107 protein-coding genes, 3 tRNA genes and 2 pseudogenes (1 of these 112 only partly in view) are annotated in these 113,694 nt (G+C 59.0%); 47 read left to right on the top strand and 65 right to left on the bottom strand.

What is annotated here, in order from left to right; all coding sequences use genetic code 11:
- The 3 genes and pseudogenes from PG899_RS03655 to PG899_RS03645 all read left to right on the top strand — a co-directional run.
- Positions 1 to 2,453: pseudogene (locus PG899_RS03655) on the top strand (HD domain-containing phosphohydrolase) (it extends 519 nt beyond the left edge of the window).
- A 132-nt stretch (positions 2,454 to 2,585) separates the two neighbouring features.
- Entirely contained in the window at positions 2,586 to 2,936 is a 351-nt protein-coding gene (locus PG899_RS03650; RefSeq protein WP_024944334.1) for a hypothetical protein, read from the top strand.
- A gap of 76 nt (positions 2,937 to 3,012) precedes the next feature.
- Entirely contained in the window at positions 3,013 to 3,366 is a 354-nt protein-coding gene (locus PG899_RS03645) for a hypothetical protein (RefSeq protein ID WP_077095410.1), read from the top strand.
- A gap of 42 nt (positions 3,367 to 3,408) precedes the next feature.
- Here PG899_RS03645 and PG899_RS03640 read toward each other — a convergent pair whose 3' ends face one another.
- The 4 genes from PG899_RS03640 to gltX form a co-directional block, all read right to left on the bottom strand.
- A complete protein-coding gene (locus PG899_RS03640) occupies positions 3,409 to 5,103 on the bottom strand; it encodes an AMP-binding protein (RefSeq protein WP_077095409.1) in 1,695 nt (564 codons plus the stop codon).
- Between the two features lie 170 nt (positions 5,104 to 5,273).
- Positions 5,274 to 6,644: a YjiH family protein gene (locus tag PG899_RS03635; RefSeq protein WP_016349611.1), complete on the bottom strand. Its 1,371-nt coding sequence runs from the start codon at positions 6,642 to 6,644 to the stop codon at positions 5,274 to 5,276.
- Between the two features lie 325 nt (positions 6,645 to 6,969).
- Positions 6,970 to 7,932 carry an IS1595 family transposase gene (locus PG899_RS03630; protein WP_190283743.1) on the bottom strand — a complete coding sequence of 321 codons (963 nt, stop codon included), beginning with the start codon at positions 7,930 to 7,932 and terminating at the stop codon, positions 6,970 to 6,972.
- A 117-nt stretch (positions 7,933 to 8,049) separates the two neighbouring features.
- Positions 8,050 to 9,465 carry a glutamate--tRNA ligase gene (gltX, locus tag PG899_RS03625; RefSeq protein WP_077095407.1) on the bottom strand — a complete coding sequence of 472 codons (1,416 nt, stop codon included), beginning with the start codon at positions 9,463 to 9,465 and terminating at the stop codon, positions 8,050 to 8,052.
- Positions 9,466 to 9,725: 260 nt separating this feature from the next.
- Between gltX and PG899_RS03620 the strand changes: the two genes are divergently transcribed.
- The 3 genes from PG899_RS03620 (at position 9,726) to PG899_RS03610 (ending at position 13,077) form a co-directional block, all read left to right on the top strand.
- Entirely contained in the window at positions 9,726 to 11,828 is a 2,103-nt protein-coding gene (locus PG899_RS03620; protein ID WP_179101316.1) for a methyl-accepting chemotaxis protein, read from the top strand.
- Between the two features lie 98 nt (positions 11,829 to 11,926).
- Positions 11,927 to 12,595, top strand: coding sequence for a LysM-like peptidoglycan-binding domain-containing protein (locus PG899_RS03615; RefSeq protein WP_077095405.1), 669 nt, complete (start codon positions 11,927 to 11,929; stop codon positions 12,593 to 12,595).
- Positions 12,596 to 12,867: 272 nt separating this feature from the next.
- On the top strand, positions 12,868 to 13,077 hold the full coding sequence (locus PG899_RS03610; protein WP_011707209.1) for a cold-shock protein: 210 nt from the start codon (positions 12,868 to 12,870) through the stop codon (positions 13,075 to 13,077).
- A gap of 277 nt (positions 13,078 to 13,354) precedes the next feature.
- On the opposite strand, the gene PG899_RS03605 is transcribed toward PG899_RS03610, so the two are convergent.
- Together PG899_RS03605 and orn are read right to left on the bottom strand one after the other, a co-directional pair.
- Positions 13,355 to 13,430 (bottom strand) — tRNA-Gly (locus tag PG899_RS03605).
- A gap of 177 nt (positions 13,431 to 13,607) precedes the next feature.
- Positions 13,608 to 14,153, bottom strand: a complete 546-nt coding sequence (gene orn, locus PG899_RS03600) for an oligoribonuclease (protein WP_045526077.1) — start codon at positions 14,151 to 14,153, stop codon at positions 13,608 to 13,610.
- A gap of 91 nt (positions 14,154 to 14,244) precedes the next feature.
- Here orn and rsgA point away from each other — a divergent pair, with 91 nt between their 5' ends.
- The 5 genes from rsgA to PG899_RS03575 are packed head-to-tail and all read left to right on the top strand — an operon-like array spanning position 14,245 to position 17,085.
- Entirely contained in the window at positions 14,245 to 15,279 is a 1,035-nt protein-coding gene (rsgA, locus tag PG899_RS03595) for a small ribosomal subunit biogenesis GTPase RsgA (RefSeq protein WP_044800685.1), read from the top strand.
- A 28-nt stretch (positions 15,280 to 15,307) separates the two neighbouring features.
- The gene (asd, locus tag PG899_RS03590) at positions 15,308 to 16,180 is read left to right on the top strand and encodes an archaetidylserine decarboxylase (RefSeq protein ID WP_017410933.1); all 873 of its coding nucleotides are present in this window, start codon (positions 15,308 to 15,310) and stop codon (positions 16,178 to 16,180) included.
- Positions 16,177 to 16,428: a VF530 family DNA-binding protein gene (locus tag PG899_RS03585; protein ID WP_077098124.1), complete on the top strand. Its 252-nt coding sequence runs from the start codon at positions 16,177 to 16,179 to the stop codon at positions 16,426 to 16,428. Before asd ends, PG899_RS03585 begins: the two co-directional genes overlap by 4 nt.
- 4 nt (positions 16,429 to 16,432) lie before the next feature.
- Positions 16,433 to 16,684 carry a DUF2960 domain-containing protein gene (locus PG899_RS03580; protein WP_011707214.1) on the top strand — a complete coding sequence of 84 codons (252 nt, stop codon included), beginning with the start codon at positions 16,433 to 16,435 and terminating at the stop codon, positions 16,682 to 16,684.
- A gap of 2 nt (positions 16,685 to 16,686) precedes the next feature.
- On the top strand, positions 16,687 to 17,085 hold the full coding sequence (locus tag PG899_RS03575; RefSeq protein ID WP_029304354.1) for a hypothetical protein: 399 nt from the start codon (positions 16,687 to 16,689) through the stop codon (positions 17,083 to 17,085).
- 112 nt (positions 17,086 to 17,197) lie between these two features.
- Here the strand turns inward: PG899_RS03575 and PG899_RS03570 are convergent, their stop codons facing one another.
- The 3 genes from PG899_RS03570 to PG899_RS03560 are packed head-to-tail and all read right to left on the bottom strand — an operon-like array spanning position 17,198 to position 18,138.
- Positions 17,198 to 17,539: a DUF417 family protein gene (locus tag PG899_RS03570; RefSeq protein WP_270697013.1), complete on the bottom strand. Its 342-nt coding sequence runs from the start codon at positions 17,537 to 17,539 to the stop codon at positions 17,198 to 17,200.
- Positions 17,449 to 17,766: a DUF417 family protein gene (locus PG899_RS03565; RefSeq protein WP_270697011.1), complete on the bottom strand. Its 318-nt coding sequence runs from the start codon at positions 17,764 to 17,766 to the stop codon at positions 17,449 to 17,451. The genes PG899_RS03570 and PG899_RS03565 overlap by 91 nt, the downstream gene beginning before the upstream one ends.
- 42 nt (positions 17,767 to 17,808) lie before the next feature.
- Positions 17,809 to 18,138, bottom strand: coding sequence for a carboxymuconolactone decarboxylase family protein (locus PG899_RS03560; RefSeq protein ID WP_017410929.1), 330 nt, complete (start codon positions 18,136 to 18,138; stop codon positions 17,809 to 17,811).
- 113 nt (positions 18,139 to 18,251) lie between these two features.
- On the opposite strand from PG899_RS03560, the gene PG899_RS03555 reads away from it, so the two are divergent.
- Positions 18,252 to 19,169 carry an AraC family transcriptional regulator gene (locus tag PG899_RS03555; RefSeq protein ID WP_077098126.1) on the top strand — a complete coding sequence of 306 codons (918 nt, stop codon included), beginning with the start codon at positions 18,252 to 18,254 and terminating at the stop codon, positions 19,167 to 19,169.
- A gap of 60 nt (positions 19,170 to 19,229) precedes the next feature.
- On the opposite strand, the gene PG899_RS03550 is transcribed toward PG899_RS03555, so the two are convergent.
- The gene (locus PG899_RS03550) at positions 19,230 to 19,724 is read right to left on the bottom strand and encodes a hypothetical protein (protein ID WP_017410927.1); all 495 of its coding nucleotides are present in this window, start codon (positions 19,722 to 19,724) and stop codon (positions 19,230 to 19,232) included.
- Positions 19,725 to 19,895: 171 nt separating this feature from the next.
- On the opposite strand from PG899_RS03550, the gene PG899_RS03545 reads away from it, so the two are divergent.
- Entirely contained in the window at positions 19,896 to 21,869 is a 1,974-nt protein-coding gene (locus tag PG899_RS03545; RefSeq protein ID WP_077098128.1) for a putative bifunctional diguanylate cyclase/phosphodiesterase, read from the top strand.
- 67 nt (positions 21,870 to 21,936) lie between these two features.
- Here PG899_RS03545 and rraB read toward each other — a convergent pair whose 3' ends face one another.
- Positions 21,937 to 22,284 (bottom strand): ribonuclease E inhibitor RraB, encoded by a 348-nt coding sequence (gene rraB, locus PG899_RS03540; protein ID WP_076360509.1) that lies wholly within the window; start codon positions 22,282 to 22,284, stop codon positions 21,937 to 21,939.
- A 485-nt stretch (positions 22,285 to 22,769) separates the two neighbouring features.
- Here rraB and PG899_RS03535 point away from each other — a divergent pair, with 485 nt between their 5' ends.
- The gene (locus PG899_RS03535; protein ID WP_252410993.1) at positions 22,770 to 24,983 is read left to right on the top strand and encodes an immune inhibitor A domain-containing protein; all 2,214 of its coding nucleotides are present in this window, start codon (positions 22,770 to 22,772) and stop codon (positions 24,981 to 24,983) included.
- Positions 24,984 to 25,528: 545 nt separating this feature from the next.
- Here the strand turns inward: PG899_RS03535 and PG899_RS03530 are convergent.
- The 3 genes from PG899_RS03530 to PG899_RS03520 all read right to left on the bottom strand — a co-directional run bounded on the left by PG899_RS03530 (position 25,529) and on the right by PG899_RS03520 (position 28,204).
- The gene (locus PG899_RS03530; protein WP_226031398.1) at positions 25,529 to 26,242 is read right to left on the bottom strand and encodes a DUF2971 domain-containing protein; all 714 of its coding nucleotides are present in this window, start codon (positions 26,240 to 26,242) and stop codon (positions 25,529 to 25,531) included.
- An 11-nt stretch (positions 26,243 to 26,253) separates the two neighbouring features.
- A complete protein-coding gene (locus tag PG899_RS03525) occupies positions 26,254 to 27,471 on the bottom strand; it encodes a 3'-5' exonuclease (protein ID WP_226031397.1) in 1,218 nt (405 codons plus the stop codon).
- Between the two features lie 349 nt (positions 27,472 to 27,820).
- On the bottom strand, positions 27,821 to 28,204 hold the full coding sequence (locus PG899_RS03520; protein WP_226031396.1) for a hypothetical protein: 384 nt from the start codon (positions 28,202 to 28,204) through the stop codon (positions 27,821 to 27,823).
- A gap of 317 nt (positions 28,205 to 28,521) precedes the next feature.
- On the opposite strand from PG899_RS03520, the gene PG899_RS03515 reads away from it, so the two are divergent.
- The 6 genes from PG899_RS03515 (at position 28,522) to PG899_RS03490 (ending at position 32,898) form a co-directional block, all read left to right on the top strand.
- Positions 28,522 to 29,070, top strand: coding sequence for a hypothetical protein (locus PG899_RS03515; protein WP_226031395.1), 549 nt, complete (start codon positions 28,522 to 28,524; stop codon positions 29,068 to 29,070).
- The gene (locus PG899_RS03510; RefSeq protein ID WP_029304363.1) at positions 29,067 to 29,369 is read left to right on the top strand and encodes a YkvA family protein; all 303 of its coding nucleotides are present in this window, start codon (positions 29,067 to 29,069) and stop codon (positions 29,367 to 29,369) included. Before PG899_RS03515 ends, PG899_RS03510 begins: the two co-directional genes overlap by 4 nt.
- A 22-nt stretch (positions 29,370 to 29,391) precedes the next feature.
- Positions 29,392 to 30,012 (top strand): hypothetical protein, encoded by a 621-nt coding sequence (locus PG899_RS03505; protein ID WP_226031394.1) that lies wholly within the window; start codon positions 29,392 to 29,394, stop codon positions 30,010 to 30,012.
- Positions 30,009 to 30,443 (top strand): DUF2787 family protein, encoded by a 435-nt coding sequence (locus tag PG899_RS03500; RefSeq protein ID WP_226031393.1) that lies wholly within the window; start codon positions 30,009 to 30,011, stop codon positions 30,441 to 30,443. Before PG899_RS03505 ends, PG899_RS03500 begins: the two co-directional genes overlap by 4 nt.
- A 491-nt stretch (positions 30,444 to 30,934) precedes the next feature.
- Positions 30,935 to 32,176, top strand: a complete 1,242-nt coding sequence (locus tag PG899_RS03495) for a tyrosine-type recombinase/integrase (RefSeq protein ID WP_103259623.1) — start codon at positions 30,935 to 30,937, stop codon at positions 32,174 to 32,176.
- A 263-nt stretch (positions 32,177 to 32,439) separates the two neighbouring features.
- Positions 32,440 to 32,898 (top strand): hypothetical protein, encoded by a 459-nt coding sequence (locus PG899_RS03490; RefSeq protein WP_158657305.1) that lies wholly within the window; start codon positions 32,440 to 32,442, stop codon positions 32,896 to 32,898.
- Positions 32,899 to 33,527: 629 nt separating this feature from the next.
- On the opposite strand, the gene PG899_RS03485 is transcribed toward PG899_RS03490, so the two are convergent.
- Complete coding sequence (locus PG899_RS03485; protein WP_156139772.1) at positions 33,528 to 34,166, bottom strand: hypothetical protein; 639 nt, start codon at positions 34,164 to 34,166, stop codon at positions 33,528 to 33,530.
- Positions 34,167 to 34,718: 552 nt separating this feature from the next.
- On the opposite strand from PG899_RS03485, the gene PG899_RS03480 reads away from it, so the two are divergent.
- Together PG899_RS03480 and PG899_RS03475 are read left to right on the top strand one after the other, a co-directional pair.
- Positions 34,719 to 35,612, top strand: a complete 894-nt coding sequence (locus PG899_RS03480) for a helix-turn-helix transcriptional regulator (protein WP_103259622.1) — start codon at positions 34,719 to 34,721, stop codon at positions 35,610 to 35,612.
- Positions 35,613 to 35,738: 126 nt separating this feature from the next.
- Complete coding sequence (locus PG899_RS03475) at positions 35,739 to 35,915, top strand: hypothetical protein (RefSeq protein WP_005348328.1); 177 nt, start codon at positions 35,739 to 35,741, stop codon at positions 35,913 to 35,915.
- A gap of 447 nt (positions 35,916 to 36,362) precedes the next feature.
- On the opposite strand, the gene PG899_RS03470 is transcribed toward PG899_RS03475, so the two are convergent.
- Together PG899_RS03470 and PG899_RS03465 are read right to left on the bottom strand one after the other, a co-directional pair.
- The gene (locus PG899_RS03470; RefSeq protein WP_158657303.1) at positions 36,363 to 38,531 is read right to left on the bottom strand and encodes a DUF927 domain-containing protein; all 2,169 of its coding nucleotides are present in this window, start codon (positions 38,529 to 38,531) and stop codon (positions 36,363 to 36,365) included.
- A gap of 245 nt (positions 38,532 to 38,776) precedes the next feature.
- Positions 38,777 to 39,934, bottom strand: coding sequence for a tyrosine-type recombinase/integrase (locus PG899_RS03465; RefSeq protein ID WP_158657302.1), 1,158 nt, complete (start codon positions 39,932 to 39,934; stop codon positions 38,777 to 38,779).
- A gap of 720 nt (positions 39,935 to 40,654) precedes the next feature.
- On the opposite strand from PG899_RS03465, the gene PG899_RS03460 reads away from it, so the two are divergent.
- Positions 40,655 to 40,730: transfer RNA gene (locus PG899_RS03460), tRNA-Phe, on the top strand.
- Between the two features lie 4 nt (positions 40,731 to 40,734).
- Positions 40,735 to 40,810, top strand: a tRNA-Asn gene (locus tag PG899_RS03455).
- 43 nt (positions 40,811 to 40,853) lie between these two features.
- Here the strand turns inward: PG899_RS03455 and PG899_RS03450 are convergent.
- The gene (locus PG899_RS03450; RefSeq protein ID WP_011707223.1) at positions 40,854 to 40,988 is read right to left on the bottom strand and encodes a hypothetical protein; all 135 of its coding nucleotides are present in this window, start codon (positions 40,986 to 40,988) and stop codon (positions 40,854 to 40,856) included.
- Between the two features lie 225 nt (positions 40,989 to 41,213).
- Between PG899_RS03450 and PG899_RS03445 the strand changes: the two genes are divergently transcribed.
- Together PG899_RS03445 and PG899_RS03440 are read left to right on the top strand one after the other, a co-directional pair.
- Positions 41,214 to 42,491 carry an alpha/beta hydrolase gene (locus PG899_RS03445; protein WP_077097743.1) on the top strand — a complete coding sequence of 426 codons (1,278 nt, stop codon included), beginning with the start codon at positions 41,214 to 41,216 and terminating at the stop codon, positions 42,489 to 42,491.
- 99 nt (positions 42,492 to 42,590) lie between these two features.
- A complete protein-coding gene (locus PG899_RS03440) occupies positions 42,591 to 46,151 on the top strand; it encodes an ATP-binding cassette domain-containing protein (protein WP_270696999.1) in 3,561 nt (1,186 codons plus the stop codon).
- A 55-nt stretch (positions 46,152 to 46,206) separates the two neighbouring features.
- Here the strand turns inward: PG899_RS03440 and PG899_RS03435 are convergent, their stop codons facing one another.
- The 6 genes from PG899_RS03435 to trmB form a co-directional block, all read right to left on the bottom strand.
- A complete protein-coding gene (locus tag PG899_RS03435) occupies positions 46,207 to 46,416 on the bottom strand; it encodes a YgdI/YgdR family lipoprotein (RefSeq protein ID WP_016351843.1) in 210 nt (69 codons plus the stop codon).
- 114 nt (positions 46,417 to 46,530) lie between these two features.
- Positions 46,531 to 47,706: a S8 family peptidase gene (locus tag PG899_RS03430; protein ID WP_077097739.1), complete on the bottom strand. Its 1,176-nt coding sequence runs from the start codon at positions 47,704 to 47,706 to the stop codon at positions 46,531 to 46,533.
- A 119-nt stretch (positions 47,707 to 47,825) separates the two neighbouring features.
- Positions 47,826 to 49,118 carry a sulfurtransferase gene (locus PG899_RS03425; protein ID WP_077097738.1) on the bottom strand — a complete coding sequence of 431 codons (1,293 nt, stop codon included), beginning with the start codon at positions 49,116 to 49,118 and terminating at the stop codon, positions 47,826 to 47,828.
- Between the two features lie 28 nt (positions 49,119 to 49,146).
- Positions 49,147 to 50,067: a glutaminase B gene (gene glsB, locus PG899_RS03420; RefSeq protein ID WP_029299132.1), complete on the bottom strand. Its 921-nt coding sequence runs from the start codon at positions 50,065 to 50,067 to the stop codon at positions 49,147 to 49,149.
- Between the two features lie 124 nt (positions 50,068 to 50,191).
- Complete coding sequence (locus tag PG899_RS03415; RefSeq protein ID WP_011707230.1) at positions 50,192 to 50,524, bottom strand: YggL family protein; 333 nt, start codon at positions 50,522 to 50,524, stop codon at positions 50,192 to 50,194.
- A gap of 14 nt (positions 50,525 to 50,538) precedes the next feature.
- On the bottom strand, positions 50,539 to 51,252 hold the full coding sequence (trmB, locus tag PG899_RS03410) for a tRNA (guanosine(46)-N7)-methyltransferase TrmB (protein ID WP_017410916.1): 714 nt from the start codon (positions 51,250 to 51,252) through the stop codon (positions 50,539 to 50,541).
- A gap of 348 nt (positions 51,253 to 51,600) precedes the next feature.
- On the opposite strand from trmB, the gene PG899_RS03405 reads away from it, so the two are divergent.
- Positions 51,601 to 52,668, top strand: a complete 1,068-nt coding sequence (locus PG899_RS03405) for a M28 family metallopeptidase (protein WP_041217807.1) — start codon at positions 51,601 to 51,603, stop codon at positions 52,666 to 52,668.
- Between the two features lie 182 nt (positions 52,669 to 52,850).
- Positions 52,851 to 54,032, top strand: a complete 1,182-nt coding sequence (locus PG899_RS03400; RefSeq protein ID WP_077097734.1) for an aminotransferase-like domain-containing protein — start codon at positions 52,851 to 52,853, stop codon at positions 54,030 to 54,032.
- A gap of 64 nt (positions 54,033 to 54,096) precedes the next feature.
- Here the strand turns inward: PG899_RS03400 and PG899_RS03395 are convergent, their stop codons facing one another.
- Positions 54,097 to 55,629, bottom strand: coding sequence for an EAL domain-containing protein (locus PG899_RS03395; protein WP_011707234.1), 1,533 nt, complete (start codon positions 55,627 to 55,629; stop codon positions 54,097 to 54,099).
- 302 nt (positions 55,630 to 55,931) lie between these two features.
- Between PG899_RS03395 and PG899_RS03390 the strand changes: the two genes are divergently transcribed.
- Positions 55,932 to 56,837: a TIGR01777 family oxidoreductase gene (locus tag PG899_RS03390; protein WP_077097732.1), complete on the top strand. Its 906-nt coding sequence runs from the start codon at positions 55,932 to 55,934 to the stop codon at positions 56,835 to 56,837.
- Between the two features lie 92 nt (positions 56,838 to 56,929).
- Here PG899_RS03390 and PG899_RS03385 read toward each other — a convergent pair whose 3' ends face one another.
- Both PG899_RS03385 and PG899_RS03380 read right to left on the bottom strand, forming a co-directional pair.
- The gene (locus tag PG899_RS03385) at positions 56,930 to 59,377 is read right to left on the bottom strand and encodes an ABC transporter permease (RefSeq protein WP_270696996.1); all 2,448 of its coding nucleotides are present in this window, start codon (positions 59,375 to 59,377) and stop codon (positions 56,930 to 56,932) included.
- The gene (locus PG899_RS03380; protein ID WP_077098225.1) at positions 59,374 to 60,099 is read right to left on the bottom strand and encodes an ABC transporter ATP-binding protein; all 726 of its coding nucleotides are present in this window, start codon (positions 60,097 to 60,099) and stop codon (positions 59,374 to 59,376) included. Before PG899_RS03380 ends, PG899_RS03385 begins: the two co-directional genes overlap by 4 nt.
- Here PG899_RS03380 and PG899_RS03375 point away from each other — a divergent pair.
- A complete protein-coding gene (locus tag PG899_RS03375) occupies positions 60,098 to 60,697 on the top strand; it encodes an arylesterase (protein WP_011707238.1) in 600 nt (199 codons plus the stop codon). The genes PG899_RS03380 and PG899_RS03375 overlap by 2 nt on opposite strands.
- An 83-nt stretch (positions 60,698 to 60,780) precedes the next feature.
- On the opposite strand, the gene PG899_RS03370 is transcribed toward PG899_RS03375, so the two are convergent.
- Positions 60,781 to 61,725 carry a chemotaxis protein CheV gene (locus PG899_RS03370; RefSeq protein WP_017410908.1) on the bottom strand — a complete coding sequence of 315 codons (945 nt, stop codon included), beginning with the start codon at positions 61,723 to 61,725 and terminating at the stop codon, positions 60,781 to 60,783.
- Positions 61,726 to 62,019: 294 nt separating this feature from the next.
- On the bottom strand, positions 62,020 to 68,937 hold the full coding sequence (locus tag PG899_RS03365) for a retention module-containing protein (protein ID WP_270696994.1): 6,918 nt from the start codon (positions 68,935 to 68,937) through the stop codon (positions 62,020 to 62,022).
- 254 nt (positions 68,938 to 69,191) lie between these two features.
- On the opposite strand from PG899_RS03365, the gene PG899_RS03360 reads away from it, so the two are divergent.
- Positions 69,192 to 70,076 carry an IS982 family transposase gene (locus PG899_RS03360; RefSeq protein WP_077097209.1) on the top strand — a complete coding sequence of 295 codons (885 nt, stop codon included), beginning with the start codon at positions 69,192 to 69,194 and terminating at the stop codon, positions 70,074 to 70,076.
- Positions 70,077 to 70,169: 93 nt separating this feature from the next.
- On the opposite strand, the gene PG899_RS03355 is transcribed toward PG899_RS03360, so the two are convergent.
- On the bottom strand, positions 70,170 to 71,831 hold the full coding sequence (locus tag PG899_RS03355; protein WP_017411002.1) for a putative transporter: 1,662 nt from the start codon (positions 71,829 to 71,831) through the stop codon (positions 70,170 to 70,172).
- A 118-nt stretch (positions 71,832 to 71,949) separates the two neighbouring features.
- Entirely contained in the window at positions 71,950 to 72,585 is a 636-nt protein-coding gene (gene trhA, locus PG899_RS03350; protein ID WP_077097210.1) for a PAQR family membrane homeostasis protein TrhA, read from the bottom strand.
- Positions 72,586 to 72,809: 224 nt separating this feature from the next.
- Here trhA and PG899_RS03345 point away from each other — a divergent pair, with 224 nt between their 5' ends.
- The 3 genes from PG899_RS03345 (at position 72,810) to PG899_RS03335 (ending at position 75,293) form a co-directional block, all read left to right on the top strand.
- Positions 72,810 to 74,315 carry an aminotransferase class V-fold PLP-dependent enzyme gene (locus tag PG899_RS03345; protein ID WP_077097212.1) on the top strand — a complete coding sequence of 502 codons (1,506 nt, stop codon included), beginning with the start codon at positions 72,810 to 72,812 and terminating at the stop codon, positions 74,313 to 74,315.
- Between the two features lie 104 nt (positions 74,316 to 74,419).
- Entirely contained in the window at positions 74,420 to 74,971 is a 552-nt protein-coding gene (locus tag PG899_RS03340; RefSeq protein WP_024946223.1) for a septation protein A, read from the top strand.
- A 25-nt stretch (positions 74,972 to 74,996) separates the two neighbouring features.
- Positions 74,997 to 75,293 carry a YciI family protein gene (locus PG899_RS03335; RefSeq protein ID WP_005309589.1) on the top strand — a complete coding sequence of 99 codons (297 nt, stop codon included), beginning with the start codon at positions 74,997 to 74,999 and terminating at the stop codon, positions 75,291 to 75,293.
- Between the two features lie 80 nt (positions 75,294 to 75,373).
- Here the strand turns inward: PG899_RS03335 and cysQ are convergent, their stop codons facing one another.
- Positions 75,374 to 76,144, bottom strand: a complete 771-nt coding sequence (cysQ, locus tag PG899_RS03330; protein WP_179101478.1) for a 3'(2'),5'-bisphosphate nucleotidase CysQ — start codon at positions 76,142 to 76,144, stop codon at positions 75,374 to 75,376.
- Between the two features lie 168 nt (positions 76,145 to 76,312).
- On the opposite strand from cysQ, the gene PG899_RS03325 reads away from it, so the two are divergent.
- From PG899_RS03325 to PG899_RS03315, 3 genes are all read left to right on the top strand, one after another.
- Complete coding sequence (locus tag PG899_RS03325) at positions 76,313 to 76,633, top strand: ComEA family DNA-binding protein (RefSeq protein WP_017410999.1); 321 nt, start codon at positions 76,313 to 76,315, stop codon at positions 76,631 to 76,633.
- A gap of 94 nt (positions 76,634 to 76,727) precedes the next feature.
- The gene (galU, locus tag PG899_RS03320) at positions 76,728 to 77,639 is read left to right on the top strand and encodes a UTP--glucose-1-phosphate uridylyltransferase GalU (protein WP_039215911.1); all 912 of its coding nucleotides are present in this window, start codon (positions 76,728 to 76,730) and stop codon (positions 77,637 to 77,639) included.
- 213 nt (positions 77,640 to 77,852) lie between these two features.
- The gene (locus PG899_RS03315; protein WP_011707249.1) at positions 77,853 to 79,250 is read left to right on the top strand and encodes a peptide MFS transporter; all 1,398 of its coding nucleotides are present in this window, start codon (positions 77,853 to 77,855) and stop codon (positions 79,248 to 79,250) included.
- Between the two features lie 74 nt (positions 79,251 to 79,324).
- On the opposite strand, the gene PG899_RS03310 is transcribed toward PG899_RS03315, so the two are convergent.
- Positions 79,325 to 80,296, bottom strand: a complete 972-nt coding sequence (locus tag PG899_RS03310) for a response regulator (RefSeq protein ID WP_077097218.1) — start codon at positions 80,294 to 80,296, stop codon at positions 79,325 to 79,327.
- A 135-nt stretch (positions 80,297 to 80,431) separates the two neighbouring features.
- On the opposite strand from PG899_RS03310, the gene PG899_RS03305 reads away from it, so the two are divergent.
- From PG899_RS03305 to PG899_RS03290, 4 genes are all read left to right on the top strand, one after another.
- A complete protein-coding gene (locus PG899_RS03305; RefSeq protein WP_077097209.1) occupies positions 80,432 to 81,316 on the top strand; it encodes an IS982 family transposase in 885 nt (294 codons plus the stop codon).
- A gap of 323 nt (positions 81,317 to 81,639) precedes the next feature.
- Positions 81,640 to 82,317: a DnaT-like ssDNA-binding domain-containing protein gene (locus PG899_RS03300; protein ID WP_077097220.1), complete on the top strand. Its 678-nt coding sequence runs from the start codon at positions 81,640 to 81,642 to the stop codon at positions 82,315 to 82,317.
- A gap of 69 nt (positions 82,318 to 82,386) precedes the next feature.
- The gene (locus PG899_RS03295; protein WP_073351547.1) at positions 82,387 to 83,241 is read left to right on the top strand and encodes a DnaA ATPase domain-containing protein; all 855 of its coding nucleotides are present in this window, start codon (positions 82,387 to 82,389) and stop codon (positions 83,239 to 83,241) included.
- A gap of 128 nt (positions 83,242 to 83,369) precedes the next feature.
- Positions 83,370 to 84,005, top strand: a complete 636-nt coding sequence (locus PG899_RS03290) for an SDR family oxidoreductase (protein WP_077097222.1) — start codon at positions 83,370 to 83,372, stop codon at positions 84,003 to 84,005.
- A gap of 110 nt (positions 84,006 to 84,115) precedes the next feature.
- Here PG899_RS03290 and PG899_RS03285 read toward each other — a convergent pair whose 3' ends face one another.
- From PG899_RS03285 to PG899_RS03270, 4 genes are all read right to left on the bottom strand, one after another.
- Entirely contained in the window at positions 84,116 to 85,312 is a 1,197-nt protein-coding gene (locus PG899_RS03285) for an ABC transporter permease (RefSeq protein WP_077097224.1), read from the bottom strand.
- A 103-nt stretch (positions 85,313 to 85,415) separates the two neighbouring features.
- Positions 85,416 to 86,552, bottom strand: coding sequence for an ABC transporter permease (locus tag PG899_RS03280; RefSeq protein ID WP_077097226.1), 1,137 nt, complete (start codon positions 86,550 to 86,552; stop codon positions 85,416 to 85,418).
- Positions 86,552 to 87,556 carry an HlyD family secretion protein gene (locus tag PG899_RS03275; protein ID WP_017410991.1) on the bottom strand — a complete coding sequence of 335 codons (1,005 nt, stop codon included), beginning with the start codon at positions 87,554 to 87,556 and terminating at the stop codon, positions 86,552 to 86,554. Before PG899_RS03275 ends, PG899_RS03280 begins: the two co-directional genes overlap by 1 nt.
- 73 nt (positions 87,557 to 87,629) lie before the next feature.
- A complete protein-coding gene (locus tag PG899_RS03270; RefSeq protein WP_016351868.1) occupies positions 87,630 to 89,036 on the bottom strand; it encodes a TolC family protein in 1,407 nt (468 codons plus the stop codon).
- Between the two features lie 290 nt (positions 89,037 to 89,326).
- On the opposite strand from PG899_RS03270, the gene dusB reads away from it, so the two are divergent.
- The 3 genes from dusB to PG899_RS03255 all read left to right on the top strand — a co-directional run bounded on the left by dusB (position 89,327) and on the right by PG899_RS03255 (position 92,596).
- Positions 89,327 to 90,292, top strand: a complete 966-nt coding sequence (gene dusB, locus PG899_RS03265) for a tRNA dihydrouridine synthase DusB (protein WP_011707259.1) — start codon at positions 89,327 to 89,329, stop codon at positions 90,290 to 90,292.
- 25 nt (positions 90,293 to 90,317) lie between these two features.
- On the top strand, positions 90,318 to 90,614 hold the full coding sequence (gene fis, locus PG899_RS03260) for a DNA-binding transcriptional regulator Fis (protein ID WP_005309538.1): 297 nt from the start codon (positions 90,318 to 90,320) through the stop codon (positions 90,612 to 90,614).
- Positions 90,615 to 91,171: 557 nt separating this feature from the next.
- A complete protein-coding gene (locus PG899_RS03255; protein ID WP_042649080.1) occupies positions 91,172 to 92,596 on the top strand; it encodes a hypothetical protein in 1,425 nt (474 codons plus the stop codon).
- Between the two features lie 197 nt (positions 92,597 to 92,793).
- Here the strand turns inward: PG899_RS03255 and PG899_RS03250 are convergent, their stop codons facing one another.
- The 3 genes and pseudogenes from PG899_RS03250 to PG899_RS03240 form a co-directional block, all read right to left on the bottom strand.
- Positions 92,794 to 93,345: a hypothetical protein gene (locus PG899_RS03250; protein ID WP_155292460.1), complete on the bottom strand. Its 552-nt coding sequence runs from the start codon at positions 93,343 to 93,345 to the stop codon at positions 92,794 to 92,796.
- An 86-nt stretch (positions 93,346 to 93,431) separates the two neighbouring features.
- Positions 93,432 to 93,692: pseudogene (locus PG899_RS03245) on the bottom strand (Y-family DNA polymerase); the annotation flags it as partial.
- The gene (locus PG899_RS03240; protein ID WP_107979087.1) at positions 93,673 to 94,116 is read right to left on the bottom strand and encodes a LexA family protein; all 444 of its coding nucleotides are present in this window, start codon (positions 94,114 to 94,116) and stop codon (positions 93,673 to 93,675) included. The gene PG899_RS03240 and the pseudogene PG899_RS03245, both read right to left, overlap by 20 nt.
- A gap of 115 nt (positions 94,117 to 94,231) precedes the next feature.
- Between PG899_RS03240 and PG899_RS03235 the strand changes: the two genes are divergently transcribed.
- Together PG899_RS03235 and PG899_RS03230 are read left to right on the top strand one after the other, a co-directional pair.
- The gene (locus tag PG899_RS03235; protein WP_101618200.1) at positions 94,232 to 94,420 is read left to right on the top strand and encodes a DUF3283 family protein; all 189 of its coding nucleotides are present in this window, start codon (positions 94,232 to 94,234) and stop codon (positions 94,418 to 94,420) included.
- Positions 94,421 to 94,590: 170 nt separating this feature from the next.
- On the top strand, positions 94,591 to 94,875 hold the full coding sequence (locus PG899_RS03230; protein WP_113721844.1) for an acyl-CoA synthetase: 285 nt from the start codon (positions 94,591 to 94,593) through the stop codon (positions 94,873 to 94,875).
- Positions 94,876 to 94,929: 54 nt separating this feature from the next.
- Here the strand turns inward: PG899_RS03230 and PG899_RS03225 are convergent, their stop codons facing one another.
- The 23 genes from PG899_RS03225 to PG899_RS03115 all read right to left on the bottom strand — a co-directional run bounded on the left by PG899_RS03225 (position 94,930) and on the right by PG899_RS03115 (position 111,242).
- A complete protein-coding gene (locus tag PG899_RS03225) occupies positions 94,930 to 98,028 on the bottom strand; it encodes a type I restriction endonuclease subunit R (protein WP_077097228.1) in 3,099 nt (1,032 codons plus the stop codon).
- A 206-nt stretch (positions 98,029 to 98,234) separates the two neighbouring features.
- On the bottom strand, positions 98,235 to 99,272 hold the full coding sequence (locus tag PG899_RS03220) for a Fic family protein (protein ID WP_197725299.1): 1,038 nt from the start codon (positions 99,270 to 99,272) through the stop codon (positions 98,235 to 98,237).
- Between the two features lie 54 nt (positions 99,273 to 99,326).
- Positions 99,327 to 100,370, bottom strand: coding sequence for a DUF4917 family protein (locus PG899_RS03215; protein ID WP_113721843.1), 1,044 nt, complete (start codon positions 100,368 to 100,370; stop codon positions 99,327 to 99,329).
- Position 100,371: 1 nt separating this feature from the next.
- The gene (locus PG899_RS03210; RefSeq protein ID WP_113721842.1) at positions 100,372 to 101,691 is read right to left on the bottom strand and encodes a restriction endonuclease subunit S; all 1,320 of its coding nucleotides are present in this window, start codon (positions 101,689 to 101,691) and stop codon (positions 100,372 to 100,374) included.
- Positions 101,681 to 103,531 (bottom strand): class I SAM-dependent DNA methyltransferase, encoded by a 1,851-nt coding sequence (locus tag PG899_RS03205; protein ID WP_113721841.1) that lies wholly within the window; start codon positions 103,529 to 103,531, stop codon positions 101,681 to 101,683. Before PG899_RS03205 ends, PG899_RS03210 begins: the two co-directional genes overlap by 11 nt.
- Before the next feature lie 436 nt (positions 103,532 to 103,967).
- Positions 103,968 to 104,381 (bottom strand): type IV toxin-antitoxin system YeeU family antitoxin, encoded by a 414-nt coding sequence (locus PG899_RS03200; RefSeq protein WP_270696981.1) that lies wholly within the window; start codon positions 104,379 to 104,381, stop codon positions 103,968 to 103,970.
- Between the two features lie 2 nt (positions 104,382 to 104,383).
- Positions 104,384 to 104,698 (bottom strand): hypothetical protein, encoded by a 315-nt coding sequence (locus PG899_RS03195; protein WP_113721840.1) that lies wholly within the window; start codon positions 104,696 to 104,698, stop codon positions 104,384 to 104,386.
- A gap of 84 nt (positions 104,699 to 104,782) precedes the next feature.
- On the bottom strand, positions 104,783 to 105,139 hold the full coding sequence (locus PG899_RS03190; RefSeq protein WP_113721839.1) for a hypothetical protein: 357 nt from the start codon (positions 105,137 to 105,139) through the stop codon (positions 104,783 to 104,785).
- Between the two features lies 1 nt (position 105,140).
- Positions 105,141 to 105,683 carry a hypothetical protein gene (locus PG899_RS03185; protein ID WP_021140794.1) on the bottom strand — a complete coding sequence of 181 codons (543 nt, stop codon included), beginning with the start codon at positions 105,681 to 105,683 and terminating at the stop codon, positions 105,141 to 105,143.
- Positions 105,684 to 105,762: 79 nt separating this feature from the next.
- Positions 105,763 to 106,125, bottom strand: a complete 363-nt coding sequence (locus PG899_RS03180) for a hypothetical protein (RefSeq protein ID WP_113721838.1) — start codon at positions 106,123 to 106,125, stop codon at positions 105,763 to 105,765.
- Positions 106,122 to 106,337: a hypothetical protein gene (locus PG899_RS03175; protein ID WP_016349977.1), complete on the bottom strand. Its 216-nt coding sequence runs from the start codon at positions 106,335 to 106,337 to the stop codon at positions 106,122 to 106,124. Before PG899_RS03175 ends, PG899_RS03180 begins: the two co-directional genes overlap by 4 nt.
- A complete protein-coding gene (locus tag PG899_RS03170) occupies positions 106,337 to 106,843 on the bottom strand; it encodes a hypothetical protein (protein ID WP_113721837.1) in 507 nt (168 codons plus the stop codon). Before PG899_RS03170 ends, PG899_RS03175 begins: the two co-directional genes overlap by 1 nt.
- 115 nt (positions 106,844 to 106,958) lie before the next feature.
- Positions 106,959 to 107,297 (bottom strand): hypothetical protein, encoded by a 339-nt coding sequence (locus PG899_RS03165; RefSeq protein ID WP_174218935.1) that lies wholly within the window; start codon positions 107,295 to 107,297, stop codon positions 106,959 to 106,961.
- A gap of 24 nt (positions 107,298 to 107,321) precedes the next feature.
- On the bottom strand, positions 107,322 to 107,513 hold the full coding sequence (locus PG899_RS03160) for a hypothetical protein (protein WP_077098430.1): 192 nt from the start codon (positions 107,511 to 107,513) through the stop codon (positions 107,322 to 107,324).
- Positions 107,510 to 108,007, bottom strand: coding sequence for a RadC family protein (radC, locus tag PG899_RS03155; protein WP_042045083.1), 498 nt, complete (start codon positions 108,005 to 108,007; stop codon positions 107,510 to 107,512). Before radC ends, PG899_RS03160 begins: the two co-directional genes overlap by 4 nt.
- A gap of 252 nt (positions 108,008 to 108,259) precedes the next feature.
- On the bottom strand, positions 108,260 to 108,406 hold the full coding sequence (locus PG899_RS03150; protein WP_225159555.1) for a hypothetical protein: 147 nt from the start codon (positions 108,404 to 108,406) through the stop codon (positions 108,260 to 108,262).
- A complete protein-coding gene (locus PG899_RS03145) occupies positions 108,381 to 108,809 on the bottom strand; it encodes a hypothetical protein (RefSeq protein ID WP_113721836.1) in 429 nt (142 codons plus the stop codon). Before PG899_RS03145 ends, PG899_RS03150 begins: the two co-directional genes overlap by 26 nt.
- Positions 108,810 to 108,819: 10 nt before the next feature.
- Positions 108,820 to 109,245, bottom strand: a complete 426-nt coding sequence (locus PG899_RS03140) for a DUF2787 family protein (RefSeq protein ID WP_077098325.1) — start codon at positions 109,243 to 109,245, stop codon at positions 108,820 to 108,822.
- Between the two features lie 35 nt (positions 109,246 to 109,280).
- On the bottom strand, positions 109,281 to 109,844 hold the full coding sequence (locus PG899_RS03135) for a lecithin retinol acyltransferase family protein (protein ID WP_077098321.1): 564 nt from the start codon (positions 109,842 to 109,844) through the stop codon (positions 109,281 to 109,283).
- 84 nt (positions 109,845 to 109,928) lie between these two features.
- Positions 109,929 to 110,615: a hypothetical protein gene (locus PG899_RS03130; RefSeq protein ID WP_077098327.1), complete on the bottom strand. Its 687-nt coding sequence runs from the start codon at positions 110,613 to 110,615 to the stop codon at positions 109,929 to 109,931.
- Positions 110,616 to 110,632: 17 nt separating this feature from the next.
- On the bottom strand, positions 110,633 to 110,791 hold the full coding sequence (locus PG899_RS03125) for a hypothetical protein (RefSeq protein WP_179101548.1): 159 nt from the start codon (positions 110,789 to 110,791) through the stop codon (positions 110,633 to 110,635).
- 52 nt (positions 110,792 to 110,843) lie between these two features.
- Entirely contained in the window at positions 110,844 to 111,035 is a 192-nt protein-coding gene (locus tag PG899_RS03120; RefSeq protein ID WP_043851829.1) for a hypothetical protein, read from the bottom strand.
- A 51-nt stretch (positions 111,036 to 111,086) separates the two neighbouring features.
- Positions 111,087 to 111,242 (bottom strand): hypothetical protein, encoded by a 156-nt coding sequence (locus PG899_RS03115; protein WP_113721835.1) that lies wholly within the window; start codon positions 111,240 to 111,242, stop codon positions 111,087 to 111,089.
- Positions 111,243 to 111,516: 274 nt separating this feature from the next.
- Here PG899_RS03115 and PG899_RS03110 point away from each other — a divergent pair, with 274 nt between their 5' ends.
- Complete coding sequence (locus PG899_RS03110) at positions 111,517 to 111,861, top strand: helix-turn-helix domain-containing protein (protein WP_043851830.1); 345 nt, start codon at positions 111,517 to 111,519, stop codon at positions 111,859 to 111,861.
- A 138-nt stretch (positions 111,862 to 111,999) separates the two neighbouring features.
- Here PG899_RS03110 and PG899_RS03105 read toward each other — a convergent pair whose 3' ends face one another.
- Both PG899_RS03105 and PG899_RS03100 read right to left on the bottom strand, forming a co-directional pair.
- On the bottom strand, positions 112,000 to 112,977 hold the full coding sequence (locus PG899_RS03105) for a YagK/YfjJ domain-containing protein (protein ID WP_239497674.1): 978 nt from the start codon (positions 112,975 to 112,977) through the stop codon (positions 112,000 to 112,002).
- A 373-nt stretch (positions 112,978 to 113,350) separates the two neighbouring features.
- On the bottom strand, positions 113,351 to 113,554 hold the full coding sequence (locus PG899_RS03100) for a helix-turn-helix transcriptional regulator (protein ID WP_024945106.1): 204 nt from the start codon (positions 113,552 to 113,554) through the stop codon (positions 113,351 to 113,353).
- Positions 113,555 to 113,694 lie beyond the last annotated feature (140 nt).

The following is a 113,694-nucleotide window of genomic DNA, read 5'->3' as shown; positions in this document are numbered from 1 at the left end:
TCAGCCAGGGCAAGGGAGAATTTCTCTATTTCGATCAACGGCTGACCCTGCTCGAGCGCCGCCCCATGCCGAACTACCGCTACGATCCCCGCAGCCGCGACTGGTACAAGCAGGCCCGCTGGCGCGCGGGGATCGCCACCACCAGCCCCTATCTGTTCTTCACCACCAAGGAGCCGGGCATGACGCTGGCGGTGGAGAGCGACGACCGGCGCGCCGTGATCGGGCTCGACACCAGCGTCGAGGGGCTGTCGGCCCTGATCGGCAAGCTGCAGCTGCCCGCCCAGAGCCAGGTGATCCTGTTCGATGAGTACGCCACCCTGCTGGCCGCCGACCCCAGACACCTGCCCAGCTTCGAGCAGCTGAGCCAGCTGCCCATGCTGGCGACCCTGCCCCACCCGGCCCTGCCGGATCTGCAGCAGCGGATCATCAGCCAGCCCACCCTGCTGAGCGAGCCGGCCGAGCTCAACCTGACCGCCACCGATGGCAGTGACTGGCTGGTCAACCTCGCTCCCCTCGGGACCGACTCCCCCTTCCACATCGCCCTGCTGGTCTCGGCCGACCAGCTCTATCAGCAGGCCCGGGACGAAGCCCTGGTCAACCTGGGCTGGGCACTGGCGGGCCTGCTGTTGCTGCTGCCGGTGATCTGGCTGGTCTCGCGGCGTACCGCCACCCCGCTGCTGGCGCTCACCAAGGAGGCGGAGCGGATCCAGCACTTCGATTTTGGCGAAAGCCGGGTCCCCGAGTCGGCCATCCGCGAGATCGATGATCTGGCCCGCACCATGTCCGGCATGCGGCTGACCCTCGGCAACTTCATGAACATGGGGCGGGCGCTGGCGGCCGAACACCGCTTCGACTCTCTGCTCAGCCGCATCCTGCACGAGACCATCGCCGCGGTGCAGGCCGAAGGGGGTTGTCTCTACCTGGCCCAGGAGCAGGGCATGGTGGCGGTACAGGCGCTGTGGCGCCAAGCGCCGCTGCCGGCCGGACAGGTCCGCTGGCAGCAGGCCCTGTTTGGCGAGCTGGCCCGGGGCGAGCGGCTCAGCCTCGCCATCGACCAGAGTGGTTGGCAGCAGTATCTGGCCGACTGGGGCCCCTTCCCCGGCCCCTGCCAGCTGGTGGCCGAGCCGCTGCGCAACCATCGCCAGGAGCTGAGCGGCTGCCTGCTGCTGATCCTGCCTGACTGCCCGGCCCGCGAGCTGGCCTCGCGCATCAGCCTGATCGAAGCGCTGGCGGGCACTTCGGCCTCCGCCATCGAGAACCAGCGCCTGCTGGAGGAGCAGAAACAGCTGCTGGAATCCTTCATCGAGCTGATGGCCGGCGCCATCGACGCCAAGAGCCCCTACACCGGCGGCCACTGCCAGCGGGTGCCGGAGCTGACCCGGATGCTGACCGAGGCCGCCTGCGCCCAGCAGCAGGGGCCGTTCGCCGAGTTTCGGCTCAACGAGGAGGAGTGGGAGGCCATCCATATCGCCAGCTGGCTGCACGACTGTGGCAAGGTGACCACCCCCGAGTTCGTGGTGGACAAGGCCACCAAGCTGGAGACCCTCTACGACCGGATCCACGAGATCCGCACCCGCTTCGAGGTGCTCAAGTGCGACGGCTACATCGAGGCGCTGGCGGCCCGCCTGCCGGCGTCCGAACGGGAAGCGGCCAGGAGCGAGGTGGCTCCGCTCTGGAGCACCCTGGATCAGGAGTTCGCCTTCGTCGCCGAGTGCAACCTGGGCGGTGAGTGGATGGCACCGGAGAAGCTGGCCAGGCTGGATGCCATCGCCAGCCGCACCTGGCTGCGCACCCTGGACGATCGACTCGGCATCAGCCGGGAGGAGCTCAAGCTGCGCCAGAACGAGCCGGCCGCACCACTGCCCTGCGTAGAACCCCTGCTGGCGGACAAGGCCGCCCACCTCATCCCCCGCCCCGTTCATGATCAGCTGGACGAGCGCAATCCCTGGGGCTTCAAGGTGCGAGTGCCCACTCACCTCTACAACCGCGGCGAGCGTTACAACCTCGCCATCGGTCGCGGCACCCTTACCGAGGAGGAGCGCTACAAGATCAACGAGCACATCATCCAGACCATCCGCATGCTCGAACGCCTCCCCTTCCCCCGCCATCTGCGCAGCGTGCCCGAGATTGCCGGCGGCCACCACGAGCGGATGGACGGCAAGGGCTATCCGCGCCAGCTGCTGGGCAGCCAGATGAGCATCCCCGCCCGCATCATGGCCATCGCCGACATCTTCGAGGCGCTGACCGCCAGCGATCGCCCCTACAAATCGGGCAAGACGGTCTCCCAGTCGCTGGCCATCATGCAGAGCATGGTGCGCGAGCAACACATCGATCCCGCCCTGTTTGCCCTGTTTGTCAGCAGCGGCATCTGGCGCGACTATGCCGAGCGCTTCCTCGCCCCCGAGCAGCTGGATCAGGTGGATGAAACCGCCCTGCTGGCCGCGTTGGCCTAGGCCGGGTCATATTTTCTTACATTTGTGGGCTGGCCTGAGCGCCCCCGGCTGGTTATAACGGTGCCCCTATAGCGAAGGGGGAGCAATAGACTCCCCCTCACTCTTTGTCACACCACACTGTTCAGGTTATCTATGTCAAAACATCTCATTGTGCTGGGCGCGCTGACGCTGTCCGGCTGCTCCCTGCTGTCTCCCCCCGCCCCCACCGTTACCCCGGTGCACCTGGCCGATGCCAGCCAGCGCGGCTTCTACATCGAGTGCAGCAGCATGACGGCCTGCTTCCAGCAGGCCAACCAGACCTGCCCGCAGGGCTACAAGGAGACCGATCGCCGCCAGCAGACGCTCTACAGCACCCAGTATCTGGGGGGCAGCTACGACGAAGACAAGAAGGTCTACAAGGCAGCCAAGCCCTATCGCGTCGCCAACACGGTCCACTCCCTGACCATCCAGTGTCCGGTCGACATGGGCATCACCCCGCGCTGATCCGCGCTTCGCGGCTGGCACGGGAAACCCGAATCCTGGCCGGCCCTTCTCTTGTCTCACCAAGGACGAGCCTCTTATGTCACCCAGAATATGTCTGCTGGGCAGCATCTTGCTGTCCGGCTGCGCCCTGCTGCCGGAGCCCGCCACCGTCAGCGAACTCCCCTCCGCCAATCCCGCTCAGCAACGCTTCCAGATCGAGTGCGGCGCGCCAGAGGAGTGCCAGCAACAGGCGCTCTTGAGCTGCCCCCACGGCTATCAGCAAGTCGATCGAAGCAAGCGCACCATCACCACTCACCAGATGAGCATGGGGGTCGCCGATCCGGTGACGGGATTTCGCCCAGGCTTCCCCCAGACCAGCACCTTCACCACCCACATGCTGCTGGTGCAGTGCCCCCGCACACCGGCACAGCCCCATCCGCTTGGACGCTGACGAAAAAGGGCCCGCAGGCCCTTTTTCCGTTGTCACCGCCACTCAGCCCGTCGCCTCGGCGTGCTGGCGGGCCAGCTCGTCACTCATCAGCTCCCGCATCCTGAATTTTTGCAGCTTGCCTGTCACCGTCATGGGGTACTCCTCCACGAACCGGATGTACCTGGGCACCTTGAAATAGGCGATGCGGGCCGCCAGGAACTGTTTCAGCTCCTCCTCGCTGGCCTCCTGGCGGGGTCTGAGCTTGACCCAGGCGCACACCTCTTCGCCATAGCGCTCGCTGTCGACCCCGAACACTGCCGCATCCTGCACCGCCGGATGATCGTACAGACGCTCTTCGATCTCGCGCGGATAGATGTTCTCGCCACCGCGGATGATCAGCTCCTTGCTGCGCCCGACGATCCGCACATAGCCCTCTTCATCCATGATGCCGATGTCCCCCGAGTGCAGCCACCCCTCCTGGTCGATGGTCTCCGCCGTCTTGACCGGATCCTGCCAGTAACCCTGCATCACTCCGTTGCTGCGACAGCAGATCTCGCCCCGCTCGCCGATGGCGACTATCTCTCCGCTCGGGTCGACCAGCTTGATCTCGGTGTGGCCGATGGCGCGGCCAACCGTGGTGACCCGCTTGTCCAGCGGCGCATCGATGGCGGTCATGTGATTGATGGGGCTGCACTCGGTCTGGCCGTAGGCGATGGTCACCTCGGTCATGTGCATCAGGGTCTGCACCTTGCGCATCAAGGGCTCGGGGCAGATGGCACCGGCCATGATGCCGGTGCGCAGGGAGGAGAGATCGAACTGGTCAAACTCCGCCAGCTCCAGCTCGGCGATGAACATGGTCGGCACCCCGTGCAGGGCGGTGCAGCGCTCCTCGCTCACCATCCGCAAGGTGGCCGCCGGATCGAAGGCTTCGGCCGGAAACAGGGCACAGGCCCCCACGCTGATGCTGGCCAGGTTGCCGAGCACCATGCCGAAACAGTGGTAGAGCGGCACCGGGATGCAGAGCCGGTCCTGCTCGCTGAACGCCATGCCTTGTGCCACCTGGCGGCCGTTGTTGAGGATGTTGCTGTGGCTGAGGGTGGCCCCCTTGGGGTTGCCCGTGGTACCCGAGGTGAACTGGATGTTGATGGCGTCATCGGGGTTGAGGGTGGCCGCCACCCGGGCCAGCCAGCCCGGGTCCTGCCGGTCGCCCAGTGCCAGCACCTCGGGAAAGTTGAGCATGCCGGCGCTTTGCTCCTCCCCGAGCCGGATCACCATCTCCAGGCTCGGCAGCCGGGATGATGCGAGGCGGCCGGGTGGGCAATGCTCTAGTTCTGGCGCCAACTCCCCCAGCATGGCGAGGTAGTCGCAGCCCTTGAATGCACTGGCACAGATGAGGGCCCGACAGCCCACGTTGTTGATGGCAAAGGCCAGCTCGTAGCTGCGGTAGGCGGGGTTGATGCAGACCATGATGGCCCCGATGCGGGCCGTGGCAAATTGTACCAGGCACCACTCGATGTTGTTCGGCGACCAGATGCCGACCCGATCCCCCGGCCGGATCCCGAGCGCCAGCAGGCCCAGCGCCAACCTGTCTATCTGGGTCAGGTATTCACGGTAGTTCCAGCGGATCTGCTGGTGGCGCACCACCACTGCTGGCCGGTCGGGGAAACGTTCCGCGATCTGTTGCAGGTAGGCGCCTATGGTCTGGTGAAGCAGCGGCTGATCGCAGGGACCGGCCCGGTAGCTGAGCAGTGAGGTCATGGGGTGACTCCTGGCCACATAGGTTGGACGTGCCTACTGCTCGGCTGGCGTGTTTTTGCAGCCTGTTACATTAATGTAAAAACAAGGCCAGTAAAAGACTCACTTTGGTCTAATGCCGGCCATAAAAAACGGCCAACCGAGGTTGACCGTGTGACAAGGCGCGAGCCGGATCAGAACAGCAGGTGCGCCACCCCGGCGATGACCGGCAGGGTGATCAGGGTACGCAGCAGGAAGATCACGAACAGCTCCCACAACTTGACCGGGATCTTGCTGCCCAGCAGCAGGGCGCCCACTTCCGACATGTAGATGAGCTGGGTCACCGACATGGCAGCGATCACGAAGCGGGTGATGTCGCTCTCGATGGTGGAAGCCAGCACCGCCGGGATGAACATGTCGGCAAAACCCACCATGATGGTCTTGGAGGCCGCTTCCGCCTCCGGCAGTTGCAGCAGCTCCAGCAAGGGTACGAAGGGGGCACCCAGCCAGTTGAAGATGGAGGTGTGCTCTGCCAGCATCAGGGCGCAGGTGCCGATGGCCATCACCACCGGCAGCACGCCGAAGATCATGTCCAGCGCATTCTTCACCCCTTCCCGTGCCACTGCCCCCATGTCGGTCATGCCCTCGGCCTTGGTCAGGGCCCGTTCATAGCCGTAGCTCAGCACGCTGTGCTGGTGCGGCACAGACTCCTGCTTGCGACACAGGGGAGTTCCGTCGCTGTAGACATCCTTCTTCCAGCAGAGCGGCGGCAAACGCGGTACCACGATGGCGGCTACCACCCCGGCCAGGCAGACGGTCAGGTAGAAGGGCACGAACATGTGCTCCAGCCGAACCTGGGAGATCACCACCAGGCAGAAGGTGATGGAGACGGCAGAGAAGGTGGTGCCGATGACGGCCGCTTCCCGCTGGGTGTAGAACTTGCCTTCGTACTGTTTGCTGGTCAGCAGGATGCCGACACTGCCATCCCCCAGCCAGGAGGCGAAACAGTCCACCGCGGAGCGACCGGGCAGACGGAACACCGGGCGCATGATGCGGGTCATCATGGTGCCGACAAACTCCAGCAGACCGAAATCGAGCAGCAAGGGCAGCAGCAGGCCGGCGAAGATGAAGACGGAGAACAGCACCGGCAGCAGATCATGCAGCACCAGGCCGCCGGTCGCATCGGAGCGCAGGGCCGCCGGGCCCGCCTCGAAGAAGGTCAGCAACACGAAGATGCCGCCCAGTACCCGAACGCAGGCCCAGAAGGGAGAGACGTTGAACAGGCTGTTGAGGAAGGGGCGCCTGACCAGGATCGCCGGCTTGAACAGCCAGGCTACCAGCGTCATCAGCATGGTGGTGGTGATGATGGCGCTGACCATGGCCACCAGATAATCGGCAAACACCGTTTGTACCAGCTTCGCCAGCACGGCCACGGGAATGGTGACGTTTCCGTCATAGATGACGGGGGTCATGAACAGCAGGATCCCGATGAGTGACGGGACCAGGAACATCAGCACGTTGCGGCGGGTATTGAGCGCAGGTGCTTGCAGAGTCTTTTCCAGCATGGTCTACAGCCTTAATGTTACTTTTCCTTAGCCAGGCAAGCCTGCATATCCATGCTCTCGCCCGGCAAAACGGGCGCAAGAATACCCCAATAAAATGCACAAACAAGCTTTTAATGGATCATTTCAAGCATAAATATTTATACAGGCAAACCTTCCATAAGAATGCACGCAAGCAGATACGCATATCAATTCATTACGATTGGTTAGCATATTGTTTCAGCAAGGTTACATTCAGGTGCGCAGTATAATCAGTTGCGGTTGGCAGGCAATAAGTGACATAAGAAATATATCTATATGGTGATCCGGTCGATCCCCATAAAAAAGGCTATGTCCCAATTACGTGTTGCATGGGGCGCCCCAGCGCCTCATGCAAGCAGCGTGAGATATTTACTCCCCGCCCATAGCGCTCCAACATCCTGCGCCAACCCAGATAATTCCTCAGATAGTGGGTCGCGACCCCATGGAACCGCTCCATCCACTCCTTCAATCGCCTGTGGTACCCGTTCACATGTTGGATGTGATACGCCCCCACCACTCGCTCTCCCGCACGATTGTGCACCACTTGGTGGGTCATGCCCTGCGACTTGCTGAAACTGGCATACACCCCAGCGCCATCGCTGCACAGGACGGCATCCGGGGCGATAAGCGGCTCAAGCACCGCCTTCACCGCCTTGGCATTCAACTGTTCCAACTGGAAGTCAGCCAGGTGGCCTGCTCTGTCTTGCACCACCATCACTGGGATGTAATCCGGCCCTGTGCCTCGGGTACGGCCTTTGCCGCCACGCTGGCGGGCCGGGCGGGGTAATCCGCGCTGGCCTTTGAAGGATTCCAGGAAGAAGGTCTCATCAACCTCGACGATACCCTCTTCCCGTACTGCCTGGTGGCTAGCCATGGCCTTCAGGAAGCGGTGACGCCACAAAAAGGCGGTGTTTTTACCGACCCCACAGCGGAGCGCCGCCTGCCGGACGGTCAGACCGTCGATGAGGGCCTGTGCATAGTCTTCCCAGCATTGTGGCTTGCGAAGTCGAGCGAGAGGCGTGTTGGTGAGAACGGAACTGGTGCGCAGACACTGCTTGCAGCGATAACGGCGCAGCCCTCGAGACCAGCCCCAGGGAGCTAGTTGTGTGGCCTCGGCCTGACAGTGAGGGCAGCATTGGCATGCGGGAAGTTGAGTGGCCAACGAGGTGATGGGGTGAGGGGTGGTGAGTTCCTGTTGCGCGAGACGACGCTGACGCAAAGTGAGCAATGGGAAGAGGGACAGTAGCTGTTGAAAGGCTTGGGTATCCATGATGGCGGCCCTCAAGGTGATGACCTACTTCAAGGTTAGCCTTTCAACACATAACTGGGACAAAGCCATAAAAAAGGGCCCCCGTACGGGAGCCCTTTCGCAAGCACTGGCTGGCGCTTATTCGGCGGCCATGCGCGCTTCGATATACGCCAAAGCTCGGTCGATGCGGGCAAGAACCCGCTCCTTGCCCACCAGCGCCATCACGGCGTCGATGCCAGGGGACTGACCGAGACCGGTGACCGCCACACGCAGCGGCATACCGACCTTGCCCATACCCTGACCCAGCTCGGCGGCAGTGGCTTCAATCAGCTCATGCAGCGCTTCGGTGGTCCAGCTATCCAGAGCAGCCAGCTTGGTCTTGGCCAGTGTCAGCGGCTCGGCAGCCACGCCACGCAGGTGCTTCTTGGCAGCCGCTTCGTCGATGGCCTCGTACTCTTCGAACAGGTAGCGGCTCTGGGCCGCCATCTCGACCAGGGTGTTGCAGCGCTCGGCCAGCAGGGTGACCACGTCGGCCAGCGCCGGGCCCTTGTTGGTGTTGATCTTCTGATCGGCCATGTGCCAGGCCAGATGCTTGGCCACATAGGCCGGATCCAGGCTGCGCATGTAGTGGTTGTTCAGCCACAGCAGCTTGTCGGTATTGAAGGCGGAGGCAGACTTGGAGATGGCATCCAGGCTGAACAGCTTGATCATCTCGTCCAGGCTGAAGATCTCCTGATCGCCGTGGGACCAGCCCAGACGCACCAGATAGTTCAGCAGCGCTTCCGGCAGGTAGCCGTCGTCGCGGTACTGCATCACGGAGACTGCACCGTGGCGCTTGGAGAGCTTGGCACCGTCGTCACCCAGGATCATGGAGACGTGGGCAAACTCCGGTACCGGCGCGTTCAGCGCCTTGTAGATGTTGATCTGGCGCGGGGTGTTGTTGATGTGGTCTTCGCCACGCACCACGTGGGTGATCTCCATGTCCCAGTCATCGACCACCACACAGAAGTTGTAGGTCGGCGCGCCGTCGGTACGGCGGATGATCAGATCGTCGAGCTCGGTGTTGGCGAACTCGATGCGGCCACGGACGTGGTCATCGAACACTACGGAGCCTTCGGTCGGGTTGCGGAAGCGAATGACGTGCGGCGCATCGGCCGGGTGATCGTGGGCGTGGTCGCGGCACTTGCCGTCATAACGGGGCTTCTCGCCGTTGGCCATCTGGCCTTCGCGCAGCGCTTCCAGCCGCTCCTTGGAGCAGTAGCACTTGTAGGCACGGCCGTCGGCCAGCATCTCGTCGATCAGCCCGTTGTAGCGATCGAAGCGCTTGGTCTGGTAGTAGGGGCCCTCATCCCAGTTCAGCTCCAGCCATTCCATGCCCTCAATGATGGCGTCGATCGCCTCCTGAGTGGAACGTTCCAGGTCGGTATCCTCGATACGCAGCACGAACTCACCGCCCTGGTTCTTTGCAAACAACCAGGAATAGAGTGCGGTACGGGCACCGCCGACATGCAAAAAGCCGGTCGGGCTGGGAGCAAAACGGGTTTTGACTTTCATCTTTAAGCCTTGTGTAGAGGGCCTTGGGCCAATTCGTTAAAAAAACCGTCGCATTTTAGCACCGACAATGACGGATGGGAAAACCATGCAGCCGCAGCGGGCAAAAGTAGGGGGTTGCACAGGCGTCCCAGCCGCTTGCCGCCTGATATTTGAAGGGGATCGCAAAACAAAATCCCGGTTTCCGTTTTGCTATGACAAGTGTTGGAGAGCTGCCTCCTCCGGCCGATATCCAAATAACGCTCACCAACAAGGAAGAGACGATGCAGTTCCGTTCTATCCAGAATCGCATTCTGGTGATGGCCGGGATCGCCATGACCGCCGCCCTGGTCATCCTGATCCTGCTCAACCAGTACTCGGGTCAACAGACCCAGAAGCTGACCATCAGCTCCAGCCGCGCCGCCCTGCAGCAGGAGGCATGGCAGAAGGTCAGCGCCAACGCCCGTGCCGAGGCCGCCACCATCACCCAGTTGCTGCAAAAGGGGCTCTCCTATACCCAGCAGATGGCCAGCGCCCTCGCCCTGCAGCAGGAGGGCAAGCTGCCGCTGGATCGCCAGCAGGCCACCGATCTGCTCAAGGCCCAGCTCGCCCTCGAACCCCAGCTCTACGGCGCCTTCGCCGGCTTCGAACCCAACGGCTTCGACGGCCAGGATGCCAGCTTCGCCGGCCAGACGGCGCTGGGCAGTGACAGCAAGGGGCGCTTCGTGCCCTATTTCTATCGCGACAAGGAGAGCATAGGCACCGACCTGCTGCTCTCTATCGAGAAGAGCGATCCGGATGAGTTCGGCAATCCGGCCAACGACTACTACGCCTGCCCGAAACGGGAGGGACGCTCCTGCCTCATCGACCCCTTCAAGGTGGACATCAACGGCCAGCAGGTGCTGGTGAGCACCATCACCACCCCCATCATGGTGGGTGGCCAGTTCAAGGGGATCGCCGCGCTCGATCTGGCAGTGGACTCCATCAGCCGTCAGGCCCAGTCCCTCAACAGCAACATCTATGACGGCAAGGGAGAGACCCTGATCGTCAGCGCCGCCGGCGTCATCACCGGCACCAGCGGTGATGACAGCCTGCTCGGCAGCCGCGCCGACAAGCTGCTCGGCAACGGCTGGCAGCAGTACCTCAAACCCGAGGTTCAGCGCCAGGAGCTCGACGATGCTTTTCGTATCTCGGTACCCATCGCGGTGCCGGGCATGAGCCGCAACTGGGCCATCATCGTCACCCTGCCCTACAAGGTGGTGCTGGCCGAGGCCGACCAGCTGGAAGCCCAGTTGAGCGACATGAACCGGGCCGCCATGACCCAGCAACTGGTGGGCGCCGTCGTCGTGCTGGTGCTGGCGCTGGCCACCATGCTGGTCATTGCCCGCAGCATCACCGGCCCCATCCGCCAGATGGTCAGCCTGGTGGATGACATCGCCGATGGCGAGGGAGATCTAACCAAGCGGCTCAATACCCAGTCCCGCGATGAATTGGGGGACTTGGCCAAGGGCATCAACCGCTTCATCGACAAGCTGCAGGTGCTGCTGGGGGATGTGCTCAAGACCGCCAGCGAGGTCAACCGTCACGCCGGCGACACCGATCGCATCGCCGGCCAGACCGATACCAACCTGCAGCACCACCAGGCGGAGATGGAGCAGATGCTGACCGCGGTGCAGGAGATGTCCTACGTCAGCCAGGAGGTGGCGACCCACGCCAACAACACCGCCGACTCGGCCAAGCAGGCCCAGGGGGCGGCGGATCAGGGCAAAGTGCGCTTCCAGCAGGTGATCCAGTCGATGCACAAGGTGGCCGCCGAGGCTGGCAAGGGGGCCGAGGTGGTCGAGGGGCTGGCCCACGACAGCGAGCAGATCACCAGCATCCTCACCGTCATTCAGGGGATCGCCGATCAGACCAACCTGCTGGCGCTCAACGCCGCCATCGAGGCGGCCCGGGCCGGCGAGCAGGGCCGCGGCTTTGCGGTGGTGGCCGACGAGGTACGTAAGCTGGCGGGCAACACCCAGCAGGCGGTGCAGAATACCCAGGAGCTGATCGAGAAGATCCGCCACAGCTCGGCCAACGCGGTCAACGCCATCAACCAGAGCCAGCAGCTGACCCATCAGGCGGTGGGCGAGGCGGATCTGGCAGAAGAGGCGCTCGGCAGCATCTATCAGGCCATCTCCACCATCAACGACATGACCTACCAGATCGCCTCCGCTGCCGAAGAGCAGAGCTCGGTTTCCGAGACCGTCTCCGGCAACCTGTCAAAAACCAACGCACTGGCCAACGACATCGCACTGGATGCGACCGAAACGGCCAAAGCCAGTCAGGCGTTGCGCCAGGCGGCCGAGCGTTTACAGCAATTACTGGGACAATTTCGTCTCAGCTGATAATTTTCCACCTCAGGACTCTCCCCCTCGGGGGCGAGTCCGTTTACCATAGGCACGAATTTGCCTGATGGCAGGCAATGTAGTGAGAGGTAAATGCCGTGCCCACCCCGGACCGTCGCCCCCGTGGCCACAACAGACGAGCCCAGCAGCGTCGCCAAGACGAATCACAAGGATCCCTGCTCCATCGTATCAATGCCGCCACCCTGCCCCTGCGTCAACGCATCGGCCAGGGCATGAGCGGACTTGGCCAACGCGGCCAGGAAGCCAAAACAGGCAAGTTCAAGCTGGCGAGCCCGCTGCCGCGCAAGCACACCATAGGGCTGCTGATCCTGATCCCGCTCTGGTTGCTGGTGCTGGCCTGGGAGCCGGCCGTCCCCGCGCCCAAAGCAGCGCCGTCCGGTTCGCTGGCGGTCCCCATCGCCGTACCGGCGCAGGCCCTCACCGTCGGCAACGGCACCACAGGCAGTGCACCGGCCGCAGCCAAACCGGTCGAAGAGAAGGTGGATGGCACCTGGCTGCAGCACGACGTGCAAGCCGGCGAGACCCTCTACTCCATCTTCCGCAAGTTCGAGCTGCCGGGCGCCGAGCTCAGCCGCCTGATCGCCATCGAAGGGCCTGATCGGCCGCTGACCCGCCTGCAATCGGGCCGGGCCGTGTTCATCCTGATCGATGATACCCGCCGCATCCAGCGGGTCGAGATCCGCTCCTACGGTCAGGCCATCTACCGCTACGACCGACAGGGCGAAGGATTCGCCCTCAAGGAATGAAACAACGGGAGGCCTGGTGCCTCCCGTTTTTTTGACCTGAATCCATGAAATAAGCCGCTGAGTTCACAATATTTTTAGCTTGCTCAAAAAATGAAAAGTGCCAAATTGACAAGGGATCGCGCTCACGTACAATCGTTTGTGCTTTAGACAGGGATTGTTCTACATGCTACTGGGACAAATTGACGTGGTCAGTCATGCTTCAACCCCTGATTTCTAGGCAAATGCTGCCCAACAAGGCTTAGTTTCATTTTGTTATAGATAGGACTTACCACATGTCTGACATTCGCACCGGCCAAGTAAAATGGTTCAATGAGACCAAGGGTTTTGGCTTCATCGAGCAATCCCAGGGACCGGACGTTTTCGTTCACTTCTCCTCCATCCAGAGCGCCGGTTTCAAGACCCTGGCTGAAGGTCAAAAAGTCCAGTTCACTGTGACCCAGGGCAAAAAAGGCCCTCAGGCTGAGAACGTTACCCTGCTCTAAGCCACGCCAGTGAGCCTGTAGGAGGAGCCATCGGCCCTCCTATTTTTTTGCCCACCGTTTCCCCTTCCCCGCCACGCTCACAAGCCTGCCCGCAGCAACAGCAACCCTCCCCACGACAATCATAAGCTTGCCTATAACCACAGCCCTCCCCAGCACCTGCGCACGAAGCGGCTACAGAAGACATGGGCCTGATCTGGCTGAACGCCGGACACGGCAAATCATCGCGGCGCGATATGATGGGCAATTCAAAGGGATGATGAGAACTTCGAAGAGAGATTGGAGCGGGAAACGAGACTCGAACTCGCGACCCCGACCTTGGCAAGGTCGTGCTCTACCAACTGAGCTATTCCCGCAACTACCTTAAAACGGCCGTACAGCATTTGGTTGCTTGCGCTACTGTACGGGAGCCGAATTATAAGAGCAGACATTCCAATTGCAAGGGCTTTTTTGTCTGGTTGCGCGCGTTCGCTCAAAAGCTGGTCGAACTGTCGATTTTAGCAACCGGGAGAGCACAAGCCCTTGCCGCAGACTCAGATCTTGAAGACGTGGCTGCGGTAAAACTGCAGTTCGGCAATGGATTCGCGGATGTCGTCCAGCGCCTGATGGGTACCGCTCTTCTTGAACTGGTCCAGCAGCGCCGGCTGCCAGCGGCGCACCAGCTCCTTGATGGTGCTGACGTCCACGTTGCGATAGTGGAAGAAGGCTTCCAGATCGCTCATGTGCTTGACCATGAAGCGACGATCCTGGCCAATGCTGTTGCCGCACAGCGGGCTGGTACGCTCGGGCACCCACTGGCGAATGAACTCGAGGGTCTCGGCGACGGCTTTCGCCTCATCGTGCTGGCTCGCCTTGACCCGGGCCACCAGACCACTGTTGGTGTGGGTGTTGACGTTCCAGTCGTCCATCTTGGCCAGCTCTTCGTCGCTCTGGTGAATGGCGATGACCGGCCCTTCGGCCAGCACGTTCAGGTCCTTGTCGGTGACGATGGTGGCGATCTCCAGTACCACATTTTGTTCGGGGTCCAGACCCGTCATCTCCATGTCGATCCATACCAGGTTCTGCGCGCTGACTGTCATGATTGCTCTCTCTATTGGGAGGAATGGCGGAATTTTGCCAATTTGCATGTATCATACTGGCTTTGGATCTGTTCATAAACTGGCGAATCGAGTGGCAAAGAAAGCAAAACTCAATCTGGGTCAACAAAGGCGCGTCCAGGCCAACCGCGAGCGGCGGCTGCAAAAAGAGCACACCACGGTCGTGGATGACACCCTGTTTGGCCCGGCCATCGAAGGGGTGGTGATCAGCCGTTTTGGTCAGCACGCAGACGTCGAGGCGAGCGATGGTGCCATCCACCGCAGCAACCTGCGGCGCAGCAGCATCAGCAGCCTGGTGTGCGGCGACAAGGTGGTGTGGCGTCCCGGCCTCAATGCCGCGACTGCCGGCGTCATCGAGGCGGTGCATCCGCGTCACTCGGTGCTGACCCGGCCTGACTTCTACGACGGGGTCAAACCCATCGCCGCCAACATCGACCAGATCATCATCGTCTCGGCGGTGATGCCCGAGTTCTCCACCAACATCGTCGACCGCTATCTGGTGGCCGCCGAGGATGTGGAGATCCGCCCCCTGATCGTGCTGAACAAGGTCGACATGCTCGATGACGCGGCCCGTGCCCGTATCGAGCGTCAGCTCGCCACCTACCGCAAGCTCGGTTACGAGGTATTGCTGGTAAGCTGCGAGAGCGGCGAAGGGCTCGATGAACTGAAAGCCGCCCTGACCGACAAGATCAGCATCTTCGTCGGCCAGTCCGGGGTCGGCAAGTCGTCGCTCACCAATGCCCTGATGCCGGGGCTGGATGTGCTCACCGGCGAGATCTCCGAGAACTCGGGGCTTGGCCAGCACACCACCACCACGGCGCGGCTCTATCACTTCCCGAGCGGCGGCGATCTCATCGACTCCCCCGGGATCCGCGAGTTCGCCCTCTGGCATCTGGAAGCCGACCGCATCACCTGGTGCTTCGTCGAGTTTCGCGACTACCTGGGTGGCTGCAAGTTCCGCGACTGCACCCACAAGGACGATCCCGGCTGCGCCCTGCGGGCCGCCGTCGACAGTGGCGCCATCAGCGCCGATCGCTTCCACAACTATCACCGCATCCTGGAAACCATGCAGGAAGCCCGTCACGGTCGCCAACAGGCGCGGCTGTGACCCTATTCAACCTACCTTGATGATGAACATGAGCATTACTGACAACCTGAAAATTGCCGGTCAATACTGTCTGCCCAAACACGCCCTCTCCCGCCTGGTCGGCAAACTTGCAGCTGCCGAAGCAGGCAACCTCACCACCAGGGTGATCGAGGCCTTTATCAAGCAGTACCAGGTCGACATGAGCGAGGCGCTGCACGAGAGTCCGGCCCACTACAAGAGCTTCAACGAATTCTTCACCCGTGAACTCAAGCCGGGGATCCGCCCCTTGGTCGAGGATGCCATGACCCTGGCGCTACCGGTGGATGGCACCGTCAGCCAGCTCGGTCCGATCCAGCAGGGCCGCATCATCCAGGCCAAGGGCCACGACTACAGCGCCCGCGAGCTGCTGGGCGGCTATGAGGATCTGGTGGCGCCGTTCAAGGATGGCGACTTCGCCACCATCTACCTGGCGCCCAAGGATTATCACCGCATCCACATGCCGCTGGATGGCGTGCTGGAGAGCATGGTGTTCGTGCCGGGGGATCTCTTCTCCGTCAACCCGCTCACCGCCGAGAACGTGCCCAACCTGTTTGCCCGCAACGAGCGGGTGGTCGCCACCTTCCGCACCCCCCACGGCCCCATGGCGCTGGTGCTGGTCGGTGCCACTATCGTGGCCAGCATCGAGACCATCTGGGCCGGCAACATAGCGCCGACCAAAGAGAAGCGCGTCGTGCGCTGGGATTACAGCGGCGACGAAGCCATCACCCTGCAAAAAGGTGCCGAGATGGGCCTGTTCAAGCTGGGCAGTACCGTGGTCTGTCTGTTTGGCCCGGGGATGCTGGCCGGTTTCGAGCCTCATCTGGCCAACGGGGTCACCACCCGCATGGGTCAGCCCTTTGCCAAGCTGGCGGCGCAGGCATGAGCGAGCAGCCCGCCTCCTCGCAGAAGAACAACCCGCTGCACGGGCTGACCCTGGAAGCCATCGTCACCGCCCTGGTCGCGCACTATGGCTGGGAAGAGCTGGGGCAGCAGATCAATATCCGTTGCTTCACCGATAACCCCAGCATCAAGTCCAGCCTGAAGTTCTTGCGCAAGACCCCCTGGGCCAGAGAGAAGGTCGAGAGCCTCTATCTGTACGTCCAGCGCAAGCAGACCAAATCAAAGGAATAACGCCATGGCGTTCAAGATTACCTACACCTACGGCAAAAAAACCAAAGAGATTGGCTACGCCAACGACAAGTTCAACAGCATCTACGATGCCATTGCCGCTGCCGAGGGGATCAACCTGGCCAGCTTCCACGCCATGGAAGAGCAGCTGGCCCAGGTGTGCCGGCGTGACAAGAAGAGCGTGAAGGATTACCGGGAGAACTACTTCAAGGAGCTGGGCTTCTCCAATATCGTCATCGAACGGGACGCCAAGGAGTAAGCATGCGCACCCTGACCCTGATGGCCGCCTCCCTGCTGCTGGCGGCCTGCAGTACCCCGGAACAACATCTGGTTGGCAGTGATCGCGACAGCCATGGCTGCATCGGCAGTGCGGGCTATCAGTGGTCGGCGCTGACCAAGCAGTGTGTGCGGCTGTTCGAGCAGGGCATCCGGCTCAACCCGACCGATGCCGGCCAGACCAGCAGCGCCTTCGTGCTGTTCAACGCCGATCAGAGCCAGGCCGAGCTGACCCTGCCGAGCGGTGAGCAGCACCTGCTCACCCGCCAGGGGGCGGAAGGCAACTGGTCGTGGCAAGGCAGCGGCTACACCCTCTTCCCCTGGAAGGGCTATGTGCTCAAAGCCGGCGAGCAGACGCTGTTTCACGGCGACGTCGCCCGCTAACGCGGCAACCTTCTGAAAGCCCCCGGCCCCGCCGGGGGCTTTTTTATGCATGCCTCGCGCCCCATAAAAAAGCCGCACCCGAGAGGGTGCGGCAAACGGCAGGCAGGGTCACTCATCCACGTCTGGCCAGCAGGGTCCTGGCCGAATCCACCATGGCGATGTAACCACACGCCAGCATCATGATGTCCTTCAGCACCAGCCGCCCCGCTCCCGACAGATAGGGGAAACCGTGGTGGGCATCCCCCAGCGCCGGCACCCAGGTTTCCGGGGTGAACACCAGAAAGCTGAAGGTGACGAAGGGGGTCAGAAACGCCATCAGGGCCCCGATCAATCCCAGCAGGGGAAAACGGAAATTGGCCAGGATCAGCAGGGCGAACACCAGTTCCACCACGCCCAGGCCATGGGAGTAGCCATAGGTGTTGTTCTGCTCGTGCCAGGCCCGGTTTTCCGGCACCAGCTCCCCCTCGTGATTAAGGTGCTGACGATACTGGTCCGGAGTTCATAGAAGAACGACATGAAGGGGCTGTTGGCCACGAAAGGGGTGATGCTGTCCGCCTCGTAGGGGATGAACTTCAAGAGCCCGATCCAGATGAACACGACCCCGACGGCAATCCGGCAGAGGGTCGCGCCCAGACGATCACCACCCGCGAGCACGGCCAGCAAGCGATTGAATATCAACATCCTTACTCCTCAGGGGCCGGCTGCAGCCGGCCCCGCACAGCCTCAGCGATCGATGGCATCCAGCACCCGGGCGGAATAGACCATGGCGGCCCCGGCGTTCATGGCAACGGCGACGCCCAGTGCATCGGCGATCTCCGCACGGCTGGCACCCTGCTTGAGGGCGGCATCGGCATGGACGGCGATGCAGCCATCGCAGCGAGTCGTGACGGCCACCGCCAGCGAGATGAGCTCGCGGGTCTTGCCATCGAGCACGCCGCTCTTGCTGCCGGCGGCCGACAGCTGCTGATAGCCCTTGAGGGTATCCGGGCTCAGGGTGCCCAGCTCCATGACGCGGCCCATCAATTGTTTACGGTATTGATCCCAGTCTTGCATCTTGACTCTCCGGTTTGGCAGAACAGGCCCCTGCCTGCTCGATGAAGCCAGTATTGCATCGAGATGTGAGTCGTTTAATACTTTAAAGACGCAAATAACAGTCAAATAGAATCATGAACCAGATAGACCAGCTGATCAGCCAGGCCGGCATCCAGGGCACGTTCGACGTGCGCTGCCTCTATCGAGGCGGTTTCAGACTGCCCCACGAACAGAGCCCGGCCGGGGTGATGCCGTTCCACCTGCTGATGAAAGGAGAGATCCGGGTCAGCACGGCGCAGGGCGATGACGTGGTCCTGCGACCGGGCGATCTGCTGCTGCTGCCCGGTGGCGAGCCCCATACCATCTGGCGCGAAGGCGACACCCTGACCCTGGCCGAGCCGGGCGACGGGCTGCTGCCGCTAAGGGGCGATGGCGGCGATCAGGTGGAGTTTCTGTGCGGCGAGTACCGCTATCAGGGGCCGCTGCGGCCGCTGTTGCTGGATGCCCTGCCCAGCCCGCTCTGCATCCCGCTGCTCGCCAGCGAGTCGCAACAGGCGCTGAGCCTGGTGCTCAGCCTGATCCACCAGGAGCTGCTGCGCGAACAGCAGGGCTCGGGGGCAGTGCTGACGGCCCTCAGCCAGGTGCTGCTGGCCATGGGGCTGCGGGCCCATGCCAGCGATCCGCACGGGGCGCTCGGGCTGGTCGGTGCCCTGCAGGACCCCAGGCTGGGGGGCTCGCTGCAGGCCATGCTGGCCGATCCGGCTCACCCCTGGAGCGTGGATGAACTGGCGGCGCTGGCCGCCATGTCCCGCGCCACCTATTTTCGCCACTTTCGCCAACGGCTGGGCTGCAGCGTCTGGGAGTTCATGGTGCGGGTGCGGATGGTGCGGGCGGCCGAGCTGCTGCGCCACCCGGATCAGCTCCCCCTCGGCGAGGTGGCGCAGCGGGTCGGCTATCAGTCGGAGGCCTCGTTTGCCAAGGCATTCAAGCAGTCGAGCGGGATGGCACCAGGCCGCTTTCGCCAGCAGGGCTGGCCGGCCCTGCCCGGCTAGCGGCCCACAAACAAAAACCCCGTTGCAGGCAACGGGGTTTTTGCTGGCACTCAGCGCGACTTAATTGCCGAGGGTGGAGAACAGGCTCTGTTCCAGGCTGCCGCGGGAGACGCACACCGGGGTGATGGAGGGTGCCAGTACCCGCTCGCCGGAGGACTCGACGAAGTAGAGCTGGGTGTTGCCCTTGACGTTGACGGTCGCCACGCTGTTGTTGCCGCTCTGGGTGATGATCAGGTTGATCTGCAGGTTGGGGTTGCCCAGTGCGACCTTGGAACCCATGGTACCGCAATCCAGCCACTCCAGACCGTCGGCCGAATTCTCGACGTTGGCGGTCATCAGGCCGGAGCCGCGCTGGCTGTTCTCGATGTTAAGACCGTGATCGCCAAACCACTTCTCGGCACGGGCCCACACCAGATCCACCGGGATCTGCATCTCCTGGGTGTTGTTGGTCGCCTTGGCTACCGGCGGGGTATAGCGGTACTGTTCGCCGCCATTGTTGTCGCTGGCACAACCGGCCATCAACAGGGCCAGTGCTACTCCCACAATCTTTTTCATGCTGCTTCTCTCATCCATATAATCCGGCCATCGGCCGACCGGCGGCTATTATGGCGTCAGCGACACAGACTGTCAGCAGGGATCGGCAGAAATGAGTCAGCCTTAACCCAAGCTTTACAAAACCAGCCTGCTATCATAGATTTGCTCGAAATTTCCCCCGTGAGTGTCTGTGTGAACTCCTTGCTCACCCTGCCCCTGCTGCAGCAGATCATCGACCAGCTACCCATGAATATCTTCTGCCGGGATACGGATGGGCGCTACCTGTTTGCCAACCGCGCCTTCACGGAGCAGGCGGGTCTGCCGCAACCGGCGGATCTCATCGGCAAGACCGATGCCGACATGCCCTGGGGCGACATCTTTCGGGAAGAGGATCTGCACCTGCTGGCGGAGGGTAAACCGCTGCTCTATCAGCAGTTGCACTGCAGCAGCGGCGATGCCACCAGCTGGATGGAGATCCACAAGATCCCGCTCTACGATGCACAAGGCAAACCGGTGGCCCTGTTTGGCATGGTCAATGAAATTGGCCAGCGCAAGGAGCTGGAGCAGACCTTTCGCCAGCAGCAGCTGCTGCAGCGCCGTCTGCTGGACGCCATCCCGGATCCGATCCGGCTGGAAGACCACCAGGGGCTGCTGATCGACTGCAACCAGGCCTTTCTCGACTTCATGGGCATGGTGGCGAGCGAGGCGCTCGGCCAGCGGGTCGCCCACCGCCTCTCCACCGAGCTGCCGATGGGACGCGGTGAATACTGCCTGGTGGACGCCAACGGCCAGGGCCGCCATCTGGAAGTGACCCGGGTCGATGTGCCGGATGACGAGGGCCACTCCCTCGGCATCCTCACCCTGAGCCGCGACATCACCGGGCTGCGCACCACCCAGGCTCAGCTGCAGCAGGAGCAGCACTACGACAGCCTGACCGGCCTGCTCAAGCTCTCCCACTTTCTGCAGACCAGCCGTCATCTCGGTGCCCGCAAGGCGAGCCTGGTGCTGGTCGATTTGCAGCACTTTCGCGAGATCAACGACCGCTTCGGCATCCGGGTCGCCGACCGACTGCTCAATCAGGTGGCCCGCCGCCTGCAACAGCTGGCCCCGCCCCAGTCGCTGGTGTGCCGGGTCGCCGCCGACGACTTTGCCATGCTGCTGCCCGAGCTGAGCGAGCCGCTGACCAGCTGGAGCCGCCGCCTGCAGGGGGCACTGATGGTGCCCTACCAGGTGGAAGAGCACAGGATCCAGATCCCGGTGTTCCTCGGCATCGCCCACGGCAAGGCCAACGACGCCGAACGCCTGCTGAGCCACGCCGAAGCCGCGCTGGCCCAGGGCAAGCGCCAGCAGCAGCACTGCACCCTGTTCGATCCCGAACTCGATGCCAAGCTCAAGCGCCGCCAGCTGATCGCTGCCCAATTGCCGCTGGCCATCAAATCCGGCCAGCTGACTGCAGTCTACCAGCCCATCATCAGCACCCGCACCAGCCAGCTGCACGGGGCCGAGCTGCTCTGCCGCTGGCCCCACCCCGAGCTCGGCATGATCTCGCCGGACGAGTTCATCCCGCTGGCGGAGGAGCTGGGGCTCATCGGCCTGCTCGGCAGCCACATGCTGGAACAGGGCTGTGCCCAGCTGGCCCGCTGGCAGGTGGCGGCGCCGGATCTGGTGCTCTCCATCAACCTGTCGCCGCTGCAATTTCGCGACCCCGAGCTCTGCCCACAGATCTTCGCCTGCATCGAGCGCCACGGGCTCGCCCCCTGGCAGCTGGAGCTGGAGATCACTGAAGGGGTGCTGATGGAGAACGCCGACGAGATTGAGAGCAACCTGGCCAACCTGATCGAGGCGGGCTTTCAGCTTGCCATCGACGACTTCGGCACCGGCTACTGCTCGCTCGCCTATCTGCCCAGGCTGCAGGTGGCCACCCTCAAGCTGGACCGCAGCTTCACTCAGGGGCTGGCCACCAACCAGGCGACCACCGCCATCGTGCGCTCCGTCATCGGGTTGGGCCACGAGCTCGGCATCAAGATCACCGCCGAAGGGGTGGAGACGCAGGAGCAGCAAGCGTGGCTGGTGCAGGCTGGCTGCGATCGGCTGCAGGGCTACCTGTTCAGCCGCCCCCTGCCCCCCGCCGAGTTTGCCCGCAGCTACCAGCTGCCGGAGCAGTAAGCCAGCAACAACAAGGCCACCCGAGGGTGGCCTTGTTGTTTTTGCAAAGCGTGCGTGAGCTGGCTTTTTACTCCTGGAAGTAAGTACCCCAGCCGTCGTAGTCCACGCCGTATTTTTCGAGAATGGGCAGCATCTTGGCGATGTCCGCGACTATGGTCTCGATGTCCAGCTTGCACTCGGTGGTGGCGTCGAAGCAGAAGATGGTAGCGCCGTCATCCAGCTCCATCTCTTCGGCATCGGTCACTTCGAAACCGGCCTTGAACAGGTCGACCGCCGCCTTCTCCAGCAGATCGAAATCCTGGCAGGCAAAGTGGTGCTCAATCTCGTATTCCAGATCCGGGTTGCTGCCATCGGCCAGCAACTCGTTGACGATGGCGGTGGTCTCTTCGCGCCACTCTTGCATATCAAGACTCATATTAACCCCAGATGCGACTGTGTTGATATCAAATGCCCGCGCGGACGGGCGCCGTAGCGGCTGTGCCCCTGCCCCGCAGGCATGGTTGCGGCAAAGCATACCCGCACAGCCACCTTGGCTCAATGCGGCAAGCCAAGATAAGCAGCTGGCGGCGGCCACCCCAAATGGGGTGCCATCACAAAAGGTTAATAAAGCGTAATCTTTTGTCGGGAATGAATTGCTCCATATGGAGCTTCAACGAGACACGGGAAAACCGCACAACCCCCGCAACAAGCCGTTTGAAATCAGCAGGATCCACCAGCACCGCCCCGGTGACAAAGGCCATGGACGAGGTGTATCAAGGGACGCGGGCGGAGCACTGCCCGTACGGAAAGAGGAGCCAGCCAGGCTCCCTTTTTATCATGTGAAGGAGCACATAGATAATGCCTAAAAAAACAATAATGAGCCTGCTTGTCGGCTCAACCCTTATGATTGGAAACCAGGCCATGGCCGCCCCGGTCCACGGTCCGTTCGATGCCCCCTTGGCCGACGAGGTGAAGGTGCTGGAGATGCTCAAGAAGAGCGGCCGCATCCCCACCCTGGCCTCCCCCGAGCAGGAGCAGGCGGCCCTCGCCAGCTACTATCGCGAGAAATCGCGGGCCTATCAGGGCAACAGCGGCACCCTGGCGGTGAAAGAGGGCAAGGTACGCGAGACCATCCTCAAGAAGATCCGCCTCAACGGCACCGCCCGTCCCGGTGATCGGGTGCCCACCCTGCTGCTCAAGGCCATCGAGCGGGAGCACTACCAGGGCCAGATGCGCAAGGACAAGATCCTCGCCATCCTGGTGGACTTCCCCGACTACCCGAAGAACAGCGTGCGCCCCGAGCTCACCAAGATGTACTACCCGGATTACACCCCGGCGCACTATAACGATCTGCTGTTCTCGTCCAAGGGCTATGCCGGCCCGAACGGCGAGCGGTTCATCTCCATGCGCCAGTTCTACGAGCAGCAGTCCGGCCAGAGCTACAGCGTGCGCGGTCAGGTGGCGGGCTGGTATACCGCCGACAAGAACGCGGCCTACTACGGCGCCAACGCTACCCCCAACACCATCCGGGAGCTGGTGAAGGAGGCGCTGATCCAGGTGGCGAACGACCCATCCATCGATCTGGCGCAGTTTGACCAGGAGGATCGCTACGATCTCAACGGCAACGGCAACCGCAACGAGCCGGACGGACTCATCGACCACCTGATGATCTTCCACTCCAGCGTCGGCGAGGAGGCCGGTGGCGGCGATCTCGGCGAAGACGCCATCTGGGCCCATCGCTGGAACCTGGGCGCCCCCTACCCCATCCCCGGCACCAGCAGCCCGAGCCAGAACTTCGGCGGCCAGTTTGCCGCCTACGACTACACCATCCAGCCCATCGATGCGGCGGCCGGGGTCTGTGCCCACGAATATGGCCATGACCTGGGGCTGCCGGACGAGTACGACACCAAGTACACCGGCAAGGGGGAACCGGTGGCAACCTGGTCCATCATGTCCTCCGGCTCCTGGGCCGGGGTCATCGGCGGCACCGAGCCGACCGGGTTCTCCGCCTGGGCCAAGGAGTTCCTGCAGGCCTCCCTCGGCGGCAACTGGCTGCACGGCAGCAACGTGCAGCTCGCCGATCTCAGCCCCCGCGGCAACGTCTACATGCTGGATCAGGCCAACGACAAGGGACGCAACGACGACGTGGTGCGCATCAACCTGCCGGCCAAGCAGATCCCGCTCAACCCGCCCTACGCTGGCCAATTCCAATACCACGGCGGCAAGGGCAACAACCTCGACAACCGCATGAGCCTCAAGCTGGATCTGAGCGGCAAACAGAGCGCCAGCCTCGGCTTCAAGGCCTGGTATCAGATTGAAGAGGGATACGACTACGCCCGGGTGCTGGTCAATGGCCAACCCATCGCGGGCAACCTGACCACCAGCAACGATCCCAACAGGGTGGGCTTTGGGATCGGCATCACCGGCAACTCCAACGGCTGGACCGATGCCGAGTTCGATCTCACCCCCTGGGCCGGTCAGCAGGTCACCCTCACTCTGCAATACCAGAGCGATGGCGGCGTGGCCGAAAACGGGCTGTTCGTGGACGAGCTGCAGATCCTCGCCGATGGCGACACCCTGCTGAGCGACGGGGCCGAGGGCAGTTCTGCCTTTACCCTGGCCGGCTTTGTGAAGAGCAACGGCAACGAGGCCAAGGATCACTACTACCTGGCCGAGTGGCGCAACCACGCCGGGGTGGACAAGGGGCTGGCCCACATCAACGTGGCCGACCAGCTGATGCGCTACGAGCCGGGCATGCTGCTCTGGTACGTGGACAACAGCCAGGCCAACAACTGGGTGGGTGTCCACCCGGGTGAAGGCTTCCTCGGAGTGGTGGATGCGGATCAGCGCACCCTCAAGTGGAGCGACGGCGCCGTGGCCGGCACCCGCTACCAGATCCACGACGCCACCTTCAGCTTGGGCTTCCAGCAACCGCTCAACCTGAAACACCCGAGCGGCTCCCTGCTGCGCGACTTCTGGATCACCCCGAACCGGGTGTTCAAGGATTCCCGCAGCTACCAGAGCAAGGAGATCCCGGATGCCGGTCGCCTGCTGCCCGAATACGGGCTCAAGATCAGCGTCACCGGCCAGGCCCGTGACATGAGCACCGGGCGGATCATCGTCAGCCGCCACTGAGGAGTACCACAGTTGTGACCAGGGGGCCTCAGGCCCCCTTTTTTTATCTGCTGACCTGCCGCCCAGGATGAAAACGGGCCAAACCGCCCAACAAACGCCCTGATTGCTCACTTGTCGAGCGAACAGTCCGACTATCTGCGCCCTGCGGTTGACACATCCGTTCAGAAAGGGTTTAATGCGCGCCGTTGCCCAGATAGCTCAGTCGGTAGAGCAGGGGATTGAAAATCCCCATGACAGTTTCCATACCACAGCTCTGGACAGCACACTCCACAAGGCTTCGCTTTCAATGCGAGGCCTTTTTGTTATGCGTCTCTGGTCAATCTCTGGCAAGGTTGCTCACCGAGCTCGGGATTAATAATCCCCGCCTCCTGCTCTGCTGTTTCATCTGACAACAGATAGCAAAGTACGCCCCCGTCATCTGCAATCATCTCTACCAACTAACAGCATATTCCCTCTTTCGTTATGCCGGTTGTGTCGTGAGCCGAGTTCTCGTTATATTCAGCTCGCCATATGAGCCAAATATGCATTCGATTCGGCCAACAATGCTAGATAGGGTCCACTAGACAATCGCATGTGATGTGAATCTTAAAACTATTAATATGTGCCTTTGCAAAAGCAACTTTATGTTTAATACCCAACTCTGACAAAACTAAAACCAATCTTTCACGATCGGTACAACTCATCTTATTCCCTATAATTATCTTTACCAATGAGCTAGGTTCGTAAGGTATTAATCCAGAGGATTTTGAAATAAAACGAAATTCTTGCTCATTTTCAAAAGGTAAAGGTTTGTGAAAAAAGCATGCATCATAGATGCGCTGCAAATTTTGCCATATAAAATCGACTCCAGGAGGTTTTTCCACCCCCCACGATTCGGATATCAAGTTGTCACTGGATAGCAACATACTATGTTTTTGATATATTATATGTCCAGATTTTTCAATATGCTCATCAAGACAATTTGTTAATTTATCATAATCAAATACTAAACAAAAACCTTGCAAGGCATTCCCATAATGGGCCCACATGAATGGTGACTCCTCAATTGAGGAGTCATCTCCTGACGCCATAGACAGAATTCCTATTTTTTGCAACTCAGAAACATCTGGGATGTCAGACGTAGAAGATATGTAATCGAGCAAACTAAACATTCCTTCCGTTGGATCGTTTAATTTATTTGGTGTTGCAAAAAACAAGCTGAAATTCTTTAAAGCATTAATTGACCAATCATTTACAGTTTGAAACTTATAAAGATTCATCAGCACCCCGCCTAATCTTTGAAAAAATAAACATCAACTTTTGTATTGGTTTTATTGTCATCAATAATTAGCACCTCAGCTCGAAAACCTTGACCCAGCAAACCAAAAACTCTTATCCAATCTTGGGTTAGATTAAGTAACTGACCACAGTTTTCACCTAAAAAATTCTTAAAATGAATAGACCTAAAGTTAAAATCATCAAAGTTTGGTATCGAATCCAAGTAAAGTGTATCCCCCATGGAATATTTGCATTGATATAATTCAGAATCTCCTTTGAAATATGGGTTGGCAGCATAACGGTTATGATAATTATACTCTTTGAACGTCAATCTTAGTTTTTTATTTTTTACAGGTTTGGCGTTTAATAAACTTTCATTCAGTTCTAAGTTATGTGCTGCTCGCTCATTCTCAAGAGTGATCTTTAGCTCTAGTTCATCTATGAAATTTATTTTCATTAGAGGAAGTTTTTCATCATTATATTGAAGCATGAATTCAGCACTTGCCCATTGAGAAAGCTGGTGCTTCAAGCCTTCATCAGCCTCAGCAATTTTACCCACTCCGCCACTTGTATGTGGTCGATATAATGCTTGCCTTTTATTGTCTTTTGATGCCCAGAATGGAATAGGTTTATTTAATTCACAATGAGCAAGATTGAAAAAATCAATATCTATGAAGTTGGGCAGCCATTCGTCAGGATTGCTAATTAATACACTTTTAAATTTTTTATACAATTCAATTAGCATCGAGGTATCATTTTTAGTCGCGTGAGCGGGGGACGATATTTCAAACTGTGCACAAGCATCAATAAGACTAAGAGCTTTAAATCGCTTCAACTTAAATTTAATGGCACTCATTAAGCAAATGCCACTTGTTTCCATTTCTATATATTTTCGTATCAGCTTCGGATTTGCCGAGCTTAATAGTAATGCTTTTAAGTTAAATTCAAGATTATACGAAACAATTCTTTTCCCATTAAGGATGGACAGTATTGTAGACTCTTCCTCTGTATATAAAGGAGCATTAATTAAATCAATATCAGATATTTTATGAACCGCGTAGGCACTGTTGCTAATTATTGTCTTTTGCGGTTTGAATCGATTATGATAAACAACTCCATTTATATTCCGTATACATAGCTCAATGACTTCTGGTTTATCTAGACTTGTTGTTTCTATATCGATAAACAGGCATTCTGAAAGTGGCGTGCTGATAATTAATGATGAATGCATATTGATTCCTGTCGCAGCGATCAAGGGTAAAGATGATAACATTGGAGTTATGGAAGGTGAAAATAAGTCGTCAAGAATAAAGCCGCACCATTCTGGATATTTGAATTTAAATAACTTAGGCTTTCAGTTTCATTGTGGAGGATGTTTATTCTTCCCCTCCCTAGCACCTGAGCAACATTTTCAGGATTCTCAAATTTTCCCTGCATAACCCACCTATAAAAACTATCCGGCGAATATTCCTCAACAGCCGAAATAGAGCAAATCCGAAGAGGATATGTCAACCTTTTTGATGGCTGAACGTAGTTGCTAACGCATAACCCCCTAGCCAACCAAGGCTAGGGGGTTAACATCATCCAATCAGCGCCAGAATCTCTGCCAATCGCTTCTTGGCCTTCACGCACTGAAACAAACGGCGGCAGGTTCGTAACTCTTCAGGATACCGCTGCGGATAGCTCCTGATGGCAGGAATTAGCTCTGGGATTATGCGCACAATCAGCCTTCCCAACTGTACCTTCTCTTTGCGCGTTGCCAGTCGCCGTTTGAGTTTGTATGCGTAGAATCGGTCTCCAATAAAGACATCATCCAACTCAGCACCAAATATAGATCTCAATGCACGATTAATCCTCTCCTCAAATGAATTCAAATCGAACTTTTCACGATGATCACGACTTACGAGCTCATTGACATGATAAACGTTTGTTTTATTGATAATCAGGTTTAATAAATTAATCATGCTTATCTCCTTTCAAGATACGAGTAATGGTTCCCCATACCTGATCAACAATATCTTCATTCACCTATCAACGCAGTGCTCATGTTGTCATCGTCAGTTATAATCTACGACTCCAGTTCAAGAATGTAAATAGGCTTTCTCAATTATTAATTCTCACCCATATATTCTCGCGCGCGCGAGAATAACTCTATGTGAAATATATGTGATTAATATTTAAATATATACCAAATGCCGAATCATCTATCAACTTAAACATATATAAATCCTTTGATATCCAATAGCCATTTCGGCTATTTAAATTCAAAGGAGAGATATCCATGTCTGAACTTTCATTGTTCGATGCCATTGGCGAAGGCAAAAACGCGACTCAGGATTATCTGGATACCCTGTCGCGAGCACTGCTGCGCCATCATCAGCTGGTCAAAGCCATCCGCATCCACGGTCGTTATGTACCGGAATCGTTGCCAATGCCCGGTCTGCCGGTACTGGTTGCCATCTTCAGTCACACCAACACTTACACCTTGCACCAACTGCCCTCTAATCAGATAGGGCAGTTGGTGCTATCGATAGCTCGCTTTTCCGGTCAGGCCATCCACGACCTGGACAACGGCATTTTTGAAGAGATCTGGAATATGGGTGACAGCAGCTTTACCACGGACAGCGCCGAGCAGGCCGTCTACTGGTTGCCGTTACCGGAGCGCTGGATTGCTCTGGAGGGCACACAAGTGGCGCTGCACGATAAAGACCATCCGGTGTTCAAGTTGCTCAGCGTCACCGCCCGGAACTCTGGTCCGGTCCTGGATATCTGCGATGGCGTGGTCAGTCTGGCGCTGGAGTCAGACTGGGATGGGGAGTGGGCCGCATGACCGAGATAAACCGCTCCTCGCTACTCGCCAAGCTCAAACACATCAAGGGCATGAAGCTGCTGGTTGAGCAGGCCGTCTTGCTCTACCTGTTGATGGCCGACGAGCAGACGCCTGTGTGGGTCAAGACCATCGTGGTCAGCGCACTCGCCTATTTGCTCTGTCCGGTCGATGCCGTACCGGACTTTATCCCCGGCGTGGGTCTCACCGATGACCTGGGGGTCATTAGCGGTGCCATTGCCTCGTTAGGCAGTCATATCCATCAAGGTCATCGCAGCAAAGCGGCTGACTTCTTCAAGTAATCCCTTCAGAAGGAATTTCATCATGGCTAAAGCCACACAACCGGCAGCGTCGGCTGCTCCGGTCTGGACTGTTATTAAATCTGCTAAGGCACCGAAGATAAGCGCTCGGGCCAGTGGTTTGCTGCACTACGAGGTGGGCAAGAACGATGAAGGTCGCTACGCGCTTCGCATTACCGCCAACGACACGGGCGGCCTGTTCAGCAAGCACTGGTTATCGCTCGATGACATCTTGGCACTGCTGGATATCCTCAAGGATGCGCCATTCAAATCGGTGGCACTCAGGGCGCTGTTTGTTCGAGGCAGTGCCAATAACCACGGTTTCCTCGCCGCCATCCTGCGATCTGAAAAGTTATTGGTCGCCGCCGAGCCCAACTCGCCGTTCCACCGGGTCGGCCTATCCCTCAGCGACTGGTCTACTCAGCTAGATGAACCGGCCAATATGGATAAACAGGCTCGCAAGGGAAAAGCCAAGGGGCAGAAGGGCCAAGATGACACGACCGATGAGAAAACCATCGAGGAAGACAATGAGCCCCCGTTTTTGGAAACAGCCAACGACCAGGCCGGTTTGTCAGACAAGATGGATGAGACAGGGGGTGAAGTTGAAACCGCAGACCCGGCGGCCAGTGAGGAGACCCAGCCATGAGCAACCGTGACATAGCACTGAACTGGCAGGGGCTCCCTCTGCCGGTTTCACCCCGGTTCGCCGTATGTCTGACCGACCTGCTGAACACGCACCATCCCACATGGCACCAAGCCCGTGCTGTCACGATGAACTTTCGTGATCCGGGTTATGGCCCGGAGAGTGGTGGCTTTCATCCGGTGGAAATCCGTCTGCAACGCCGAGGAAATCTATGGTCCTTGGTCTATATGACGGACTTTTCCTATGTCGGCATGGGTGACTATGCCGAATTGACTAAGGAGGTCGATTTTGACTTCTCAAGCCAGGAAGGGCTGATTGCCTATGCGCATGTGGTGCCGTTGTCTGAGTTGGGTGAGTTCTATGAATTATGGGAGGGCAATTTCCTCACCTACCTGTCGCTGGGTGTCTACGCGATCAGGGTAGCCACTGAATGATCCCTCCCTGTTAATGCGCAAATTTCACGGGTTCACGGGGTTGGCGTCGAATTACTCAGTCTCTATAAGTGAAAAACCAGCCCCGTTTCCCCCCGCTCACACGGGGCGGGCACGGGGCCCGCCGTGAATGTGCGGGGCAACCCGACCTCTTTATTAACTCCCCCATTATTCCCGCAAATTTCGCGGGTTCACGGGGTTGAGATGGAAAAGCCCAATCACTCAAAGGGAAAAACCAACCCCGTTTCCCTCCGTTTGGGCGGGGCGGGCACGGGGCTCGGTAGCATTTTTACGGGATCGGACCGGGTAGCGACCGGGGCGGCCATCTGCTCACTTACCTTTCCCGCGTTGTCATCGTGCCGGGCCAGTCAGGCCAAGGCGCGATGAGCAACGGCCACTTCAACCGCCAAGCCAGAGACGGGGATTGGACCTCCTTTCCACTGTGAAGGGGGCCTATGCCGTGTCTAACCAGCTCACATGTTGAGGAGCGAACCATGAACGAAACACCTACCCGATTTAAATTCACCAATCGACGGATTGCCGATCTGCCCCCAAACCCAGATGACGCCCGCAGTACCGAAGCGGAGTATTCAGATACCGACGTGACCGGTCTGCGCTGCCTGGTGGGCAAAGGGGAAGGCCGCCGCAAGTTCCTGCTGCGCTATCAAATACATGGGCGCAAGCGGGCCATTGCCCTGGGGCACTATCCCGCGTTGGATGTCAGCGCGGCTCGTAAGCTCGCGCTCGACTACAAACGCAAGATCGCCGAAGGCGTTGACCCGCAACAAGCCAAGGAGGACAAGCGTAATCAGAAGACCCTGAGCAATTTGTTTCAGGAAGACTATCTGCCCTATCTGCAATCACGAAATCGCAGTTGGAAGACGGATGAACATCGCTTCCGTAATCACCTACGGCCAATCTTCGGCAACCTGATCCCGGAAGAGATCACCGTTACCCGCATCCAGAACATGCAACAGATGTTGCTCAAACGCCTCACCCCGGCCACCTGCAATCGCGTTTTGGCATTGCTCAAGGCCATCATGACCTGGGCAGCCCGTGCCGGACTGATCAAGGACAATCCCGCCGCCTTGGTGTCGTTGCTGCGAGAGAACAATCGGCGCGAACGCTACTTCACCCCAGATGAAATCCGTCGCCTGTTCCGGGCTGCCGATCAGCATGAGAGTTTCTATACCGGTCAGTACGTCAAAATGTTGCTGCTCACCGGCTTGCGCCGGGCCGAGCTGGCAAGGGCCAAATGGCAGCACTACAACAAGGAGGACAAGACCCTATATATTCCCCACACCAAGAACGGCCATAGCCGTGTGTTGCACCTTAACCATATGGCGGTGGAGCTGTTGAACTACTTACCGGTAACACAGGGAAATCCCTACCTGTTTCCAGGCAAGCGGCAAGGGCAGCCATTGCAAAATCCCACCAAGGGTTTTCAGCGGATGCTGGCGCGAGCCGGTATAGATAAGGAGGGGGTTTGCTTGCACACCTGCCGTCATTCGGTCGCAGCACTGATTGTCTCCAACGGCGGCACCCTGTTTGATGTGCAATCCCAGCTCGGGCACCGGAGCAGTCAAACATCACTGCGTTATGCTCACCTGCATAACACACGGATGCAGCAGACCAGCCAGAAAATAGCCAACTGCATCCATGATGCCCTGACCAGTTCTGTACCATCCAAGCCGCTGCCGCTTCCCGAAGAAGGCGAGTGGGTTCAGGCCAGCTAGGTATGTCGGTATCTCACTCAGCGGTGAGATACCGACATGTGACCACAGACGCTGAACATGCTCAGAGCTGAAGAATGAAAGCAAGCCAGTATCCATCGTAAAAAGAAGATAGCAGCCATGAACAGCGACTATCTCAAGAAATTCATTTTGCCAAGGATAAGATCAACGAAAAAAATAGTGTGCACCTACACTCCTATCATAGTATAAACATCTATGATTTAATACTATTCAATTAGATGACACATCGAATAGGAAAATGAAGGATGGCCCAACAGAAATCAATTGCGAATTACTTAAAAACAATATTTTTCATCTTCATTAGTTTACCAGCAACTAAGGCATATTCCTCAGGAGATTGGTGGTCTGGTACAGAAAGACAATCTTACAACAAGAGCAATGTTATGATTGGTACAAATTTATATAAAGGTGAAGGTGAGTTGGTTTTAAGCTGCCATGGCGGCGAGATAAAGGCAGACATTACCCTTAAAAAATCAAGGATAAGCTCAGGGATTATTTTTAAAATAACCGTTGACAATGGGGCATGGATAAAAAATGGCAATCGCCCTGAATACACAAATTCCTTTACAACTTACATGTTTCATCATTTAGTCAATGACATGAAAAAAGGAAGGGAAATTCATATAGATATTAGTGGTCACCGCAGATATTCGGCTAGTTTAATTGGGTTTACAAAAGCATCGGAAAGATTGAATTGTATATAAATATACTTATATTGACTCTGACCCTGTGTAAGCAAGAGCCGCCATATTATTAACAGAGTAGTCACAAATATATATTCAGCCTCATGAGGACGTTTTTTCCTAAATCAGCCACTAGACACAAAGTCCCCAGCCCAAGGTGACCGTTACGCTTGGAGTTTTCGACTGGCAGACCAAAGTATCAAGATGAGCAGCAACAGGTATCTCCCTTAGTGGCGAGATACCTGTATCGCAGTTAAGCGGCTCAATAGCATCAACTCAGCCCTATCTATGGGCAAGCAGCAACGACCTCACCTACCGGGCCTTCCTGGCCCGCTCAACCGCTTCTCGCCGGTTGATAACAAAACCCCTCTACTGATGACAAAAGCACATCGCCGATGATGGATTTTGCGAAAAACTACCTGCCATCCTGTCATTGGTAGAGACCGCTAAGCAGCTGGGCCGGTGCCCGCAGGAGTGGCTGCGAGCCATTGTGCGGGCCTGCATCGAGAAAACGGATTATCCAATCCCGATGGAGTTGATACCTTCAACACCGTTTCAGTGAACAGGTGCCATGATATCATCCAGCATTTTTAGTGCAGGTGTTGTTGAGTGGCTTTGCATCAATGGCTAATTAACGCGAAAGCCATGAATCATTGACCAAATATCCTATGTTTCAGGCGTTGATCATAATCCCTTATGTTCATAATTTCATCTAAAGATGCATTGTAAAGATCGTCCCATTCCAGCACTCGTTGATGATATTCATCTATTGTTTCGTCACTGCGTCTAATAGGTTTTTCAGGCTTTGTAAAGCTATAATAACCTCGTGTGTCGAAAGGGTTTTGCTCACTTTCAACATGAATAAATTTATTTTCCACCTTCTGGGTTTGGATTTTATCTTTATTTTCAATCGATGCTGAGATTGGCGGTTCTTTACTGGCATTACCTATATCAGAATCGACTGATACAGATTTCGATTTCACTATTTCTTTTAGTGTGTTGTCATGTGTGTTTTGAGCCTTTTCAAATGGCTTAAAACTAATGTCAGGGTCACGTTCATGCACAACTTTAGTGCATTGATTATTAATCCTTTTTGTTGTATTGTGCGGAACCCAGACCCATCGAGTGCCATCAGAAATCCGACGTGAATGCTTTCTCACCCCATTCCATGTGCCTTTCCTGGCATGTCGTCTCACTGTCGTATAGCGGGGATAGCGTTCTATTCTGAATCGCCCAAAGAAAAGTGATATTACAAAACAAACAAGCAAGGTTATGAGTATTACTGACATCCCGTACCTTAATATTTAACCAATTGAACTAAAATAAATCTTCATTAATGTGGTTTGAGGTTGTTCAAAAAGTTTTTACCTATAGTTTAGTTCGTCACGAGTTTGGTGTTGTATGGACCTGTGTCTGATAATTGGTTTGATAGGCCGTCCCGACTCCGCTGAATTTCAACATCCAACCTCGTCAGCGGTTGACATAGTTGTTCTGTGTAAGGATACGCACCAAACCCTGCTTGGTCAATTTCTGGTCCTGTACATGCAGGCCAGCTAAGTATGTCGGTATCTCCTTCAGCGGTGAGATACCGGTATCGCTGTTTAGCCGCCCAATGATCCGTTTTCAGCGACCGTCCCGACAAACCGCTACACAAAATCTGTCGTGGCTTATGAGCCTTCTCAACCGCTCCTCGCCGGTTGATAAAAAAAAACCTCACCTGATGACAAAAGCCCATCGCCGATGATGGGTTTTGCGAAAAACTACCTGCCAGCCAATTCGTCACGCCGTGTCGCGGCCTGTTTGGATAATCCGCGACACGGTTATTTCCCTTCTGTGATGGTATGCACGAACACGACAAGATTGCTCAGCGCCTCGGTATGCTCCTCACCCGCCTGTACAGCGGTGAGAGGCTACACCTGAGTGATCTGGCCACCGAGTACAACGTCACCGTGCGCACCCTGCAGCGGGATTTCAATCAACGCCTCAGTTATTTACCGATAGAGCATCGCAGCCAGCAATACTGGCTGGATACTGGGTTCCTCAATCACAAGAACGACGGAAAGGTGCGAAAGCTGGCCGAGCAGTTGGGCATCACCGACCTGTTCCCCCACGCCAGTGAACATCGTCTGGGTCAGCTGCTAGACAGAGGCACCCCAAGCCTCTTCGCCATCAAGGGATTCGATGCTCAGTCCACCGACTCACTGAGTCATCAGTTACCGGTATTAGAGCAGGCACTGACCCACCATCTGCAATGCTGGCTCATCACCAAAGACCAGCGCAAGCAGCTGTTTAGCCCCTATCAGCTCGTCAATTACAAGGGCACCTGGCACTTGGTCGGCGTCAGCGAGGGGCGGTTGCAAGCCTATCCGCTGAGCTCCATCGCGCTGGTTGAGCTATCACAACAGACCTTTACCCGCGATGCGCCTATTCAGCGGCAAATAGATACCGATCCGACGCTCTGGCGCTCCGGCATGATTGAGGTGCTACTCAAAGCCAGTGCCTCTATCGCCATCAACTTTCAGCACCGCCCGTTGCTGCCCGAGCAGGAGATTGTCAAAACCCTGGATGACGGTGCGCTGTTATTGAGCAGTCGCGTGCTCGATGCCAATCAAATTCTGCCCGTGATCAAGTCCTGGATGCCGGGGCTCACAGTGATCTCGCCCGGTTTTATCCATGAGCAGATCGTCCGTGATTTACGCCATCTATTGACCCTGATGAGTCAGGCTCCGCCCTGACCCATTTGTGACAAAGATCCCAGTTTATACATCTGGCGACAGCGTCTGACATGCCGCGACACCACCTGTCGCCGCTGTTCTGCATTGTCGTCAACCATCAAGCAGTAGCAATCCAAGGAGTAATACATGAGTAAAATGATCCAGATGAAAGAGTCCACGGCAAAGCGCGAGGTGAAGCAGGAATACGGCCTGACCGAAACCGATGGTCAGACGTTCTGGGATCGGGTTAACCGGGTGATCGGTGAATCCCGAGAGGAAATTGATGAAGGGGACCGCGTTCCCGCTGGATATGAAGTATATTAATCCAGCGAAATAAACTAACTCCTGTTTTATGAAGATGGATTTCTGAGCGATATCTGCCACGAAAGCTCGGAAGTGAAGAGGTCAGGGCCAGTCGGTTCTGGCCTCTTTTTTTAACCAGTTTGACAATACCTACTGATGCAGGAGGACTGCTTGGTATCTCGTCAGTGAACTGCACCGGTATCTCCCCCCACGGTGAGACACCCGTATCGCGGTTTAGCGACCCAATGAGCCGTTTTGGCCGCACCGTCCCCCAAACCCCTACAACAAAATCATCCTGGCCTTCTCGGCCTGCTGAAACGATCCTCCCCTTTCTGGCCGTAGCATCGGTCAACCACCCCATGACTGACAAGTATTCGCAGCCCTGAGTAACCGTGTAGAGACCACGGTAATTTGCCACCGGATCCCACAAAGCAAGGGGGCCAGTTCGCACTGGCCCCCCTTCATCTTTTAGAATTTTTCGACATCTACCGGTATCTCTGACATGTCTGGTGAGGACTCAACCATCACGCACCCCGTCTCGCTCGTCGCGCGGCGGGTGAAACTCGGAGCAGGAGGTTCGGATGCTGCTGATGCCTCCGTCTCGCACACCCCACCATCGCTTGAGGGCTGCGAGGGAAGCCAATCACCACCACTAAACAACTTGTTCAAGTCGAACGAATAGCACGGTACATCTGCATCGCCTATGGTGAAGTTTTTGGCATAGCGATCTTTTGCATATCGTTCAATATAGTTGTTTTCATACAACCACTTAACAACTTTTCGGTTGCTTACCACTAGGTCATCAAAGATGGCCTTGCGAATGTAACATCTACCGTTTTCGGTGAACCCCCAGACATCTCTTGTCACGAGAGCAATCCGTCCTTGATGCAGTTTATGTTGGTTCTTGGCCACCTTACCCATAAACTGCAATGCCTCTCTGGTGACATCATCCATGATGCCTTCCATCGACATGATCCACCGTCGGAAGCATACCTGAGCCGCATTATCCACATACGCCACATCAAACGGCAGAATACCTAACTCAACGGCCAATCGCCCCGCTGCCATGACGTTGGCGAAGCAGCCAGCACCACGATCAGCAAGAGGCGGAGGGGTTTCTAATCCCGAGCGACTCATCAGCCAATCTTGGCACTCTTCACGCTTAGTAGCGAAGATGGCTGCTAAATCAGCAGGAGTGTCGATGTGGGGCATATTCACCAGCGCCTGAATATATGCAGGCATCGCCGTACCGTAGTACTGAGAAGCTGCGGTTTTTAGGCCATTCACCCGGCGACGAGTCAGCTCAAGGCTCTCACCCGCCAGCGCGACATCCTCCGCCGTCATCTCAATATCAATCACTCTGACAAAAATCCCTCCCTTGGTGCCCTCTTTGCTCCGCTCAAGCTTCTCCTTCATGGACTCTTCCCCCGAAGAAAGGCCGCAAACCACAGAACTTAATGGGCTTCTATCGCATGTTCCATGAATGTTACTACGCAGTCTGGACTGCCCCCCGGTCGCAGCATAGACGTACTGAAGTAGATCGCGGCTAGACAACGAACCAACCTCATCCAGACAGATGCCAATGCCAGTCCGTTGCTGAAACTTGGCGATAAGCCCAGCCAACGTTGCATCCCATTTCACGATGGCCGTTGCCGGTCCACCACTCGGATCCGATGCAACGCCCGACACGCTTTGCCCCACTTGTAGAAGGGTCGTTTTGCCACAAGAACTTGCACCATAGAAGTGAAAAATCATGGTCCCAGTATTTGATAACTCCATGAATACATTGGATAGAGATGCCATGATTGCAATGAGCATGGTTGGTGACTCTTTGACAGAAGACGCAATTTTCTCTTGCCACTCCTGCAGCGTTCCTTTCGAGTGGATAGCGTCATGCTCACCAGGAGCGGACAGCAGCTCGTGCTGAGGACCACTATAACCCGCTTTGTAAATTGACCGCCCTACCCAGACATAGCAGGGATATTCACTAACAAACCCCGCTTGCAGACGCTGATGGACTACTCTGAGACCTTGGATTTTGAGACTGGCAGACATGTATGACAGCAGCCCCCCTTCCTGTGCCTCAGGGCACTCAATCCCCGCTTTGTATAGCGAGGTCTTCACTGTTTTGTAGTCCTGAATCACCCTATCGAATAATAAGTCGATGCGCTGGCATTGCTTCCGCTCATCCAGATACATGAAACGAACACCACTGGTTGCCGCACCGTCAGCCCGGAGTATTGATACCGGCAGCAATGGCTTGCCGAGAATCGTTTTTGGCTTACCATAGTCGTTTACCAATTTCCCCCACGGGGACATCGCAAACCCATCAGGAATAGCTATCGAATGAACCGGTTTTTTCATCTCCGGCTCAGATCTGGAAAGCACCACGCCATCAGGGTCACACACAGTCCCGTCAGAGGCTACCGAGCAACGCCCCTCCTTGTACAACGTGTATTCTGCTGAACACCGATCCAGCATAAAAAGTTCACGCTGGACAAAAAGCTCAAATTGAGTCTCCTCGTCATAGGATGACTGACAACTTTCGTGCTGTTCGGACAGTGGGCTGACCGCATTGGGGTAAATATTCGCTCGATAAGTTTCATCATGGGACGAGTCAAGGTTCGTGTTTTCCAACAGTAGCGGCTGCGATTCAGGAGCGCCCCTAGGGAGCGATTCTGGCGCAGATGCCTCCTGATTCGAGTCCGGTACCGAGCCTGTCGGTGGTACCCCCTGATTAGCGATATAATGGGAACCCAATGAGCCCCCTCTCTGATGCGTCCTATCAGTAATGAAACGATTCAGTTTACCGTTATTATCTTTTTTGGAACGATGCATAATCATTAATGGGGGAGTCTCTCTCCCCCATCTCCTAAAGTTTATTAGCAGGTGAGGTTGGGGAGGTCCCACACGGTGTGTAATTCGTTGACGGTCTTAACCAGCGTCTTATCGTGGTACCTAGCGTACCTTTCAGTCATCCGAGGAGAGCTGTGGCCCAAGACCTTCTGCAGTACATCGAGCGAACAGCCCTTGTTCAGCAGTGAAGTCGCGACGGTATGACGGGCGTCGTGGATGCGTACCTCTGATAGCCCACAATCATTGCAGACTCGGTACCAATACCGACGTGGTTCTGAAATTTGAGAGACACAGTCCTGGCCTCGAAACAGCAGACCAGTCGTGCCATGGCGCTGGAGTTGAAGTCGAATTAACTCCAGCGCGAATTGATTAAGCGGTATTAGCCTTTCCCGACCAGACTTACTGGTAGGTAGGTACGCTATTTGTCGATTGAGATCGCAATCTTGCAGCTTTAGAGCTCTGGCTTCTCCCATCCGGGAGCCCGTTGCGAACAGGAACAGCAACAGACGAGCCTTTTCCTCGTCAATGTCTTCCATCAAGCGAGCGACCAGCTTATTGACTGCCTCATCGGGTAAGCCTTTGGGAGGCAGGACAGGCTCGTATTTGGCGGGAATACCTGCTGCGGGAGACGCTTTGAGTATGCCGCGCTCCACCGCGAAGGTCGCAATAGCCTTGATCTGTGCTAGGTAGCGATTCACCGTAGCAACAGATTTGGTTTTTGCTTGCTCCGCTTGAAAGCGCTCGATGTCATCACGGTTGACACGGTTCAGTGGCTTGTGCCCTAAGGCTGCCACGATTGGCTTTATACGGGACGTTATAGTCCTGATAGAACGATGAGTTTCCCGCACTGCGGGCAGGTAATGATCATAAATGAAGCGCTCTACCGATAAACTAGCGCGATAGGTTTGCTTGAATCCATCAGGATCTGTGATGAGCTCCGCCATCAGTTTACGTGCTTTATCGCGTGTCACTTTGAGGCTAGCCTCATTGGTGCTCGCGATCTTAAACCGATAACGCTGATTGTTTCTGTGCACATTGAAGTAGCCGACCCTGGCACCAGATGTATATGTGACCCATGCGAGCCAAGGGACGTACTCGTCTTTCACCTCTTTTTGTTTGGAGACGTGTTCTCCACACGACCCCAGCCTGCGTTTAGCAGTTGGCGTTGACACTTCGCTGCTCACAACTACCTCTCTAACCATAACCGCCGGGATTGACGGTTATGGGCATTTTGCATTTTCATAGCCAAAGAACAACTGTGCAAAAAGCAGTCACCGCATTGATATTTAATGCCTTTTTTATGTTTGAAGACTCTGGATGCCGCCTAGAGAGGACGATTCAGAGGCAAATATCAGATCCCGCTCTGGAGACCGACTTTCTGCATCTCGTGACAAACACCCCTGATTTGTTGGGGTGATCGTAATTTGCCAATCCGAAAAATCCATTCGATTGAGTCCCTTTTGGGGGTGTAACCAAGATCCATTTTTGTGATGCCTGTCACAATAAATTTAAGTTCCCCCGCCGAAACACCATCACTTCTCTTCTTCACAGGGACGCTGAGGAGCTGACGACCGGAGGTACAGAGGCAGCGACACAGCAAACCCTGTCTGGTCAATTTCTGGTAACTTTTCAGCGCACAAAAAACATGCACATTAGTTCATCAGTTTTTTGCCAAAAAATGGGCTCACTTGTTGGAAGCTCGGGATGGGCGAGAGAGCGAAAAGGTAATTCTATAAAGGGAAAAATCCTCAATAGCAGAACCTACCGTCAACCGGGTCCCGGTGTTGAGTCAGGGGCTTCTTGCACACTATCTCGCCACTTGGTTCACCCTATGCAAAAACATGCCAGAAACTGGGGCTGCAAGGTTGACACCCCAGTCCAGAAAGGGTTTAATGCGCGCCGTTGCCCAGATAGCTCAGTCGGTAGAGCAGGGGATTGAAAATCCCCGTGTCGGCGGTTCGATTCCGTCTCTGGGCACCACAATTCCTCCTTAGTTCAGTCGGTAGAACGGCGGACTGTTAATCCGTATGTCACTGGTTCAAGTCCAGTAGGAGGAGCCAAATTTGAAAAGCCCGCTCATCGAGCGGGCTTTTTTCATTTCGGTCAGCTGCCGTTGCAGGTTGCCAGCAGCAGGGTCGCTCCGCAGGTGGCACTGAACAGCAGCAATCCTGTCTGCAGCACACCCTCCGGGTTTACCCGTTTCTCTTTTTTGCGAAATCGTATCCACTTAGGCTTCATCAAGCCCACCTCGTCCTGTTACGACCCCTGCCCCGTCGGCAGGCGAGCCATCTTTGTGCAGCCGCCCGGCGCCGTCAACTCCCTTGCCGACAATAAATTCATCACGCTGCCACCGCCCGTTTTCCCTTCGTGACAATGTTAACAATTTGGAAAACCGGCGTGACCCGTTCCCACGCCGGGGCTATGATGAGGCCGACGATTTTCCTACCCTCAGGGAGACCCCAGATGAGCAGCCCGTTGCGTTACGTGCTGGATGGCATCCATTGCGAGCCCCGCTTCTTCACCGTGCCCCTCGACCACCAGCGACCGGATGACGAGGAGACCCTCACCCTGTTCGGCCGCACCCTCTGTCGCCAGGACCGGCTGCACGACGATCTGCCCTGGCTGCTGTTCCTGCAGGGTGGGCCCGGCTTTGGTGCCCCGCGGCCGACCGCCGACAGCGGCTGGATCAAGCGGGCCCTGCAGGAGTTTCGGGTGCTGCTGCTCGATCAGCGCGGCACCGGCCACTCCAGCCCCATCAGCGCCGAGGCGCTGGCCCAGCTCACTGCCCCACAGCAGGCGAAGTACCTCAGCCAGTTTCGCGCCGACAGCATAGTGCGCGACGCCGAGTACATTCGCGAAGTGCTGAGCCCGGGGCGCCCCTGGAGCCTGCTCGGCCAGAGCTTCGGCGGCTTTTGCAGCCTCACCTACCTCTCCCTGTTCCCGGACAGTCTGCACGAGGTCTACCTCACCGGCGGGGTGGCCCCCATCGGCCGCCGTGCCGACGAGGTCTACCGCGCCACCTACCAGCGGGTGGCCGACAAGAACCGCGCCTTCTTCGCGCGCTTCCCCCACGCCCAGGCCATCGCCAACCGGCTGGCCAACCACCTGCACAGCCATGAGGTACGCCTGCCCAACGGCCAGCGCCTGACGGTGGAACAGTTGCAGCAGCAGGGGCTGGATCTGGGTGCCAGCGGCGCCTTCGAGGAGCTCTACTACCTGCTGGAAGACGCCTTCATCGGCGAGCGGCTCAACCCCGCCTTCCTCTACCAAGTGCAGGCCATGCAGCCGTTCAACACCAACCCGGTGTTCGCCATCCTGCACGAGTCCATCTATTGCGAGGGGAGCGCCAGCAACTGGGCGGCCGAGCGGGTGAGAAGCGAATACCCGGCCCTGGCCTGGGCACCGGGCAAGGACTTCGCCTTCACCGGCGAGATGATCTTCCCCTGGATGTTCGAGCAATTCCGCGAGCTCATCCCGCTGAAGGAGGCCGCTCACCTGCTGGCCCAGAAAGCGGACTGGGGCCCCCTCTACGACCCGGCGCAGCTGGCCCGCAACACCGTGCCGGTGGCCTGCGCCGTCTATGCCGAGGACATGTACGTGGAGTTCGACTACAGCCGCGACACCCTCAAGGGGCTTGGCAACAGCCGCGCCTGGATCACCAACGAATACGAACACAACGGCCTGCGGGTCGATGGTGAGCAGATCCTAGACCGGCTCATCCGCATGAATCGGGATCGCTGATCCCGCCGGGCTCGCGCCCGCAGCAAGACGACAATATCGAGGGCGACCCATGAGTCGCCCCGCCCCTCTGGAAGCAGCACAAAATAATAAGGACACCCATTGGATCATCCGGAAATCTCGGCCGGCTGGCTGAGCCGCCTCTTCTATCACTGGACCGGCCCGCTGCAGCGCAAGGGGCTAAGCGAGCCCCAGGTCAACCTCGACGATCTCTATCCCCTGCTGCCGGAAGACAGGCGCGATGGCCGCGCCGACGCCTTCCTCGCACTCACCGCCGCCCAGCCGGTGCGCCCCTGGCCCATCACCGCCTTCATCTGGCGCCATTATCGCGGGCGCATTGGCCTGCTCACCCTGCTGCAAATGCTCGGCATGCTGGCGACCCTGGCCAGCCCCTGGCTGCTCAACCACAGCATGACCCAGCTCGGTGCCGGCGCCCCCACCGAGCAGAAATTGCTGCTGGCGTTCGCCCTGTTTGCCTCGGTGCTCGCCTCCGGCATGCTGGCGGAGCACTCGCTGCAACTGGCGCTCAAGATGCACGTGCCCATCCGCCGCCTGCTGGCCGAGTCCCTGCTCGCCAAGGTGATGAAGCTGGGTGGCAAGAGCTTCGACGACCGGGCCGGTGGCCGGGTGCAGAACCTCATCAACCGGGATGTGTGGGACATCACTTGGATCCTGGCTGACCCCGCCATGCCGCTCACCATGCTGCTGCAACTGCTCGGCACCATCGCCCTGCTGGTGTGGCAGGTGGGCAGCGCCGGCCTGGTCGGCTTCGCCGTGCTCACCCTGCTGCTGCTCATCTCCACCCGGGTGGTGCGGCGCATGAACCAGCAGGAGCAGCAGCTCAAGCGTCAGCAGGACGAGCGCAACGGCATCCTGGCGGAGTACATCAAGAAGCTGCGGCTGGTGCGCCAGAACGGGCTCGGTGTCTTCTTCACCCGGGCCGCCGGCCACAAGCGCCAGCAGGAGCTGGGGGTGCTGGGGCGGGTGCTCAGGCTCGATGCCATCAACGAAAGCCTGATGCTGAGCACCCCGCTGCTGGTGACCTTGGCCACCTTCACCACCTATCTGGTCTCGGGCAGAGAGCTCACCCTGCCCCAGGTGTTCACCACCATCGCCCTGTTCACCGTGCTGCGCATCCCCATGATGCGGCTGCCCTACCTCATCCGCACCCTGATCAACTTCAACACCGGCTTCAACCGGCTGTGCGAGTTCCTCAACAGCCCAGAGCAGCACCGGGATCTCACCGACCCCAGCTTGCCGGTGGGCAGCCTGCGGCTCGACAACGTCACCGCCCTGCACCAGCAAAAACCGGTGCTGGAAGGGATCAGTCTGCACATCGAGCCGGGAGAACTGGTGGGGATCACCGGAGCTACCGGGGCTGGCAAGAGCTGCCTGCTGCACCTCATCGCCGGTTTCGACAACGGCTTCGAGGGCAGCATCCGTCGCCACGGCCGGGTCGCCCATCTGGGCCACAAACCCTGGCTGATGAACGACACCATCCGCAACAACATCCTGTTCGGTCAGCCCTGGCATGGCGAGCGCTATCGCTGGGTGCTGGGGGCCTGTGCGCTGGGCGCCGACCTCACCCTGCTCAGCCATGGCGACCAGACCCTGGTAGGCGAGCTCGGCACCCGCCTCTCCGGCGGCCAGCAACAGCGGGTCGCGCTGGCCCGCGCCCTTTACGCCCAGGCCGACATCCTGCTGCTGGACAACCCGCTCTCGGCGCTCGATCCCATCGTCTCGGCCCAGGTGCTGGAGCAGGGGCTCGCCTTCAAGCCGGGGCCGACCCGGCTGCTGGTGAGCCACGACCCGGACGTGCTGGCCCACTGCGATCGGGTGATCCGCATCGAGCAGGGTCGATTGGTGGAACTCGATGCCCACCAGCTGGCGGATCTCATCCAGCATCCTCGCCCCACCCCGCCGGTGCCGCCTCAGGAGGCGGAGCAGTTCAGCGAGGAGAAGGTGGTGGAGGGCAAGGTGGACTGGGGGCTGTTCGGCTTCATGTGGCGGCGCCTGGCCGCCCCCGGCGCCATCCTGCTCGCCCTGCTGCTCACCCTGGGCCAGGAGGGGCTGCGCATCGCCTCGGATCTCTGGCTCGGTGGCAAGGCCGGGGTGACCGGGGTGAGCGAGCTGCTCGGCATCTATGTGCTGCTGGGGGCGGGCTCCCTCACCTGCATCATGGTGGTGCGGGTCATCAACTACAAACTCGGCCTCAAGCTGGCCTGGACCCTGTTTGACGGCATGCTGGGGCGCATCAGCCGCGCCCCCATGGCCTTCTTCGACAAGGTGCCGCAGGGGCGCATCCTCAACCGCTTCGATCGGGATCTGGGGGAAGCCCAGGAGATCCTGCTGTCGATGCTGATGGGGCTGTTCGGCATGCTGGTGTCGGTGGCGCTGCAGGTGGTGGTGATCGGCGTCAACATGCCACTGTTGCTGCTCATCGCCCCCCTGGTGGGCTGGGCCCTCTATGTGCTGCAACGCCGCTACCGGGCGGTGCAGCTCAAGCTGCGGCGGCAGGCGTCGGTGCTGCGCTCGCCGCTCTACATCAGCATCAGCGAGACCATCCGCGGCGCCCCCGCCCTGCGCCTGGCCGGGGCCGAGCGCTTCGCGCTGGATCAGGTGCTGCAGCACTATGACAACAACCTGCGCAGCTGGTACACCACCACCTCCATCAACCGCTGGCTCGGCATGCACCAGACCCTGCTCTCCGCCGCCCTGGTGGGCGCCGTGGCCCTGATGGTGGCCTTTGGCAACAGCTCGCTGCTGGGGGCCGTGGCCATCACCTACGCCTTTACCGCCTCCGCCATGCTCAACTCCCTCATCCGCACCTTCGCCGAGGTGGAGCAGGTGATGAACGCGGTGGAGCGGGTGCGCGAATACAGCGAAATAGAGAGCGAACGTCAGGAGGGGGAGGCCCTCGCCACCCCTCACCCTGCGGTGCGCTTCGACAACCTGGGGCTGCGCTATCCGCAGGCCAGCCAGTGGGCGCTGCACAAGGTCAACTTCGAGCTGGCCCCTGGCGAGAAGGTCGGCGTGTGCGGCCGCACCGGCGCCGGCAAGAGCTCGCTGCTGGGGGTGCTGCAGGCCATGTATCCCGCCACCCAGGGGGAGATCTACTACGGCGAGCAGCCGCTGTCCCGGCTGGCACCAGAGGCGGTGCGCGATCTCTACGACACCGTCTCCCAGATCCCGCTCACCTTCTTCGGTACCCTGCGTGCCAATCTGGCTCCCCTGACCGAGCATGACGACGCCGCACTGGAGCAGGCGCTGGCCCGGGTGGGGCTGGCCAAGCGCTGCGCCGGCCGGCTGGACGAGGAGCTCGACAAGCTGCAGCTCTCCGCCGGCGAGACCCAGCTGCTGGTGATCGCCCGCATCCTGCTGTCGCGCCGCCCGCTCATCGTGCTGGACGAGGCCACCTCGGATCTCGATCACATCGGCATGCGCAAGATGGCGGAGCTGCTCTATCGCTACCGGCCGGAGGCCAGCTATCTGGTGATCGCCCATCATCTGGAGCCGCTGCTGTCGGTGGACCGGGTGGTGGTGATGGAGGCGGGCACCGTGGTGGAGCAGGGCTCGCCGGTGAGCCTGCTGGCCAACTCCCACTCCCGCTTCCACCAGCTGTTCGTGGGTCAGGTAAACCGTCAGGTACCCCAGACGGTGTGAGGGCCGAAAATGACAAGGGCTGCCCGCGGGCAGCCCTTGTTGCTTGAGGAGAGCCTCAACGCTCCATGATCTGGGTGACGTCATCCTTCTTGATCATCACCTCCCGCCCTTCGGTATCGTAATAGCGGTACATGCCGGTGCTCTCGTCCAGCTTGGGTTTGCTGTCGGTGGTGATCATCTTGCCATCCTTGGTGCTCATGATGTACTGGGAGCTGCACGCCACCAGTGCCAGGGCACACACCAGGATCATCATCAGTTGCTTCATCGCCTGTTTTGCCTCCCGCTTCACCCTCACCACGAGGGTGGTGTCTGAAGCCTAGTTCAACCAGATGAGCCCGTTTGCCGCCATTACCGCAACGAGATCAACGTCAACAATCAGCTACTTGCGCCCACCCGGCTTGCCACTGCCACCGGTCCCCGGCCCACAGCCGAGCGCCATTCTGTCTGCCGCCGCCTTCGCCTGCACCAGGCCGTAGCCATAGCTGTTGTCGCGCCCCAGCGCCCCCAGATCCTGGGCGCTGCTGCGCAGGGTCTGGCGCAGCTGATCGTTGCTGCACTCCAGCCGCTGTGACCAGACCAGCGCCGCCACCCCGACCACGTGCGGTGTCGCCATCGAGGTGCCGCTGTAGTAGGCGTAGCCGGTCGGCACGGTGGAGAGCACGGAGACACCGGGGGCCGCCAGCTCCACCTGATCGTTGCGCTGGGAGAAATAGGCCAGCTGCTTGTTGGCATCGATGGCGGCCACGCTCACCACACTGCTGTAGGAGGCGGGATAGGACTTGCTGGTGTTGCCTGCATTGCCCGCCGCCGCCACGCTCAGCACGTTCTGGCCATAGGCCTGGTTGAACGCCTGCTCCTCGGTCTTGCTGGGTACACTGCCCCCCAGACTCATGTTGATGACCATGCGGGTGAATCCCCGGTTGCTCATCCCCTGCTTGCAGGCATTGAGCGCCCCCACCAGGTTGGAGGAGTAGGCCCAGCCGTTGGCCCCGAACACCTTGACGATCTGCAACGGCACGCTCTGGTTCGGCAACACCCCGACGACCCCCAAATCGTTGCCGCCCACGGCGGCGATGGTGCCTGCCACGTGGGTGCCGTGGCCGTTCTCGTCGCTGCTCCAGCTGCCGGTGCCGGCATCGTTGCTGCCCTGCACCTGGGCCCCGTGGGGCAGGTCCGGGTGGCCACCGCTGTAGCCAGAGTCAATGATGCACACCAGTACCTCTCCGGCGGCCGCATCGCTCAGCTGCGGCGCCTGCACCATGGGAATGCCGTAGGGCAGGGTCTCGGCACTGGCATAGCGTTTGGCGTCCGGCTCCACCCAGAGCACGTTGGGATTGTGCGCCAGCGCCGTGGCTGCCGCCGCCGGCAACCAGAGCGCCAGCGCGTGCTGCTCGGGCAGCGCCAGGGCAAGCTCGCCCCCCATTCCCTTGCTCTGGGCCAACACTGCCGCCTCAACCCCCGGTTTCAGCTGCACCAGATAGCGATCCCGCTCGGCGGCCATCGCCCCCTGTCCCAGCACGCCTGCCACCAGCAGGCCTAGCCATATCCGTCTCATCAGTCACTCCTTGCATCGACCTGATTGTCACTCGCAAAGTGTAGTGTCCGGCTGGCGCAGGCCCGAGCGGGTACAAAAAGGCCGGACATGGGTCCGGCCTGTTCTGTCATCGTCGTTGATTACTTGGCGGGCTTGCGCTCGCCAGTCACGATGGGGTTCTTGGGATCGGAACTCCACTCGTACCAGCCGCCGTCGTAGACGCTGATCCGCTTCCAGTCCATCAGCCAGGCGTAGAAGAACGCCTCGGAGGCGCGCCAGCCGGTACCGCAGTAGAAGGCAGCCTGCTGGGTCGGCTCTATGTTCCACTCGTCCCACATGGCGAGGATCTCACGGGCCGGCTTCATGGTGCCGTCCGGGTTGTGGAAGTCGCTCATGCTGTTGGCATCGACACCACCACGACCCCACTTGGCGCCGGGAATGTCGCCCTTCGGCTTGATGTAGCTGTAGCCGGAGGTGTTGCCGACGAACTCGTCCCAGGTGCGCACGCTGACCAGAGCGCCGTCGGGCTGCTTGAGCAGCTCCTTGGCCTGGCTCAGGGTGGTGTAGTACTCGGGATGGGCCGGGATGGCGACGCCGAACTCCTTGGCCGGGGTGAACTTGTTGGCCAGCCCGGTCTCGGTGCGCAGATGCTGCACGAACCAGGCATCCAGGCCGCCGTCCAGCAGCCGCACGTCCTGCACGCCGGCATACATCATCAGGTGGGCCGCACGGGCCGCCGCCATGGTGTTGCGGCCGTAGAGGATGACGGTGGTGTCGTGGCGGATGCCGTTTTCCAGCAGCAGCGCCTTGAGCGCCTCGTCAGAGACCTTGTTCCACAGCGGCTCCTCTTCCAGCCGGTTGGTGTCGATGTAGCCGGCCCCCGGGATGTGGCTCAGCAGATAAGCCTTGGGTGAACCCCACGCCACCTCGAACAGCTTCCAGTCGCCCTTGGGCGCAGCCACCACCGGCTTGCCCTCCTGCAGGTCGGCCAGCCAGCGCGGGTAGACCAGCTGCTGCCAGCGGGCCAGATGCTCGCGCGGCGCGGTTTTCCAGCCCTGCAATTCGAACAGCTGCTTGATGCCCTGCTGGCGCAGCAGGCGAGCCACTTCGGCCACCTCGCGCGGGGCACCGTAGAGCGCCACCGGCCGATCGACCTTCAGCCCCTTGGTCGCCAGCGCCGCCGGCCACTCTTCATCGCTGTACTTCCACTCGGCGGAGAGGTTCTCGGCGCCGACCACGTGGCCGCCCTGCTGCTCGCCCTCCATCGGCCAGCCTTGGTAGAAGTAGCTGGCGCGGGTATCCAGAATGACCGCCTGCTTGGCGTTGGCATCCGCCAGCGAAAGCGGTGGCAGTTCGGCAGCCAGGGTCGGCAGGGCATGCCAGAGCAGCAAGGTTGCCAGGGTGGCCCGTAACAAGCTCATTATTCGTTTCATGGTGATCTCTCGATTCAGAGTGACAAGGTTAAAAAATGGAGCGGCCCAGACGCTCGGCCAGCAGTTCCAGCGCCGCCGTGCCCGCCAGCGAGTTGCCCGCCTTGTTGAGCTCGGGCGACCAGACACAGACGCACAATTCCCCCGGGATCAGGGCGATGATGCCGCCACCGACCCCGGATTTGCCCGGCATGCCGACCCGATAGGCAAAATCCCCCGCCTCGTCATAGAGGCCGCAGGTGGCGAGCAGGGCGTTGACCTGTTTGGTGGTGCGGGCCGGCAGCAAGGGGGTCGTCGCGCCCAGCGGCACCCCGCGATTGGCCAGATAGATGAATGCCCGCGCCAGATCGACGCAACTCATGCGGATCGCACAGGCATTGAAGTAGCTCTGCAGCACCTTGTCCACTTCGTTCTCGAAATTGCCATACGCCTTCATCAGATAGGCGATGGCCGCGTTGCGGGCAGAGTGCTGATATTCGGAGCGGGCCACCACTTGATCCGCCATGATGGCCGGGTTGCCAGAGAGGCGGCGCACCAGCTCCAGGGTACGCTGACGCGGCGCGGTGAGCCGGGTCTCCAGCAGATCGCTCACCACCAGGGCGCCGGCATTGATGAAGGGGTTGCGGGGAATGCCCTGCTCGAATTCCAGCTGCACCAGGGAGTTGAAGGGCTGGCCGGAGGGCTCCTTGCCGACCCGGGCCCAGATCTCCTCCTCCTGATAGAGGGTGAGCGCCAGCGTCAGGCTGAGGGCCTTGGAGATACTCTGGATGGAGAAGGGCTCACTGGCATCACCGGCGGTGAACAGCTCCCCTTCCACGGTACAGACGGCGATCCCGAGCCGATCGGCCGGCACCTGGGCCAGCGCCGGAATGTAGTCGGCCACCTTGCCCTGTCCGAGCAGCGGGCGCACCTCATCCAGGATGCTGGCCAGTAATTCGGATGACAACACCATAAGCGATTCCATAACTAACGTGGCGATCCCATAACCACCGACAAAAATCCCGCCAGCGGCGGGACTTGTCTATCTGCTGTAGCAGGCTGTCGACACCGGGGCGCCTGCCACAGCCAGCCTGTCATCAGGCCGGTTCACCGTACCAGAGGTCGAACAGCTCGGTGACCACCACGGCTTCCATCCCCTTGCCTTCCAGCCAGGCTTTGACGGCGGCGCGGTCTTCTTCGCTGCATTTGCCCAGCTGCTGGGTGCAGATCATCCCTTCCCAGGCCAGGTGGCCGGAGCCGGCGAAAGCCAGCTTGCGGGGTTCGATCACTTCATCGATCATCGCGTCGACTACCGCATCGATGGTCTCTTCGGCGGTACCGACCGGGAAGTTGAAACTGATGTCGAAGCCCATTTCCTGGAATTCATCGACGCGCAGTTTCTTGCGCAGGCGGCGGCTACGATTGGCCATGATAGCTCCTTCAGTTAGTTGACACGTTTGAAAATCAGATCCCACACCCCGTGGCCGAGACGGTGGCCACGTTGTTCGAATTTGGTCAGCGGGCGCCAGTCGGGACGCGGCACCCAGTTGCCGGTGGCAGAGGTGTTCTCATACCCCTCGGCGGCACTCATCACTTCCAGCATGTGCTCGGCGTAGTTCTCCCAGTCGGTGGCCATGTGGAACACGCCACCGATGGCCAGCTTCTGGCGAATGTCCTGGGCAAAGGCCGGCTGCACGATGCGGCGCTTGTGGTGACGGCTCTTGTGCCAGGGATCCGGGAAGAACAGCTGCAGGCAGGCGAGCGAGCCGTTCGGGATCATGTGCTCCAGCACCTCGACCGCGTCGTGGCAGATGACACGCAGGTTGGTGACTCCCGCCTCCTGGGCGGTACCGAGGCAGGCACCGACACCCGGCGAGTGCACTTCGATGCCGATGAAGTTCTTCTCGGGGGCATTCTTGGCCATCTCCACCAGGGAGGCGCCCATGCCGAAGCCGATTTCCAGCACCACCGGGGCCTCGCGGCCAAACAGGGCAACCAGATCGAGCGGCTCCGGTGCGAAATCGATACCCATGACCGGCCAGAGCTCTTCCAGGGCCTTCTCCTGCCCTTTGGTCAGGCGGCCTTCGCGACGGACAAAGCTGCGGATCTTGCGCATGAACTTGCCGTCTTCGTTAAACACATCTTGGGTCACTGGCATAATCAAATTGCTCGTTATTGCATCGGTCTGGGTCACAGACCACATAAATGGATTGCTCGTTATCTCGTCGTGCTGGTCACAGACGACCGAGATGAATTGCTCGTTGTTTCATCGTTCCACCTCGCCGACGAGACGCGAAATTGTTCGTCATTTCATCGCTCGGCGAAACAGGGTAGCGAATTATCCCAAGATAGGCTCAGGGCGCAAGTGTTTCGCGCAACAAATCCCCCGCCACAGACCAATTCCGCCACCGCGATTGACAAATGCCACCCCCTTCACAGAATCTGCCAGGCGCCGGGTGCATGCTGACCTGCGCAAATAAAACCATACACAACAAAGGATTGCAGTATGAAACACACAGCATTGGCGTTTGCCATCACAGCCCTGCTGGCCGGGTGCAACACCTCCAGCAACGATTCACAGGCCCCCTCCGCCGCCGAGCAGGCCTATGAATACCTGGTGCAGCTGAGTTCGACCGCCGAGGGGATCGGCGCCAGACCCACCGGCAGCGAGGCCGAGACCCGCGCCGCCGCCTGGATCCAGGACCACCTGGCCGGCTGGGGCTACGAGGTGCAGAACCAGCCCTTCACCTACACCAAGAGCGGGGCCAGCAAGACCTCCCAGAACCTGGTCGCCGAGCTCAAGGGCAGCAGCGACAAGGTGATCCTGATCGGTGCCCACTATGACAGCACCGGCGACAAGAAGGGCTCCGAGGGGGCCACCGACAACGGTGCCGGCGTCGCCGCCCTGCTGGCGGTGGCCGAAGCGCTCAAGGGGCAGACCCTGCCCTACACGGTGCGCTTCGCCTTCTTCGGCGCCGAGGAGAACGGCCTCAACGGCTCCAAGGCCTACGCCGCCAGCCTCGACAGCGCCGCCGTCGCCAGGCTGCTGGCGATGGTGAACTACGACACCATCGCCGGGGGCGACATCGTCTACGTCCACTCGGCCCACTCCGATGTGGCCGAGTACAACTGCGCCGATCCGAGCCGCTACAGCTTCGATCCCAAGGTGCGGGATCGCCTGCTGGCCATCTCCAAGCAGACCGCCACCCCGTTTGCCATCCACCCCAGCTACAGCGGCTACCCGGAAGGGGAGACCGGCAGCTGGTCCGATCATGCGCCGTTCGCCTGCCTCGGAGTGCCCATCGCCTACGTGGAGGCCACCAACTTCACCATCAACGGGGCGGATGGCTACGACGGCTACTCCCAGACCACCAATCCGGCGCTGTGGGACTGCTACGACGATGCCACCAAAAGTGCCTGCGATCGGGACAGCGAAACCCAGTGGGGCAAGATCTGGCATACCCAGTATGACCGCCTCGACAAGATGGCCGAACTGTTCCCGGGCCGGGTACAGCAGCAGCTCGGTGCCAACACCGAGCTGATGATCCGCTTCCTCAAGGAGCCGGGACTGTAACGGGTCACGCCGGGGCTTTTGCGCCCCATGGCCGTCCCCGACCGATAAAATTCGGGCAGGTGCCAAACCTGCCCTTTTTTATCGATTTTTGTTACAGCCATTGCCTCATTTTTTAAATCTGATACAAACGGATAACTTGGCGGTCGAATGGAGCGACCGCTCACCATGCCAGAGAGAATCCTATGCAGCCGTTTTTTGCCCAGCGCTTCGAGAAGGTAGAGCCTTCCTTCATCCGCGAGATCCTCAAGGTCGCCGCCAATCCGGAGATCATCTCCTTCGCCGGCGGTCTGCCCAATCCGCACCTGTTCCCGGTCAAGGCCATCGACCAGGCCTGCCAGGACGTGCTGCGCGAACAGGGCGCCGCAGCCCTGCAGTATGCCGCCACCGAGGGCTTCGCCCCGCTGCGCCAGTACATCGCCGACCGCTATCTGGCCCGCCACGGCATGCAGGTCAATCCGGACAACATCCTCATCACCAGCGGCTCCCAGCAGGCGCTGGATCTGCTGGGCAAGGTGCTGATCGACGAGGGGCAGGATCTCATCATCGAGGAGCCGGGCTATCTTGGCGCCATCCAGGCCTTCTCCGTCTATCAACCGGCCTTCAAGCCCATCACCCTGGGTGAAGAGGGGCTGGATCTGGCGGCGCTGGATGCGCTGCTGGCCGGCGGCTCCAACGCCAAGCTGCTGTACGGCGTGCCCAACTTCCAGAACCCGAGCGGCGTCTCCTACAACCGTGCCAACCGCGAGGCGCTTGCCGAGCGACTGGTCAGCCACGAGCTGTTGATGGTGGAAGACGACCCCTATGGCGAACTGCGCTTCGAGGGCGAACACCTGCCCCCCATCGCCAAGCTGGCGCCGAACAATACCGTGCTGCTCGGCTCCTTCTCCAAGACCGTCGTCCCGGCCTTCCGTCTCGGCTGGATGCTGGTGCCGGACTGGCTGCGCAAGAAGGTGACCATCGCCAAGCAGGCCACCGACCTGCACAGCAACGCCTTCAGCCAGCAGGTGCTGCACCGCTTCCTGATCGACAACTCGCTGGATGCCCATCTGGAGAAGATCAAGGAGGTCTATGGCCGCCAGCGTGCCGCCATGGAGGCCGCCCTGGCCCGTCACTGCCCGCCCGGCGTCAGCTATACCCGACCGGAAGGAGGCATGTTCCTCTGGCTGACCCTGCCTTCGAGCGTCAGCGCCATGGCGCTGTTTGACGAGGCGATCAAGGAGAAGGTGGCCTTCGTACCGGGCGCCCCCTTCTACGTGCGCCCCGAGATCCAGAACACCCTGCGCCTGAGCTTCTCCTGCGTGGATGAAGCCACCATCGAAGAGGGGGTCAAGCGTCTGTGTCGCGCCCTCGCCCGCATGCTCTGACCTGCCTCGGGGTGAAAAAAAACCAGCGACCTCGGTCGCTGGTTTTTTATGCGCGAAATTTGGCTCAGCCCTGCGCCAGCAGGCCGGCAAACTCCTTCATCGGCATCGGCCTGCCATACAGATAGCCCTGCAGGAAGTTCACCTGACGCGCCCGCAGATAGGCGGCCTGCACCTCGTTCTCCACCCCTTCGGCAACCAGCAGCAGACCGAGCCGGGTCGCCAGATCGATGACGTTCTCGACGATGTGGCTGGAGAGGGCATCGGAGCCGATCATGCCGACAAAGCTCTGATCGATCTTGAGAAAGTCCACCTGGAACTGCTGCAGATAGGTGAGGCTGGAGTGGCCGGTACCGAAGTCGTCGATGGCGATGAAGACCCCCAGCTGATGCAGCTCGGCAAACAAGCGGTCGGTCGTCTCGTCCGCCACGATCAGCTCCCGCTCGGTCAGCTCCAGCACCAGCTTGATGGGGTTCTCCCGAAACGCGTTGATGAAGTCGCGGCAATCCTCCAGCAGGCTCATGTCCTTGCAGTGGCTGGCGCTGATGTTGAAGCCGAAGTGGAACCCTCTGGGCAGGCTGTGCACTCGGCCTGCGAACTGCTCGCGCACCTGCTCCATCAGCAGCCGGGTCATGGGCACGATGAGGCCGCTGTCTTCGGCCAGCGGAATGAAGCGGTCCGGCGAGATGAGACCCTGACGCGGATGCTGCCAGCGCATCAGCACCTCGCAGCCGCTCCAGTGGGCGTCATCACCGGTCACCACGGGTTGCAGGTAGGGGATGAACTCCCGTTGATCCAGCGCCCGTCGCAGCTCCTGGGAGGGCGAAGTCGAACGGCCGGCCAGCCAGTAAACCAGACAGCCCGCCAGCAGACCCAGCAATGGGTAGATGATGAGACTGGCCCGAGAGTAGTTCCAGATATGGCTGCCGTACTCGTCGTGGGAGAGATCGGTGACCACCCGAAACGGATACTTGCCGGAGGTCTGCTCCAGCGACCCCAGCGCCACGGGCGGCACCTCGTCATGGATCTGGCCGTCGGCCAGCATGCTCTGCGCCCCGATCACCAGGGTCAGCGGCGAGTTGCGGCTGAGCATGTCGAGGATGTTGTGCAGGTAGTAGCCATCGATGCCGACCAGCACGCTGTACTCCCCCACCGGTTGGCGATAAACCACCAGAGGCCGCCCCGGCGTCACCGGATTGCCCCGCATCAGATCCAGCTGGCCATTGGCATAATCGGCCAGCTTGAAGGGGCCCTGATAGGGGCCGTAGAGCGAGGAACAGTAGACCACTTCCCCTTTGGCCAGGTTGACGGTGCGCACGTCCGGCACGGTCGCCACCTGATCCCGCAGCCCCTGCACCACCTCCTCGCAGGGACGCCCCACGCTGCCCTGCACCATGGCCGCTGCCTGATGGGCGTGATCCAGGGTACGCTCCAGCATCTCCCTGGCATGGAGCAGACGCTCTTCGGCATCCTGCTTCATGCCGGCAAAGGTCTGCCAGGAGACGATCAATACCCCGAGCAGCAGGGGGAGCAGGCCGGCCAGCAACGCCGCCCCCAGCCTGGTATAAAACTGGCGCAACCTCAAACGACGAAACGGCATACCCACCCTCGCGGCAACGGTGAAAAAGCGGACGAGTCTACTCCTATCCCCTTCTCTGACAAGCCTTTCTGACAACCCTGACGGCAGAGCGGGGCGCTCTGACCAACACTATATCGCGTCTGCAGCGGGGCGACAGCGGCAGTCGCCGCCATCCCTTCGCATGTGCGCAGTGCTCGCTGCACGCCCCCTGGCGCGATGCGCCAGATGCCTGCTGTGACGATTATAATCTTTGCAAAAACAGCTGCTTGTTCATCTGGTGCCGGCCCACTAGAGTAGAGCCAACAGCGTCAGGGAGTCTGCATATGAAAATATTGATCACGGGAGGGACAGGCTTCATCGGTCGCCGTCTGGTGGCCCATCTCAAGGTGGCTCACGAGGTGCTGGTGCTGACCCGTCAGGGCAGCCGCGCCTATGATCTGCTCGGCCACGACGTCAAGCTGCTCGACAGCCTGGATCGGCTCGACAACCTCAACGACGTGGACGCGGTCATCAACCTGGCAGGGGAACCCATCGCCAACGGCCGCTGGAGCGAGCGGCGCAAGCAGCTGCTGTGTGACAGTCGCTGGCTGCTGACCGAACAGCTGGTCGACCTGGTCAAGCTCTCCGATACGCCGCCCAGGGTGCTGATCAACGCCTCCGCCATCGGCTGGTATGGCCGTCAGGGCGATGAACCGCTGGACGAGCAGTGCCAGACCCCTCACGACGAATTCACCCATCAGCTCTGTCAGCAGTGGGAAACCCTGGCCCGCGAAGCCCGCAGCAAGCATACCCGGGTCTGCATCGTACGCATCGGGCTGGTGCTCGGCACCGACGGCGGCGCCCTGCCCAAAATGCTGCCGCCCTATCGCGTCGGCCTCGGTGGCCCCATGGGCACGGGGCACCAGATCATGAGCTGGATCCACGTCCAGGATCTGGTGCGCGCCATCCTATTCCTGCTGGAGCACGACGAGTGCGACGGCCTGTTCAACGGCACGGCGCCGCAGCCGGTCAGCAACCGCGAGTTCAGCCAGACCCTGGCAGGCACCCTGCACCGGCCACACCTCTTCTTCGTGCCGGCCCCCCTGCTGCAGTTGCTGATGGGCGAGGCGGCCGACCTGCTGCTTACCGGCCAGAGGGTGCTGCCGACCCATCTGCAGCAGGCCGGCTTCCACTTCACCTACCCGGCGCTGCCCCAGGCCCTTGCCAATCTGCTGAGCACTGCCCGCTGACCGGGCTTTCAGCCAACCGGATAACAATCAGCCCGGCCATTGGCCGGGCTGATTGTTATTGCGCCTTGCGGCATCCGCACAAGATGCGGTGATCAGAGCAGGCCCTGCCCCAATCCACGCAGCCGATCGCTCAGGGTGCCCGCCAGCAGCTGGCGCTGCATGCCCTGCCCCGCCAGCGTCACCAGCACGGCCCCCAGCAGCGGCAGACCGGCCCAGATGGCCCAGTGGAACTGCCACTGCCCCTCGAACCACCACCACTGCAGGCCGAGGGAGCAGAGCTCGACTACCATGGCGGCGCACAGCCCCGCCAGCAGGCCGCTGGCAACCAGCTCCCAGCGCAGCATCTTCCGGAGCAGCTCGCTGCCGGCCCCCAGGGTGCGCATCAACAGCAGCTCCCGGCGCCGATGGGCCATGCTGGCCTGGGTTTGGGTCAGCAGCACCAGCAGCGCCGCCACCGTCACCAGTCCCAGCATCAGCCCCAGCGCCCGGCTCACCTGATCCGACACCGCCGTCAGCCGCACGATCAAATCGTCCACATCGATCAGGCTCACCGTGGGGTGCCGGCGGATCAGCTCCACTTCGGCCACCCGCCCCTGCTCCGGCAGACGATAGCTGCCGAGCCAGGTCTGGGAGAAGGGCGCCAGCACGTCCGGCGAGAAGATCATGTAGAAGTTGGGCCGCATGTTGTCCCACTTGATGGCCCGCAGGCTGGTCACCTGCGCCTTGAAGCTGCGCCCCTCGATGGTGAAGCCCAGGGTGTCGCCGAGGGCGATGTCGAGCCGTTTGGCCAGATCCTTGTCTACCGATACCTGGCCGGGGCCATCCAGCCAGCGTCCTGCGGTCAGGGTGTTATCCGGCGGCAGGGTGGCGGTGGTGGTGAAGTTGAGCTCGCGATTGACCCCTTCGCGGCCATCTTCATCCGTGTCGCGCACCGCCTCGCTGGCGATGCTGACCAGCCGGCCGCGCACCATGGGGTAGAAGTCCGAGGTCACGGCCCCCGCCTGGCGCAGATCGGCCAGGATCCCCTCCCGCTCCCCGTCTGCCACATTGACCAGGAAGCGGTTGGGGGCATCCGCCGGCAGCCTAGCCGAGAACTCGCCGAGCAGGTCGACTCGCGCCGCCCACAGCAAACCGAACAGCATGAGTGCCAGCGCAAAGCCCGCCAGCTGGAACAGGCCGCTGCCCCGCTCGCGGGAGAGATGGCTGATGGCCAGCCGCAGCGCGTGGGGCCCCTGCACCCGGCGTCCCAGCCGCAGCAGCAAGGAGGCGATCAGCGCCAGCAGCCCCATCAGCAGCCCCATGCCGCCGATCAGCCCCAGCGCCAGAGTCGCATCGGCGGTGAAGCCCCACACCAGCCCAAACAAGCCGAGCAACGCCACCGGCAACGCCAGCCAGGGCGGGATCCCCGCCTCCAGCTCGCGTCTCAGCACCCGCAGCGGCGGCACCTTGAGCAGGCGCAGGAAGGGCACGAAGGCCAGCAGCAGGGTGATGAAGAAGGCCACCGCCAACCCCAGCGCAAAGGGTCGCCACGACGGCGGCGGTAGGTCAGCGGGCAGCAGGTTGCCCAGCAGATGCAGGGTCAGCCACTGCATGGCGCTGCCCGCCACCAGACCGAGCAGGGCGCCGACCAGCGTCAGCGACAGCAACAGGGTGCCCATCAACTGCCAGAGCGAGCGGCGGGAGGCCCCCAGGGTCTTGAGCAGCGCCACCATGTTGGTCTGGCGCTCGGCAAAGTGACGCACCGCGATGCCCATGGCCAGCGCCCCCAGCAGCACTCCCGCCAGGGAGGCGAGCCGGAAGAAGCGCTCGGCATTGGCCAGCGAGCGACCCACCTGGGAGCCCTGGTCGTCCGGCTTGATCAGCTTCTGCCCCGCCTTGAGTTTGGGTTTGAGCCAGCGTTCATAGTCGGCCACCTGCTCGCGAGTGCCCTTGAACAGGTAGCGCCACTGTTGACGACTACCCGGCAGCAGGGCACCGGTCGCCTCCACATCGGCGCTGTGGATCAGCGCCCGCGGCGCCAGCAGGAAGGGACTGAAGCCCTGATCCGGCTCCTGACCCAGTACCCCCGCCACCTTGAGCACCGTATTGCCCACTTCCAGCGCATCCCCCGGCTTGGCCGCCAGCAGTTGCATCACCCGGGCGGAGAGCCAGATTTCGCCGGGTGCCGGCGCCCGCTGGGGGCTCAGCTCCAGCTTGCCGTAGAAGGGGAAATCCTCAGGCACGGCGCGGATGGAGGCCAGTTGCAAGGCATCGCCATGAAACAGCATGCTGTTGAAGCTGACCGTGGTCTGCACCGCCAGGCCCGTTTTTGCCGCCTGCTCGAGCCAGGCGGCCGGCGCCGGCGTGGCCGAGCGCAGCACCCGGTCGGCACCGATAAAGTCGCGGCCCGAGGCTTTGAGCCCGGCATCCAGTCGATCCGCCACCAGGGCCACGCTCAGCACGCAGGCCACGCTCAGCGCCAGCGCCAGCACGAACCAGCGCAGCTCGCCGTTGAATCCCTCCCGGCGCAATAACTTGAATCCCAGTCGCCACTGACTCATGACAGCTCCCTGACTCTTGCTGCAGAGGCGGCTTCGGATGCTGACGCATCCGAAGCCAATCGTCCCGCCGCCATCACCAGCTGCCGCTGGCAACGCTGAGCCAGCTCATGATCATGGGTCACCACCACGAGCGTGGTGCCATGCTCGCGGTTGAGCTCGAACAGCAGCTCGATCACCCGCTCCCCGGTCTTGCTGTCGAGGTTGCCGGTGGGCTCATCGGCCAGCAGCAGGCTGGGCCGGGTCATGAAGGCCCGGGCGATGGCGACCCGCTGCTGTTCACCGCCGGAGAGGCGCGGCGGCAGATGGTGCAGCCGTTCGCCGAGGCCGACCGCCGCCAGCAGCTCGCGAGCCCGCGGCTCGCAGCGGGTCTCGCCACGCAGCTCGGCAGGCAGCATGACGTTCTCCAGCGCGCTCAGGGTGGGCAGCAACAGGAAGGACTGGAACACAAAGCCGACCTGCTCGGCCCGCAGCCGGGCACGCCCCTCTTCGTCCAGCTGCAGCAGCGACTGGCCGAGGATCTCGATATCCCCTTGGCTCGGCAGATCCAGCCCGGCCAGCAGCCCCAGCAGGGTGGACTTGCCGGAGCCGGAAGCACCGACCAGCGCCACCGTTTCGCCGCTATTGACTTGCAGGTCGATCCCTTCAAGGATGGTGAGGCTTTCCTGGCCCAGGCGCACTGTCTTGCCCAGGCCCTTGACGTTGATAATGGGAGTTGAATTCATGACGCGTTTCCTGTTTGCCTTGTGCTGCCTGGTGTCATCGGTGCAGGCCCAGACCCTGCTGGTACTGGGCGACAGCCTGAGTGCGGGTTATCAGATGCCGGCGGAGCAGAGCTGGCCTGCGCTGCTCAATCAGAAATGGCAGCAGCAGGGGGGTAAACATCAGCTTATCAATGCCAGCATCAGTGGTGAAACTACGCAAGGGGCGCTGGCCAGATTGCCGGCCCTGCTCAAGGAACATCAACCGGACTGGGTGCTGATCGAGCTGGGTGGCAACGACGGGCTGCGTGGGTTCGCGCCGGCCATCACCCGGGACAATCTCACCAGGATGGTGGCGCTGACCAAGGCACAACAGGTAAAAACCGTGTTGACCCAGATCCAGCTGCCGCGCAACTACGGCGCGCGCTACCTGCGCCAGTTCGAGCAGATCTTCCCGGAACTGGCCAGCGCCAATCAGCTGCCGCTGATGCCCTTCTTCATGGATGATATTGCGCTGCGCCCTGAACTCATGATGAACGATGGCATCCACCCCACCGCCGCCGCCCAGCCGCAGATCCGCGACCGGGTGGCCAGCTTTATCGAGCCGCTGCTGACCCAGTGATCCCGGTGTCATGGCCCTGCCTATCTTCCGGGCTCCAACTCCAATAAAAATCCCGCCAAGGCGGGATTTTTATTGATCTTGTCTCAGCGTTCCAGGATCTGGCGCAACCGCTCCTGGGCCACCCCGACCAGCAGGTCTGGCTGGAACTTGGAGATGAAGCGATCACAGCCCACCTTCTTGACCATGGCCTCGTTGAAGTTGCCGCTCAGCGAGGTGTTGAGGGTGATGAAGAGATCGGACATGCGGGCATCGCTGCGAATTTCATGGGTCAACCGATAGCCATCCATCTCCGGCATCTCGGCATCGGTGATCATCAGCAGGATCTCGTCGGTCACCTTCTTGCCCGCATCGCACCACCCCTTGAGCAGATTGAGCGCCTGCAGGCCATCCTGGCATTCGATCACCTCCAGCCCCAGCTGGCCCAGGGTCTCGCGCACCAGATTGCGGGCCGTGCTGGAGTCGTCGACGATGAGCACCTTGCGGCCGTGCATTTCCGGCAGGATCTCCCGATCCAGCACCTCTTCCGAGATGCGGATGTCATAGGTGATGATCTCGGCCAGCACCTTCTCCACGTCGATGATCTCGACGATCTGATCGACACCGTCTTCGGGAATGCGGGTGATGGCGGTCAGGTAGTTCGCCCGCCCGGCGGAACGCGGCGGCGGCAGTATGTCCTTCCAGGTCATGTTGACGATGTTGGCCACCTGCCCCACCAGAAAGCCCTGAATGGTGCGGTTGTATTCGGTAATGATCAGGTTGGACTCGGCATCGATGGGCATGGGGCGCATGCCGATGGCGCTGCGCAGGTTGATCACCGGGATCGAGGTGCCACGGATGTTGGCCACCCCGCTGATGTTGTGGTGCGCTCCCGGCATCTTGTTGAGATGGGGCAGCTTGACCACTTCCCGCACCTTGAACACGTTGATAGCAAACAACTGTTGGGATCCCAAACGGAACATCAACAGCTCCAGGCGGTTCTCCCCTACCAGCTGGGTACGTTGGTCCACTGAATCCAATATGCTCGCCATATAAAGCCCTTACGTCCGTTGCCCGAGTCTCGCCATAGTATAGAAGGGTCAGAATCCCAACACGACCCGTATTCTTATCCTATGTCGGCCAGATGATGCAGGAACTTGATAAAAAAAAGCGAGACCCGGCTCGCGGCGGAGCTCTCTTCAAGCTTGTCAGTAACCATTCGCTCACAATCCTCTGTCGACGGTGATACGGCCCTGATTATCCGATGAAAATCAGCGCCCCCTTCAATCCCATGACATAAAAAAGCGGCAGATGAATCTGCCGCTTTTTGCCTGGGGTCGACCGGATTACTTGTCGATATCCAGCATGTTGTTGTTCAGCATGTAGTCGATCACCTGGGACGAGGTGGCCGACGCGCTACCGGTGAGGCTGTCGAACGTGTGGTTCATCAGCACTATCTCCTGGGTCACGGGGGCGGCGCTGCTCTCCTTGACCTGCAGGTGAACCCCTTCGCTGTCCTGGAAGACAGAGAGCAGGCTCTTCAGATCGTTCTGGTTGCGAGAACCATCGTGATCCAGCAGGTCGCTCAGATCCAGCTTGTCACCTTCCGCCTTGGAGAAGTCGACCACGTAATCCTTGGCCACGCTGCCCGCAGCGGTGTCGCCCTGCAGCCAGGTGAAGGTATCGGCGCCGCCATCCCCCTTGAGGATGTCATTGCCAAGCCCGCCGACCAGGATGTCATTGCCCAGACCACCGCTCAGGGTATCGTCACCGCTACCGCCGTACAGGGTGTCGTTGCCGCTGCCGCCGTACAGGGTATCGTTGCCGCTCTCGCCGTACAGGGTGTCGTTGCCGGCACCACCGAACAGGATGTCGTTGCCGGCCCCGCCGAACAGGAAGTCATCGCCACCCTGACCGAACAGGATGTCGTTGCCATCGCCGCCGATCAGCACGTCCGCCTTGTCGTTGTTGGAGGACTGATCGAACTCGCTGGCATGATCCGTGATGTAGTCATGGACCTGGGCATCGGTCACCGAGCCTGCGCTCAGCTTGCCGGCCACATACTGCTTGATGGCCGCGTAGCCTTCACCGTTGATGCCGGCGAAGTGGATGGCATCACCGAACAGGATGTCGTCACCGGCACCGCCGTCGATCCGGTCGCTGCCCGGCAGGTTGTTCACCGAGGTACCCAGGATGGCGTTGGCCAGGTCGCTGGCGTTGACACCGGTCATGATGACGCCGTCAGAGTCGTAGGACTTGAGATCGTTGTAGGAGATGTTGGCCCCCAGTCCGATCGCTTCCACCGTGACCCCCATGCCCGTCAGCAAGGCAAAGCCGGCAACGGCATTGCTGATGGTGGTGGATGTGGAATCCTGTCCATTACCTGCCAGGGTCGAGTAGGTATAACCACCCAGACCATCAGGGCGCATATAACCGATCGTGGAGACCTTGCCTGAGGTATCGCTCTTGTACACGACGCCCTGGCCATCAATCACGGTGAAGTTACCGTTCTTGTATACCTGACCAGGCACATAGCCATTTTGCAGCAGCTGATTGAGATATACGTCCTTGTTGTTGTTGGTGTAGTCATCAACCAGCGGGTTGCTGCCTTCATTGCTCAGATAGTAAGTCGGCTTACCATCGGTAATGAAGTAGGTCAGGTTCTTGGCATTGGTATTACCCTGTACGGTCGAGCTGTTGAACCAGTTGGCCGTGGTCTTGAACACATCCTCGTAGTTGGTGCCACCGCCGTTGTTGGTGCTGCCATCCATGCTGTCGAGAATGGCTTGCAGCTGGCTCAGGGCGTTACTGTCCTTCAGGTTCACGCTGACCGACTTGTTGGCCATGGTGTCGAAGTCCACTAGGAAGATGTTGACCGTCCCGGCGCCATCGGTGCCGGCGCTAGCCTTGAGGCTGGAGAACACCTGAGCCAGCTGGCTCTTTATGGTGTTCATGGCGCTGCTGCCGATACTGCCCGAGCTGTCGACCATGAAGGCGATGTTGTAGTTCTGGCCCGGCAGTACCACGCTGCCATCCAGATCCCCGACCACGATATTGTGCTCATTGCCATAGGTGCGGTTCTGATCGCCCGGCTCCCCTTCGGTGGAAAGGAAGTAGCTCATGCGGATCGAGTCCTGATCCGATGCACTGCTGGTCTGATCGGTCGCCACTTCCTTGGCAATGGCTTCTACCTTCAGGTCGAACTGGCCGGCACTACTGCCCGGTACCCGCAGGGTCAGACCGGTCAGTTTGACATCCAGCGCGCTCTGGTTCCACAGACCGGTCAGCGTCAGCTTGCCATCTGCCCCCACGGTGCCGAGCACGGTGGAGCCCTGGTAGAGGGTCGACCCCGTCGGCATGCCGGTCAGCACCAGGCTGTCGAACTGCTCGCTGCCATCCCGGTCGGTCAGGGAAGCGCTGATCTCGAACGGGTAATCCACCACGCTCGGCTGTACCGCCGTCAGGGTGCCGTCGGTCTGGTTGAACTGGTAGATGCCGTCATCAAATTGCACCAGCTCGATGTCGTAGAGCGACTTGCTGATGGTGACGCCGTTCTCCTTCACTAGGAAGTTGAAACCGCCGTCACTTCTGCGCTCGATGACATAGTTGGCACGCGAGCCCATCAGTACGGCCAGGTCGGTACCGGCGCCGCCAAACAGGGTATCGCCACCCAGTCCGGCCACCAGGATGTCATTACCGGTGCCGCCGTCGAGGGTATCGCCGGAGACCGAGTTGCCGCCGACCAATACATCATTGCCTGCACCGCCGACGAAGTAATCGCCACCCCCCTTCACGCTGACGATGTAGTCGTTGCCGCTGGTCCCCACCACGCTGTCCTGGGTGGTGGTGCTGTCGGTAAAGCTGCTGGTGATGCCAAAGTTGCCCTTGTTGAAGTTGCCGCTCTGGAACGCCCCGGTGGAGATGCCGGACGACGGGTACTGGGTATAAAGCGGGACGCCGTTGCCCGTCAGGCTGATGTCGACCACCGGCTTGTCCGCGACCGCCGTGATATCGATCACCAGCTTGCCGCTGTTGCTCAGGTTCGCGCCGTCGCTGATCTGGTAACCAAAGCTGGCGTAATCGCCCTGCAGGTTGCCGGTAACGACGCCATTGCCGTTGCTGGCGTTGGTGCTCGACTCGTTGAGGCCCGGCACGAAGCGCAGGTGGCCGCTGTCGATATCGGCGTAGGAGACAAGATCCCCCACCTTCACCGCAATCCACTGGCCGGCTGCGTTCAGGTACTCCAGCTTGCCGTTCAGCGGCAGGGTGTTGATCTGCACGCTCAGGTCAGAAGCGGCCTGATCATCGCTGGCACCAAACTGGGCCCACTTCAGCACCAGCGGCGTGTCTTCCTTGCCGGCACTGTAGCCACCCGTGGTCACCGGCGCACGATCGTTGTCGATGATGGTACCGATGCCGTTCTGACCGCCTACAGTCACCGTCAGGGTCTCATTCGCTTCGACCAGACGATCGTCCACCGTCGGGATGGTCACGGTAAAGCCCGACACCCCGACCGGCACGGTGATCTTGCCGGTGGCGCTGTTGTAGGTCACCCCGTTACTGAACTGGGCAGTACCCCAGTCAAGGCTGGAAGCCGGGTTGGTACCGCTGCCCTTGATGCCGAAGTCATACTGGGTCGCTTCCTGGGTCGCATCAGACAGCGTCACCGTGTGCAGCAGGTTGCCGCCCTCGGCCGCACTCTCGCTGGAAACCGACTGTACGATAGGCGTAAACAGCGGCTTGGTTGCGAAAGAGCCCAGGCTGTAGTCGCCGTCGCCATCCACCACCTTGATCTGGAAGTCGATGTCGCCATCTCCCAGCGGCTTGGACATGTTCTGATACTGGAAGAACTCCCACTTGCCGGTGGCCGGGGTAAATTCCAGACGGAACACCAAGGTGCCATCGCTGGCCTTGCCGACCAGGGTATTGGCCGATTCCATCGTGGTGGTGATCAGCTTGCCGGTCGCCGTGGTCAGCCCGGTCTCGGTAGAACCGACCAGCTGCATGTAGCCCTTGCCATCGGCGCCCCACTGCGGGGTGACCGTGCCGGAACCGTAGGCGATGGCCGGCGCCGTGGTGGCACCGAGGAACTCGATGCTCTTCACGGTGAAGTCACTGTTGTCGGCGTAGAGGCCGTTACCATTGTTGGTGGCCTTGATGACCATGGTATCGAAGCCACCCTGCTGCACCTGGAAGTTGCCGGCATAGTCGCCACCCGCCGCGTTGGAGCTGAACGTCTGGGTACCGATCAGCACGCCGCCGCGGTAGAACTCGACCACGCCGCTCTCCAGCTCGCCACCGAACATCTGGCTGAACTTGATGTTGGCGCCATAGGCCACCTTGCCCGCATCCAGTTTGACGATCAGCTGCTCGGAAGCAGAAGTACCGTTTGCAAAGTGGCGGAAGTCCACCTCGTTGGCGAGGTTGTGGTTCGGTGAACCGACGCTGGAAACCCCCAGACCGGAGCTGGAACCGTTGACATTGGCGGTGATCAGGGCCGAGTTGGTCGACGAGGTAAAGCCCAGCGCCGTGATGCTGAAACCGCTCACGTTCAGGGTCGTCTGGTTGCTGCCACTGTACTTGGTCAGATCAAACAGGCCGGTCAGAGTATCCGGGATGTTGGTCTTGATGACGGAGACGGCCGCCATGTCACCGGCCACCGGCGAGTCATCCTCGACCGAGATGGGCAGGCTGCCAGTGGTGGTGGTCTTGCCATCCGAGACGGTCACACCAATCTGGAAGTTGAGTACGTCTTCACTGCCCTTGACCGGGTGATCAAGCGGGGCCTTGAGCGTCACGTCATAACTCCAGTCGCCCTTGCCGTTGCCGGCGGGCGCGGTCAGCTTCACATCCATGACCGCCTTGTAGTCGGCGCCGCCCGGTGTACCGGTATAACCGGTCAACACCTTGGTGGCGGCATTCCAGCTCCACTGCACCGCGGCACCGCCAGCCGTCAGGCCAGCCGGCCCGTTCAGGCTGATAGTGAGCGTATCCTGGCTGTCGACATCGCCGACCGTGATCTTGCCGCTGGCGGCCACGCTGTCGGTGGTATCGCTGCTGCCTGCCGTATCGGCAATGCCGCCGGCCAGCCCCTCTTCGGAGACCACGGCCCCCTTGTCGATACTCAGGGTCGGTGCATCGTTGGTGCCGGTGATGGTGATGGTCAGGGTGCTGGTCCGGCTCTCGGTGCCGTCGGTCGCGGTGTAGGTGAACACCACGTTCGCCAGCTGACCGGCCGCCAGTTTCTGCGCATCCGCCCCATTGGCATTGAAGCTGTAGCTGCCGTCAGCCCGGATGGTCAGCGTGCCGTAGCTGTTGGTCAGCACGGTGTCGCCACTGGCGTTCACGGCCGTGGCCGTCCCGCTGGTGCCGCTCAGGATACCAGTCACCTTGAGGGCGTTGCCGTCGACATCGCTGTCGTTGGCCAGCACGCCGCTGGCCGCATCGACGGTCAGGATCGCGTCTTCGTTGACCGCCCCCACATCAGCCTGCAGCACCGGTGCATCGTTGGTGCCGGTGATGGTGATGGTCACGGTGTGCTCGGTGCCGTCCACGGACTTGACCACAAAGGTCTCGACCTTGGTCTCGCCCTCGCCCAGGTACTGCACCTTGCTGTTGTCGACGTTGTAGGTCCAGGTACCGCCTTCGGTGATGGTCAGGCTGCCCAGTGCGCCAGTGCTGGCCACGCCGTTGCCAGCCAGGAACTTGGCCTCGTCGGCGCCGTCCACGTCGGTGACGCTCAGGGTGCCCGTCTCGGTCAGGGTCGGGTTGGTCTCGTCTTCCACCACGCCGCCGGTGTCGGTGCCGGTAATGACGGCCGCGTCGTTGACCGGCGTAACAGTCCCGGTCACGCCGCCTGTGGCGCTGTTCAGGCCATCGGTGATGGTGTATTCAAACGCGATGTTGCCATTGAAATCCGGAGCCGGCGTGAAGATCAGCTGGCCATTGCTCAGGGTGACGGAACCATTGCTGATCGCTACCGTGCCGCCTTCGGCAATGGTCTGGCCGTTGATGGCGGTAATAGTGAGGCGATCACCATCCACATCCGTGTCGTTGCCAAGCACATTGATGGCGACAGTGCCGTCCTCCGCCACGGTGAACTGGTCGTCGCCCGGCAGAGGCGCGGCATTCACCACGCTGCTGTCGGTCCCCTTGGGCGAAGTGTTGCCCACCGGGTCGGTCAGGGTGGCATCCACCGTGATGGGGCCGTTGACCGGCAGATCCGTGGTAGGAATGGTCAGAGTGACCTGGGTACGGCCGATGTCCTCGGTCGTCAGAATTCTGCTGGAGTCAGGCACGCCATCACCGTTCCAGTCCACATCGAGACGATCGCCAGCCTTGGCATCGCCCGGCAGCCGGATGATGACATCCACCCCGTTTTCGCGCTCGTTGGCGGAGATGACATTGTCCGCGCCGTCCTGGATTTCCACTTGCGGCGCCGAGGGCGCGGTACTGTCCACGCTGCCGTCATCGGTCGCGGTGCCGGTGTTGCCGGCCGGATCGGTGACGCTGGCAGTCACTGTGTAGGAGCCATCAACCAGCGGAGTGGTCACGTCCACGCTGAAGGTGCCATCCGGATTGACGGTGGTGATCAGGGTTTGCTGGTTGCCATTGGCATCGGTCACCAGCAGGGTCACGGTACTGCCTGCGTCGGCATCCGTGGTTCCGGTGATGGTCGGGGTCGTGTCGTTGCTATTGTCAGGTGCGGAGACGGTGATCACCGGCGGGACGAGATCAATCAGGCGATTCTCTTCACCCGGCAGTGCATCAGCGATCACGCCGGCATCGGTCTGGTTGGCCGTATCAAAACCGGCCGCTGCTATGGTGGCATCACCAGTACGATCGATGGTAACGAAACCACCGTTGCCACTGGCGCCAGCCACACCACCAATGCCACCACCACCGGCGGCAGGCGCCCCGCCTGCGGCAGATGCTTCAAATGCCTTGGTCGGATCGGCGCCGCCCAGGATGGCCTGCTGCAGGGCCGCGATGTCATTGGGATTGCCGGACGGCACATTCTGGGCAAGCTGAGGCTCTTGAGACGCTTCATCCTCAGCCTGCTGCTCGTGGGTCGGGCTCAGGGTGAAAGTCTGGTTGCCGCCTTGGAAGCTGGCGCCTTCAGGAGTGATCAGCACCGCATCCTTGGGCAGGATATCGCCTTCGGCGAGCTGCTTCTGGCTGCCATCAGCGGCCACCAGGTAAACCTTGCCTTTCAACTGGGTAACGACGACGTCCTGATCCAATGCGATATTGTGGCTGCTCATGTTCTCTCCTGAATCTCTATTGGCATGCAATATTCCACCGTCTAATGTGCCCGCGAATGGCGCCGGAAACCAGTTAGAAAATTCGAATGGATAGACTGATTTGAGGCTGGAACGGTCGGTTAAACAGAAGGGTCAACAACGGCGGGAATAGAAAACCTGAACTCGGGATAAAAAACGGCGTAAAAAATGAACTCAATGCCCGTTCCAAGATCTGATCCTGCAGTGACAAAGACACTGACCACAAAGGAACGGGCATGGACAAGTTATTGGAACTCTTCTGTGATGTTGATGATTTTTGTGCCGTATTTATGCCTCAATGGCACCAGCAATTGTTGGTTAGCGGTCAGCGTCAACGCCAGCGTACCGGGCGCATGAGCGCGAGTGAGATAATGTGCATCATCATTGCTTTCCACATGTCACACCACCGGGATTTCAAAAACTTCTACAACGGTTTGCTCCGGCGCTATCACATGCAGGATTTTCCTCAATTGCTCAGTTACACCCGGTTCCTCGAGATGATGCCATCCGTATTGGTCCCGCTCTGTGCCTATTTCACCCAGCTGAAGGCAACCCCAACCGGGATAGAATTTGTTGATTCGACCAGCATCAAGGTCTGTCATAACCTGCGGATTCCCCGGCACAAGGTATTCGATGGTGTCGCAAAGCGAGGCAAGGGAACAATGGGCTGGTTTTATGGATTCAAATTACACCTCATTGTGAATCACATGGGCGGACTGGTTGCCGCCAAGCTGACACCAGCAAATGTCGATGACCGGGCACCGGTCAGGGAATTAGCAGCCTGTTTACCGGACCGGTTATACGGCGATAAAGGATATATCAGTCAAGCGTTATCAGATGAGCTGGCAGCCAAGGGAGTGACATTGATAACGGGGCACCGTAAGAATATGAAACCAAAGGTCCATTCGCTTTTTGACAGGGCAATGCTATCCAAAAGGTTCATCATTGAAACAATCAATGACCAGCTGAAAAACATCTCGCAGATAGAGCATTCACGGCACAGGAGTATGCATGGATTTATGTTGAATCTGCTTGGAGGGCTGATCGCGTACTGCCACAAAGACAACAAGCCAGCCTTGAATCTTACATCCGAAGAGCAAGCCGTGATAATGCTGGCTTAAACCGATCTCAGGTTAGAAAATAAAACCAAGATGATCAATGTGTTGCATTTTTATGACGGGAGCACTGCCAGTGCCCCCGTCAAGGGCTTCATATCAGGCACCAGCCCACAGCAGGATGGCCAGCAACTGGGGTGAGATGATACGCAGGAACATCACCAGCGGATAGACGGTCGCGTACGACAGGGCACTGGCACCACTGGTGGGGTGCATGCCGTTGGCAAACGCCAGGGCGGGAGGATCCGTCATGGAACCGGCCAGCAAGCCGCACAGGGTGAGGTAGTTCATCTTGCCGTACAGACGGGCCAGCACGCCGACCACCAGCAGCGGGATCAGGGTGATCGCCACCCCATACATCATCCAGGCCGGGCCATCGCCGTTGATCAGGGTATCGATGAAGCCGGCGCCGGACTTGAAGCCCACCACCGCCAGAAACAGCACTATGCCGATCTCCCGCAGCGCCAAGTTGGCACTGGGTGGCATGAACCAGTAGAGCTTGCCGATGCTGCCGATGCGCGACAGGATCAGCGCCACCACCAGTGGCCCGCCCGCCAGACCCAGCTTGAGTGCCGCCGGAAACCCGGGCAGATAGAAGGGGATGGAGCCGAGCAGCACGCCAAGGCCGATACCGATGAACACCGGCAGCATCTGCACCTGCTGCAGTTTCTGCTGCACGTTGCCCACCACATTGGTGACCGCCTCGATGGCGTCGAGTCGCCCCACCAGGTTGAGGATGTCACCGAACTGCAGGCTGGTCTGGCTGGTCGGGACCAGCTCGATGCCGGCCCGGTTGAGGCGCGAGATCACCACGTCGTACTTCTGCTTGATGTCGAGATCGCGGATCTTCTTGCCGAGCACCTGCTCGTTGGTCACCACCACCCGCTCCACCCGCAGATCGGTGCCGCGAGTGGAGAGCGAGGTCTCCACCTCCTCCCCCAGCACCAGCAGCACCTTGCGCAGGGCGTGCCGCTCACCCACCAGGTGCAGCAAGTCGCCCAGTTCAATGCGCGAATCCGGCCGCGGCACCATCAGCTCCTCGCCGCGCTTGAGGCGCGAGCAGATGACGTCTGCCTCGTCGAGACTCGGGATCTCGCTCAGCATCAGACCGTGGATGTTGGGGTTGCGCACCGCGATGTTGATGGTCTGCAGACTCTCCTTGGTCTTGCCGGCCTGTTGTTCAAACTGGGCTGCTTCTTCGTCGATCTTGATCCGAAAGAACATACGGATCAGCCACATGGTCAACAAAATGCCACAGATGCCGAACGGATAGGCGACCGCATAGCCCATCCCCATCAGGCCGGTGGAGCCGGGCGCAGCGCCCAGTTCCGCCAGGATCTGCTGGCCGGCACCGAGTGAAGGGGTATTGGTCACGGCGCCGGAGAAGACCCCCAGGATCACCGGCAGCGGCACGTCGAACAGCTGGTGCAGGGCTGCCGCCACGGCGCAGCCAAGCAGTACCAGCAGGGCGGCGAAGCCGTTGAGCTTGAGACCGGAGCTGCGCAGGGAAGAGAAGAAGCCGGGACCGACCTGAATGCCGATGGTGTAGACAAACAGGATCAGGCCAAACTCCTGAATGAAGTGCAGGGTCTGCTCATCCAGCGCCAGCCCAGAGAGGCCGGCGAAGTGGCCCACTATGATGCCGCCGAACAGCACCCCTCCGATCCCGAGACCGACGCCATAGACCCGCCAGTTCCCCAGCCAGAGCCCCAGCACTGCCACCAGCGACAACATGCTGATGGAAAGCGCGATATCACTCATTTCGTGCATCCTTTGCGAATTGAACTGTCCCTAGCTTGTCAGCAAACGCCGCGGCCAACTGTGTGATACCGCACGAATTTATCCATTTGAGCAGCAAAAAATACCAATTAAGGGCTAGTTAGGCGACGTAGCCATAAATGGCCATAAAGTGACAAACGCTGCCCCCCAGCACGAATAGATGCCAGATGGCATGGTTGTAGGGGATACGTTTGGCCACATAGAAGATCACCCCCAGGCTGTAGATGAGACCACCCAGCCCGAGCAGCAGCAAGCCTTCCCCCTCCAGATGGATATAAAGCTGATAGACCACCAGCAACGACAGCCAGCCCAGCATCAGGTAGGTAAACAGCGACAGCTTCTTGAAGCGGTTGATGAAGAGCAGCTTGAACACCACCCCCGCCAGCGCCAGCCCCCAGATCACCACCATCAACCCCTGTGCCAGCGGCGTGTCGAGCGCCACCAGCAGGAAGGGGGTATAGGTACCGGCGATCAGCAGATAGATGGCACAGTGGTCGAATACCTTGCACCAGCGTCTGGCCGGCCCTTCCGCCATGCTGTGGTAGAGAGTCGAGGCCAGATAGAGCAGCACCAGGCTGCCGCCATAGAGGCTGTAACTGACCAGCGCCTGAGGGCCCTGCGCCCAGCCCTTGTTCAACAACAACACCAACCCCAGGCTCCCCAGCACCAGCCCCAGGCCGTGGCTGAGGCGGTTGGCCAGCTCCTCGCGGGGCGAATAATCCGTCACACTGCTCATTGCATACTCCTGCCCAAACTGCGCTCACTCTAGCTGCCGCCATTTCAGAGTACAAGTGTTAGCTTAAAGTGATTTTCATGCCATTTGCCGTGTGTTGAGGAGATGCGCATGGCTGTCACCCGCTGGCCTTTGGTGTATGCTCTGCGGCCGATGCCCACGTAGCTGTTGCCACCGCGCTTGCTCACCACCCAGTGACTCCCTGGCAACCCGGTCTGGAGAACCTGATGAAGTTGACTGAACTGTTTGCACTACCGGATCCGGCTTTCGGCCAGGCCATGACGGATCTGCTGGAGACCTTCCACCACTCGGATGACAGTCAGGCTCCCTACCAGCGCGACCAGTTCACCCACCAGCTCGATCAATCCCGCATGCCGGCCACCGGCATCGCCATGGATGAGTACCTAGCACGCCTGGCCACCCTGGTGCCTGGCGCATCCCACCTCACCTCGCCACGCTACATGGGCCACATGACGGCCCCGTTACCGGCCTTCACCGCCGAGCTGTCCCGCCTGGTGGTGATGCTCAACCAGAACCCGATGAAGATGGAGTCCTCCCGTCTGCTCAGCTTTCTGGAGCGGGAGGTGCTGGCCAAGCTGCACCGCCTCATCTATCGCGCCGACGATCTCTTCTATGACGCCCAGATGCATGCCAAGGATGCCGCGCTCGGCGTCATGACCAGCGGCGGCACCATCGCCAACGTCACCGCCCTCTGGCTGGCCCGCAACCGCGCCTGCGGCGACAACCTGTTCGCCCTCTATGAGCAGGGCTATCGCGGCGCCGTCATCCTGGGCTCGCGGCTGATGCACTACTCCTTCGACAAGGGGATGGATCTGCTGGGGCTGGGGGCGCGCAGCGTCTGGCGCCTCCCGACCGACGACCAGAACCGGCTCGACATGGCCGCGCTGGAGCAGGCCCTTGCCCAGTGCAAGGAGCAGAAGCTCAAGGTGCTGGCACTGGTCGGCGTGGCAGGCAGCACCGATTTCGGCTCCATCGACCCGCTGCCTGAACTGGCGGACATCGCCGAGCGCGAGCAGATCCACTTCCATGTGGATGCCGCCTGGGGCGGCCCGACCCTGTTCTCGCCCCGCTATCAGGCGCTGTTGGCGGGGATCGAGCGAGCCGATACCGTCACCCTGGATGGCCACAAGCAACTGCTGGTGCCGCTCGGTACCGGCATGCTGCTCTGTCGCCAGCCGGACCTGATGATGGCGGTCAAGCGGGAGGCCCCCTACGCCATCCGCGCCAGCTCCTTTGATCAGGGGCGCTTCACCCTGGAGGGCACCCGCCCGGCCAATGCGCTCTATCTGGATGCCGCCTTCCAGCTGTTCGGCCAGCAGGGTTATGCCGACCTCATCGAGGCCAACTACGACCGGGCCCGCCTGATGGCCGGCCTTATCGACCAGGCTCCCGCCTTCGAGCTGATGTCGGCTCCGGTAATGAACCTGCTCTCCTATCGCTGCATCCCCCCTCATCTGCAGGGCAAGGTGCTGGACGAGGCCGCCAACGAACAGGTCAATACCTTCAACGTCACCCTGCAGAAGGCTCAGCGCGCCGAGGGGCACAGTTTTGTCTCCCGCACCCAGCGCGCCGTGGGTCGCTACGGCACCCAGCCGCTCACCCTGCTGCGGGCCGTGCTGCTCAATCCGCTCATCGAAGAGCGACATATCCGCGATCTGCTGGCGGATCAGCAGCGGCTGGGCGCCGAGATCGCAAGGCAGCTATTTGGCTGAGGAACCGGGCGGCAAATGCGCGGTCTTATTCATTTGCCGTTGCCCATCGGGCAGGTACACTGAATGAAATTTTGCGGTCCACTTTTGAGGGCGACGAGCCAGACATGAAGCAATTTATTGAATTTATTCCTCTTATCGTTTTCTTTGCAGTCTACAAGTTCTACGACATCTACATGGCGACCGGCGCCCTGGTGGTGGTGACCGGTCTGCAGCTCGCCTACAGCTGGATCCGCTATCGCAAGGTCGAGAAAATGCAGCTGTTCACCTTCCTGCTGGTCGGCTTCTTCGGCGGCCTCACCGTCTTCTTCCACGACGACACCTTCATCAAGTGGAAAGTCACCGTCATCAACGTACTGTTTGCGCTGGGCCTGCTCATCAGCCGCTACGGCTTTGGCAAGAACCTGATCAAACAGATGCTGGGCAAGGAGCTGCAGGCACCGGATCCCGTCTGGGATCGCGTCAATCTCGGCTGGGTCGGCTTCTTTACCGTCTGCGGCCTGCTCAACCTCTATGTGGCCTTCAACTTGCCGCAGGAGATGTGGGTCAACTTCAAGGTATTCGGTCTGCTTGGCATGACCCTGGTATTCACTCTGCTAAGCGGTGTCTATCTCTATCGCCACCTGCCCGCCGAGCAGAAAAATGAAATGAAAAAATAACTGCCATCAAGAAAAGGATCCTCTCATGTGGTATCTCATCTATTCCGAAGATGTCCAGGGCAGCCTGCCGCTGCGCAAGCAGGCGCGCCCGGCCCATCTGGCCAGGCTACAGGCGCTGCAGGATGAAGGGCGGCTCCTCACCGCCGGCCCTAACCCGGCCATCGATGCCGAGGATCCGGCCGATGCCGGCTTTACCGGCAGCACCGTCATCGCCGAGTTCGCCTCACAGGCGGATGCCAAGGCCTGGGCCGATGCCGATCCCTATGTGGCGGCCGGTGTCTATGCCAAGGTGACCATCAAGCCGTTCAAGAAGGTCTTCTGACCCAACGCGAATAGCGAAATAAAAAAGGCCGGACTGGCAGTTCACGCCACTCCGGCCTTTTTGTATCCCGATATCCCGTTTTATGCCTTGGCCACGAACCAGGGGTTGAGGATGTCCTGCTTGTTGTAGCACAGCGGCGAGCCATCGAGCTGGGTGACGCTGCCGCCCGCCCCCTCCAGCACCGCCTGCGCCGCACCGGTATCCCACTCGCAAGTGGGGGCGAGGCGCGGGTAAAGCTCGGCGCCCCCCTCGGCGATAATGCAAAACTTGAGCGAACTGCCCATGGAGACCAGTTCAATCTCGCCCCGCGCCATGTCACCAAAACCCGCCAGGTAATCCAGGGTGGCCTGGGAGAGGTGATTGCGGCTGCCCACCACCCGCCAGGGCGTGCCTTCCTGATGAGGTCGGCTCTGGATAGCCTCACGCTTGCCATCAGCCACCCGCCAGGCCCCCAGCCCCTTGCCGCCATACCAGAGCTGGTCCAATACCGGGGCATAGACCAGTCCCCAGCGCGGTGCTCCCTCTTCAATCAGGGCGATATTGACGGTGAACTCGCCGTTGCGGGAGACAAACTCCTTGGTGCCGTCCAGCGGGTCCACCAGCCAGTAGCGGGACCAGCCAAGTCGTGCGCTCATCAGCTCAGGATCGGACTCCTCCGACAGCACGGGGATCTCGGGCGTCAATCGGGCCAGCGCCTGCACGATCACCTCGTGCGCCCCCTTGTCGGCGGCGGTCAAGGGGCTTTCGTCCTGCTTGTACTCCACCGCAAAGGGCTGACTGTAGATGGCCATGATGGCGTCACCGGCGGCACGGACGATGGGCTCCAGCTCGGAAATCGCGGGAAAAAACATAAGAAAAGACATCCTGGTCAAATGGTTAGCACAGTGTACCTATTTTGGAATGGCGTGGGTTATAGCCGATTCAGCTGAGTTATAACCCTGTTACTTCTGACAGACAAAAAGTGGCGCGACTCGGCTAATTCTCAATAGGCATACCAAACCACACAAGGACGTGACGCCATGAACTACAAGACCCTGACCGCCACCCTGCTGCTGAGCTGCCTGCCCCTGCTCAGCCAGCCTCTGCTGGCCGCCGACAAGCCTGCTGCCAAGCCGGCAACCACGGTCACCGCCGCCAAGGAGAGCGGCAAGGTGAACCTCAACACCGCCAATATCAATGAGTTGACTGCGCTCAAGGGCATTGGCGAGAAGAAGGCCCAGGCCATCGTCGATTACCGCGAGAAGCAGGGCAAGTTCACTACCGTGGATCAGCTGGCCGATGTGAGCGGCATCGGGCCAGCCACGCTGGAAGCAAATCGGGACATGATTATCGTCAAGTAACCGATCCATACCCCTTTCATCATAAGGGCAGCCTGTGGCTGCCCTATTTTTCTTCGGGTATCATGGGCCCACTTTGTATCTCTGGACTCTCTCCATGAAAAAGACACCGCTCGTTGTACGCAAAGCCGTTCTTCCCGTCGCCGGTCTGGGCACCCGTATGCTGCCAGCCACCAAGGCCATCCCCAAGGAGATGCTGCCCGTCGTCGACAAACCGCTGATCCAGTATGTAGTGCGCGAAGCCATCGCCGCCGGCATCAAGGAGATCATTCTGGTCACCCACTCGAGCAAGAACTCCATCGAAAACCACTTCGACAAGAGCTTCGAGCTGGAGGCGACCCTCGAGAAGCGGGTCAAGCGGCAACTGCTGGAAGAGGTGCAACACATCTGCCCGAAAGACGTCACCATCATGCACGTCCGCCAGGGGGAAGCCAAAGGTCTGGGACACGCAGTGCTCTGCGCCCGTCCGCTGATCGGCGACAACCCGTTTGCGGTGCTGCTGCCGGACGTGCTGATCGATGAGGTCTCCAGCGACCTCAAGCAGGACAACCTGGCCGAGATGGTGCACATGTTCGAACAGGATCACATCAGCCAGATCATGGTGGAAGCCGTCCCCGAGAGCGAAGTGGACAAATACGGCATCGCCGACATCAAGGGAGAAGCGCTGAGCGAGGGCATGTCTCTGCCGATGCAGGCCATCGTCGAGAAACCCCCCCGTGACGAGGCCCCCTCCAATCTGGCCGTGGTCGGCCGTTACGTGCTCTCTTCCAACATCTGGCCGTTGCTGGAGAAGACCCCCGCCGGTGCCGGTGACGAGATCCAGCTGACCGATGCCATCGCCATGCTGATGGAGCAGGAGCAGGTGAATGCCTACTTCATGAAAGGGCGCAGCCACGACTGCGGCAGCAAGTTCGGTTACATGAAAGCCAACGTGGAATATGCAGTGCGCCATCCGGAACTGAACGGCGAATTTATCACTTGGTTGAAACAGTTTGCCAAGCAGCTGTAATAGCTGAATATTTAACCTATTAATGGAATAAAACACTGGGCATCATTCGATGCCCTTTTTCATTTTATAAACATATATTCAACCATTGATAGATAAAATATCGCTAAATCATAATATTGTAATTTAATCACGCTTGTTCTATAAGGATTATGGCTTGTTCCTAGCCCTTGCATAAAATTTCTAAAAAAATATAAGACACAGGTGGAAGTTCCAATGAATAATCCGTCCAAAGGGACCTTTTTAGGTCACCCTAAAGGGCTTTTTTTGCTCTTTAGTACCGAACTGTGGGAGAGATTCTCCTATTACGGCATGCGTGCCGTGCTCGTGCTCTATCTGACTGACATGACTGCCAACGGCGGGATGGGCTGGACTCAGGCCGATGCCCTCAAGCTGTACGGCATCTATACCGGTCTGGTCTACATCACCCCGATCATCGGCGGCTGGCTGGCAGATACCTTCCTCGGTCAACGCCGCGCCATTCTGTTTGGTGCCGTGCTGATGGCCGCCGGCCAATTTACCCTGGCGCTGCCGCACGCCATGTTCCCGGACATGGTCAACACCGTCTTCTATTCGGGTCTCGGCTTGCTGATCGTGGGTAACGGTCTGTTCAAACCGAACATCTCCACCATGGTGGGTGACCTTTATCAGGAAGGTGACCACCGTCGTGACGGTGCCTTCACCATCTTCTACATGGGTATCAACCTGGGCTCCCTGCTGGCCGGCGTGATCTGTGGTGCTGCCGCAACCGCCTATGGCTGGCAAGCCGCCTTCGTCAGCGCCGGTATCGGCATGCTGCTCTCCCTGGTGGTACAGGCCACCATGGCTCAGCGTTTCCTGGGTGACATCGGCCGCGTGCCGGCCGCCCAGCGCGCCGCCGAGCAGCGCTCCAAGGAGCAGAAGGCTCCGCTGACCAAGCAGGAAGTGGATCGTATCAAGGTCATCCTGGTGCTGGGTCTGTTCACCATCATCTTCTGGGCCGGCTTCGAACAGGCCGGTGGTCTGATGAACCTGTACGCACAGGAGTATACCGACCGCATGATCGGCAGCTTCGAAGTGCCGACCGCCTGGTTCCAATCCCTGAACCCCTTCTTCATCATCACGCTGGCCCCCATCGTGGCCGCCATCTGGATCAAGCTCGGCAAGAAAGAGCCGAACTCCCCGGTGAAGTTCGCCATGGGTCTGCTGTTCCTGGCCGTGGGCTTCCTGTTCATGATCGGTGCCGTGCTGGAGCAAGGTGGTGATCAGGCCGTCAAGACCTCCATGTTCTGGCTGGTCGGTGCCTACCTGTTCCACACCCTGGGCGAGCTCTGCCTCTCCCCGATCGGCCTCTCCATGGTGACCAAGCTGGCTCCGCTGCGCCTGGCCTCCCTGATGATGGGTGCCTGGTTCGGCTTCGTGGCCCTGGCCAACTATGCCGCCGGTTTCATCGGCTCCTTCGTCGGCGAATCCGGTGCCATGGCCATCTTCGGTGGCATCGCACTGGCCGCCGTGATCAGCGCGCTGATCCTGCTGACCATGGCCAATCGCCTGGTCTACTGGATGCACGGTGCTGAAGGTCCGGCCAAAGAGCCGCAGGAACACGACAAGAAGCTGCAATCTGCCGCCGTCTAAGCGGTCCGGATTGTCTAGCAACAAAGAGGGCGCCCATTGGGCGCCCTCTTTGTATGTGGCCGTCTGACACGGCCTCAATGATGTCGAACCTGCACATGCAGGGCACTGCCGCTGTCACTGCGAAACTGCAGATCAAAGGGTTCATGCCAGCTGCGCCTGTGCAAGGCGTAGTGGCTGGTACGCAGCAGACCGAGCGGCAGGCCGCCGGAGCGCACCAGCCAGTGGGGCGAAGTCAGCCCGGCATTGGCAAAGACCAGCCCGTCCTCCTGATCAAACAACAGAGCGGCCATGGCGAAGGAGTGGCGCAGGCCGGATTCGACCAGCTGCAGATTGAGGTAATCGAGCAACCGGTGGGGCTGGGTCAGCAGTAGACTCTCGCCACGCTGAAACTGGCGATACGGGGCGTTCATCAGAGAGCGCACCAGAGCGCCGCAGAAGGCGGCATCCACCCCGAGGATCGGCAGCTCCATCACCAGCACCAGCAGCTTGTCATCCACCTTGAAGGTATCGGGAATGAACAGATTGCCCATCCCTTCAAAGGTGACCTGCCAGGGCCCCCACTCCTGCAGGCCCGGCGGCTTCAACCAGGCCAGCAGCCGGGTCGCCGCCAGGTCGTGTTCGCGAAAGAAGTCGATGTGCTCCATCAACTCCAGCTGTTGTCCATAACCGTGATTGGCGCTCAGGCACTGCTCTATGCTGCGACGCACCTGACCGAAGTCAGAGATGGGCTTGAGCAGGAAATCGCGGGCACCGGCGCGCAGCGCTCGCTCGACCGCCTCCATCTTGCTCTGGGCCGAGATGACGATGACAGGAATATGAGGGTAGCGGGCCGTGAGGCAGGCGATCACCTCATGCCCATCCATGTTGGGCATGTTCAAATCACATAACACCACATCGGGGTGATAGAGAGCGGCGGCAGAGAGGCCTTCAATACCGTCTTCGGCCTGGAATACGCAGGCACCATCGTGAGCGAGATAATTGACCAGCGAGTGGCGAAAAACCGCTTCGTCCTCCACCACCAGGATCCGTAGTCCGGCTTTTGACATCTTGATAAAGCTCTTATTAGTCAACCAGTTATTTAACCTGAACTCGGGATAAAAAACGGCGTAAAAAATGAACTCAATGCCCGTTCCAAGATCTGATCCTGCAGTGACAAAGACACTGACCACAAAGGAACGGGCATGGACAAGTTATTGGAACTCTTCTGTGATGTTGATGATTTTTGTGCCGTATTTATGCCTCAATGGCACCAGCAATTGTTGGTTAGCGGTCAGCGTCAACGCCAGCGTACCGGGCGCATGAGCGCGAGTGAGATAATGTGCATCATCATTGCTTTCCACATGTCACACCACCGGGATTTCAAAAACTTCTACAACGGTTTGCTCCGGCGCTATCACATGCAGGATTTTCCTCAATTGCTCAGTTACACCCGGTTCCTCGAGATGATGCCATCCGTATTGGTCCCGCTCTGTGCCTATTTCACCCAGCTGAAGGCAACCCCAACCGGGATAGAATTTGTTGATTCGACCAGCATCAAGGTCTGTCATAACCTGCGGATTCCCCGGCACAAGGTATTCGATGGTGTCGCAAAGCGAGGCAAGGGAACAATGGGCTGGTTTTATGGATTCAAATTACACCTCATTGTGAATCACATGGGCGGACTGGTTGCCGCCAAGCTGACACCAGCAAATGTCGATGACCGGGCACCGGTCAGGGAATTAGCAGCCTGTTTACCGGACCGGTTATACGGCGATAAAGGATATATCAGTCAAGCGTTATCAGATGAGCTGGCAGCCAAGGGAGTGACATTGATAACGGGGCACCGTAAGAATATGAAACCAAAGGTCCATTCGCTTTTTGACAGGGCAATGCTATCCAAAAGGTTCATCATTGAAACAATCAATGACCAGCTGAAAAACATCTCGCAGATAGAGCATTCACGGCACAGGAGTATGCATGGATTTATGTTGAATCTGCTTGGAGGGCTGATCGCGTACTGCCACAAAGACAACAAGCCAGCCTTGAATCTTACATCCGAAGAGCAAGCCGTGATAATGCTGGCTTAAACCGATCTCAGGTTATTTAGCCTCAAGCCTAGACCATAACCGACTGCATTGACCAATCAGATGATTGAATAATCGCCGAAAAATCCATGCCCGCTAGCTATTCTGGCGGCCAACTGCTTGAAATAAAGCAGCTAATGATGCTCATCGAAACTCAGCTTTTTCTCCTCTTTGCAGCTTGGCTGACCAAAAACAGCGTCATACGAAAACAATCAACCCCGATTGCGGGCGAGCCAACCACCCGCCGGCGGTGCCGGGCATGCCATCAATTGTATGAGGCTGCGCCATGGGGGATAATACCGCCACGTCCGTCAATGAAGCATGCCATGACCCCTGCCGAATACAGCGCCCTCGCCCATCCCAGATTGTCCCACCCGGCCCGCAGCCTCTATACCCTGCAGCTGCGCCGACTGGTGCTGGAAAATCAGCTGGCCAGGCTCAACTACCCCGAACTCGGCCGGGCGCTGGCGGTGGTCGACCCGGGCGATCCCAGCGGCTTTTCCTTTCAGGTCAATGCCCGCCAGCTGACCGAGCTGTTCGATGAGCTGATGGAGGCGGGTTTGCTGCAAGTCGAGGCGCAAAACGACAGTGAGCACTACCATCAGTGCCCGTTCCAGCTGCCACTGCTGACCCAGCGGGTGCGCAGCCCGCTGCCGGAGCGCCCGTTCCAGATGCACCTGCAATGGCGCCCGGATACAGAGCTGCCGGCCCTCGCCCGCCTGTGCGGGGTGATCGATGCCAGCTACAGCGAAGAGGATCTCGGCGAGTTCATCGCCTACTGGCTGGGGCGGCCCGAAGTGTTCGACTCCCAGCACCAGTGGATGCTCAAGTTCATTCGCGCCCTCAAGACCCGCCGCTATACCCGCCGCAAGCCGATGGAGGTGCAGGGCTACCAGCAGGTGACCCAGGCACCGGTCGAGGCTGGCCCAAGCAAGCGGGCGCAGGAGATGATCGAAGAGGCCAAGCGGTTGGCCGGCCAATCGCAGGAGCCGGATAATGATTGATAGCAGACACTGCCAGCAGGCAAAATCAGAGACCTGTCCCCACCCCAGACCGAGCAGAAGGAGCATTCCATGACTGACCCGCACGATCCCCTGCGCCAGGAGCTGGAAGAGATCGAAGCCAAGCGCCAGAAGATCGCCAAGGCCAAGCAGGATCATCGCATTCACGACCCGGAATTGAGCCGCCACGTAGGAGGCCTGCTGGAGCGCATTCGTCGCCTTCAGCAAGAGACCGGCGGCAGCCAGTACGACTACGAGACCCTGCGCAAGGAGTACGATGCCAAGGCCAATGCCGAGGTACGCGAGTTGCAGAAGGCGGCACGCCAGGAGCGGATCCAGAAGCTGATCGCCCAGGCCGACCTCAACCCCGACTGGGTGTTTGAACGGATGGATGCCGGCGATCCGGCGCTGCAATATCCCATCGAGACCGCCCGCTACTTCATCAGCGGTTTCGAGCACTGGGAGAAAAGCGGTGGTGGCTGCATGCTGATCTACGGTGACTACGGCACCGGCAAGTCGACCCTGGCGGGCGCCGTGGCGCACGAGTTGATCGCACGCCACCAGAAGTCGGTGATCTTCCAGCAGTGGGCCTCCATCGTGGACAGGTTGTTCTTCAACGTGATCCAGGATCAGGAAGAGCGCAACCAGTACCGGCGCGCCCTGGAAGAGGTGGATCTGCTGATCATCGACGAGGTCTCGGCCAACCGCGCCAAGATGGCGGAGAGCCAGTCCAGCTTCCTCGGCCACCTGCTGCGCCGCCGTCGCAACCTGTCGAAAAGCGTCATCCTCATCACCAACCACAATCCCCAGAGCCTGCACCAGGCGATAGGTGATTTCGCGTTCGAAGCGATCAAGGCGTTCAATCCGGTGGATATTCACCTGAGCGGCCCCAGCCGTCGCCCCCATATCGGCCACTACAACGGCTGATCCCCGTGCGAGCCAGGCCCCACCCCTGGCTCGCCGCTTCCCTCTTTTCCAGACAAATAAAAACAACTCTCATTTACAGCCTCCCCACAACCCTCTAGGCTAGCCCTTTCGTCAAAGGGAGCAGCAGCATGCCAACCACACTCATCTTCGGAGCCAGCCGCGGGCTGGGCCGCGCCTTCACCGAACAAGCCCTGCAGCAGGGCCACCGGGTCATCGCCCTGATCCGCAGTCTCGAGGTGGCCACCGAGCTGCGCGCGCTGGGAGTCGAGGTCGTCAACGGTGATGCCCTCGACCCGCAGGCGGTCGCGGCGACCTGCCAGCTGGCCGGTGACGGAGCGCAGGCCATCTCCACCCTCGGCAGTTTTCGCCAGACAGAGCCTGTCGACTATCTGGGCAATCGTCAGGTGATCGATCAGATGGAGCTGGTCGGGCTCAAGCGCCTGCTGCTGGTAACCTCACTCGGTTGCGGCGACAGCTGGCAATATCTGCCGCAGCGGGCCCGGGCAGCCTTCGGTCACGAGGTCAGATTGAAGAGTCTGGCGGAGAGCTGGCTGCAGACCAGTGCGCTCGAGTGGACCATACTGCGTCCGGCAGGTTTGCAGGATGGCGAGGCCACCGGTCAGGCCGTGCTGAGCCAGGGCGAGGAGGTGCACGGTCTGGTGCGTCGTGCCGACGTCGCCACCTGTGGGCTGCGTCTGCTGAGTGACAAGACGGCACACAGCCAGATCTACGCCATCGGCGATCCCGAGCTCCAGCGCGGCTAAACCAGCGCCTGCGTCACTGAATCCAGCGCATACAAAAACGGTCAGCCCAAGGGCTGACCGTTTTTCGCTTTACCGCGCACGCCGTATCACGCGCGCTGGTACCATCCCGCTCAACCGGCGGTCGTTTCACGCGGAACCACTGGCTGGTTGGCAACCGGCAACGACTGCTGCCGCCAACGCAGCAGCAGGCAGGCCAGCGTACCGTAGAGCAGCGCCAGCCCCCACAGCTGCCACCAGTAGTGGGAGACCTGAGCAAACTCGGCCCCCATCTGGTTGAGCCGCAGAAAACCTTCGATGGCCGGGGTGCTCGGCACCCACTGGGCCAGCCAGTTGAGCGGGGTCGGGATCAGCTCCAGCGGCCAGATGAAACCGGCCAGAAAAACCAGCGGCAGCGAGGAGACAAGCACCACCTGGGTTGGCAGATCCCGGCGGGTAAACAGTGCCCCCAGCACCACTCCCAGCCAGGTGGTGGCCAGCAGGAACGGCAGGGTGAACAACCAGAGTGCGGCCGGCTCGGCGGTGCGCACTATGTTGTAGTGATCGAAGCAGAAGCCGAAGAAGTAGCTCACCGGCAACACGAACAGCCCCCCCACCACCAGGGTGCGGGCCAGCAGCAGTGGCAGGATGGGGGCATGCTGCCAGTAGCCCGCCTCGCCGCGCTGGCTACGCTGGTTCTGGGTCGCCCCCAGGATGCCGGTGCCCATCAGCAGCACCTGGTGCAGGATCAGCACGAATACCGCCGGCACCACGTAGTTCACATAGCCCATGGTGGGGTTGAACACCGGCAGCACGTTGAGCGCCACCGCATTCCAGCCCATGGCAGCCTGCGGCAGGGCCTCACCGTGGCTCAGCAATCTGGCGACCTTCACTTGGGCGGCCAGAGTACCGCCCGCCTGGGCCAGCCCCTCGGCAATGGTGCCGTAAACCAGGAAGTAGGAGGCATCGCCGGCATAGCCCAAGGTGACGCTCTTGCCCTGCATCAGATCCCGATAGAAGTGGCGGGGGATGTGCAAAATGCCGCTGCCCTGCCCCGCCAGCAGCAACGCACGAGCCTCATCCAGACTGCCCGCCCGCGCCACCAGTTTTACCTGCGGCGTGGCATCGGCCATGAACTCCAGCTGACGCGACAGCTGACTGCCATCCTCGTTGACCGCCACCACCGCCTCTTCCCGCGGCAGCTGGTGCAGATAGGGTTGCGGGTAGAGGAAGGAGTAGAAGAAGACGCCGCCAAACAGGGTAAGCATGATGGCCCTGTCCGCCAGCAGGGTGCGCAACTCGAGGCGCAGCAGATCCCAGAAACCTAGCATGTCATTGGCTCCTTCCACCGCCAGGAGGCAGCGATTGGTAGCGCCAGCGAGAGGCACCAATCAATCGGCCGCCACTCGAGGCGTGGCAAATCCCAACATCCCATCATGACCTGGGCTCCTCATTAACAGGGGCCGCGCTCGCCTGGGCCTGATAGCGGCGTACCACCAACAGCAGGGGCAGCAGAAACAGTAACAGGGCGCCAAACTGGGGCAGCGCCGCCGCCAGCGGTTGGCCGTAGTTGGTCTGGCCTATCTGCAGCTCGACATAGTGGGAGATGGGCAGCAGGCTGCGCCAGAACTGGGCGAAATCCCCCATGGCGCTGACCGGAAAGGTGACCCCCATGAAGGCAAAGCCCGGCGCCGTGTAAGCACCGGCCAGCGACAGGGCGCGAGCCGGATCCCGGATGATGCCGTAGAAGAAGGCCCCCATGCTGACGCAGGCGGCCGACGCCAGCCCCAACCCCGTAGCCAGCACCAGCCAACTGCCCTGCATCGGGTAACCAAACCCCTTGAACAGCAGCAGGCTCCAGCCCAGCCCCCAGCCCCAGCCAATCAACACGTGGGGCAGCAGGGTGCGCCAGAGACCGAACCAGACCCCTTTGGTGGTCCAGTCCAGCCCCAGCCTATCGGTGCGGGCCAGCGCATTGATGCCGTAGAGTACCACCAGGATCTGCCACACCGCCGGTAACAGGGCACTCAGCAAAAACTGGGCATAGCTGGAGTTGATGTTGTAGAGCGCCGTCACCTGGCTGGCGATGGGCACCGCCTGCCCCAGTGCACCGGGCAGCGCCTTGCCGCCCGCCATGGCCGAGAGCACGCCCACCTGACCGTTGAGCGTCCCGACCACCTGGGCCAACGCCGAGTTGATCAGCTTGGCGATCAGGATGAACTGGCCGTTGTTGAACACGGTGACCTGCGGCTGGGTGCCTTGCCGGGCATCCCGCTCCAGGTGGTTCGGCAACACGACCAGGGCGTAGATATCGCCCCCTCGCAGCGCGCTGGCCCCTGCCTCGATGGAATCAAACTGCTGGGCGACCTTGAGTCCGGCGGAGGCATCCAGCGAGAAGGCCAGCTCACGTGACAGCAGGCTCTGATCCAGATCCACCAGACCTATCTTGAGATCCCGTGCCAGCCCGGCCGAGAAGACCCAGCAGAGGATCCCCATCAGCAACAGGGGGAGCCAGCTTGCCAGTGCCCAGCCGAACGGATCCTGCCACAGCAACCGCCATTCACGTCCCATCAGAGTTCGACCAGCACGCTCATGCCGACCCGCAGCCCCTCAACCGGTTGCAGCGGGCGCGCCTCTACCTGGAAGCTCTTCATGTCAAAGCCCTGACGGGTATCGGTGGCACGCCAGGTGGCGAAATCCCCCATCACGGCCACATGGGTCACCTTGAAGCGCACCGTCTGCTCGCCAAGGCCGGGAATACGGGCATCGAACTCGGTCCCCAGCGCAAAGCGGGGCAACAGATCTTCGCGCACGTGGAACTGGGCCCAGGCATCGCTCATGTCGAGCAGGGTCACCACCGGGAAGCCCTGCGGAGCCAGCTCGCCGCTGCGCAGCAGCACCTGGGAGACTTCCCCGGTGTGCGGGCTGGCGATGCGGGTATCGGCCAGGTAGGCCTCCACTTCGGCCACGCCGCCGGCCGCCATCTTGGCCTGCTCGCGCGCCGCAATCTTGGTCTCTTCTCGCGCCCCTTCCAGGGTCATCTGGTATTGCTGCCAGGCCATGCCTTCGCTGTATTTGGCCGCCTGCCAGGCAGTCCAGGCCTCATCGCGTTTTTGCAGCGGCATCACGCCATCCCGATGCAGGCTGGCGATGCGCTCGTAGGTCTTGCCGCGCAGCAATGCGGCCGCCTTGGCCTTTTGCCACTGATCCTTGGCGGCGGCAATCTGCTGCGCGCGCGCCCCTTTCTCGGCCTCTTCGGCCATGGCGCCAGCTGCCGCCTGACCCGCCTTGGCCTGACTCAGCTTGGCTTCGATTTCCGGGCTGGCCAGGGTAAACACCAGCTGATCTTTGGCCAGCTGATCACCCTTCTTGACCAGCACCTCGTCGATGCGGCCCGCCACCTTGGAGGAGACGGAGTACTGCTGCGCCTCGATCTGCCCCTGCAGGCGCACCGGCTCCGGCTGATAGGCCAGCCAGAAACGCCAGCCCAGCCAGATGACCAGCAGCACCAGCGCCAGTGGCAGCAACAGCGGCTTGGCCTGGCTCATCTTCTTCTTGATGGGGGGATGACTCATGCATTCACCTCGGCAAACGGGCGACCCTTGGCGGTCGAAACAGACATGAAAAAAGGAGCAGAGTGGCGCGCGATCATGAATTCACCTCGATCACTTGCCCATGCTGATATTGATTGAAACTGTTCATCTGACCGGAGAGTGCCAAGAGGCGGGCCAGCGAGATCACGTATTGATAGGCGGCAGCGGCGCGCTGGGTCTTGACCCCGGCCAGCTGGTTGCGGGCATCCACCACATCGAGGGAGGTAGAGAGCCCCTGTCCGAACGCCTTGTCCCGCAGCAGTACGTTCTCCTCGGCCAGCGCCTGGGTGGAAGAGAGCGACTGGAACTCTTCCAGCCCCTGCGCCGCCTCGCGCCAGGTCTTCTCGACCAGCAGTTCCAGATCCTGGCGGGTCTTGGCCTGCAGCAGATTGACCTGCAGCTCGGCGCTCTTGGCCGCCTGTACCGTCTCGGAGCGGCCGTCACGGCTCACCAGCGGCATGCTGACGCCCACCCCGACCAGCCAGTCCGGCGTGGTCTTGGAGGCCAGCGAGTCATCCTCATAGAGGTTGTAGTTGCCGAACAGGAACAGCTCGGGGGCGTACTTGCCCTTCTCCAGCTTGATCATTCCCTGCGCCTGCTCCTTCTTGGCCGTCAGCAGCTTGAGACCGGGATGTACCGCCAGCGTCTCCTGCACCAGGGCGTCGAGCTCGGGCATCTGCTGATTGATGAAGAGCTGGGTGTTGGGCTCGGCCTGCTTGAGCTTGAGCATGTGGCCAAGGGCCAGCTGGGCGATCTCCAGGCTGCGCCTTGCCTTCTGGGTATCGATGCGTGCTCGGTCATAGGCCGACTGGGCGGAGAGACGTTCGACCCGGGCAATCTGGCCCTGGGCCTCCAGCTTCTTGGCATGCTCCAGATGGTGGGACAGCCCCTGCTCGATCTCCTGCTTGGTCTGCACCACCTGGGCCGCCAGCACCACCCCGAAGTAGGTCTGGGAGAGGCTCTCGAAGGTGGACTGCTGCTTGAGCACCAGCAACTGCTGCGCCTCGCTCACCTGGGCCTGACGAATATCCTGCGCCGCATCGATGCGGCCACCGGTAAACAGCGGCCACAGCATCTTGACCGAGCTGGTCACTACGTTCTGTTTGGTGAGGGGGGTGACGAAGTCGTTGGGCGTCAGCTTGAGCGCCTGCATGATGGGCGCCAGTACCTTGCCGAATTCCGGATGGTTGGCGATGGGGTTGAGATCCATCATGTCCAGTTCCATCGGCTGATCGAGGTGGGTATAGCTGGCCCCCACGTCCACCTTGGGCAGATACATGGCCTTGGCCGCCTCGCGCAGTTGCTGCGCCCGCTCCACCCCTGCCTGCTCGGCCGCCAGCCCGTCATCCTGGCGGATGACCCGACTCCAGGCTTCGCTGAAACTGACCGTCTGGGCCTGGGCCGAGCCCAGCACGGCACCAAGCAGACACGGGTAGAGAGATTTGATGAACCTTGCCGTCATACATCCCCAATCTGTTTGTAATGAAATTGTTTGGAGCCTTTGCTCGATACAAGCTCGCTATCATAACGCAAACCGGTCCGGGATGGGGACAGGCAAATCGCCTCTCCCCTCACCCATTTGGCCCCGCCAGTCTGGCTCGACAATATGTCTGATTTTCAAGCACTCCTGAATTTGCAAGCCTTGGCGCGACGTTTTTTTCAGAAAAAAATGGCTGACGCTCAAATACTAACCTTTTCTCCTGACTAAAAAATGCGTAATATACGCCGCCCTAAGCCGATGGTAACCGTGGAATGCAGATAGGTCCCCACACGCTTGAAACTCCCCTGATTGTGGCTCCCATGGCCGGTGTAACAGACCGACCATTTCGTGAACTTTGTTTGCGATTGGGCGCCGGCATGGCCGTTTCCGAGATGCTGCTGGCCAACCCGGATGTCTGGGATACCCAGAAAACCAGGATGAGAATGGATCACTCTGCAGAAGGTGGCTTGCGATCGGTCCAGATTGCCGGAGCCGACCCCGAGATGATGGCGTTTGCTGCCCGCTACAACGTGGAGCAGGGCGCTCAGATCGTCGACATCAACATGGGATGTCCGGCAAAAAAAGTGAATAAGAAGCTGGCAGGTTCCGCCCTGCTGCGCCAACCCGACCTGGTCAGAACCATCTGCCGGGCCGTAGTGGACGCAGTGGAGGTACCTGTCACCTTGAAGATCCGCACAGGATGGGATCCGGATAACCGCAATGGCGAGGAGATCGCCCGAATCGCCGAAGATTGCGGTATCGCGGCCCTTGCCGTGCATGGTCGTACCCGTACCGACCTCTATCGGGGCGAGGCGGAGTACGACACTATCAGGGCGATTAAGCAGGCCGTATCGATTCCTGTTGTCGCCAATGGCGACATAGACAGCCCGGAGAAGGCCCGGTATGTCCTCGACTATACCGGCGTTGATGCCGTGATGATCGGCCGTGCTGCGCAAGGACGACCCTGGATTTTCCGGGAAATCCGTCATTTTCTTGAGACGGGCACCAAGCTGCCGCCTCCCGAAAGGGAAGAGGTTCGCACCCTGATGAACGAGCATGTAACCAACCTGCACCAGTTTTATGGTGCATATCTGGGAGCGCGCATTGCCCGTAAACACGTGGGCTGGTATCTGGATGAAGAAGAGACGGGCCGAGAATTCCGTAAGCACTTCAATGCCCTGGATTGTGCAGATGCACAACTCGAGGCACTCGAAGCGTATTTCGATGGATTAGGTTAACGCATAACTAAAGAGCCGACCGAATATGTTCGAACAAACCCTGACTTCTGATGCATTGGTAACAACTACTCACAATCACGCTGCCGAGCCGACCCAGCGCCCCCTGCGTGACTCTGTGCAACAGGCCCTGCGTAACTACCTGGCCCAGTTGAACGGTCAGGAAGTGATTGATCTGTACGATATGGTTCTCTCCGAAGTCGAAGCTCCCATGCTGGACGTGATCATGCAGTACACCCGTGGTAACCAGACTCGCGCCGCCGTGATGATGGGCATCAACCGCGGTACTCTGCGCAAGAAACTCAAGCGCTACGGCATGAACTAAGCCATAACAGCTAAGCTATTGAAAATAAAGGCACCATCATTTTATTGATAGTGCCTTTTTCGTTTTGAACCCACATTTGAACCCACACCTACAAGACTAGTTATCATTGTCGACGACTCAACTCGGACTAGCCTGATGAACAGCGTTGACCACATAACTGTACCTATCCTCCCCATGTTGCCTAATGCAAGAGAGGGCCAATGGCCCTCTCTTGCTATCTATGTTGTTGGTCAGTGCAAACAGCACTGCTTGTACTTCTAGCCGCAGCCAAAGGGACACGGCTCGTTGCGGCCAATCTTGATGGGTACCACCACTGGTGTTCGCTACGTTGTGCCAGAAAGTGGGCATGAAGGATACGAGCAGCAAATCGGGCCTTGGTGGCTTGCTCTTGCAGGTGTTCATTGCTGAGCGCCTCCAGCGACGTAGACATGGTTTCTTAACCATGTGTTCTTTATGGTCTCTGTCATCCGGGGGATGTCGCTCCAATGGATAGGCATCTATATCGGTCTCAGGCACAATGTTCGATTAGATAGACCTGATAATGGGTAGTTCAGCTGATGGCACGAATATTAACCAAAGCGCAATTGAGTAAACTGGAAAGCAAAAGCCAAGCCGAGCTGTTGGCTATCGTGCTTGACCTGGCAACGCATCTTCCCCTCGCAAAAAAGCACCTGATTAACCAGTACCTTACTGCTGAGGATGCCTTATTGGCATTGGCAAAAAAAGAGTATAGCAAGCTCACTCGTCGCCCCCCTTCCTGGGATTATAAGGAGGTGGATGCCTTCTTCGATACCTTGCAAAATCAGTTTATTCCGTTGCTGGCCAAGGGGATCGTCGCCTCTCCAAGGGAGGGAGAACTCTTCGCCCTCGAGTTGCTGGCGAATGCCAGAGCCTTGTATGAAAAGATGGATACATCCAGTGGCAGCTGGGAGGACTACCATCTTGCGCTGGTCGAACAGTGGTTGATGGCGATCGCTGCTCAACGAGAGTCTGTCCCCCCAGAGGTGCTGGCTCGTCGATTGCGTGACGGATTGTCAGACATTGATCCATCGATCAGCATTACTTGCCTGTTTGATTACCGTGATGTGCTCGGCTCCCCAGTGATGCGAGCCTTGCGCGATAACTATGCGGCGGCAGGTCTATTGCCAGAGGCGTTGGGGTTGAGCTTTGAGTTGCGTGATATTGCATTCTTTGACTCGGTGCAACAGGCTGGTCTCTTTAGCCACCCCCGTCAGCAGATTGACTATGCCAGACTGCTGACCGACGAATTACGCGCCGATCAAGCCATCGCGGTATTAGAGGCAATGGACTCGGCTCTGTTGCAGCGCCACCGCCAATTGAACCTGTGGCATCAAGTGTTGATCCGGGCCTATCTGGAAGAGGGACGCCGAGCTGACGCTCATGCTCAGGCATTACGCGCGTTTGCTAGCACACGGGCAAACTCGTTTTTTGCGAGTTATTGCCAAAGTGGAGATGAGCCTAGAGAAGTAGCATTAGGCCAGTTTGTTGCCATTGCCGAATCATGGGGGCTACGCGAGGTCTTGTTGCTGTTGGAGGAGGTTGATGCATGGCCACAACTGGCACAACGGCTTGAGCAATGTACAGATGCAGACTTGCAGGAGGATCTCTCACTCCTTGCTGGTTCAACCGTACGAACCTGGTCGAGCCGCCTCTATCAGCAGGGATTTATCGTGGTGGCAGTGCGGCTACGTCGTCAATTGGTGGCCAATGTCGTTAATCAGGGCAAGAGCACCTACTACACGGGGGCAGCCTCGGATCTGAAAAAGAGCCTGGATTATCAGGCGGCCTTAAAGGTAGAACAAGAGGATGGAGAGAGACCTCTCTGTTCGCCACAGGAGTATCTGAATCAGCTTTATCAACAGCACAAACGCAAGAGCAGCTTTTGGGAGGCGGTTCGTCAAAAGCTACCGGCCATTACCATGTCGGCGAGCGGTGTGCAGTATCAGGCCGAGAATAAATAAGGCGCTAACACCTTTCACTCGGTCAGTCAGCTTGTGCTGGTGTTCCATGCGCCCTTGGCTGTCCAGCGCCTCGATAGCACTCATCTGGATGTCTCATTGCCACGACATCCTTCAAGCTACCCAAAACAAGAGAGAGCCATTGGCTCTCTCTTGTTTTCGAAATAGGTGTTTTCAAAAAATGTGTTTTCGAAAAAGTGTTATCGAAAGAAGATCTCATCAAAGTCCGGCTCTTCATCCCAGATGGCGTGCTGACGTGCGTCCCAGCGCTCGGCCAGATAGGGTTTGAGGGTTGCAAGGGTGGTGATGGTCGCCAGTTGTCCATGCAACTGCTTGATATCCCGCTGTAGATAGTGCTGATGCTCCTCGAACGCGAGATCGGTCTTCTTCTTCGAGCGCTGTTTAAACTTGTGCAAGATAACCCCTTGCACTCCCTCCGGGCCACTATAAAAGCAGATCTCGAGCTCACGTTTTTTCTGCCAGAGCGCCGGATTGATGGCCACCAGATTCTCTTCACTCAGCAGCTTGTCTGCCTCGGGCAGATGGGTGTGAGCCAGGTGCAACAGAGTAAACATATCCCGCGTTTCCCACGCATGGCTGAGCTCGCCCATCAGGCGGCTCTTCTCTTCACGCTTGACCGGGTCTTGCTCCCGATCCGGGTGCAGCGTCATAGCCAGCTTGCGATAGAGCTGCTTAAGGCTTGAGTTATCGAGCAGTTGCTCAACCCTGGCAACCTCATCCGGATCGGCCATGTCATGATGATCCTGCCAACGTGCGAAAGCCTCGTCATTGGCAAAGGGGTCATCGCCACAGTCCGGCGCGTCGTCGTCCCACTCATGCTCATCACCCTGCCAGACATGTCTCCATAGAGCGCGTAGTTGGAGCTGAATGCCACACCGCCATGCGCCTCGAACTGCTCGCGGATTTTGAAGTAGGGCCCGGCCATCTTGATACCCATCGCCTTGGCTTCGGGGCTGCGCGACACCACGCATCCATCGTTGTTGGAGAGCACCACGATCGGGCGGCCACGCAGCTCAGGGCGAAACAACCGCTCACAGCTGGCGTAGAAGTTGTTTACATCAACGAGCGCTATAGCCATCACGCTGCCTCAGATTGCCAATCACATGGGTGACCACTCCGAACAACTCCAGGGAGAGGCTCATACAAGGGTCGATAGGCGCGAACGCCGGATTGGCTGGCAACAGCCGCAACCTCGGCTTGAGCTGCAAGGTCTTTACCGTGAAGCCGCCATCGAGTAGTGCAATCACCACATCACCATTGCGCGGGGTGAGGCTCTTATCGACCACCAGCAAGTCACCGGGAAAGATGCCGACCCCGGTCATGCTCTCCCCCTCGGCACGCAGATAGAAGGTTGCTGCAGGGTGGGCCACGCAGTGGGTGTTGAGGTCCAACTTCCCTTCCAGATAGTCGCTGGCTGGGCTGGGAAAGCCGCAAGAGGCGCGGTGCAAGAACAGCGGGATGGTCACCTCGGCGGGTGATAGGTCTGGGGTTAACAGCTTCATGGTAAAACGCCTGTATTTATATACAGTCATTATAGCGCACCACCTTTGAACCAGCGCAAGCCCCACATGACAGTGATGGCGTACCATGGTGTCAACAAATAACAAAGAGGTCAGTATGAGTCACAGTCTGTGTGCCCTACCGAAAGAGCAGCAAGAACGGGTCGAGGTCGAGAAGGCCGCCGCATACGCGGTATGGAAGGAGCGCAACGGTCACTTGGCCAGCGCAGAAAGCGAAGCGAACCAACATCAAGGTGAACTGGGTCGCTACTTCCTTGAAAAGGTCGCCTACTTCAAGTCGCGCTGACCCTATCAACACGTTCATCGGTGGCTATGCAGGTCACTAGCAACAAACCGCATTCCAAACAACTTAACGAGGTACGTATTGTGACGGCATTGGTAGTCAACTTGGTAGAGACCTACTCCAGCCGAGGTGCTTACAAGGGCGCCATTAGCGCTTGGCGGGTTTCAAGTGATATGGCCAACAAAATCTCCACCGTCATTGGGGTTTACAAGTCTCAAGTCGTGGTTGTCATCGAAGGCTGCCAGCTGAAACTCTCGACACCTGATGCCAATGAACTACACGATGACGGGTGTGATGGTCGTTACTTCGTGGTCGGTGGAGACGTTTACGAAGACACCAAAGCTTGGCTAAAGCCGCATCCGTGGTTATTCAAGTCACTGGCCAGCGTACAAGGCCCACGCTACCTGAGCCTCGAAGAGGCCAACCAGATACCTTCAGGCAGCGTCATACTGAAGTAAGCCATATCTACACATCTTGATAGATAAGGTGAGGGAGGCTCGCGCCTCCCCCACTCAACACCACACCTCACACAAGCTCTCTGCCTGCGCCAGAACCAGCTGAGCAGCCTCTTCCTGCTGGTCTGGCGGGTACTTGTACTTGCGCAGGATGCGCTTGACCATCAGCCGCAGTTTGGCGCGCACGCTTTCGCGGCTGCTCCAATCCACGGTCACGCTACGGCGCAGGTTGGCTGTCAGCTCATGGGCTATCTTGGCCAGTATCTCGTCCCCCAGCTCACGCACTGACGCCTCGTTGTTGGCCAACGCATCATAGAAGGCGAGCTCGTCATCGTTAAGGCCCAAGGCCTGCCCCCGCTTGCTTACGGCGGCAAACTTCTTGGCCATGTCGATCAGCTCCTCGATCACCTGTGCGGTTTCGATGGAGCGGTTCTGATAGCGTGCGATCACCTTGGTCAGCATCTCCGAGAACTTCTTCTCCTGGGAGAGGTTGGTCGCGAACTTCGACTTGATCTCCCCCTCCAGCAGTCGCTCCAGCAACTCCACCGCAAGATTGCGCTCCGGCAGGTTGCGCACCTCGGCCAGAAACTCATCATCGAGCAGGCCGATATTGGGCTTGTCGAGCCCCACCGCTTCAAACACATCGACCACATCGCCCGATACCACCGCATTGCCGATGATCTGGCGAATGGCCAAGTCGCGCTCTTCGTCGGTTTTCTTCTTTTGGGAGATCGCCTTCTTGGTCAACAACACTTTGACCGCCTGCAAGAAGGCCACTTCTTCCCGCACTGCCTTGGCCTCGTCAAGGGTGCAGCAGAGCGTGAACGCCTTGCTCATCGCCAGCGCGTTGTCGGCAAAGCGCTTCTTGCCATCCTCAAGGCCAAGAATAAAGTTGGCGGCCCCGGCGAGCAACTTGTGGCCACCGGTGAGGTAGTCGCTGTAATCAAAGCCATGCAGCAGGGCGCGCAGGATATCGAGTTTCTCCTCCAACACCGCGTAGGCCTCATGGGCATCGACGGTCGGCTTGCCCCGTCCTTTGCTGGCGGTGTACTCCTTGATGGCGCTCTTGAGCTCGTTGGCGATCCCGATGTAATCGACCACCAGCCCGCCTTGTTTGTCCTTGAACACCCGGTTCACCCGTGCAATCGCCTGCATCAGGTTGTGGCCCTTCATCGGCTTGTCCACATAAAGGGTATGTACGCAGGGCGCATCGAAGCCGGTCAGCCACATGTCGCGCACGATGACTAGCTTGAGCGGGTCACTCGGGTCTTTGAACCGCTTCTCCAGCCGTTTCTTGACCAAGGCTGGATGAATATGGGGGCGCAGCAACGCCTTGTCAGAGGCGCTACCGGTCATCACGATCTTGATGGCCCCCTTGTCGGGGTCCGGGTCATGCCAGTCGGGGCGCAGGGCCACCACGGCATCATACAAGTGCACGCAGATCTCGCGGCTCATGGCCACCATCATCGCCTTGCCATGCTGCGCCTGATTGCGCTCCTCGAAGTGGGCCACCAGATCGGCGGCCACCCGCTCTATCCTAGGCTTGCTGCCCACCACCTTCTCCAGTGCGGCCCAGCGTGACTTAAGCTTGGCCTGCTCACTCTCTTCCTCATCCTCGGCCAGTTCATCTACTTCGTCATCTAGGTGGGTCAGTTCGTCAGCTTTGAGCGACAACTTGGCGAGGCGTGACTCGTAATAGATCGCCACAGTCGCGCCATCTTCCTTGGCCTGCTGCATGTCATAGATGTGGATGTAGTCGCCAAACACCGCGCGGGTATCTCGGTCTTCGCTCGATACCGGAGTGCCGGTAAAGGCCACAAACGTCGCGTTGGGCAGTGCGTCGCGCAAGTGCTGGGCATAGCCGACTTGATAGCGCGCTGCCCCTTCTGCAATCTGGTTGGGCAATTTGAGTGTGGCATTAAAGCCGTACTGGGTACGGTGCGCCTCATCGGCAATCACCACGATGTTGGCTCGTTCGCTCAGCACTGGAAAGCTGTCTTCATCCGCGCCTGGCATAAACTTCTGAATGGTGGCAAACACAATGCCACCGGAGGGGCGATTGGCCAGCTTGCTGCGCAGATCTCCACGGGTTTCCACTTGCACCGGCTGCTCGCGGATCAAATCTTGCGACAGGGAAAACACCCCGAACAGCTGGCCATCAAGGTCATTACGGTCGGTGATCACCACGATGGTCGGGTTCTCCATCGCCGCCTCGCGCATCACCCGCGCCGCAAAGCAGGTCATGGTGATGCTCTTGCCGCTGCCCTGGGTGTGCCACACCACCCCGCCCTTATGGCTACCACCGGGGCGCGACGCCGCCACCACCTGGGTGATCGCCGCGCGTACGGCATGAAACTGGTGATAACCGGCGATCTTCTTGACCAAGCGGCCATCGTCTTCAAACAACACGAAAAAGCGCAGGTAATCGAGCAGCATGGCCGGGGTCAGAATGCCGCGCACCATGGTCTCCAGCTCGCCAAACTCGCCATAGGGGTCGAGGTTGACCCCATCCACCGTGCGCCACTGCATAAAGCGCTCGGCATTGGCCGACAGCGACCCCATCCGCGCCTCGCTACCATCGGAGGCAATCAGGATCTCGTTGTACTGAAACAGGTCGGGGATCTGCTCCTTGTAGGTCTGCAGCTGATCAAACGCCTTCCAGATGTCGGCATTCACATCGGCCGGGTTCTTGAGCTCAAGCACCACCAGCGGCAGCCCGTTGATGAAGAGGATGATGTCGGGGCGGCGGGTGTGTTTGGGCCCCTTGATAGAGAACTGGTTGATGGCCAGCCACTCGTTGGCGGTGGGCTGCTCGAAGTCAACGAGGCGGACAAAGTCCCCCACCGTCTCGCCATCGCGCTGGTACTGCACCGGCACCCCATTCACCAGCAAGCGGTGAAATGCCCGGTTGGCCGACAGCAGCGCCGGGGTATCGAGATTGACCACCTGCGCCAGCGCATCTTCACGCGCCACCAGCGGCACGGAGGGGTTGAGCCGGGCAATCGCCTCCCGCAAGCGCTCGCTCAGCAGCACCTGCTGGAACTGCTCACGCCACGGGTTATCAGAATCGGGGGCCACATCGTAGCCACACACCACGCGATAGCCCACCTCGCTCAGCCACCCCAGCACCTCTTGTTCCAACTGATCTTCGGTCATTGTTGCTCAATCCCTCAAGACGATCCCTGGCACCCCCATGGCCTCTGCCATTCGGGTATGCCCAACCTGCTCAGCGTCACAACGGGTGACATATCGACTCGTCACCCCCATCTGTCGATGGGATCGACAGGTTGCGAAAATATGTTTAAAAAAAGCCGAAAAATCGACACGTCATGGTGATATGTCGATCCCGTCACCCTGATCGGTTAGCGGGTCAACTCGGCGAACAACGCATCGTTGATGTAGTACTTTTCACGGCCAACCTGCTCTTCCCGCAAGATGCCCATCGTCGCCAGTGTTTGCAGATAGCGAGAGGCCGTCTGGCGTTTGGCAATACCGGCATCGACCAGAAACCCGATCTTGGTGTAGGGCTGCATAAAAATCAGTTCGACCAGATCCTTGCTATAGATGGCCTCCGCTTCCCGCTGCACCCGCTCGCGCACCTCTTCCATCAAACTCAGGATGCGATTGACCTGCTCAAAGGTTTGTTGTGCCGTGCTCTCCACAGCCCTGAGCATAAACAGCACCCAGGGTTCCCATTGCTGCGCTTCGGTGATGCCCCGTAGGCCGGCATAATATTCCTGCCGATTGGCGATGATGTAGCGCGACAAAAAGAGCACCGGGATATCCAACAGTTGCTGCTCAACAAGATACAACAGGTTCAGGATGCGACCGGTACGGCCATTACCATCGGGGAAGGGGTGAATCGCCTCGAACTGATAATGCATCACCGCCATCTTGACCAGCGGGTCCAGCTCATCCTCGGCATGGATAAATTGCTCAAGATTGGCCAGCTTGTCGCGGATCACCTGCTCTCCAACGGGTGGGGTATAAATGACCTCACCTCGGTCACTCTTCAGGGCCGTACCGGGGATGGCGCGAATGCCGATATCCACCTGTTTAATCAGCCGAACCAGTTCAATAAACAGGTTGGTATTGAGCGGGCGATCCTTGAGCGAATGGAAGCCATGATAGAGCGCCTCACGGTAGCGCAGCACCTCTTTGGTGTGAGGATCTGTCTTGCCATCGCGGTTGGCGGCGGCGCGATACAGCTCGTCATTGGTGGTGACGATATTCTCGATTTCCGATGAGAGCCGCGCTTCTTGCAAGATGATGCTGTTAATCAGCAGCCCCTGATTGGGGATCTTGGCCGCCAGCCCGCGCAGATTGGCCAATACCCGGTTGGCCGCGATGGCTTGTTTCAACACCGCCTTGGTCTCCAGCTCGATGATGGGGGGCAGCAATGGCAGGTCGTTATAGGGCTGGTTACGATCAAATGACATCAGCAGTCACCTCTTTTAGTCAGCATGGTTCCAACACCCCGCACTGGTGGCATCAAAAAATACAACCTCCTTGATGCCCGCATCATTTAGCATTTTTTCCATATGCACCCTTTCGGATTCAATTTTTTTTGGTGTCTTGTTACCAGCAAACACAGACACCGCGGCGCGACGGCATGGTGATAACGCCAGCTGCTCAAGAATATGACGATCCTGTTTGCCAATGCTCCAGCCATAAATAGTCATGCTGTCTTTGGGGCGAGGTAATTCATGTTGATACACATGGGAAAGATATCGGGAGCTGTTTATCGCGGCGATCTTGCTCTCTGACGAGCCCTCGCACACAAACAGAGGTTGACCGTCATTATCACGCCAGTACTGGGTGATAAGGCTTAATGGGTCGCTATTGTCGGCCATCAGCTTACTTTCCTCGCCACCTTGAGTTCGGTAGAGCGCAAGATTGCCATGAGGATAAAAGACTCTGGTCACTCCGGGCTCAAGTTCAGCAGGGAATGACGCGTTGAAGCATTGCTTGATCAATTTGGGGTCTGTCGCGCGCGTCTTATCAATGGTGAACCCGTCCTCAAAACGCCAACCATTGGCTTGGCGAGCATTAAGTGATGCCCAATAGACTATCAAGTCGTAGTTGAGGCTGAATACCGTCGAAAAACCTGCCATAAAGCGGCCAATATGGGCAAGCCCTTGCTGGTCACTGATAGCCTTGTCTGGATGAATGTCTTTTACGGTATCGATCAGCGCCCGCCGCACATCTGTATAGGCGTTGCGAACTTTGTCACGCTCGATTTTGGCCAGCTCAAACTTTTGATTGATATAGTCAGCCTGCCATAGGCGATATAACACTCGTTCGAAATCACGGTCATTCTTGGCGAATTGATCAAACACCTGCTGTGCGGCAGGGCGGATAAATCCGTGCTCACAGCCCTGCTGATACAGGTTGGTGTAACGAAAACAGGGATTGACAGCGACACTGCCGCCATTGCCCACAATCAGGGTGTCCCTGTAATCGGCCTGTATCTCATGCCACCCCCTTATATCTGCCACGTCAGCTTGCCCCTTCGACCATAGCCTCTGCCTCCGGCAAGCGCAGTTGACCGGAGATCAGACGGGGTAGCAGGGTGTCGCGCAAGGTAGCGAGGGTTTGGGCTTGCTTTTGATTTTCTACCAAGCGAGCAAACAAAGGTTCGGCAATTCTCATGAACTCAACGATGACTTCTTTGGATGGAACCAGAGCGGGTAGAGGGCGGAATGCCTTCTTGCTAATCTCCATGAAAGTCGAACCGTTGGCGTGACTCTTAATCATCTCCATGTTCTGACGACACCAAAACAGCATATATAGTGGCGGCAATTGCCCTCCGAGCGGCATGGCGATATAGCCCTGATTCACTGCTACTGGCATTTGAGTGATAGCAAGATAACCAATAGGTGCTCGAGACGACATCAACAAAGTTCCTGTTGGTAACAACCCGGAACTTACTTTTGCCAAGCCTTCTGACGAGAGTTTGCGTTCTGTCTGCAAAAGCACCGGTGACTGCAGACCAGACAAGTCCTTTGGAGTTGTCCAAGAATGCTCAGCAGGTTCCCAGAATGCAGGTTTCTTTGTATCCGGCGTCCCGCCACCAATGCATTCAACTGCATCCCCCACGGGCTTAACCGTCCACCCCTTCGGCACCATACCAAGTTCGGACTCTTCGAAGCTGTCGGGGAACAGGGATGCAACCTCGGGTGTCAGACCAGCAGGTTGCTCCCCACGAGCACAGGCATGGACCGGGTCGAAGTCAACAAACCACGACTTGAACAGTGCCTGCGCGATGGCCTCCAACGTGGCGTTGGTCTCGCGCAGTAGGGCGATGCGATCATCAAGTGACTTTGCAAAGCTTTCAATAGCGCTTAGTTGATTTGGTGGTGGCACCCAAAATGGTAACGACTGCATACGTCTTGTATCCAGTTTGCCAGCACCTATACCAGTATATTCAACTACTGACGAGAGCAAAAATCGTTCATGTGCCATTAGCCAAAAAAGCAAATACCATGGAGTGATGAATTCAATTTTTGCCTTTAGCGACTTCACATCTTGATTGAACGCAACATCTCTTGTTGCTATGCCTACAGGAATACGATTATGAAGAGCACCACCTCGGACTAACAGTAGCACCGAGCCTGATTCGGCCAGTCGAGACCCCGCATCTAAGCCTAGTTGCGTTATTTTTAGATCAGAAGCTCCCAGTCTAGTGCTATGCATAGAGTTAGCACTAATCCACGGAATATCCCCGTTCCAATATTCAGGATTATCTTTCTTAGGGGTACCTCCAGAAGACCACGTAGTCACATCACCAAGAGTCAATAGCTTCCAATCAGATTTCATACCCAAGCCCCCCCAGCTTCTGCTTAATCAACTGGTCCAGCTCTGCACCCTTGGTCATCTGTTCACCAAGTTGCTTGGTCAACCGAGTCATTTTGTCGGCAAAGGCCTCATCGTCCTCCTCCACCTCTTCGGCGCCGACATAGCGGCCAGGAGTCAACACATGGCCGTGCTCGGCAATTTCGGCTAGGGTTACGCTGCGGCAGAATCCCGCTACATCCTCGTAAGACAGCTCGCACTCCCCGTCCCCTTTCCATGCGTGGAAGGTATCGGCGATACGGGCAATAGCGCTCTCATCGAGCTCGCACTGCACCCGGCTGATCATGGTGCCCAGCTTGCGGGCATCGATAAACAGCACCTCACCTTGGCGGCGGGTCTTGTTCTTGGCGAGGAACCAGAGGCAGGCCGGGATCTGGGTGTTGAAAAACAGCTGGCCCGGCAGGGCCACCATGCACTCCACCACGTCCGCCTCCACCATGGCACGGCGAATGTCGCCTTCGCTGTTCTGGCTCGAGCTCATCGAGCCATTGGCCAGCACGATACCGGCACGGCCATTGGGCTTGAGGTGGTAGAGCATATGCTGCAGCCAGGCGTAGTTGGCGTTGCCCGCAGGCGGCGTGCCGTAGACCCAGCGCGGATCCCCCTCGAGGCTACCATGCCACCAGTCGCTGATATTGAACGGCGGGTTGGCCAACACGAAGTCGGCACGCAAGTCAGGGTGCTGATTGCGGGTGAAGGTATCACCGTTTTCGCGCCCGAGGTTGTAGTCCATCCCCTGGATGGCGAGGTTCATCGCCGCCAGCCGCCAAGTGGTCGGATTCGACTCCTGACCGTAGATAGAGACGTCACCCAACTTACCGCCATGGGCTTCGATAAACCTCTCCGACTGCACGAACATGCCGCCTGAACCGCAGCAGGGGTCGTAGACCTGACCATGATGGGGAGCAAGTACCGCCACTAGCGTCTTGACGATACTGGCAGGCGTGTAGAACTGGCCCCCCTTCTTGCCCTCGGCACTGGCAAACTCGCCAAGGAAGTACTCGTAGACCTGCCCCAGGATGTCGCGTGCTTCACTGACATCACTGCCAAAGCCAATCTTGGAAACCAGATCCACCAGCTCGCCGAGCTTGCCATCGGGCAACTGGGCACGGGCGTAGCGCTTGTCGAGGATGCCCTTGAGGCGCGGGTTCTCCTGTTCGATCAGGGTCAGCGCATCGTCAATACGCTTACCGATATCGGCCTGCTTGGCATGGGCCCGCAACCCCTCCCAACGGGCCCCTTCCGGTACCCAGAAGGCGTTCACTTCACGGTAGTAGTCGCGGTCTTCCAGCTCCTCTGCCAGCAGCTCATCGTCACAGTCGTAGAGGAAGTACTCGTCGCTCTCATCGGCAAAGCGGCGGGTTAGCTCGGCACGACGGGCGGCGAAAGAGTCGGAGATGTACTTGAGGAAGATAAGGCCCAGCACGATGTGCTTGTACTCGGCGGCGTCCATGTCGGCACGCAGCTTGTCTGCGGCAGCCCACAGGGTCTTCTTCAGCCCCTCGATACCGGTAACTTGCGGCTCATCCTTGGCCTGCTTAGCCCTGCCACTGGCTTTCGCTTTGCGTGGTGTTGTCTCGGTGGCTTCGCCTTCCAACACCCGAAGCACAGCACCACCCCGCCCGCGCCCCTTGCGCAGTACGCCCTGTTCCAGCAGGGCTTCGCGTGCGGCGGTAAATACCTCATCGGTCAGGTCGCTGAATTGGGCTTTCAAGGTTTCCATCAAGGCTTGGTTACCGATGCTGCTGCCATCTTCAGGAACGGCGGCAAGCAGCGCCTGGCTGAGCTCGTTGGGGTCGGTCATGGGGTTCTCCGGTTAATGCGTGTTGCCTTCACAGCCCACCTGCGCGAAAGCCAAGGTGAGGATGCGGGCCAAGTTGTCAGACTGACGGAACGGCGCATGCCGAGCTTTGCGGGCACAGCAGGGACCTATCCAGGGTGGTGGGTCAACAGAAGGCGATGCAGCCAAGGTGATGCATCGGCGAGAAAAAGTCCGGCCCGTCAGTCGTCTATCCATTATCTGGCGGGCAGTTTATACAAATGAACCCCGCAGCACTATGCGTAATGTCACGCGAAAGGTGATCACTGCGCATCGTTGTTATTGCAGAGATGAAATGGTCAACGTCTCACGTTGGCGGGCAAAAAAAACAAAGGAAAGGCCATGAATTGGCCTTCCCCACGACCTACACACTTATCACGGACGAGTAGGGGCAAAAATGTTACCACAAGCGGATGTGTGGTCACGCCTTGCGGTCAGGATTGGCGCCCATGTTCGTCGTTGGGTAAATGGCTAAGTAGACATAGCCGTGGCTACCCAGGCTATCGGCTTCACAGGTGAAATCGCCGTGCTGGATAGTGATGCAGTGCTGACGCTGGGCATCCAGTTCGCCGGTCAGCAGCTTGGCTTCCAGTGCCTTGATGATCTCCGGGAAAGCCAGGTCGAGATTGGCTATCTGCGCCTCACTCCATTCACCTATCAGACTGGCTCGATCGGATAGAAAATCGAGTCGGTAGCGACTCTGTATCAGACGAGCGCCAAAGCGTGGGGAGATATCACTAGGCAGACCCCAGCTAATGCTGGGGGCTTGTGCGGGAACTTGTAACTCTGAATTGTGGGCAGCAGGGTCAGAGTATGTGGAATGGCTCATGGTCATAATTAGCGATACCTCAGTTGAATATCGATGCGGGTGCCGGGCACGTTGTGACGCTGGCGCAATCTGGTCAGATGCGCTGGGAAGTCGGTCAGGCTTGCCAGTCGCCCCCGGTAGAGCCGGGAGAGATTGGTGTAGTCAGGGTGGCTCACCGTGATGGTCACCTGATGCCCTGGCTGCCAGCGGCCAAACAGGCATGCTTTGGCCTCTTTGATGGTTGTGATGCCGGGGGCGGGTAGCATTTGCCGGTTTCGCAGATGCAGTTTGTTGAGCTCGGGGGCATAGCGATGCACCTCGAGTCCGGTGATAAGACGGGTCATGTTCGGTGACTCCAATGATGCAAAGGGCCAGCCTGTGAGGGCTGGCACTTTATGCTGTTTGTGGATGAGCGAGACGGTGGGGCGTCAACGGGCGCTGTCAGCCGTCTGATTGATAACCGGTTTGCAATTGAGCCGGTCCAGCAGGTGTAGCGAGCCGTACTGGGCTACCAGTCGATCTATGGCCATCTGGGCGCACTCTGTTCTGCTGGGCTTATTCTCGGGGATTGCGTAACGAGCGGTGAGCCAGCCGCCGAGCAGTGCAATGCGGTAGCCACTCGGAATGTGGGTAAGCGAGGTGCCGATACCCCTACCGTGAATGAGGAAAGGCACGGCCTGCCCACCGATGTTGATATCCATGCGCTGCCCCTTGAGCTCGAAGGTGGTGAGTTCACCGGTTTGCGGATGCTTGCCGGGTACCTTGATGGTGATGTTCTTAGCCATCTCACACCTCCGGCTTGCGTTCAAAGTGGCGGGTCACAACGCCTGCTTGCGGGTCAATGCTGATAAAGGCCGGGGCTTGCGGGTGGTACTGGTAGAGCCGCGCCAGTTCGGCACGAAACGCCTCGACGTTCGGTGCAATTACATGACTGGTATCCCCCTCGGCGTAGGTAAAGGTCTCCAGCTTCTCGGTGTGAATCCATACCCCGAAGTACCACGCATCTTCTTCGGTGTCGTACTGCTGCCAGCCCTGAGCCAGCAGTGTTCGGTCGTAATAGTAGCGGTCAGCCTGATGGCTACCCCGGTCGATGCGGCAGCCGGTCACTGTAAGTTCAAACGGGATACGCCCCGCCTTGTGGGCCTTTTTGACCCGGCGCAGCAGCTTGAGGGCTTTGGCTCTACTACGGCCATTACCGAGTGGTTGCGGCTGCCTGGCCCGCAATCCCAGGTGGGTCATTATCTTCGGCGCGGTGTTGTGGTTGAGCTGACCGATGGCAGTGGTGATCTGCCGAGCGGTCAGGGTCTTGTAATCACGCAGGTCGTGCATGGTTGGGCTTCCTTCAAATGCATACAGCCCCTCGGAGTGAGGGGCTGTATGGGGTCTTGTGTGTGCTGGTGGCCGTGGCTCAGGTGTGACTACTCCAATCCGGCTTGTCATTACTACCGTGGTTGACGTAGGCCCCGACAATTACCCGTTGCCACTCACCGACCGGCTGACCCGCTGCATTACAGGCGCAGCGAAAGCGGGCGAAGTTAATCTCTCGTGGCAGGTGCTCACGCATATCCCGTGGACTGACAAAGAGCGTGGTCTTGTGCAACACAGGGTTGGGGGCCACCAGCGGGCCACCAATACGTCGCCCCTCCACATCGTGGGCATAGGCAAAGCCCGGCAGCATCAACTGCTGACTGATGAGCTTGGCAAGCCCTGAGTGAGCACACATGGCCTCCGCGACGGCGGCCTGGCTAAAGCTGTCATTGAACTCAATCATTGATGTTTCTCCTTTTCCTCCGGTGAACGGTAAGCAGCTGCCAGCAGCGCAAACTGTTCGACCAGATAGCTGATACTGATACCCAGTTCATCGCTCACCCCATCCCCTAGACGGTGATGCAGGTGTGCCATGTCATCGGCGACACGTTGGGCTAGGTGGGCCATTGAACTCGGTGGCGAGCTTGCCACTGTCAGGGTGATGTAGAGATCCATCACATCTCTCCCCAGGGTGCTTGCTCCCACAGTGACAGCCGGGTCAGCACGTCTTGCGCCAGCGCCTGCTGCAACGGCTGTATTACCTTCACCAGCCGTGGGGCCTGCTCAGGACTCCCGCTCCATTCGCTCGACTGGTACAGGGCGCAGCAGGTGAATTTGTAGAGGGCTACCAGTTCGGCATCGGTGAGTGGTGCCTGGTGGTAACGATGGGCAGGTTTAAGCGGCCCCAGCTTGTTCGAGCGGTGCTGATGTGGTTCCTTGTGGCCCTGCTGACGCCCAAGCTGATAGCGATGCCAAACAGCACGGCGATTGGCGAGCATCATCAACCGTACCAGCCGGTCAACCCGCCACGTCCAGGTGCTGGTCGTGTCTGCTGGCGGCTGCCACCAGAGGGTGCGCAGTAGCTCCAGGGTGTAGTGCGGTGGCATGGGGGCATTGCAAAAGCGATGTAGCTGCACGGCAAAGGCTAGGTAATCCTTGCGGTCAATCATGAAGGCAGACATTGAGTGACTCCTTGAAATGAACAAGGCCACCTGTAGTGAGGTGGCCTTGCTGGGGGGATCGGAATATCCGGATCATGGTGTTGGCGCGGATGATCCGGGTTTGGGGATGCTGGCGTTATTCGTGCGCCTGCTCTGCGTCTGGGTAAGCCGCATCAAACAGGATGGCGTAGAGCGCACAATCAATGCCGTTGACGGCATCGTGATGCAGGTAATAGGGCGGTGCGTCTCGGGAGCACTCGAAGTAGTCGCCAAAGCAGCTGAGGCATTCGCGGATCTCGATGGTGGATCCCCGCAGCAAGGCCTCTTCAAGCTGCCTGGCATAACCCTCGTCATCACGCGCCTTGGTGACGGCTTTTTCCAGTAATGCCAGCGCCTCCTCGTTGCAGGCAGTAGCCAGACGATGGCGCAGCTTGCTCAGGGTTTCCTCAAGGGAATAGGGGTTAGGTAATCGCATCGCTCATTTCTCTTTTGGAACGGACTAATGGCGCAGCTGATGCAGCAGCGCATCAATAGCCTCGATACTATCGGCCTGGGTGAGCAGGGAGCCGTTAGGCAGGTGAGCCACGATGGCGGGCTCGGTCTGCATCTCGACGTTGTCTGCCAGCCAACAGCGCAACTCGATGAGGATATCGAGGGCGGTGAGGTGGGTTTTGCCTGGGGTCTGGTTCATAGCTGACCTCTTTCGGCCATCGAGACTAAGCCCTCAGCACCGACCACCAGATGGTCAAGCAATCGCACATCGACCAGCGCCAAGGCTTCTTTGAGGGCCTGGGTAAAGACCCTGTCAGATTGACTGGGTTCCGGGTCACCGCTGGGGTGATTGTGCACCGCGATGATGGCCCCACTGTTGAGCAGTATGGCCCGCTTGACCACTTCCCGTGGGTAGATACTGGCGCTGTCCAAGGTGCCGCGAAACAGCTCCTCAAAGGCCAGTACACGATGTTGGGAGTCGAGGAACAGTGCACCAAACACTTCGTGCTCCCGGTCCTGCAGCAGGGTCTGCAGCCGCTCAGCGGCCTCTGTGGTACTGGTGATGGCGGAGCCTTTGGCAAGACGCTTGCGAGCAATCTGATTGGCGATACGCAACAGGTCTTGCTCGGTCACGGGTTCGGTGACGACATAGGTGCCGGGGCATTCCCCGGCTTTGAGTTTGTGGTAACGCATGTGGGGTTCTCCAAATAAACAAAACCCCGGCACACATAAAGCATGTCAGGGTTAAAGGTAGAGCGGTTGTTGGTTCACTGTGAGGGGTGTTCAGTTGGCCTTGGTGGCGGCTTCTGCTCCTGTTCCGGCTGTAGGGGCGCGCTTCACCGGCATCAGCGGTCCGGGGACCAGTACGTTGAGTAGGATAGCGAGCGCAACGCTCAGCCGTTCCGCCAGTTGGTAGGCCGGTCCTATGGTGTCGTAGTCAGCTACCTAGGTGGCCAGCGCCAACCCACTGCCCTCCACAGCCCGCAGGTAGACGCTGTAGTCCTGCACGGTCAGGCCACTGTCACGCACCACCTGAGTTTCCCCCTCTCGATTGATGGCTTCCAGCTCAACGGCTATCGGTTGTTTGGACATCGTGTGTCTCCTCTTGCGGTAAGGGGTCACTCTCCACGCGATAACCGTGATTAGTGCAGGTACGCTGCAGGTCAGCCAGGAAACTTGCCAACACACGGGGTTGCTCGGTGAGAGAAACCGGTCCTGCCTGGCTGCGCCAAAAACAGTGACGAGTGGGGTCCACGCAAATTTCATCTATCGGCTGGCTCATCGTGCGCCAATCCTCGGCATTGGTGAGGGAGAGCAGTTGCCACTGCACCCCAGACCAGCGCAGGTGCAGCGTAACGGTGCGGGCATGGGGGCTATCAGGAGTGAGGTGTAGTAACCAGCGCTGGCCACGGTGGCGCGGTTGTATCTTGGCCTTGGCGGCGACCAGTCCCAGCCACTGGCGCGAGGTGTGGGAGAGCGGCAGTTCGTTAGTCATCACACACCTCCTACTCCCCGCTGACCGTGACGGTGAAATATCCCAACTGGGCGTAGCTAATGAAATTGCTCTGCCACAGGGCGAACAGTTCCCGCGCTTCCACGCCGGGCAGTGGTCCCCAGCCCTGCAGATAGTGCTCGTCGCAAGAGAGGTTGAAGTCGAGCTCCTTGCAGAGCTCGGCATCCTGGCCCAGTCCCTGATAACTGAAGTCGGTGATGTAATCGAAGACCCAGCCGTGCAATCCCCGAATAAGCCGCAGCTCTACCGGATGGACGCCACCCGTCTCGGCACTGTAGCCGGGGCTGCGAAAGTTGAAGGTCAGGGTCGAGAGGTCGGTGAGGTCGAGCCGTTGTTCCCGCACGGCGCTGCGCAGCAAGTCAGGTAGCGCGGGTGAAATCGGCAGGGCCATCCCTGCCAAGTGAAATGGCATGGTCATCATGGTGTGTCCTTTCGTATCGAATGTGATAACCGTCAATCCCTGAACCAGCGCCAGGCGCGGTAGAGGCCGTAGGTGGCGGCCAAGGGCGCCGCAAGCGAGGTGGCCGAGCTCCCCAGCAACGCACAGACTGCGGAGGTCACAGCGGTAGTTGCTGATGGGTTCAGTGCCGCGCTGGTGGCCATGCCAGGCAGGGCCGCAAGGGTGGGCTGATGGGCCACAGTGCGAAGCGCCTGATGTGCGATACACCCCGTGGCAATCAGCTGGCTAATCTGCTTGCTGTAGTGAAAGCCCTCGATACACCAGAGCACGAAGTGCTCGCAGTTGTTAAAGAGCGTGCTGTAGTGCGCCTCTCCAAGACGCGAGTAAGCGCGGTCGATACTCTCCTCCCGGTTATAGGCGCGTGCGCTATGGTGCTGGATGCGATAGCCCCGCCCTTGGCTAAACTCGGCAAGGGTGGTGATAGCTATCTGACCGGAATGTATTCCGGCACTGACCCCTTGGTAATGGATGACCAGATGGTCCCCCAGATAGAGACCGTGGTGCTGGTAACCGGTGCGGGGGGAAACAAGGTGGTCCCCTGATTGTGGTAATGGCATGAACAGTTCCTTAAATAAAATGCGGCATAAAACAGAGGGCACCCGAAGGTGCCCTGATGGTGGTGAATGTGTGGCGGCTGGTGGTCAGGACTGCTTGCGCAGCGTCAAGCTGTTGGCATCCCATACCCAGCGCTGGTGAGGATTGCCGGGCAGGTCGAGGGTGAAACCGTTGGGAGCGGGGGTCAGCTTGCCTTCATCGCTGCAGGTACCAAAGGGTTGTGAAAGCATGGCCAGCGCCCCCTTCTGGGCGACAGCCAACTGGTAGAGCACCGGGCATGCCACTCCGCCACTGTGCAGCTCAAACAAGACCGCCTGCCCGTTGGGCAGCGGCAAACGGTGCGTGAGTTTGATGGCGTCATATTCATCGGTGCGCAGCAGTACCTCACCCCCATACCGGATCTCGATGTTGTAATCGTCATTTTTCACGATGGTAAATGACGCGGTACTTGATGCGGCTGACGAGGGTGCAAAGGAGGGTTCGAAGTAACGGCTACCATCCGAGTAGGTCAGCATCATGCCGTTCAGTGAAACCGGCTGGCTGACACTGGGGATGAGCCTTGGCTCATCTTCATCCAGCGGCATCAACATGATGCGTTCCCCTTTCGAGGTCTCTATCCAAAACTGCATGCTGGCGAAATTGAGGGTGCCCTCAACGTTGGCCGGTACCCGTTTAGTGACCGTTGGCACAGTGAACTGGGGCGCCGCCCAGGTCGGTAAAGCAAACAGCGATAACCATGTGCACCACAGTGCCAGTCTGATTTTTTCTGTCATGTCACTCTCCAAACGAGTTATTCAATGGTGTAAGAGGCATTGCCCAGATTGGTGAAGAGGGTCACCTCCCTCAATCGGCACGGCTCGGTCATGACCAGCCGCCAGCTTTCGGTGTAATTGAGCTTGAGTGGGAAATGGGTCCCCCCAAGCTGACCACCGATGTCATTGCGCAGCATCACCCGGCAGTCAGAGGGGGCTATACAATTTCCTTGGTGAAAGCGAGGCTCGTCACATTTTGAGAGAGCGCAGCGCCCCTTCTTTGGCGGCTAACATTTTGATGAATTCAGGGGCCCACTTCCTTCCCGTAACAATATCAATAATCGTCCTGTCGCTCATCTTAGGTACGTTATAAATGAGCTTGATGATAAGGCCACCCAAGCTATTGCCATTTATAGTTGTAAGCGTTTTCCAAAGTCCCATATTACCAACCTTCATGATTCAATTTTGACCATTAACATGTGCATCCGATAATCAACTATCTCTGCAAATCAACCAGTAAAGTAATCCGGCTAAAATCGGGTCAATTATAAGTCCGAGAATGAACCAGCCCCAGAATGAGCGTCCGTTACCAGCCGCAACAAATCCCAGTAATAAAGCAAGTCCAACCCAGATCAGGACTAATGGCATGAGGAGTCTCCTGTAATGTGTAAATGGCAAAAGAAAGCCGGGCCGATAAGGCGAATCTATCGGGTAGGCGAGACATTCGAGTAATGTCAGTGGGAGTGCTGGATCGATAACCAGACTCAGTCAACAAAGTGGCCAGAGGTGAGATCGTGTCGAACTCCTTTCGATGTTGGGGTGACTACTTCACTAAATTAGATCTAATGAGGTGATCCTCACCCCAAAGAGTCCTTAATGTCAATGAGTCCATGGCCAACCATACAGGTTGACTGGAGGACTTATGACAGACATCAACTTTGACGATCTAGCCAAAAGCGTCGGTAAAGCGATTGGACGGCAACGCCAACAAGCGGGACTGACCCAGGATCAAGTCGCAGAGCACCTGGATATCGGGATGGAAGCGGTCTCTCGGATGGAGCGGGGAAAAGTGGTGCCTACCGTGGTGCGGTTGGCAGAGCTCGCCCAGCTGTTTGAGTGTGAGCTGGCAGACTTCCTGCGTGAGACCAGCAACCGCCCCACCGAACAAGGCATTGTGCTCAGCCAACAGTTGGCTAAGCTCGATACAGAGGACAGAGCGCTGGTGCTGGAGGTGGTAGATAAGCTGGTGGCACGATTGGCGCCTTAACAGCTCGCAGTGCGCATCTGTGACTGACTGACACCCGATGCCAGGGTCAATAACTTGGGAGGCCGTAATGGCGCTCCCAAGCAGCTTCACAGCGATATCTGTTTACTCTCCCTTGATAATATCTATCTGAGTTCCTTTTCAATCAGACCGACAGAACAATAACCTAGGTCTGCCAAGGCGAGGTTGGCGTGATGGTCTCTCCATACGCCCGAAGGTCCGACGACCAGCTGGCAATACCGCCAATATTTGCGTATCCAGCTTGGTCAGATAACTCAGCGCATTAATCAGGTTTATGCGCTTGGTTGTATCGCTGTAGTGGACCATCCCAATACCATCAGTTCCCCATTCCCGATATTCCTCCCGCCTGACCTGACAATTGAAATAGCTCCCGTTATTGTCGGACATATCTTCCCATACCTCTCCCAGCGCTATACCCAGCGAGATATCTCGTTGGTGAACTGCCCCATTAAAAATGAACGTAATGTGGGTATGGAAACGTCTATCAACACCGAACTCCAGTTTCCAGATATAGCCTAACAGAGCGGGATATTTGTTCTGTACTCGACGAAGGTAACAATTCCGATCTTCCGTCACGAGGTCTAACGTGAGCTGGTCGTAGTAGTCTTCGTGATAGCCGATATCCAATCGGATGACTAATAGCTTGGCATGCTGGTCGAATAGGCTATTAACATACGTCGCTATACTGCGCTGATTGCGGCTCTCAACGCGTTCAAGGTTCTTGAGGCACTTACGGTGCGCCTTACTCTTGAACTCTCTTAGAAACGCATACAGCGCGTTATTGATATCCCTGGCTAATTCGTCACCGACATCACTATCGAGATATCGCTCATGGATGAGGTGCAATCCATAAATCTCTCGCATATGCGTTAGGAATAGCGATACCGTTGGATGCGCTGACGATACCTCCTCATGACAATAAAAATAATCACACACAGTATCCAATACATTAAAGAGTTTGGTTGATAGCCTACGGTCAACGCAAGTGATGTATGACTTACCTGGGGCTGAATAAACAGCCCTGACAATCGGGAATGTCATATGCTGGAGCTTATCGGTAAGTGTAAGGATATCTAATAGCTTAATTGAATTAAACATGATGGCCTCGCTTAGGCAGGAGTAACCCTACGCTGTGTGATAGACACACGCGCATATAGGGGCGATTAGTGGAGTGGTATTGGCTAACTATGCTGGTGGTAGCATGACCACCACATGGGAGTGGTGTAATGGTACGCGATAGTGGTAATGGTTATTGGTTGTTTATGGGTGGCTGTACATAGCGTAGGAATAGTATTGAATAGAAGTGATATTAAATAATAAATATACCTAAACGTGATACGCCTGCCTCACCTACGAAAATACCAAAAAACATATATAAGAAGGAATGGTTATTTCCCTAATCCATTATCCTATCAAGGCATGACTTATAACACTGGAAGTTATGGAGCTCACTAGGGATGGAAAAGAACATTCAAGACTGGCTTCTACCAATAAGCCAGCTGTCAACATCGTGCTCAAACCAGCCAATAGAGGACTGACCTATCTTGAAGGGTTTGGGGAATGTCTCGTCATAACGAGGAGATTTGGGGTTAAGCCAGTCATAGATAGTAGACCTGGCCATGCCAATCTTGTTGGTGAGGTCCTTAATGCGCAGGACTTTGATGGTGTTGTTCATGGTGTGTACTCCTGATGATGTAGTGGGTTGTTTCATCAGAAGAGCGGGCCAGTGAAAAAAAAGGGGTATACGGATTTAATGGTTGATGGGGCACCTTCACCCCATCAATCTGATACCACCCTCAGATGGTTGATAGATCG

The organism is Aeromonas sp. QDB39, from assembly GCF_027707585.1.
GTDB classification, from domain to species: domain Bacteria; phylum Pseudomonadota; class Gammaproteobacteria; order Enterobacterales; family Aeromonadaceae; genus Aeromonas; species Aeromonas hydrophila.
Note: the sequence above shows the minus strand (reverse complement) of the source record. Positions and strands in the feature narration are given on the sequence as shown.

Coding starts and splice junctions, on each gene's coding strand:
- PG899_RS03650 (WP_024944334.1), top strand. CDS start 2,586: ATGTCAAAACATCTCATTGTGCTGGGCGCGCTGACGCTGTCCGGCTGC.
- PG899_RS03645 (WP_077095410.1), top strand. CDS start 3,013: ATGTCACCCAGAATATGTCTGCTGGGCAGCATCTTGCTGTCCGGCTGC.
- PG899_RS03640 (WP_077095409.1), bottom strand. CDS start 5,103: ATGACCTCACTGCTCAGCTACCGGGCCGGTCCCTGCGATCAGCCGCTG.
- PG899_RS03635 (WP_016349611.1), bottom strand. CDS start 6,644: ATGCTGGAAAAGACTCTGCAAGCACCTGCGCTCAATACCCGCCGCAAC.
- PG899_RS03630 (WP_190283743.1), bottom strand. CDS start 7,932: ATGGATACCCAAGCCTTTCAACAGCTACTGTCCCTCTTCCCATTGCTC.
- gltX (WP_077095407.1), bottom strand. CDS start 9,465: ATGAAAGTCAAAACCCGTTTTGCTCCCAGCCCGACCGGCTTTTTGCAT.
- PG899_RS03620 (WP_179101316.1), top strand. CDS start 9,726: ATGCAGTTCCGTTCTATCCAGAATCGCATTCTGGTGATGGCCGGGATC.
- PG899_RS03610 (WP_011707209.1), top strand. CDS start 12,868: ATGTCTGACATTCGCACCGGCCAAGTAAAATGGTTCAATGAGACCAAG.
- orn (WP_045526077.1), bottom strand. CDS start 14,153: ATGACAGTCAGCGCGCAGAACCTGGTATGGATCGACATGGAGATGACG.
- asd (WP_017410933.1), top strand. CDS start 15,308: ATGAGCATTACTGACAACCTGAAAATTGCCGGTCAATACTGTCTGCCC.
- PG899_RS03585 (WP_077098124.1), top strand. CDS start 16,177: ATGAGCGAGCAGCCCGCCTCCTCGCAGAAGAACAACCCGCTGCACGGG.
- PG899_RS03580 (WP_011707214.1), top strand. CDS start 16,433: ATGGCGTTCAAGATTACCTACACCTACGGCAAAAAAACCAAAGAGATT.
- PG899_RS03575 (WP_029304354.1), top strand. CDS start 16,687: ATGCGCACCCTGACCCTGATGGCCGCCTCCCTGCTGCTGGCGGCCTGC.
- PG899_RS03565 (WP_270697011.1), bottom strand. CDS start 17,766: ATGTTGATATTCAATCGCTTGCTGGCCGTGCTCGCGGGTGGTGATCGT.
- PG899_RS03560 (WP_017410929.1), bottom strand. CDS start 18,138: ATGCAAGACTGGGATCAATACCGTAAACAATTGATGGGCCGCGTCATG.
- PG899_RS03555 (WP_077098126.1), top strand. CDS start 18,252: ATGAACCAGATAGACCAGCTGATCAGCCAGGCCGGCATCCAGGGCACG.
- PG899_RS03550 (WP_017410927.1), bottom strand. CDS start 19,724: ATGAAAAAGATTGTGGGAGTAGCACTGGCCCTGTTGATGGCCGGTTGT.
- rraB (WP_076360509.1), bottom strand. CDS start 22,284: ATGAGTCTTGATATGCAAGAGTGGCGCGAAGAGACCACCGCCATCGTC.
- PG899_RS03535 (WP_252410993.1), top strand. CDS start 22,770: ATGGCCGCCCCGGTCCACGGTCCGTTCGATGCCCCCTTGGCCGACGAG.
- PG899_RS03530 (WP_226031398.1), bottom strand. CDS start 26,242: ATGAATCTTTATAAGTTTCAAACTGTAAATGATTGGTCAATTAATGCT.
- PG899_RS03525 (WP_226031397.1), bottom strand. CDS start 27,471: ATGCATTCATCATTAATTATCAGCACGCCACTTTCAGAATGCCTGTTT.
- PG899_RS03520 (WP_226031396.1), bottom strand. CDS start 28,204: ATGATTAATTTATTAAACCTGATTATCAATAAAACAAACGTTTATCAT.
- PG899_RS03515 (WP_226031395.1), top strand. CDS start 28,522: ATGTCTGAACTTTCATTGTTCGATGCCATTGGCGAAGGCAAAAACGCG.
- PG899_RS03510 (WP_029304363.1), top strand. CDS start 29,067: ATGACCGAGATAAACCGCTCCTCGCTACTCGCCAAGCTCAAACACATC.
- PG899_RS03505 (WP_226031394.1), top strand. CDS start 29,392: ATGGCTAAAGCCACACAACCGGCAGCGTCGGCTGCTCCGGTCTGGACT.
- PG899_RS03500 (WP_226031393.1), top strand. CDS start 30,009: ATGAGCAACCGTGACATAGCACTGAACTGGCAGGGGCTCCCTCTGCCG.
- PG899_RS03495 (WP_103259623.1), top strand. CDS start 30,935: ATGAACGAAACACCTACCCGATTTAAATTCACCAATCGACGGATTGCC.
- PG899_RS03490 (WP_158657305.1), top strand. CDS start 32,440: ATGGCCCAACAGAAATCAATTGCGAATTACTTAAAAACAATATTTTTC.
- PG899_RS03485 (WP_156139772.1), bottom strand. CDS start 34,166: ATGTCAGTAATACTCATAACCTTGCTTGTTTGTTTTGTAATATCACTT.
- PG899_RS03480 (WP_103259622.1), top strand. CDS start 34,719: ATGCACGAACACGACAAGATTGCTCAGCGCCTCGGTATGCTCCTCACC.
- PG899_RS03475 (WP_005348328.1), top strand. CDS start 35,739: ATGAGTAAAATGATCCAGATGAAAGAGTCCACGGCAAAGCGCGAGGTG.
- PG899_RS03450 (WP_011707223.1), bottom strand. CDS start 40,988: ATGAAGCCTAAGTGGATACGATTTCGCAAAAAAGAGAAACGGGTAAAC.
- PG899_RS03445 (WP_077097743.1), top strand. CDS start 41,214: ATGAGCAGCCCGTTGCGTTACGTGCTGGATGGCATCCATTGCGAGCCC.
- PG899_RS03435 (WP_016351843.1), bottom strand. CDS start 46,416: ATGAAGCAACTGATGATGATCCTGGTGTGTGCCCTGGCACTGGTGGCG.
- PG899_RS03430 (WP_077097739.1), bottom strand. CDS start 47,706: ATGAGACGGATATGGCTAGGCCTGCTGGTGGCAGGCGTGCTGGGACAG.
- PG899_RS03425 (WP_077097738.1), bottom strand. CDS start 49,118: ATGAAACGAATAATGAGCTTGTTACGGGCCACCCTGGCAACCTTGCTG.
- glsB (WP_029299132.1), bottom strand. CDS start 50,067: ATGGTGTTGTCATCCGAATTACTGGCCAGCATCCTGGATGAGGTGCGC.
- PG899_RS03415 (WP_011707230.1), bottom strand. CDS start 50,524: ATGGCCAATCGTAGCCGCCGCCTGCGCAAGAAACTGCGCGTCGATGAA.
- trmB (WP_017410916.1), bottom strand. CDS start 51,252: ATGCCAGTGACCCAAGATGTGTTTAACGAAGACGGCAAGTTCATGCGC.
- PG899_RS03405 (WP_041217807.1), top strand. CDS start 51,601: ATGAAACACACAGCATTGGCGTTTGCCATCACAGCCCTGCTGGCCGGG.
- PG899_RS03400 (WP_077097734.1), top strand. CDS start 52,851: ATGCAGCCGTTTTTTGCCCAGCGCTTCGAGAAGGTAGAGCCTTCCTTC.
- PG899_RS03395 (WP_011707234.1), bottom strand. CDS start 55,629: ATGCCGTTTCGTCGTTTGAGGTTGCGCCAGTTTTATACCAGGCTGGGG.
- PG899_RS03390 (WP_077097732.1), top strand. CDS start 55,932: ATGAAAATATTGATCACGGGAGGGACAGGCTTCATCGGTCGCCGTCTG.
- PG899_RS03385 (WP_270696996.1), bottom strand. CDS start 59,377: ATGAGTCAGTGGCGACTGGGATTCAAGTTATTGCGCCGGGAGGGATTC.
- PG899_RS03375 (WP_011707238.1), top strand. CDS start 60,098: ATGACGCGTTTCCTGTTTGCCTTGTGCTGCCTGGTGTCATCGGTGCAG.
- PG899_RS03380 (WP_077098225.1), bottom strand. CDS start 60,099: ATGAATTCAACTCCCATTATCAACGTCAAGGGCCTGGGCAAGACAGTG.
- PG899_RS03370 (WP_017410908.1), bottom strand. CDS start 61,725: ATGGCGAGCATATTGGATTCAGTGGACCAACGTACCCAGCTGGTAGGG.
- PG899_RS03365 (WP_270696994.1), bottom strand. CDS start 68,937: ATGAGCAGCCACAATATCGCATTGGATCAGGACGTCGTCGTTACCCAG.
- PG899_RS03360 (WP_077097209.1), top strand. CDS start 69,192: ATGGACAAGTTATTGGAACTCTTCTGTGATGTTGATGATTTTTGTGCC.
- PG899_RS03355 (WP_017411002.1), bottom strand. CDS start 71,831: ATGAGTGATATCGCGCTTTCCATCAGCATGTTGTCGCTGGTGGCAGTG.
- trhA (WP_077097210.1), bottom strand. CDS start 72,585: ATGAGCAGTGTGACGGATTATTCGCCCCGCGAGGAGCTGGCCAACCGC.
- PG899_RS03345 (WP_077097212.1), top strand. CDS start 72,810: ATGAAGTTGACTGAACTGTTTGCACTACCGGATCCGGCTTTCGGCCAG.
- PG899_RS03340 (WP_024946223.1), top strand. CDS start 74,420: ATGAAGCAATTTATTGAATTTATTCCTCTTATCGTTTTCTTTGCAGTC.
- PG899_RS03335 (WP_005309589.1), top strand. CDS start 74,997: ATGTGGTATCTCATCTATTCCGAAGATGTCCAGGGCAGCCTGCCGCTG.
- cysQ (WP_179101478.1), bottom strand. CDS start 76,144: ATGTTTTTTCCCGCGATTTCCGAGCTGGAGCCCATCGTCCGTGCCGCC.
- PG899_RS03325 (WP_017410999.1), top strand. CDS start 76,313: ATGAACTACAAGACCCTGACCGCCACCCTGCTGCTGAGCTGCCTGCCC.
- galU (WP_039215911.1), top strand. CDS start 76,728: ATGAAAAAGACACCGCTCGTTGTACGCAAAGCCGTTCTTCCCGTCGCC.
- PG899_RS03315 (WP_011707249.1), top strand. CDS start 77,853: ATGAATAATCCGTCCAAAGGGACCTTTTTAGGTCACCCTAAAGGGCTT.
- PG899_RS03310 (WP_077097218.1), bottom strand. CDS start 80,296: ATGTCAAAAGCCGGACTACGGATCCTGGTGGTGGAGGACGAAGCGGTT.
- PG899_RS03305 (WP_077097209.1), top strand. CDS start 80,432: ATGGACAAGTTATTGGAACTCTTCTGTGATGTTGATGATTTTTGTGCC.
- PG899_RS03300 (WP_077097220.1), top strand. CDS start 81,640: ATGACCCCTGCCGAATACAGCGCCCTCGCCCATCCCAGATTGTCCCAC.
- PG899_RS03295 (WP_073351547.1), top strand. CDS start 82,387: ATGACTGACCCGCACGATCCCCTGCGCCAGGAGCTGGAAGAGATCGAA.
- PG899_RS03290 (WP_077097222.1), top strand. CDS start 83,370: ATGCCAACCACACTCATCTTCGGAGCCAGCCGCGGGCTGGGCCGCGCC.
- PG899_RS03285 (WP_077097224.1), bottom strand. CDS start 85,312: ATGCTAGGTTTCTGGGATCTGCTGCGCCTCGAGTTGCGCACCCTGCTG.
- PG899_RS03280 (WP_077097226.1), bottom strand. CDS start 86,552: ATGGGACGTGAATGGCGGTTGCTGTGGCAGGATCCGTTCGGCTGGGCA.
- PG899_RS03275 (WP_017410991.1), bottom strand. CDS start 87,556: ATGAGTCATCCCCCCATCAAGAAGAAGATGAGCCAGGCCAAGCCGCTG.
- PG899_RS03270 (WP_016351868.1), bottom strand. CDS start 89,036: ATGACGGCAAGGTTCATCAAATCTCTCTACCCGTGTCTGCTTGGTGCC.
- dusB (WP_011707259.1), top strand. CDS start 89,327: ATGCAGATAGGTCCCCACACGCTTGAAACTCCCCTGATTGTGGCTCCC.
- fis (WP_005309538.1), top strand. CDS start 90,318: ATGTTCGAACAAACCCTGACTTCTGATGCATTGGTAACAACTACTCAC.
- PG899_RS03255 (WP_042649080.1), top strand. CDS start 91,172: ATGGCACGAATATTAACCAAAGCGCAATTGAGTAAACTGGAAAGCAAA.
- PG899_RS03250 (WP_155292460.1), bottom strand. CDS start 93,345: ATGGCCGATCCGGATGAGGTTGCCAGGGTTGAGCAACTGCTCGATAAC.
- PG899_RS03240 (WP_107979087.1), bottom strand. CDS start 94,116: ATGAAGCTGTTAACCCCAGACCTATCACCCGCCGAGGTGACCATCCCG.
- PG899_RS03235 (WP_101618200.1), top strand. CDS start 94,232: ATGAGTCACAGTCTGTGTGCCCTACCGAAAGAGCAGCAAGAACGGGTC.
- PG899_RS03230 (WP_113721844.1), top strand. CDS start 94,591: ATGGCCAACAAAATCTCCACCGTCATTGGGGTTTACAAGTCTCAAGTC.
- PG899_RS03225 (WP_077097228.1), bottom strand. CDS start 98,028: ATGACCGAAGATCAGTTGGAACAAGAGGTGCTGGGGTGGCTGAGCGAG.
- PG899_RS03210 (WP_113721842.1), bottom strand. CDS start 101,691: ATGAAATCTGATTGGAAGCTATTGACTCTTGGTGATGTGACTACGTGG.
- PG899_RS03205 (WP_113721841.1), bottom strand. CDS start 103,531: ATGACCGACCCCAACGAGCTCAGCCAGGCGCTGCTTGCCGCCGTTCCT.
- PG899_RS03200 (WP_270696981.1), bottom strand. CDS start 104,381: ATGACCATGAGCCATTCCACATACTCTGACCCTGCTGCCCACAATTCA.
- PG899_RS03195 (WP_113721840.1), bottom strand. CDS start 104,698: ATGACCCGTCTTATCACCGGACTCGAGGTGCATCGCTATGCCCCCGAG.
- PG899_RS03190 (WP_113721839.1), bottom strand. CDS start 105,139: ATGGCTAAGAACATCACCATCAAGGTACCCGGCAAGCATCCGCAAACC.
- PG899_RS03185 (WP_021140794.1), bottom strand. CDS start 105,683: ATGCACGACCTGCGTGATTACAAGACCCTGACCGCTCGGCAGATCACC.
- PG899_RS03180 (WP_113721838.1), bottom strand. CDS start 106,125: ATGATTGAGTTCAATGACAGCTTTAGCCAGGCCGCCGTCGCGGAGGCC.
- PG899_RS03175 (WP_016349977.1), bottom strand. CDS start 106,337: ATGGATCTCTACATCACCCTGACAGTGGCAAGCTCGCCACCGAGTTCA.
- PG899_RS03170 (WP_113721837.1), bottom strand. CDS start 106,843: ATGTCTGCCTTCATGATTGACCGCAAGGATTACCTAGCCTTTGCCGTG.
- PG899_RS03165 (WP_174218935.1), bottom strand. CDS start 107,297: ATGCGATTACCTAACCCCTATTCCCTTGAGGAAACCCTGAGCAAGCTG.
- PG899_RS03160 (WP_077098430.1), bottom strand. CDS start 107,513: ATGAACCAGACCCCAGGCAAAACCCACCTCACCGCCCTCGATATCCTC.
- radC (WP_042045083.1), bottom strand. CDS start 108,007: ATGCGTTACCACAAACTCAAAGCCGGGGAATGCCCCGGCACCTATGTC.
- PG899_RS03150 (WP_225159555.1), bottom strand. CDS start 108,406: ATGTCCAAACAACCGATAGCCGTTGAGCTGGAAGCCATCAATCGAGAG.
- PG899_RS03145 (WP_113721836.1), bottom strand. CDS start 108,809: ATGACTAACGAACTGCCGCTCTCCCACACCTCGCGCCAGTGGCTGGGA.
- PG899_RS03140 (WP_077098325.1), bottom strand. CDS start 109,245: ATGACCATGCCATTTCACTTGGCAGGGATGGCCCTGCCGATTTCACCC.
- PG899_RS03135 (WP_077098321.1), bottom strand. CDS start 109,844: ATGCCATTACCACAATCAGGGGACCACCTTGTTTCCCCCCGCACCGGT.
- PG899_RS03130 (WP_077098327.1), bottom strand. CDS start 110,615: ATGACAGAAAAAATCAGACTGGCACTGTGGTGCACATGGTTATCGCTG.
- PG899_RS03125 (WP_179101548.1), bottom strand. CDS start 110,791: ATGCTGCGCAATGACATCGGTGGTCAGCTTGGGGGGACCCATTTCCCA.
- PG899_RS03120 (WP_043851829.1), bottom strand. CDS start 111,035: ATGGGACTTTGGAAAACGCTTACAACTATAAATGGCAATAGCTTGGGT.
- PG899_RS03115 (WP_113721835.1), bottom strand. CDS start 111,242: ATGCCATTAGTCCTGATCTGGGTTGGACTTGCTTTATTACTGGGATTT.
- PG899_RS03110 (WP_043851830.1), top strand. CDS start 111,517: ATGACAGACATCAACTTTGACGATCTAGCCAAAAGCGTCGGTAAAGCG.
- PG899_RS03105 (WP_239497674.1), bottom strand. CDS start 112,977: ATGTTTAATTCAATTAAGCTATTAGATATCCTTACACTTACCGATAAG.
- PG899_RS03100 (WP_024945106.1), bottom strand. CDS start 113,554: ATGAACAACACCATCAAAGTCCTGCGCATTAAGGACCTCACCAACAAG.